The following is a 106,820-nucleotide window of genomic DNA, read 5'->3' as shown; positions in this document are numbered from 1 at the left end:
GCGCAGTGGATCGCCAACTGGGCCATCACCGCGAGCTTCCCGTCGCTGGCCGACTGGAACCTCTCCGGCACCTACGTGATCTACACGATCTTCGCCGCCCTCTCCATCCCCTTCGTCCTCAAGTTCGTGAAGGAGACCAAGGGCAAGGCCCTGGAGGAAATGGGCTGACCCCCGCCCGGCCCCGAAAAGCCGGGGAGGAGGGCCAAGTCCCCGCTGCCCCTCTCCCCGTACCGTCCGCCGCCCCGCCCGGTCACCCTCCGGGCGGGGCGGCGGTGTGCCGGGGCTCGGCGTACGTCAGACGGTCACGGCCTCGGCCCCGGGCTGCTCGGCCCGCTCCGCGCACGCCGCCGGGACGACCAGCGCCGGCTTCGGCAGCACCGCGTACAGCAGGGCGGAGATCACGACCGTGGCCACCCAGCCCAGCCCGTACTCGCCGACGAAGTTGTTCGTGGCGAGGGGACCGGTGAACCAGTCGGACGTGGTGAACATCAGACCGGCGGCCAGGCCCACCGCCCAGGCGACGACGGCCGCGGGGGAGAAGCCGCCGCGGTACCAGTAGGCGCTGGTGCGGCCGGTGTCGGCCAGGGCCTCGCCGTCGTACTCCCGGCCGCGCAGCATGTCCGCGCCGAACACGCCGACCCAGGCGGAGAAGGCGACCGCGAGCAGTGACAGGAACGCGATGAAGGACCCCATGAAGCTGGTCGCCACCAGCATCAGCACGCCGCCGAAGACCAGCGAGATCACGGCGTTGACCGAGACCGCCCAGTGCCGCGGGACCTTGAAGCCCAGGGTCTGCGCGGTGAACCCCGCCGAGTACATCGACATCGAGTTGATCAGCAGCATGCCGATCAGCGCGATCAGCAGGTACGGCACCGCGATCCAGGTCGGCAGGATCTCGCCCAGGAAGGAGACCGGGTCGGCGGCCGAGGCCAGGTCCGGCGTGGAGACCGCCATGACCGCGCCCATCAGCACCATCGGCAGTACGACGATGCCCGCACCGCCGACCGTCACCCCCACGATCCCCTTCGAGGAGGCCGTGCGCGGCAGGTACCGGGTGAAGTCCGGTGCGGACGGGATCCAGCTGACGCCGCCCGCCGCGATCAGACCCACACCCGTGATCATCGCGGCCACCGAACCGGCGGACCGGTCGAAGACCGCGGACCAGTCGGTGTCGACCACCAGATAGCCGAGCACCAGCACCGAGAAGGCGCCGAAGAGGTACGCCGCGTACTTGTTGCACTTCTGCACGGCGTTGATGCCCAGCCCCGAGATCGCGAACGTCGCCACCACGAAGGCGAGCAGCGTCACCATGTCCAGGACGCTGTTGGCGCGTATGCCGAAGACGATGTCCAGCACGGTGAGCAGCGCATAGGCACCGGTCACCGCGTTGATCGTCTCCCAGCCCCAGCGGGCGACCCAGATCAGCGAACCCGGCAGCAGATTGCCCCGCTGCCCGAACACGGCACGGGACAGCGCCATCCCGGGAGCGCCGCCCCGCTTGCCGGCGATGCCGATCAGCCCGACCAGGCCGTACGACACGAGCGGCGCGGCCCCCGCGACGACCAGGGCCTGCCAGAAGTTGAGCCGGTACGCCACGACGAGGCTCGCGCCCATCGTGAGCAGCAGCACGCTGATGTTGGCGCCGACCCAGGTCGGGAACAGCTCGCGGGTCCGGGCGGTGCGCTCGTGGTCGGGCACCTGCTCGATGCCGCGGGTTTCCAGGGCGCCTTCGTTCTCGGCGGTCTTGCTCATGTGGGGGGGGGGGTCCGTGCCTCGATCGTGGGGAAGAGGGGGCGGTCGGGACTCTACGCGCGTTGACGCGGCCTTCTCCATCGTACTTTGCTCCGACTCGTTCCTTCCAGGGGCCTTTGTCCTTTGGTGGAAACCACAAGCGACCGATAGCGGGGGGCCGTGCCGGGGGTCACGCATACTGGTCCCGTTATGGAAATCGTCATCCTTGCTGTAGTCATCGCCGTGGTCGTGATCGGCGCGCTCGGCGGGCTGGTCGTCGGCAGCCGCCGCAAGAAGCAGCTGCCCGAGCCGCCCCCCGCCACGCCCGACATCACCGCCCCTCCGGCCGAGCCGCACGTCGGCGACGAGGCCGAGACGCCGCGCGACGAAACGCGCCGGACGATAGAGGAGGTCGACCTCCCGGACGGCGGCACCGCCACCGTCGAGGAGCCGCCCGTCGTCGAAGAGCTCGAGATCCCGCAGATCGAGGTTCCCGAGCCCACCGCCGGCCGACTGGTCCGGCTCCGTGCCCGCCTCTCCCGCTCGCAGAACGCCCTCGGCAAGGGCCTGCTGACCCTGCTGTCCCGGGAGCACCTCGACGACGACACCTGGGAGGAGATCGAGGACACGCTCCTCACCGCCGACGTCGGCGTGCAGCCCACCCAGGAGCTGGTCGAGCGCCTCCGGGAGCGGGTGAAGGTCCTCGGCACCCGCACGCCGGAGGAGCTGCGCACCCTGCTGCGCGAGGAGCTGATCACCCTGGTCGGCCCCGACATGGACCGCGAGGTCAAGACCGAGCCCGCCACGAGCAAGCCCGGCATCGTGATGGTCGTCGGGGTGAACGGCACCGGCAAGACCACCACCACCGGCAAGCTCGCCCGCGTCCTGGTGGCCGACGGCCGCAGCGTCGTACTCGGCGCCGCCGACACCTTCCGCGCCGCCGCCGCTGACCAGCTCCAGACCTGGGGCGAGCGGGTCGGCGCCCACACCGTGCGCGGGCCCGAGGGCGGCGACCCCGCCTCCGTCGCCTTCGACGCGGTCAAGGAGGGCAAGGAGATGGGCTCGGACGTCGTGCTCATCGACACCGCCGGCCGCCTGCACACCAAGACCGGTCTGATGGACGAGCTGGGCAAGGTCAAGCGCGTCGTGGAGAAGCATGCGCCGCTGGACGAGGTGCTGCTCGTGCTCGACGCCACCACCGGCCAGAACGGTCTGATCCAGGCCCGGGTCTTCGCTGAGGTCGTGAACATCACCGGCATCGTGCTGACCAAGCTGGACGGCACGGCCAAGGGCGGCATCGTGGTCGCCGTCCAGCGCGAGCTGGGCGTGCCGGTCAAGCTGATCGGACTCGGAGAGGGCGCGGACGACCTGGCGCCGTTCGAGCCCGCGGCCTTCGTGGACGCCCTCATCGGCGAGTGACGCCGCCTGCCGGCGCCCCGCGCCCGCAGACAGGCGAGAAGCGCCCGCCTCCCGAACCGGGAGACGGGCGCTTCGCCGTTGCGGCGGGAGGGGTGAGGGGCGGCCGGTGACCACCGAGTGCCGGCGTGCCCGTCCGCCATTCACGAGTGCCGACGTGCCCGTCGGCGATGGGGGAGGGGCGCCTTGTGGGCGTGCGGAGGTGGGGCGAGTGGTGCCGCCGCCCGTGTCCGCCGAGTGGCGGGCGCCAGGACGCGCGGCGCGGGGTGTGGACCGGGGCCGGCGCTTACGAGCGAGGCGGATGTCCCAGAAGGGGCGGAGGCCTACGCCCGGGACCGGTGGGCCACGTAGGCCAGCGTACCCAGGAGCAGCCGGGCCGCCGGGGGCTTCGTGGCCGAATCGAGGGCCGGAGGGCGCAGCCAACGCACCGGGCCCCGGCCGCCGCGGTCGGAGGGCGGTGCCGTGAGGTACGTACCGGGGCCGAGGCCGCGCAGGTCGAGGGCGGACGGGTCGTCCCAGCCCATCCGGTACAGCAGCCGGGGCAGCTCGGCCGCAGCGCCCGGAGCGACGAAGAACTGGGCGCGGCCCTGCGGGGTCGCCGCGACCGGCCCGAGCGGGACGCCCATGCGCTCCAGCCGGGCCAGCGCCCGCAGCCCGGCGGGCTCGGCCACCTCGATCACGTCGAAGGTCCCCCCGACCGCCAGCATCACGGCGGCCCCGGGGAAGCGGGCCCAGGCCTCGGTCGCCTCGTCCAGGGTCGCCCCGGCGGGCACTCGGGGCGCGAAGTCCAGGGGGTGCGCGCCCGGCGCCGGACAGTCGGGCAGGCCGCACGAGCAGGCGCCCTGGGCGGTCCGGGCGCCCGGCACCACGTCCCAGCCCCACAGCCCGGTGAACTCGGCCACGACGGTGCACTCCGAGGCGCGGCCGCGGCGACGCGCGCCGGACCGGATCTCGCGCATGCCCCGACTGCTGCCGATGCCGATCGTGAAGCCCATGCCCCCTCCAACGGGTCCGACGCAGCGGCGGTTACGCAGCGGACGTGAAACGTGACTCTCTGCTTCCAGATCCCCAGTCGGGCGCCGTTCAGACAGCGTCCGGAAGCACTCCGGGGTGGTGCGTCCGGTGGCGCACGCCCCGGTGTGCACCGTTGCACCGGCTCCCGGTTGGCCTATGTCAAGTGAATCGCGTCCCGGCCACCGCGAGTTCATTCGAAGGGGTGGCGAATGGTGGCGATTCTGCAATCGCCATGGCTGAACGAGTGATCGCGGGACTACTTTGTGTGCATGGAGCCTTGGGGCACATGCACTTGTGGGTATGCCGGAGGCAACCCGGCTTTCCGTTCGAAGGGTGCCAACCACCGGACGGAGGGCCGTAACCACCGGCATTCTGATAGGGCTTGGCGCACTCGGCGACAGGTGGTCTCAGGGATGGGGGCGTTCCAGTGAGTGGCAACGGCGGAAGCGGTACGAGCGCGGCGAGCGCGTCGCACGCCGACAAGCGTCCGAACGAGCTGCTCACCTCCTGGTTCGCCCGCAGCGGCTGGTCCAAGGGCGAGCTGGCCCGCCAGGTCAACCGCCGGGCCCGCCAGCTGGGCGCCAACCACATCTCCACCGACACCTCACGCGTGCGCCGCTGGCTCGACGGGGAGAACCCGCGCGAGCCGATCCCGCGGATCCTGTCCGAGCTGTTCTCCGAGCGTTTCGGCGTCGTCGTCTCCGTCGAGGACCTGGGCCTGCGTTCCACCCGCCCCACGCCCTCCGCGACCGGCGTCGACCTCCCCTGGACGGGCCCGCAGACCGTGGCCCTGCTCAGCGAGTTCTCGCGCAGCGACCTCATGCTGGCGCGGCGCGGCTTCCTCGGGAGCTCGCTGGCCCTCTCCGCGGGCCCGTCCCTCATCGAACCCATGCAGCGCTGGCTCGTCCCCACGCCCTCCGCCGGCCCGTCGGCCGACCGCGAGTCCGCCGCGCCCGCCTCCCGCGCGCGCGGCCGCCTGTCCAGGCCGGAACTGGACCTGCTGGAGTCCACGGCCGTGATGTTCCGCCGCTGGGACGCCCAGTGCGGCGGCGGCCTGCGCCGCAAGGCCGTGGTCGGCCAGCTGCACGAGGTCACCGACCTGCTCCAGGAACCGCAGACCGAGACCACCCGCGCCAAGCTCTTCAAGGTCGCCGCCGAGCTGGCCGAGCTGGCCGGCTGGATGTCGTACGACGTGGGGCTCCAGCCCACCGCCCAGAAGTACTTCGTGCTCGCCCTGCACGCCGCCAAGGAGGCCGGGGACCGGCCGCTCGGCTCGTACATCCTCTCCAGCATGAGCCGCCAGATGATCCACCTCGGCCGGCCCGACGACGCCCTGGAGCTGATCCACCTCGCGCAGTACGGCAGCCGGGACTGCGCCAGCCCCCGCACCCAGTCGATGCTGTACGCGATGGAGGCCCGCGCCTACGCCAACATGGGCCAGCCCGGCCGCACCAAGCGCGCGGTGCGCATGGCGGAGGACATCTTCGCCGAGGCCGACGAGTGGGACGAGCCGGACCCCGACTGGATCCGCTTCTTCTCCGAGGCCGAGCTGTACGGGGAGAACAGCCACTCCTTCCGCGACCTCGCATACGTGGCCGGCCGCAGCCCCGCCTACGCCTCCCTCGCCGACCCCCTGATGCGCCGGGCCGTGGAGCTGTTCGCCAAGGACGAGGAACACCAGCGCTCCTACGCGCTGAACCTGATCGGCATGGCCACCGTCCACCTGCTGCGCCGCGAACCCGAGGAGAGCACCGTCCTGGCCATGGAGGCCATGGGCATCGCCAAGAAGGTCCGCTCCGAACGCGTCAACACCCGCATCCGCAAGACCGTCGACACGGCCGTACGCGATTTCGGCGACCTCGGCGAGGTCGTCGACCTGACCGAACGGCTCGCCGTCGAGCTGCCGGAGACCGCCGAAGCGGTCTGAACCCCCACCAGCCCCGGCCGCGGCCGGCCCTCCCGAACTGCCCGACTCGGCTCCCCCATGCCAGGTCATTCGGAGGCCGCCGCGGCCGGCTTGCGTCCCGGTGCGGACCGCCGCGCCACGACGGCGGCCGCACCGGCCCGCACCCGGCCGTTCACCCACGCGTAACACGCACCGCGCCTTCGTCACGGCGGCGAAACAACGAGGGGCGCCCACCGAAACCGCGCTGCGCCAATCTCATGGCGCATAACCGGCCCACCCCTCACTGCCCGCCCAGGCTTCGCCCGCACGGGGCCGCACCAACGACGAGGAGACGCCGATGGCTCCAGCCATCACGCTCGCCGCAGAGACGGAGCTCTCTGCCGCCAACACAGGCTTCATGCTCATCTGCTCCGCCCTGGTGATGCTCATGACGCCGGCCCTGGCCTTCTTCTACGGAGGCATGGTCCGCGTCAAGAGCACCCTGAACATGCTGATGATGAGCTTCATCAGCCTCGGCATCGTCACCGTCCTGTGGGTGCTCTACGGCTTCTCCATGGCGTTCGGCACCGACTCCGGCAGCCTCGTCGGCTGGAACTCCGACTGGGTGGGCCTCAGCAACATCGGCCTGACCGAGCTGTGGGACGGCTACACCATCCCCGTCTTCGTGTTCCTGGTCTTCCAGCTGATGTTCGCCGTCCTCACCCCGGCCCTGATCAGCGGCGCCCTCGCGGACCGGGTGAAGTTCACGGCCTGGGCGCTGTTCATCGCCCTGTGGGCGACGATCGTCTACTTCCCCGTCGCCCACTGGGTGTGGGGCGCGGGCGGCTGGGCCTTCGAACTGGGCGTCATCGACTTCGCCGGCGGCACGGCCGTGCACATCAACGCCGGTGCCGCCGCGCTCGGCGTGATCCTCGTCATCGGCAAGCGGGTCGGCTTCAAGAAGGACCCGATGCGCCCGCACAGCCTCCCGCTGGTCATGCTCGGCGCCGGTCTGCTGTGGTTCGGCTGGTTCGGCTTCAACGCCGGTTCCTGGCTGGGCAACGACGACGGCGTCGGCGCGCTGATGTTCGTCAACACCCAGGTCGCCACCGGCGCCGCGATCCTCGGCTGGCTCGCCTACGAGAAGATCCGGCACGGCGCTTTCACCACCCTGGGCGCGGCCTCCGGCGCCGTCTCCGGCCTGGTCGCCATCACGCCCGCCGGTGGCGCCGTCTCCCCGCTGGGCGCGATCGCCGTCGGCCTCATCGCCGGAGTGGTGTGCGCCATGGCCGTCGGCCTGAAGTACAGGTTCGGCTACGACGACTCCCTCGACGTGGTCGGCGTCCACCTAGTCGGCGGCATCCTCGGCTCGCTGCTCATCGGCTTCTTCGCCAGCGGCAAGGGCCAGTCCGACGTCGAGGGCCTCTTCTACGGCGGCGGCCTCGACCAGTTCTGGAAGCAGTGCGCGGGCGTCTTCGGCGTCCTCGCCTACTCCCTGGTGGTCTCCGCGGTCCTCGCCTTCCTGCTGGACAAGACGATCGGCATGCGAGTCTCGGAGGACGTCGAGGTGGCCGGCATCGACCAGGCCGAGCACGCCGAGACCGCATACGACTTCAGCGGCGCCGGGGGCGGTGCCGCCCGGACGACCGCCACGCCGGCCGCCTCCACGGCCGGGTCGGCCCCGAGCAAGAAGGTGGACGCATGAAGCTCATCACCGCCGTCGTCAAGCCGCACCGGCTGGACGAGATCAAGGAGGCCCTCCAGGCCTTCGGGGTCCACGGCCTGACCGTCACGGAGGCCAGCGGCTACGGCCGCCAGCGCGGCCACACCGAGGTCTACCGGGGTGCCGAGTACACCGTCGACCTGGTGCCCAAGATCCGCATCGAGGTCCTGGTCGAGGACGACGACGCCGAGCAGCTGATCGACGTCGTGGTCAAGGCGGCCCGCACCGGCAAGATCGGCGACGGCAAGGTCTGGGCGGTCCCGGTCGACACGGCCGTACGGGTCAGGACCGGCGAGCGCGGACCCGACGCGCTCTGAGCAGCTCTGGACCAGCTCCGAAGCACGACAACGGAACGGGAGTCGCCGGGTGACGAGTACGGGCGTGACGGACGAAGCAGAGGACTCGGGACCCGGCGGCTACGCGGCGGCCCGGCTGCGCCTCCTCACCGAGGGGGCGCGGTCCGGGCCGCCGCGCCGCAGGGCGCTCGCCGAACTGACGGACGGCTGGCTGGCGGGCCTCTTCGGCGCGGCCACCGAGGGACACACGGGGGTCTCGCTCGTCGCGGTCGGCGGCTACGGGCGCGGCGAGCTGTCCCCGCGCAGCGACCTGGACCTGCTCCTGCTGCACGACGGCCGCGACGACAAGGCCGTCGCCGCGCTCGCCGACCGCCTCTGGTACCCGGTCTGGGACCTCGGCATCGACCTCGACCACTCCGTACGCACCCCGCAACAGGCCCGGAAGACGGCGGGCGAGGACCTGAAGGTCCACCTCGGTCTCCTGGACGCCCGCCACCTGGCCGGAGACCTCGGCCTGACCGCCTCCCTGCGCACCGCCGTCCTCGCCGACTGGCGCAACCAGGCCCCCAAGCGCCTCCCCGAACTCTGGGACCTGTGCGCCGAGCGCGCCGAACGCCAGGGCGAACTGCGGTTCCTGCTCGAACCCGACCTCAAGGAGGCCCGCGGCGGCCTGCGCGACGCCACCGCGCTGCGTGCCGTCGCCGCCTCCTGGCTCGCCGACGCCCCGCGCGAGGGACTCGCCGAGGCCCGGCGGCGCCTGCTCGACGTACGCGACGCCCTCCACCTGGCGACGGGCCGGGCGACCGACCGCCTGGCGTTGCAGGAACAGGACCAGGTGGCGGCCGAACTGGGCCTGCTGGACGCCGACGCGCTGCTGCGGCAGGTGTACGAGGCCGCCCGCGTCGTCTCCTACGCGGGCGACGTCACCTGGCGCGAGGTGGGCCGCGTGCTCCGCTCGCGGTCCGTACGGCCGCGGCTGCGCGCCATGATGAACGGAAGGAACGGAAGGAACGGCGCGAAACCGGTCGCCGAGCGCTCCCCGCTCGCCGAGGGCGTCGTGGAGCAGGACGGCGAGGCGGTGCTCGCCCGCACCGCACGCCCCGAACGCGACCCCGTACTCCCGCTGCGTGCCGCGGCCGCCGCCGCGCAGGCCGGACTCCCGCTCTCCCTGCACGCCGTACGGCGCCTGGCGGCCACCGCGCGCCCCCTGCCCACGCCCTGGCCCGCCGAGGCCCGTGAGCAGTTGGTGACCCTGCTGGGCTCGGGCCGGCCCACGGTGCAGGTCTGGGAGGCGCTGGAGGCCGAGGGCCTGGTCACCCGGCTGCTGCCCGACTGGGAGCGGGTCCGCTGCCGCCCGCAGCGCAACGCCGTGCACCTGTGGACCGTGGACCGGCACCTGATCGAGACCGCCGTCCGCGCCGCCGGGTTCACCCGCCGGGTGCACCGCCCCGACCTGCTCCTGGTCGCCGCGCTGCTGCACGACATCGGCAAGGGCTGGCCCGGCGACCACTCCGTGGCCGGCGAGACCATCGCCCGGGACGTCGCCGCCCGCATCGGCTTCGACGGCGCGGACACGGCCGTCCTGGCCACCCTCGTACGCCACCACCTCCTGCTCGTGGAGACCGCCACCCGGCGCGACCTGGACGACCCGGCCACCGTGCGCGCGGTCGCGCAGGCGGTCGGCACCGAGCACACCCTGGAGCTGCTGCACGCGCTGACCGAGGCGGACGCGCTGGCCACCGGGCCGGCCGCCTGGTCGTCCTGGCGCGGCTCCCTCGTTGCCGACCTGGTGAAACGCGTCGCCGGGGTGCTGGCCGGGGAGCCGCAGCCCGAGGCCGAGACCGCCGCGCCCACCGCCGAGCAGGAGCGGCTCGCGGTCGAGGCCTTCCGCACCGGCGGTCCGGTCCTGGCGCTGCGGGCCCAGACGGAGCCGCCCGCCGATTCCGCCCCGGCTCCCTCCCCTCCGTCCTCCCCGTCCTCCCCGTCCTCTCCGTCTTCGGCCGACGGTCCCGAGCCCCTCGGCGTGGAGCTGCTGATCGCCGTGCCCGACCAGGCGGGCGTGCTCCCCGCGGTGGCCGGGGTCCTGGCCATGCACCGGCTGACCGTCCGCACCGCCGAACTGCGGTCCGTTCCGCTGCCGGACGGCGTCGAGGGCTCCGTCCTGCTCCTCGACTGGCGGGTCGCCGCCCAGTACGGCTCCCTGCCCCAGGCCGCCCGGCTCCGCGCCGACCTGGTCAGGGCCCTGGACGGCACCCTGGACATCGCCGCACGGCTCGCCGAACGGGACGCCGCCCACCCCCGGCGCCGGGGCGTGGAGCCGCCCCCGCCCCGCGTCACCGTCGCCCCGGCCGCCTCCCGGCTGGCCACGGTGATCGAGGTCCGCGCCCAGGACGCGCCGGGGCTGCTCTTCCGGCTCGGGCGGGCACTGGAGGCGGCGGGGGTGCGGGTACGGAGCGCGCACGTGTCGACGCTGGGGGCGAACGCGGTGGACGCCTTCTATGTGACGCGGGGTGAGGGAACGCCGCTGCCCGGAGACGAGGCGGCGTCGGTGGCTCGGGGGCTGGAGGAGTCGCTGCGGGCGTGACCGTCCGCTCTGTCCAGCGGGCAGGGACACTTTGCCTGCCGGGCCGGATACCCTGGAGGGCGACCCACACCAACGCCGACGCGAGGACCTACGCCGCCGTGTTCGATACTCTCTCCGACCGCCTGTCAGCCACCTTCAAATCCCTCCGGGGCAAAGGCAGGCTGACCGAGGCGGACATCGACGCCACGGCCCGCGAGATCCGCATCGCGCTCCTCGAGGCCGACGTGGCACTGCCCGTCGTGCGCGCCTTCATCAAGAAGGTCAAGGAGCGCTCCCTGGGCGCCGAGGTCTCCAAGGCGCTGAACCCCGCCCAGCAGGTCCTCAAGATCGTCAACGAGGAACTGGTCGGCATCCTCGGCGGCGAGACCCGCCGCCTGCGCTTCGCCAAGCAGCCGCCGACCGTGATCATGCTGGCCGGTCTCCAGGGTGCCGGTAAGACCACCCTCGCGGGCAAGCTCGGCCACTGGCTCAAGGAGCAGGGCCACTCCCCGCTGCTCGTGGCCTGTGACCTCCAGCGCCCCAACGCCGTCAACCAGCTGAGCGTCGTCGCCGAGCGCGCCGGTGTCGCGGTCTACGCCCCCGAGCCGGGCAACGGCGTGGGCGACCCGGTCAAGGTCGCCAAGGACTCCATCGAGTTCGCCAAGGCCAAGGTCCACGACCTGGTCATCGTCGACACCGCCGGCCGCCTGGGCATCGACCAGGAGCTGATGCAGCAGGCCGCGGACATCCGCGACGCCGTCAGCCCCGACGAGATCCTCTTCGTCGTCGACGCGATGATCGGTCAGGACGCGGTCAACACCGCCGAGGCCTTCCGCGACGGTGTCGGCTTCGACGGCGTGGTGCTCTCCAAGCTCGACGGCGACGCCCGCGGTGGCGCGGCCCTGTCGATCGCCTCGGTGACCGGCAAGCCGATCATGTTCGCCTCGAACGGCGAGAAGCTCGACGACTTCGACGCCTTCCACCCTGACCGGATGGCCTCCCGCATCCTCGACATGGGTGACCTGCTCACCCTGATCGAGCAGGCGGAGAAGACGTTCAGCCAGGAAGAGGCCGAGAAGATGGCCTCCAAGCTGGCGTCCAAGAAGGGCCAGGACTTCACCCTGGACGACTTCCTGGCCCAGATGGAGCAGGTCAGGAAAATGGGCTCGATCTCCAAGCTCTTGGGGATGCTGCCCGGCATGGGCCAGATGAAGGACCAGATCAACAACCTCGACGAGCGCGACGTCGACCGCACGGCCGCCATCATCAAGTCGATGACCCCGGCCGAGCGCCAGGAGCCGACACTCATCAACGGCTCGCGCCGCGCCCGTATCGCCAAGGGTTCCGGCGTCGAGGTCAGCGCCGTGAAGAACCTCGTCGAGCGGTTCTTCGAGGCCCGCAAGATGATGTCCCGCATGGCCCAGGGCGGCGGCATGCCCGGGATGCCGGGGATGCCGGGCATGGGTGGTGGTCCCGGCCGGCAGAAGAAGCAGCAGAAGAAGGCCAAGGGCAAGCAGCGCTCGGGCAACCCGATGAAGCGCAAGCAGCAGGAGCAGGAGGAGGCCGCCCGGCGTGCCGCCGCCGCGCAGAGCGGGGGTGCCCTCGGGCTGCCGCAGCAGGGCGGGCAGGACTTCGAGCTGCCGGACGAGTTCAAGAAGTTCATGGGCTGACCGCCCGTTCGGACGTAGTACGTCGCCGGGGCGCCTCCTGCCGCAGGGGGCGCCCCGGCGTCGTACACCCACATGCCCGCGCGGCTTTCCTGTCGTAGCGTCCGGATATGACCAATCCGTCCCCGCCGCGCAAGGCACCGGAGCCGCCCTGGCGGACCGAGGGCACGCCGGACGAGCCGCCCAAACCGCCGCCCGGCGGCCGGAGGATGCGCGGCGGCTGGTGGAACCTGATCCTGGCCGCGCTGATCGTCTACCTCATCGCCAACCTCGTGCTCTCCTTCTTCAACGAGGGCGACGAGCCGACCATCTCCTACACGGAGTTCAGCAAGCAGGTCGACGAGGGCAACGTCAGCAAGATCTACGCCAAGGGCGACGCGATCCAGGGCCAGCTGAAGAAGGCCCGGGACAATCCCGAGGGCGACGGGACGTACACCAAGTTCACGACCGAGCGCCCGACCTTCGCGGACGACCGGCTCTGGGCCGACCTGACGAAGAACAAGGTCACCGTCACCGCCGAGCCCGTCGTGCAGCACCGCAGCTTCCTGGTCAACCTGCTGATCGCGCTGGCTCCGATGCTGCTCCTGGTGGTGCTGTGGATCTTCGTCGCGCGGCGCATGCGGGGCGCCCTGGGCGGCGGGGCGGGCGGGATGCTGGGCCGCAAGGCGCCGCCCAAGCCGGTCGAGCTGGAGGCCGGGAAGCCGCGCACCACCTTCGCCGACGTCGCCGGGATCGACGAGGTGGAGGGCGAGCTGAGCGACGTCGTCGACTTCCTGAAGAACCCGGACGCCTATCGCCGCATGGGCGCCAAGATGCCCCGGGGCGTGCTGCTGACCGGCCCGCCCGGTACGGGAAAGACGCTTCTCGCGCGCGCGGTGGCCGGAGAGGCGGGCGTGCCGTTCTTCTCCGCGTCGGCGTCCGAGTTCATCGAGATGATCGTGGGCGTGGGCGCCTCCCGGGTGCGGGAGCTGTTCGCGGAGGCCCGCAAGGTGGCGCCGTCGATCATCTTCATCGACGAGATCGACACCATCGGCCGTGCCCGGGGCGGCGGCTCCGGCATGGGCGGCCACGACGAGCGCGAGCAGACCCTGAACCAGATCCTCACCGAGATGGACGGCTTCTCCGGCTCGGAGGGCGTGATCGTCATCGCGGCCACCAACCGTGCGGACATCCTGGACGCGGCCCTGACCCGGCCCGGCCGCTTCGACCGGGTGGTCAGCGTCTCGCCGCCGGACCGCGGTGGCCGGGAGGCGATCCTGGAGATCCACACCCGTGAGATCCCGCTCGCCCCGGACGTCGACCTCGCCCAGGTCGCCCGTACGACGCCGGGCATGACCGGCGCCGAACTCGCCAACCTCGCCAACGAGGCGGCGCTGCTCGCGGTGAAGCGGAAGCAGGAACGGGTGACGCAGGCGAACCTCTCCGAGGCGCTGGAGAAGGTCCAGCTGGGGGCCGAGCGCCCGCTGGTGATGCCCGAGGAGGAGCGCCGGCGCACCGCCTACCACGAGAGCGGTCACGCCCTGCTGGGCATGCTGCAGCCGGGCGCCGACCCCGTCCGCAAGATCACCATCGTGCCGCGCGGCCGGGCCCTCGGGGTGACGCTGTCGACGCCGGACGCGGACAAGTACGCGTACACCGAGGAGTACCTGCGCGGGCGGATCATCGGGGCGCTGGGCGGCATGGCGGCCGAGCAGGTCGTGTACGGCGTGATCACCACCGGTTCGGAGAGCGACCTCGAACAGGTCACCAACATCGCCCGCGGGATGGTGGCGCGGTGGGGCATGAGCGAGCGGGTCGGACGGCTCTCCGCCCTCCCCGGCGACGCGCAGCAGGCGTACGGCCTCGCCGCCGCACCCCAGACGCTCGACGCGATCGACGGCGAGATGCGGCGGGTCGTGGACTCCTGCTACGAGGAGGCCGTGCGCAAGCTGCGCGACCACCGGGGACAGCTGGACGCGCTCGCCGAGTCGCTGCTGGCGAGCGAGACGCTGGACGAGGCGGAGGCGTACCGCATCGCCGGGATCACCCGGCTGACGAAGGACGACCCGGAGGCGTGAGCGCCCTTCGCCGGACCTCGACACTCGTGGCGCCCGCGGGGATCGGCGTCATACGGGTGAACCAGTAGTCAGGGGACCCGGGCGATCAGATAGCGGAACACGTTCGGCATCCATACGGTCCCGTCGGGCCGCTGGTGCGGATGCAGTGCCTCCGTCAGCTCCTTGTCGACCTGCTCCCGGTCGGTCGCCGCGACCGCCGCGTCGAACAGCCCGGTCGACAGCAGCCCGCGCACCGCGCTGCCCGTGTCGGCGTAGCCGAACGGACACGCCACCCGCCCCGAGCCGTCCGGCCTGAGCCCGGCCCGCTGGGCGACCTCCTCCAGTTCGTCGCGCAGGGCGGGGCGCCAGCCGCCCGTGCCGCGCATCGGGTCGGTGAGCCTGGCCGCCACCCGCAGCACCGACGTCGTGGCGCACCGCTCGGGCGGGCCCCAGCCGGCCAGCACCACGGCCGCCCCGCGCGCGGCGAGCGGCGTCGCCCGGGCGAGCAGGTCCCCGAGCGCCTCCGAGTCACCCGCGCGGCACCCGGTGGGTTCGAAGGCGGTCACCAGGCTGAACGCCGGTGCCGTCGGGTCCGCCGCGTCCCCGGGCGAGCCCTCGACGATGCGTGGCGGGTCGGTACGCGTGCGTGTGCGCGTGCTCCCCGTGCCGCCCGTCCCGGGTTCGTCGGACGTCCCGGGCAGCAGGCGCCGACGGGCGAGGTCCAGGAGTTCCGGAGAGCGGGAGTCGACCCCGGTCACCGCCGCACCGCGCGAGGCGGCCATCAGCAGCGCGAGTCCGGAACCGCAGCCCAGGCCCAGCATCCGGGTGTCGCCGCCCACGTCCAGTCGCTCGTAGACGGCCTCGTAGAGCGGTACGAGCATCCGCTCCTGTATCTCGGACCAGTCACGCGCGCGTGCACGCAGGTCCACGTGAGGCGTCGCCTCCGCGTGAGACGAGTGCTGCCGCACGAGCGTAGGTGTCATAGGAAGGTGCCCCAATCGCCGAGTGTTGCCGCCGTGCCCGATTCCGTGGCCCCCGTGCAGTGCGCTCGCACTCCCCCCGTATGCCAGGTAACTCCGGGCTCGCCGTGGCGTCCAGTGGTGGCGGGGCCCGTTTTGCCCGATCCCCGGCACCGTGGCGAGATTTCACTTCCCGGCAACACGGGCCTGGCCGCGTGGTACCCGGGACATCCCCGTCCGGCGCCCCGGCCCGGATGGCCGGATCGTGTCGCCGGTCGATGACCGTGGGTGGCCGCTGGGTCGACGGCGCGGTTTCGGCCAAGGTCGGCCGGGCCGGTGGGGACCGTGCGGCGCCCGGACGGGCGGGGAGGCGGGGCGGTGCCGCACGCCGGTGGCGCACCCGGTAACGTCACGTCCGTCGACGCGTCCACTCGGACGGCGCCCCTCCGGGGCGACAGCGGCCGAAACGCCCCTTGCGCCCGCGCGGGCCCCTCGCACTCCGGCGCGTGGACGGCGGTTACGCGCTGGTACGTACGTCGGACTACGCACCAGCTTGGTATGAGCTGTGAGGCTTCTCCGCAGATCAGCGCACCCGCCCTCGTCGGGACGCATCAGCGGCAACTGACTGGTACGTGCAAATTATTTGGGATGCCCCGGAATAGGAACACAGCGGCACCCCGGCTCGTTGTCATTACGTGAGCACGACACCACCTGTTCTCGCCGCAGAGCTGGCGCAGGCGTGGGCCGACATTCAGCGGCACCACACCGAGCTGCCCGATCTTGCCGCGCCCGAGTCCCTGATCGGAGAGTCGTCGTCCGCCTGCGGGCACGAGCTCTCCTTCGAGCGACTGCTTCATGAGGCAGTCCACGGCATCGCCGCCGCGCGCGGAGTACGCGACACCTCCCGCGCGGGGCGCTACCACAACCGTCGATTCCTCGCGATCGCCGAGGAGCTGGGCCTGGACCACCCCGAGGAGCCGCATCCCAGCAGCGGCTTCTCGCTGGTCACGCTCACCCCCGAGGCGAAGCGCCGGTACCGCCCGACGATCGAACGCCTCCAGCGCGCGCTGAAGGCCCACACCGTCGCCACCGCGACCGACACGGCCCGCAGCTTCCGCGGTCCGGCCGCCCGGCACGGCTCCTCCGGGGGAGGGGTGCGCGTGAAGGCGGTCTGCGACTGCGGGCGCAACGTCCGCGTCGTCCCGTCCGTGCTGGCCCAGGCGCCGATCATGTGCGGCGGCTGCGGCAAGCCCTTCCGGATCCCGGAGGTGGTCGGCGCGGGAGTGAGCTGACGGCCCGGCTGCTCGTGGCAGCCGGACCGGGGCCGGGCGCCGTCGTCCGGAGGCGAGTGGTCCGCCCCCGGGCGGGCCCGGAGCCCGCCGTCCGACGGGCCTGCCCGCGTGTGGCACAATGGCTAGCTGTACTCGACAGTCGCACAGGACCCCTCTCTCCTCCGGCTGACGCGTCCATCGGGCACTCGGGTACCGCAACCCCACGCGGCTCTCTCGCCGTGCCCACCCACGTCAAATCCAGGAGAACCCACTCCCGTGGCAGTCAAGATCAAGCTGAAGCGTCTGGGCAAGATCCGTTCGCCTCACTACCGCATCGTCGTCGCCGACTCCCGTACCCGCCGTGACGGCCGGGCCATCGAGGAGATCGGCAAGTACCACCCGACGTACAACCCGTCGGTGATGGAGGTCGACGCCGAGCGTGTCGCGTACTGGCTCGGTGTCGGCGCCCAGCCGACCGAGCCCGTGCTCGCCATCCTGAAGAAGACCGGCGACTGGCAGAAGTTCAAGGGCGAGCCCGCCCCGGCTCCGCTGCTCCAGCCGGCCGAGAAGGCGGCCCGCCCGTCCTTCGAGGCGATCGGTGGCGAGGACGAGGGCAAGGGTGAGGCGATCACCCAGAAGAAGAAGGCCGACAAGAAGGACGAGGCCGCCGCCGAGTCCTCCGCGTCCGAGGCCTGAGCATGCTCGAGGAGGCTCTCGAGCACCTCGTGAAGGGCATCGTCGACAACCCCGACGATGTGCAGGTCGCCTCGCGCAACCTGCGCCGCGGGCGGGTGCTCGAGGTCCGGGTCCACCCCGACGACCTCGGCAAGGTGATCGGCCGCAACGGCCGCACCGCACGCGCGCTGCGCACCGTCGTGGGCGCCATCGGCGGTCGCGGTGTCCGCGTCGACCTCGTCGACGTGGACCACGTCCGCTGACGCCAATCGCAGCACCGGCTCGGGCCGGGGAAGGCCACTGGGCCGTCCCCGGCCCGCAGTCGTATGAGCCCGGAGACCGACCCTACGGCCTCCGAGCGGCTCGTCCGCAGTTCCGACAGGAGATCAAGCACAGTGCAGCTGGTAGTCGCGCGCATCGGCCGCGCCCACGGAATCAAGGGCGAGGTGACCGTCGAGGTCCGCACGGACGAGCCGGAGCTGAGGCTCGGGCCCGGTGCCGTACTGGCCACCGACCCCGCCGCCACCGGGCCGCTCACCATCGAGTCCGGCCGGGTGCACAGCGGCCGCCTCCTGCTGCGTTTCGCCGGCGTCCACGACCGCACCGGCGCCGAGGCGCTGCGCAACACCCTCCTGATCGCCGACGTCGACCCCGACGAGCGGCCCGAGGACGAGGACGAGTACTACGACCACCAGCTGATCGACCTCGACGTGGTCACCGAGGACGGTACCGAGGTCGGCCGCATCACCGAGATCTCCCACCTGCCCACCCAGGACCTCTTCGTGGTGGAGCGCCCCGACGGCAGCGAGGTCTACGTGCCGTTCGTCTCCGAGATCGTCACCGGGATCGACCTCGACGGGCAGCGCGCGGTCATCGATCCGCCGCCCGGCCTGATCGACGACAGGGCGGAGGTCGCCTCCTCGCGCGAGGACGCCGACGGTCCGGGAGAAGACGCCTGATGCGGCTCGACGTCGTCACGATCTTCCCCGAGTACCTGGAACCGCTGAACGTCTCCCTGGTCGGCAAGGCACGCGCGCGCGGACAGCTCGGCGTCCACGTGCACGACCTGCGCGAGTGGACGTACGACCGCCACAACACGGTCGACGACACCCCCTACGGCGGCGGTCCCGGCATGGTCATGAAGACCGAGCCCTGGGGCGACGCCCTGGACTCCGTCCTGGCCGACGGCTACGAGACGGGGTCGGGCGAGCCCGCCCTCATCGTGCCCACGCCCAGCGGCCGCCCGTTCACCCAGGAACTCGCCGTCCACCTCTCCGAGCGGCCCTGGCTGATCTTCACCCCCGCCCGCTACGAGGGCATCGACCGCCGCGTCGTCGACGAGTACGCGACCCGGATGCCCGTGTACGAGGTGTCCATCGGCGACTACGTGCTGGCCGGCGGAGAGGCGGCCGTACTCGTCGTCACCGAGGCCGTGGCCCGGCTGCTGCCCGGCGTGCTCGGCAACGCCGAGTCCCACCGGGACGACTCCTTCGCCCCCGGCGCCATGGCCAACCTGCTGGAGGGCCCCGTCCACACCAAGCCGCCGCAGTGGCGCGGGCGCGGCATCCCGGACGTGCTGCTCAGCGGCCACCACGGGAAGATCGCCCGCTGGCGCCGCGACGAGGCCCTGCGCCGCACCACGGCCAACCGGCCCGACCTGATCGAACGGTGCGATCCCGCGGCCTTCGACAAGAAGGACCGCGAGATGCTCTCCATCCTGGGCTGGCAGCCCGACCTTGACGGGGAACCGTACGGCCGATTTTGGCGCAGGACGCCGGGCATGGAAGAATAGGCGGCTGTTGTGCGTCCGTCCGGAGCGCGCCCCTGCCACAGGGGGAGACGACGCCCGTCCCGACCCGCACGACCCTGATTCCGAAACACCTAGTTTCCGTCGATGACCTGTGGCATCGGCGAAGAAAGCAGACGAAATGTCTCACCTGCTCGACTCCGTCGACGCCGCGTCGCTGCGCAGCGACGTCCCGGCCTTCCGCCCCGGCGACACCGTCAACGTCCACGTGCGCGTCATCGAGGGCAACCGCTCCCGTGTGCAGCAGTTCAAGGGCGTCGTCATCCGCCGTCAGGGCGCCGGCGTGCGCGAGACCTTCACGGTCCGCAAGGTCTCCTTCTCCGTCGGCGTCGAGCGCACCTTCCCGGTGCACACCCCGATCGTGGAGAAGATCGAGCTCGTCACCCGCGGTGACGTGCGCCGCGCCAAGCTGTACTACCTGCGCGAGCTGCGCGGCAAGGCCGCGAAGATCAAGGAGAAGCGCGAGAGCTGAGCGCCCTCCGGGGTCCGCGCCGGGGCCGGATAGCATCTGGCCCCGATGGACACCGAAACACAGCACACGGAGCGCGACCGCTCCTCCCGCCCTTCCGACTCCGAGCAGCCCTCGGATCCGGAGGGCCCGGAGGAACGGTCGCGTTCCGCGTTCACGGGGCGGATCAGGGACTGGGTGCCGGGCGGCCGGATCACCGTGACGCTGCTGATCCTCCTGCTGTTCCTGCTGCTGGTCAGCACCTTCGTCCTGCAGCCGTTCCAGATCCCCAGCGGATCGATGGAGCGCGGATTGAGGATCGGTGACCGGGTTCTCGTAAATAAGTTGGCGTACCGTTTCGACGGTCGGCCGCGACGGGGAGACATCGTCGTCTTCGACGGCACCGGGAGCTTCGGGCACGGCGACTACATCAAACGCGTTGTCGGTGTGGGCGGGGACCATGTGGTGTGCTGCGACGAGGAGGGGAGGGTCCGGGTGAACGGCCAGTCGGTCGACGAGTCGGCGTTCCTGTACCCCGGCGACCGCCCGTCCACGGTGCCCTTCGACGTCGTCGTCCCCGACGGCACGCTCTTCGTCCTCGGCGACCACCGGGCCGACTCCAGCGACTCCCGCGACCACCTGGGCTCCCCGGGGGGCGGGATGGTTCCGCTGGACGACGTGATCGGCCGCGCCGACTGGATCGTCTGGCCCGTCGGCCACGCCACCCGCATCGAGCGCCCCGACGCCTACGCGCGCGTGCCGGACGCGGAGGCCGGTGCCGGGACCGCATCCGGCGCCGTATCCGGTGCCGGGGCCGGAGCGGCGCCGGCCGAGGACGCCGATGGGTAGCCGGGGCAAGCCGCGGGGAGCGCCCAGCAGCCCCACGGAGAACCTGCTGCCCACCGGGTCGAGGCGCACCGCCGCGCCGTCCGGCGGCCGCTCGCGCGCCGAGCGCCGCAAACTCCAGCGCAAGGTCAAACGGCGGCGCAGACGTGGCGCCGTGAAGGAGATCCCGCTCCTCGTCGGCGTCGCCGTCCTCATAGCGCTGGTGCTCAAGACCTTCCTCGTCCAGGCCTTCGTGATCCCGTCGGGCTCCATGGAGCAGACCATCCGGATCGGTGACCGGGTCCTGGTGGACAAGCTCACCCCCTGGTTCGGCTCCGAGCCGCAGCGCGGGGACGTCGTCGTCTTCCGGGACCCCGGCGGCTGGCTCCAGGGCGAGCAGACCACCAAGAAGGACGACCCCGTCGTCGTCAAACAGGTCAAGGAAGGCCTCGCCTTCATCGGACTGCTGCCGTCCGACGACGAGAAGGACCTCATCAAGCGGGTCGTCGGCGTGGGCGGGGACCACGTCAAGTGCTGTGACAAACAGGGCCGCGTCACCGTCAACGACGTTCCCCTGAACGAGGACTATCTGTACCCCGGGGACAGCCCGTCCCGGACGCCGTTCGACGTCACCGTCCCCGAGGGGCGGCTGTGGGTGATGGGCGACCACCGGTCGAACTCCGCCGACTCCCGCTTCCACCAGGAGACCGACTTCGGCACCGTGTCCGAGGACGAGGTGGTGGGGCGGGCCATGGTGATCGCGTGGCCGTTCGGTCACTGGACCACCCTGGACGAGCCGAAAACGTACGCGTCCGTGTCCGACGCGGCCTCCGGTTCGACCGCCGCTCCCGCGCCGTCGCATAGGGTTGCCCCCTACGATCCGAACGCGATGATGGAACTCCCGACCCCTGCGGAACTCCCGCTCGTTATGGGAGTGGTGGGCCTGCGCCGTATCCGGGGCAGGCGGCGGCAGAGAGTGAGGAGTTGGCGTGGGGGATGTGGCGGTTGGCGCACGGTCCGGTCACGACGGCGAGGAGAACCGCGGACGCCCCGAGGAGAGGTCCGGTCCGGCCGCGGTCGGCGCCCCCGACTCCGGATACGGCTCCGGAACCGAGGACGGCAGGGTGACGAACGGACAGCGCGGGCAGGACGGACACAACGGCGGGACGGAGGACGAGGGAGTCGGCGGGACGCCGCCCGCGACCCCTCCCGCGGCCAAGAAGCAGCGCTCCTTCTGGAAGGAGCTGCCGATCCTGATCGGCATCGCGCTGGTGCTCGCCCTGCTGATCAAGACGTTCCTGGTGCAGGCGTTCTCGATCCCCTCCTCCTCGATGGAGAACACCCTTCAGATCGGTGACCGGGTCCTGGTCGACAAGCTGACCCCCTGGTTCGGCTCCGAGCCCGAGCGCGGCGAGGTCGTGGTCTTCCACGACCCGGCCGACTGGCTGGCGGGCGAGCCGACACCCGACCCGAACGCGCTGCAGACGGTCCTCAGCTGGATCGGCCTGATGCCGTCCGCGGAAGAGAAGGACCTGATCAAGCGGGTGATCGGGGTCGCCGGTGACACGGTCGAGTGCAACAAGACCGGCCCGCTCAAGGTCAACGGCAAGGCGCTGAACGAGCCCTACGTCTACCCGGGCAACACGCCGTGCTCGGACGACGACCAGGGCGGGCGGTTCAAGGTCACGGTGCCCGAGGGCAAAATCTGGGTCATGGGCGACCACCGGCAGAACTCCCGGGACTCCCGCTACAACCAGTCCGACAAGAACGGCGGCATGGTCCCGGTGGACGAGGTCGTCGGCCGCGCCATCGTGGTCGCCTGGCCGATGAACCGCTGGGGCACCCTGTCCGTCCCCGACACCTTCGACCAGGACGGTCTGCAGGCCCGGTCCTCGGCCGCCGCCGCGCTGTCGGTCGCGCCCCAGGGGCTGGCCGTCGCCGGTGCGGTCCCGTTCGTGTGGTGGCGCCGTCGTCGCACCGCCCCGGCCGAGACCCGCTGACCCCTCGCGTATCCCGCCGCGGTTCGACAAGCCCCCTTCCGGCCTCCGGGAGGGGGCTGCCCCGTGGGCGTACCGCCGGGTAAGGTGCCGCTCCATGGGTGGCGAGAGCACGACACGTACGGTCCCGCGCGGCAGCGGAGCGAACAAGGTCCCGGTGGGCAGCCGGACCGGACAGCGGCTGTCCGGCATCGCGGTGGCGCTGGGCCTGGTGCTGTTCCTCGGCGGCTTCGCCTGGGGTGCGGTGGTCTACCGGCCCTACACCGTGCCGACCAGCTCCATGACGCCGACGATCGACGCCGGTGACCGGGTCCTCGCGCAGCGCATCGACGGCACCGACGTGCGCCGTGGCGACGTCGTCGTGTTCAAGGACGCGACCTGGGCCAACGCCCCCATGGTCAAGCGGGTCGTCGCCGTCGGCGGGGACACCGTCTCCTGCTGCCAGAAGGGCAAGCTGAAGGTCAACGGCAAGGTGATCGACGAGCCGTACCTGCCCGCGGGCACCCCGGCCGAGATCAGCGACTTCCAGACCGTGACCGTCCCGGAGGGCCGCCTGTTCCTGCTCGGCGACGAGCGGGACAACTCCGTGGACTCCACCGCCCACCTGACCGACGCGGCCGGCGGCACCGTGTCGCGCGGCGCCGTGGACGCCCGCGTGGACGCCGTGGCCTGGCCCATGAACGGCATGCTGGAGCGGCCCACCGGTTTCGAGACGCTGGGCGATCTCTCCTCGCCGGGCCCGCTGCGGACCGTGGTCGTCCTGGTGATCGCCGGTGCCGTGCTGATCCTGGGCGGCGCGGCCTACGGGCCCCTCGCCAAACGGGCCGCGGCCTCCCGGGCCCGCAAGGGAGCGGAGCCGGCCGGTGGGCGCTGAGGTGACACCCGCAGGACAGGACACCTACGAGGGTGGGCTGCGCCGGGTCGCCCGGGTCGTGCTGCTCGACCCCGAGGACCGCATCCTGCTCCTCCACGGCCACGAACCGGACGATCCGGCCGACGACTGGTGGTTCACCCCCGGCGGCGGTGTGGAGGGCGACGAGACCCGTGCGGAGGCCGCCCGGCGCGAACTGCTGGAGGAGACCGGCATCACCGACGTCGAACTCGGCCCGGTGCTCTGGCGGCGCAGGTGCTCCTTCCCCTTCGCGGGCCGCCGCTGGGACCAGGACGAGTGGTACTACCTGGCCCGCACCGCCCGGACCGCCACCGAGGCGGTCGGCCCCGGCCTCACCGAACTGGAGCGGCGCAGCGTCGCCGGAGCGCGCTGGTGGACGTGTGAGGAACTGACCCGGGCACGTGAGACGGTGTATCCGACCAGACTCGCCGAGCTGCTGCGCACGCTGCTCGACGAAGGTCCCCCGGCCGGGCCGGTGACCCTGGACACCGAAATCGTCTAGGGCCGCACGGGACTGGCGCACAATGGTGGGACCGCACGGCTGAAGGGGAACATGCCATGAGCGCCGAGGACCTCGAGAAGTACGAGACCGAGATGGAGCTCAAGCTCTACCGGGAGTACCGCGATGTCGTCGGCCTGTTCAAATACGTGATCGAGACCGAGCGGCGTTTCTACCTCACCAATGACTACGAGATGCAGGTGCACTCGGTGCAGGGCGAGGTGTTCTTCGAGGTCTCCATGGCTGATGCCTGGGTGTGGGACATGTACCGGCCCGCCCGGTTCGTCAAGCAGGTGAGGGTGTTGACGTTCAAGGACGTGAACATCGAGGAGCTGAACAAGAGTGACCTGGAGCTTCCCGGCGGGTGACGGAGTTTTCCACAACCGGTGAGTAGTTCACTGTGAGTAACGGGACTCGCCCGTCTGCGTGATCGTTGGTGCCGGAGGTGGTGCCGACATGAACGCACGAGGTGCGATGGGCAGGTACGGCGAGACCCTCGCCGCCCGCAGGCTGACCGGGGCCGGAATGACCGTCCTGGAGCGCAACTGGCGCTGTGGCAGAACCGGCGAGATCGACATCGTGGCCCGGGACGGAGACGTCCTGGTCGTCTGCGAGGTCAAGACGCGCAGGGGCGGCTCCTTCGAGCACCCGATGGCCGCCGTGACCCCGGACAAGGCGGAGCGGCTGCGGCGACTCGCGGAGCGCTGGATCCAGACCCACGGAGGAGCCCCGCCCGGCGGTGTCCGGATCGACCTGGTCGGCGTGCTCCTCCCGCAGCGCGGCGCACCGGTGGTCGAGCACGCCAGGGGGGTGGCGTGATGGGGTTCGCGCGTACGTGCTCGGTGGCGCTCGTCGGCGTCGAGGGCGTGGTGGTCGAGGTCCAGGCCGACCTGGAACCGGGCGTCGCGGCCTTCACGCTGGTGGGACTGCCGGACAAGAGCCTCACGGAGAGCCGCGACCGGGTACGGGCGGCCGTGGTGAACTCGGGTGCTCAGTGGCCCCAGAAGAAGCTGACGGTCGGTCTCAGCCCGGCCTCGGTGCCCAAGAGCGGCAGCGGCTTCGACCTCGCCGTCGCCGCGAGCGTCCTGGGCGCGGCGGAGCGGATCGACCCGCGTGTCCTGGCCGACATCGTGATGATCGGAGAGCTGGGTCTCGACGGCCGGGTGCGGCCGGTGCGCGGCATTTTGCCGGCGGTCCTGGCCGCCGCCGAGGCCGGCTACGAACAGGTGGTCGTGCCGGAGTGCGCCGCGGCCGAGGCGTCCCTGGTCCCAGGCGTGTCGGTGCTCGGGGTGCGCAGCCTGCGCCAGCTCATCGCCGTCCTCGCCGACGAACCCGTACCGGAGGAGGAACAGGACCTTCAGGGCCGCCCCGACCCGCTCATGGCCGGTCTGCGCATGCCCGGAACGGGCGCGGCCACCGGAATGCACAGCATGGAAGCGGCCCAGGACCACGGGCACGACCTCGCCGACGTCGTCGGCCAGGAGTCGGCGCGCACGGCGGTGGAGGTCGCCGCGGCCGGTCGCCACCACCTGTTCCTGGAAGGCCCGCCGGGCGCCGGCAAGACCATGCTCGCCGAGCGGCTGCCCGCCATCCTGCCCCGGCTCTGCCGGGCGGAGTCCCTCGAAGTCACCGCCGTGCACTCGGTGGCGGGGCTGCTGCCGCCGGGCAAGCCGCTGATCGACGTGGCCCCCTACTGCGCTCCCCACCACTCCGCCACCATGCAGTCCCTCGTCGGCGGCGGCCCCGGCATCGCGCGGCCCGGAGCGGTGTCGCTGGCGCACCGGGGCGTCCTGTTCCTGGACGAGACCCCGGAGTTCAGCAGCCACGTGCTGGACGCGCTGCGTCAGCCGCTGGAGGCCGGGCACGTCGTCATCGCGCGCAGTGCGGGCGTGGTGCGCTTCCCGGCGCGGTTCCTGATGGTGCTCGCCGCCAATCCCTGCCCCTGCGGGCGGTTCTCGCGGACCGACGAGCTGTGCGAATGCCCGTCCTCGGCGATCCGCCGCTACCAGGCCAGGCTGTCCGGACCCCTGCTCGACCGGGTCGACCTGCGGGTCGAGGTGGAACGGGTCACCCGCAGCCAGCTGGCCGGTGACGGCCCCCGGGGCGACTCCACCGGGGCCGTCGCCGACCGGGTGCGGGCGGCCCGGGACCGGGCGGCCGCACGCCTCGCGGGGACCCCGTGGCGGTCGAACAGCGAGGTGCCCGGCCGGGAGCTGCGCAGCCGCTGGCGCGCAGCAGCCGGTGCGCTGGACGAGGCGGAGCGCAGTCTGGAACGTGGCGTGCTCACCGCCCGCGGACTCGACCGGGTCCTGCGCGTCGCCTGGACCGTCGCGGACCTCGTCGGCCACGACCGCCCCGACGCACGGGACGTCGCCCTCGCACTGCAACTGCGCACCGGGGTGCCGCGGGGCGTCCCGATGGCCCTGGGAGCACTGGCATGAGCGGGGACACCAGGCCACCGGAGGACGCCGCTCCGGGCGGCGACACCGGGCCGAAGGAGGGCGAGACTCTCTTCCCCGACGCCGCCGTGTCCTTCGGCGGCGGAAGTCCGGCCGAGGGCGGGGCGGTGGCCCTGGCACCGCAGGACGCCGCGATCAGCGGTCACGTCCGCGACGGGGGCGCTGCCGCGGCCGTGGACGGCGCCGCCGCCGGGCCCCGTTCCGTCCCGGAAAGCCGTTCCACCGCCGGGCCCGGTGGTGCGGGCCCGGGCGCCGACGCGAGCGGCGCGGGGAGTGGGAGGCCGGAGAGCCGAGAGCTGCTCGGGAGGGTCTTCCTCGCCCGGGTGCTCGAGCCCGGTGACGAGACGGGTGGGCGGTGGGTGCGGGAGCGCGGTGTCCCGGAGGTGGTGCGGCGCCTGCGCGAGGGAGGGCGCGCGCTGCCGGGGGTGAGCGAGAAGCGGTGGGCCGGGCTGTGCGCTCGGGCCGGCCGGGCCGATCCGCGCCGTGACCTGGCCGTCGCCCGGTCCGCGGGGGCGCGGTTCGTGGTCCCCGGGACCGCGGAATGGCCGGGTCAGCTCGACGACCTCGGAGACGCCCGGCCGCTCGGGCTGTGGGTGCGGGGCGGGCCCAGTCTGCGCATGTGGGCGCTCAGGTCGGTCGCCGTCGTCGGCGCCCGCGCCTGCACCGAGTACGGCGCCCACATGGCCGTCACCCTCGCCGCCGGCCTGGCCGAGCGCGGCTGGGTCGTGGTGTCGGGCGGCGCCTACGGGATCGACGGCGCCGCCCACCGCGGGGCCCTCGGCGCAGGCGGCGCCACCGCGGCGGTCCTCGCCTGCGGGGTCGACCGCCCCTACCCTCCCGGGCACACCGCGCTGATCACCAGGATCGCCGAACAGGGCCTGGTCGTCGGCGAGCTGCCACCGGGCGATCACCCGACACCGAGCAGATTCATCCTGCGCAACCGGGTCATCGCCGCGCTCACCAGGGGCACCGTGGTCGTCGAAGCCGCCCGCCGCAGCGGTTCGCTGGTCACGGCCCGGGCGGCCCGGCGGCTGGGCCGGCACGTGATGGGCGTGCCCGGACCGGCGACCAGTGCCCTCTCCGCGGGGGTGCACGAGATGCTGCGCGGCGACGCGGTGCTCGTCGGCGACGCCGCCGAGGTGGTCGAGCTGGTCGGCGACATGGGAGAGCTGCCGCCGGAGCGGCGCGGGCCGGTCCTCCCCACCGATCTGCTGGAGTCCCGGACCCGCCAGGTGCTGGCCGGGCTCCCCGGGCGGGGAACGTCTACGGCGGGGGAGGTGGCGATCCGCGCCCAGACCACCCAGGACGACGCGGTCGCGAGGCTGTACGAGCTTCGAGCACTCGGTTACGTCGAACGACACGGCGACGGCTGGAAGTTGACACGCCAGGCGATGATCTCGGTTCGCGGTGGTCGAAGCCCGTGCTGACGCACCGTGTTCGGCCGTCCGGGGGAACCCCGACGCCCGTGGGGTTTCTGGCAGTTGAGGTATTCGAGTGATCACCCAGAGCGATCATCGTCCCCCCTGTAGAGCGTTCGGCGGAACGTATCTGCGTAGGGTGCCCACCCGCTCCTTCGCACACCGCGACGGCTCAGTCACGCTACGCTCACGATGACCCCCACGCAGACGGCCGACAGCAGGCGACAACCAGAAAGCAGACCGGCGGCCTCAGGCAGATCCACATCACGCAGAACGGCACTAGGCGACGAATGCCCCAGCACACCTCCGGGTCCGACCGGGCGGCGATCCCCCCAGCCGCCCGCGACGGTGGCAGCGTGCGACCGTCCGCCCCCTCGACACTCGACGAGCTGTGGCGGTCGTACAAGACGACCGGCGACGAGCGGCTGCGGGAACAGCTGATCCTGCACTACTCGCCCCTCGTGAAGTACGTGGCGGGCCGGGTCAGCGTGGGGCTGCCGTCCAACGTCGAGCAGGCCGACTTCGTCTCCTCCGGGGTGTTCGGCCTGATCGACGCCATCGAGAAGTTCGACGTCGACCGGGAGATCAAGTTCGAGACGTACGCGATCACCCGGATCCGGGGCGCGATGATCGACGAACTGCGGGCGCTGGACTGGATCCCGCGCTCGGTGCGGCAGAAGGCGCGCAACGTCGAGCGTGCGTACGCGACGCTGGAGGCACGCCTGCGCCGCACCCCCTCGGAGAGCGAGGTCGCCGTGGAGATGGGGATCGCGGTGGAGGACCTCCACGCGGTCTTCAGCCAGCTGTCGCTGGCCAACGTCGTGGCCCTGGAGGAGCTGCTGCACGCGGGCGGCGAGGGCGGCGACCGGCTGAGCCTGATGGACACCCTGGAGGACACCGCCGCCGACAACCCGGTGGAGGTCGCCGAGGACCGGGAGCTGCGACGGCTCCTGGCCCGGGCGATCAACACGCTGCCGGAGCGGGAGAAGACCGTGGTCACGCTGTACTACTACGAGGGCCTCACGCTCGCCGAGATCGGGAACGTGCTGGGTGTGACCGAGAGCAGGGTCAGCCAGATCCACACCAAGTCGGTGTTGCAACTGCGCGCCAAGCTGGCGGGCTTCGGCCGCTGACCTGGGCTTACGGCCCGAATTCGCCCCCGCCCCCGACCCGGGTGGCGGACGGGTGGCCGGCTGAGTGACTCCCGTACGGGGTGCCGCGTCCGTAAAGTGGTGACGTGCCAAGGATTCGAGCGGCCTCTGTGGCCGAGCACCGGTCGATGCAGCGTGCCGCCCTGCTGGACGCGGCACGCTCCCTGCTGTCCGACGGCGGAACGGAGGCGCTGACCTTCCCCGCCCTCGCCGAACGGACGGGTCTCGCCCGCTCGTCCGTCTACGAGTACTTCCGGTCGCGCGCGGCGGTGGTCGAGGAGCTGTGCGCCGTCGACTTCCCCGTCTGGGCCGCCGAGGTCGAGGCCGCGATGGAGCGCGAGACGGCCCCCGACGCCAAGGTCGAGGCGTATGTGCGCGCCCAGCTCGATCTGGTCGGGGACCGGCGTCACCGGGCCGTCGTGGCCATCTCCGCGAGCGAACTGGACGCCGGCGCGCGCGAGAAGATCCGGGCGGCGCACGGCGGGCTGATCGCGATGATCGTCGAGGCGCTGGGCGAGATGGGGCACGGCCAGCCGCGGCTGGCGGCGATGCTCCTCCAGGGCGTCGTGGACGCGGCGGTGCGGCGGATCGAGCTGGGTGCGGCGGAGGAGCCCGGGGCGATCACGGAGGCGGCGGTCTCCATGGCGTTGCGCGGCGTACGGGGCTGATCTCCCCGCGGCCGGGCAACGGCACCCCCGCCACCGGCAGCAGCCGCGACGGACCCGCGTCCAGCAGCCACGGCGGGAGCAGGGACAGCGGGTTCAGATAGACCTCGCCCCGCAGCAGGCCCCAGTGCAGACAGGCCGTGCAGTGCGAACCGGTCGGCTGCACCGTGCCGAGCAGCTCCCCGGCCGCGACCTCGTCACCCTTGCCCACGGCCGCCTCGACGGGGGCGAACGTCGTCCGCAAGGGTGGTTCGCCCGTTCCCGTCAGTTCCACCGAGACCACGCCCCGGCCCCCGACCGGCCCCGCGAACGACACCCGCCCCGCGGCCACCGTGCGTACCGGCGCCCCGCCCTTCGCCGCGAGATCCACGCCGCGGTGCCCCCGTCCGTACGGGGTCGCCGGGGGGTCCCAGCCCCGCAGGACTGCCGGCCGGGTGCCGACGGGCCAGTGCCGGGCCAAGGGCGGCACCGCCGGGTCCACCGGGCCCACCGCGTCCGGCAGGGCCCGCACCGCCGCCGCCGTCACCGGGCGCGGCGGCCCCGCGGCCGGGACGCCCGGCACGGTCGGGGCAGCCAGGACGGCCGACAGCACCACCACTCGGGCACACGCCCTCACCCATCGCCTCGTTCGCATACGGGCACCGTCCCGCACCAGGGCCGACCGCCGTCCGGCCCTGTGGACCGCGCTCCGGTTGTGGACAGCCGCGTCACCCGCTGCCCCGCGGGTCCCGTACACTTCTGGTGGCGATCCGGGTCACCGGGTCGACTTCGCACGCCCCGACACGAGGCCCCACCAGGTTCGTGTCAGCGCCCCTCGGTCCCTAGTGGCAGGCGCGTCGCGGGCGTCAGGCGCGGGAGCCGTCCGGCTCACGCGGCACAACCGAGAAAACCAAGGAGATACGGCCATGGCCGTCGTCACGATGCGGGAGCTGCTGGAAAGCGGCGTCCACTTCGGTCACCAGACCCGCCGTTGGAACCCGAAGATGAAGCGCTTCATCTTCACCGAGCGCAACGGCATCTACATCATCGACCTGCTCCAGTCGCTGTCGTACATCGACCGCGCCTACGAGTTCGTCAAGGAGACCGTCGCCCATGGCGGCACGGTCATGTTCGTCGGCACGAAGAAGCAGGCGCAGGAGGCCATCGCCGAGCAGGCCACCCGCGTCGGCATGCCCTACGTCAACCAGCGCTGGCTGGGCGGCATGCTCACCAACTTCTCGACCGTCTACAAGCGCCTGCAGCGCCTGAAGGAGCTCGAGCAGATCGACTTCGAGGACGTGGCCGCCTCCGGCCTCACCAAGAAGGAGCTGCTGGTCCTCTCCCGCGAGAAGGCCAAGCTGGAGAAGACCCTCGGCGGTATCCGCGAGATGTCCAAGGTGCCCAGCGCCGTCTGGATCGTGGACACCAAGAAGGAGCACATCGCGGTCGGCGAGGCCCGGAAGCTCAACATCCCGGTCGTCGCCATCCTCGACACCAACTGCGACCCCGACGAGGTCGACTACAAGATCCCGGGCAACGACGACGCGATCCGCTCCGTCACCCTGCTCACCCGCGTGATCGCCGACGCCGTCGCCGAGGGCCTCATCGCCCGCTCCGGTGCCGCCGGTGGCGCCAAGGGTGACAAGGCCGCCGGTGAGCCGCTCGCCGCGTGGGAGCGCGACCTGCTCGAGGGTGAGAAGGCCGAGAAGAAGGACGACGCCGAGGCCGCCGAGAAGCCGGCCGAGGCTCCTGCCGCCGAGGCCCCCGCCGCCGAGGCTGCCGAGGCCCCCGCTGCCGAGGCCGCTCCCGCCGAGGCGCCCGCCGCCGACGCCCCGGCCGCGGACGCCGAGCAGGCCTGACCCCTCACCACCTTCGGGTGCCGGACGGCGGGGGCCCACGAAGCCCCCGCCGTCCGGCCCGTAGATCTTCAGACTTCGAGAGAGATTCCGGAATCATGGCGAACTACACCGCCGCCGACGTCAAGAAGCTCCGCGAGCTCACCGGCGCCGGCATGATGGACTGCAAGAAGGCGCTGGACGAGGCCGAGGGCAACGTCGAGAAGGCCGTCGAGGCGCTCCGCATCAAGGGCCAGAAGGGCGTCGCCAAGCGCGAGGGCCGCTCTGCCGAGAACGGCGCCGTCGTCTCGATCATCGCCGACGACAACACCTCGGGTGTGATCGTCGAGCTGAAGTGCGAGACGGACTTCGTCGCCAAGGGCGAGAAGTTCCAGACCGTCGCCAAGACCATCGCCGAGCACGTCGCCAAGGTCGCCCCGGCGGACCTCGAGGCCCTGCTGGCCTCCGAGATCGAGCCCGGCAAGACCGTCCAGGCGTACGTGGACGAGGCCAACGCCAACCTCGGCGAGAAGATCGTCCTGGACCGCTTCGCGCAGTTCTCCGGCGGCTTCGTGACCGCGTACATGCACCGCACGATGCCCGACCTGCCCCCGCAGATCGGTGTCCTCGTCGAGCTGGACAAGCCCAACGCCGAGATCGCCAAGGGCGTCGCCCAGCACATCGCCGCCTTCGCGCCGAAGTACCTCTCCAAGGAGGACGTCCCGGCCGAGGTCGTCGAGTCCGAGCGCCGCGTCGCCGAGGAGACCACCCGCGCCGAGGGCAAGCCCGAGGCCGCCCTGCCGAAGATCGTCGAGGGTCGCCTCAACGGCTTCTTCAAGGACGCCACCCTGCTCGGCCAGCCCTACGCCCTGGACAACAAGAAGTCCGTCCAGAAGGTGCTGGAAGAGGCCGGTGTCAGCCTGAAGCGCTTCTCGCGCATCAAGGTCGGCATCTGAGTCCGTACCGCGACGGACGCGCGACCCCGGTAGGGTCGACGCAAGTCGTCGGCGCCGTACGCGCGTGCCGTGGCGCACACGCGCGCGGCGGCGGACGACAGCAGATCTGACGAGGAGGCCATTGCCGCGTATGGGATGCGAAACACGCCCCCACCGGCAGTGGCCTTCTTCGTGTGTGTGACCCACGTAAAGAGGCGAGACTCCATGAGCACCAAGGCCGAGAAGAGCGACGACGGCAAAGTAAGCGGCCGCTTCATGCTGAAGCTGTCCGGAGAGGCGTTCTCCGGCGGCGGGGGCCTGGGCGTCGACCCCGACGTGGTGCACGCCATGGCCCGCGAGATCGCGGCCGTCGTCCGGGACGGCGCGCAGATCGCCATCGTCATCGGCGGCGGCAACTTCTTCCGCGGCGCCGAGCTGCAGGTGCGCGGCATGGACCGCGCCCGTTCCGACTACATGGGCATGCTCGGCACCGTGATGAACTGCCTGGCCCTCCAGGACTTCCTGGAGAAGGAGGGTGTCGACTGCCGCGTGCAGACCGCCATCACCATGGGCCAGGTCGCCGAGCCCTACATCCCGCTGCGCGCCGTGCGCCACCTGGAGAAGGGCCGTGTGGTCATCTTCGGCGCCGGTATGGGCATGCCCTACTTCTCCACCGACACCACCGCCGCCCAGCGCGCCCTCGAGATCGACGCCGAGGCGCTGCTCATGGGCAAGAACGGCGTGGACGGGGTCTACGACTCCGACCCGAAGACCAACCCGGACGCCGTGAAGTTCGACGCGCTCGGCTACGGCGAGGTCATCACCCGCGACCTGAAGGTCGCCGACGCCACGGCCGTCACGCTCTGCCGCGACAACAGCCTCCCGATCGTGGTCTTCGAGCTGTTGAAGGAGGGCAATATCGCCCGCGCCGTCAAGGGTGAGAAGATCGGCACGCTCGTGGGGGACCAGGGCAGCCGGGACTGACCGGAGAACACCCCCCGTCCGCGGACGCCACCTGTCCGGGGGACGGACGGGACGGGGCCGGACCGGGGGATGGACAATGTCCCGCCGGTCGGGAACCGTGCAGGAAGAACGCGACGCAGCCGGCCGCCGCCCGCAGGGGAATCGCAGCCGGGCCTACTCAAGACACGCAGGAGCAAGTGGTGATCGAAGAGACCCTCCTCGAGGCCGAGGAGAAGATGGAGAAGGCCGTCGTGGTCGCCAAGGAGGACTTCGCCGCGATCCGCACCGGCCGTGCGCACCCGGCGATGTTCAACAAGATCGTGGCCGAGTACTACGGCGCGCCGACGCCGATCAACCAGCTGGCCTCGTTTTCCGTGCCCGAGCCGCGCATGGCCGTGGTGACCCCCTTCGACAAGACGGCCCTGCGCAACATCGAGCAGGCGATCCGCGACTCCGACCTGGGCGTCAACCCGAGCAACGACGGCAACATCATCCGGGTGACGTTCCCCGAGCTCACCGAGGAGCGCCGCCGCGAGTACATCAAGGTCGCCAAGGCCAAGGGCGAGGACGCCAAGGTCTCGATCCGCTCCGTGCGCCGCAAGGCCAAGGACGGCATCGACAAGATGGTCAAGGACGGCGAGGTCGGCGAGGACGAGGGCCGCCGTGCGGAGAAGGAGCTCGACGACACCACCGCCAAGTACGTCGCACAGGTGGACGAGCTCCTGAAGCACAAGGAAGCGGAGCTGCTCGAGGTCTGATGAACGACTCTTCCTGGGGAGCGCCGCCACAAGCCGGGTACTGGGGGCCGTCCGACCAGGGACCCGTCCAGGGCGCCGGCCCGGCGGGTCCCGCGTACGATGCGCACTACGCGCAGCAGACTCGCCCCATGCCCATCGTGCCCGACGTACCCGAACACGGCGGAGACCAGGACGACGACCAGGGGACCGCTCGGCTGAGCGGTCCCTTGTTCCGGGACGAGCCGTTCCACGACCAGCCCGTTCGCGACGAGCCGTACCGCGACCAGAACCCGTCGGCGCAGCCGTATGCGGCGGTGCCGCAGAATCCGGATCCCATGCCCGACGCCCCGCAGCCGGCGCCCTCCCAGCCGCCGCAGAAGAAGAGCGCGGGGCGTGACCTGGGCGCGGCGATAGGGGTCGGCGTCGGCCTCGGCGTGGTGATCATCGCGTCGCTGTTCGTCGTCAAGGCGGTCTTCGTCGGTGTGATCGCGGTCGCCGTCGTGGTGGGCCTGTGGGAGCTGACCAAGCGGCTGGAGGAGCGCAAGGACGTCAAGGCGCCGCTCGTGCCGCTCGCGATCGGCGGCGCCGCGATGGTGGTCGCCGGCTACGCGCGCGGCGCCGAGGGCGCGTGGGTCGCGATGGCCCTCACGGCGCTCGCGGTCCTGGTCTGGCGGATGACGGAGCCGCCCGAGGGCTACCTCAAGGACGTCACGGCAGGCCTCTTCGCCGCGTTCTACGTGCCGTTCCTGGCCACGTTCGTCGCCATGATGCTGGCGGCCGACGACGGCGCCTGGCGCGTCCTGGTCTTCCTGATACTGACGGTCGTCAGCGACACCGGCGCCTACGCCGTCGGCTGGCGCTTCGGCAAGAAGAAGCTCGCCCCGCGCATCAGCCCCGGCAAGACCCGCGAGGGCCTGCTGGGAGCGATCGCGTTCGCGATGGCGGCGGGCGCGCTGTGCGTGCAGTTCCTGATCGACGACGGCACCTGGTGGCAGGGCCTGCTGCTCGGCCTCGTGGTCGCCGTCAGCGCCACCCTGGGCGACCTCGGCGAGTCCATGATCAAGCGAGACCTGGGCATCAAGGACATGGGCACCCTCCTGCCGGGCCACGGCGGCATCATGGACCGCCTGGACTCGCTGCTGCCTACGGCTCCGGTGGTGTGGTTGTTGCTGGTGATCTTCGTGGGGTCTGGGTGACCGACACGGCCTACGAGTCGGGTGACCGACACGGCCTCGGTGAACGGCCCCCGCCCGCAACAGGGCGGGGGCCGTTCCCTTATGGCCCTGCCCAGTGATCGTCTAAAGTTCCGCCATGGCGCAGGCGAGGCGGGGCGACGACGGCAGATACCACGGCGACCTGCCCTGCGTGTGGTGCCAGGCCCTCCTCGACCAGAAGGGCCGGCGCAGGGTGCGCCGCTACTGCGGTCCGTGGCACCGGACGAAGCACTACGTCAGCACGGTCGTCGTGGTGGTCGCGGGCCTGTTCTGAGCGGCTCGGACCATCCGAGTGGATCTGCGACACTGGGAAGGCCATGCCTAAGCCCGGAGAACTCACATTCGTCGCGCCGCGCGGAGTCAAGAAGCCGCCGCGGCACCTTGCCGACCTCACGCCTGCCGAGCGCAAGGAGGCTGTCGCCGCGATCGGTGAGAAGCCGTTCCGTGCGAAGCAGCTCTCGCAGCACTACTTCGCGCGGTACGCGCACGCCCCCGAGCAGTGGACCGACATCCCCGCCGGTTCGCGCGAGGGGCTGCGGGAGGCGTTGCTGCCCGAGCTGATGACGGTCGTGCGGCACCTGTCGACCGACCAGGGGACCACGCGCAAGACGCTGTGGAAACTGTTCGACGGGACGCTCGTCGAGTCGGTGCTCATGCGCTACCCGGACCGGGTGACCATGTGCATCAGCTCCCAGGCGGGCTGCGGGATGAACTGCCCGTTCTGCGCCACCGGCCAGGCCGGCCTGGACCGCAACCTGTCGACCGCCGAGATCGTGCACCAGATCGTGGACGGCATGCGGGCGCTCAGGGACGGCGAGGTCCCGGGCGGCCCCGCGCGGCTCAGCAACATCGTGTTCATGGGCATGGGCGAGCCCCTCGCCAACTACAACCGGGTCGTCGGCGCCATCCGCCGGCTCACCGACCCCGAGCCCGACGGACTGGGGCTCTCCCAGCGCGGGATCACCGTCTCCACGGTCGGTCTCGTCCCCGCGATCCACCGCTTCACCGGCGAGGGCTTCAAGTGCCGCCTCGCCATCTCCCTGCACGCCCCCGACGACGAGCTGCGCGACACCCTCGTCCCCGTCAACACGCGGTGGAAGGTGCGCGAGGTGCTGGACGCCGGGTTCGAGTACGCGGCGAAGTCCGGGCGTCGGCTGTCCATCGAGTACGCGTTGATCCGGGACATCAACGACCAGGCCTGGCGCGGTGACCGTCTCGGGCGGCTGCTCAAGGGCAGGCCCGTGCACGTCAATCTGATCCCGCTCAACCCGACGCCCGGCTCCAAGTGGACCGCGTCCCGGCCCGAGGACGAGAAGGCGTTCGTGGAGGCGATCGCGGCGCACGGTGTGCCGGTGACGATCCGGGACACCCGTGGGCAGGAGATCGACGGGGCGTGTGGTCAGCTCGCCGCGAGCGAGCGGTAACCTGACCGGCGGCAGTACCAGTAGTACATCCAGTACATCGTCAGCGTCATCACATCTTCATATTCCGACAGGGGAGCGCCACAGCGCTGAGAGTGCGGCACCGGCCGCAGACCCTCCGAACCTGGCCCAGGTCATTCTGGGTAGGGAGATCGGTCACCACTCGAGCTGTTGCGCCCTGCCCGGGACCCTCGCCAGGGGTTCCGGGCGGGGCCGCGTCTTCTCCTGGTCACCCAGGAGGAATTCAGTGAGCATCACCAAGAAGGTCAGTGTCCTGGCCGTCGGACTCGGCATGGTCGGCACGCTGGCCGCCTGCGGGTCCTCGTCCGACGGCTCCGGCGGCAGCGGCTCCGGCGGCTCCAAGACCGTGACCCTGGTCAGTCACGACTCGTGGGCCGCGTCCAAGGACGTCATCGCCGCCTTCGAGAAGGAGTCCGGCTACAAGGTCAAGGTCCTGGAGGACGGCGACGCCGGGCAGGCCGTGAACAAGGCCATCCTCACCAAGGACAACCCGCAGGGCGACGTCTTCTTCGGCGTCGACAACACCCTGCTCTCTCGCGCCCTCGACAACGGCCTGTTCCAGCCGTACGAGGCCAAGGGGTCCGACCTCGTCCGGTCCGAGTACCGGGCCGACCAGGACGAGCACCGGGTCACGCCCGTCGACACCGGCGACATCTGCGTCAACTACGACAAGGCGTACTTCAGCCGGCACAAGCTGACCCCGCCCAGGACCCTCGACGACCTGGTCAAGCCCGAGTACAAGGACCTGCTCGTCACCGAGAACGCGGGCAGCTCCTCGCCCGGCCTCGGCTTCCTGCTCGGCACCGCCGCCAAGTACGGCGACGAGGGCTGGGAGGGCTACTGGAAGAAGCTCAAGGCGAACGGCGTCAAGGTCGTCGACAGCTGGGAGCAGGCGTACAACGAGGAGTTCTCCGGCTCGGCCGGCGGCAAGAAGGCCAAGGGCGACCGTCCGCTCGTCGTGTCGTATGCCTCCTCCCCGCCCGTCGAGGTCGTCTACGCCGACCCGCAGCCGGCCACCGCCCCCACGGGTGTCGCCGACGGCACCTGCTTCCGGCAGGTCGAGTACGCGGGTCTGCTCAGCAACGCGAAGAACCCCGAGGGCGGCAAGGCGCTCCTCGACTTCCTGCTCAGCAAGTCCTTCCAGGAGGACATGCCGCTGAACATGTTCGTCTACCCGGTGCGGGAGGGCGCGCGGGTCCCCGAGGTGTTCTCGAAGTTCGGGCCGCAGGCGAAGGACCCGCAGACCCTCGACCCGGCGAAGATCGCCGACAACCGCGACCAGTGGGTCAAGTCGTGGACCTCGCTCGTACTGAAGTGAGCCGGGAGGGCAAGCAGGCGGTGAGGCCGGCGCGGACCGCGCGCGGGAGCGCGGCTCGGCTCGGCCTCATGGCCCTGCCCGTCGCGTTCTTCGCGGTGTTCTTCGCCTACCCCGTCGCCGCCATCGTCGCGCGCGGCCTGGAGGTCGACGGGGTCTGGCAGCTCGGGCGGATCGGGGACGTGCTCGCCCAGTCCGACGTGCGGCACGTGCTGTGGTTCACCACCTGGCAGGCGCTGGCGTCCACCGGGCTCACGCTGCTCGTCGCGCTGCCCGGCGCGTACGTCTTCGCCCGCTTCGACTTCCCCGGCAAGCAGGTCCTGCGGGCCGTGGTGACCGTGCCGTTCGTGCTGCCGACGGTCGTAGCCGGTACGGCGTTCCTGGCGCTGGTCGGGCGCGGCGGGCTGCTGGACGAGCTGTGGGGCGTGCGCCTGGACACCACGGTGTGGGCGATCCTGCTCGCGCACGTCTTCTTCAACTACGCCGTCGTCGTCCGCACCGTCGGCGGCCTCTGGGCGCAGCTCGACCCACGGCAGGAGGAGGCCGCCCGGATGCTCGGCGCCTCCCGGCTGCGGGCCTGGCGGCAGGTGACGCTGCCCGCGCTGGCGCCCGCCGTGGCCGCCGCCACGCTGATGGTCTTCCTGTTCACCTTCACCTCCTTCGGCGTCGTCCAGATCCTCGGCGGACCCACCTTCTCCACCCTGGAGGTGGAGATCTACCGCCAGACCTCGCAGGTCTTCGACCTGTCCACGGCCGCCGTCCTGACGCTGATCCAGTTCGCGGCGGTCGTCGCCGTCCTCGCGGTACACGCCTGGACGGTGCGGCGGCGGGAGACGGCTCTGCGGCTCGTGGACGCGGCCACGACCGCGCGCCGGCCGCGCGGAGCCGGACAGTGGGCGCTGCTCGCCGGCGTCCTGGGCGTCATCGCCGTCCTGCTGGTGCTGCCGCTGGCGGTACTGGTCCAGCGGTCGCTGGGCGCGTCCGGCTTCGGCTACTACCGTGCGCTGACCCGCGAGGACGGCGGCGCCTTCCTCGTCCCGCCGATCGAGGCGATCGGCAACTCCCTCCAGTACGCCGTCGCAGCCACCGGCATCGCCGTGGTGATCGGCGCGCTGGCCGCGACCGCGCTCACCCGGCGCGACGCGGGCCGCTTCGTGCGCGGGTTCGACGCGCTGCTGATGCTGCCGCTCGGGGTGTCGGCCGTGACGGTCGGGTTCGGGTTCCTGATCGCGCTGGACGAACCGCCGCTGGACCTCAGGTCCTCCTGGATCCTGGTGCCGCTCGCGCAGGCGCTGGTGGGCGTCCCGTTCGTCGTACGGACCATGCTGCCGGTGCTGCGGGCGGTGGACGAACGGCTGCGGGAGGCGGCCGCGGTGCTGGGCGCGTCGCCGTGGCGGGTCTGGCGCGAGGTGGACCTGCCCATGGTGCGGCGGGCGCTGCTGGTCGCGGCCGGGTTCGCCTTCGCCGTGTCGCTGGGGGAGTTCGGCGCGACCGTGTTCATCGCACGGCCCGACAACCCGACGCTGCCGGTCGCCGTGGCGCGCCTGCTGGGCCGGCCCGGGGACATGAACTACGGCCAGGCGATGGCCCTTTCGACGATTCTGATGCTGGTGTGCGCCGTGGCCCTGGTGGTGCTGGAGCGGCTGCGGACCGACCGGAGCGGGGAGTTCTAGACATGGCGCCCAGTCTGTTGAGCCTGGAAGGCGCGACCGTCCGCTTCGGCGGGCGGGCCGTACTCGACGACGTCGGCCTGGGGGTCGCCGAGCACGAGGTGGTGTGCGTGCTCGGGCCCAGCGGCAGCGGCAAGTCGACGCTGCTGCGGGCGGTCGCCGGGCTCCAGCCGCTGGACGCCGGGCGGGTGACGCTGGACGGTCGGGACCAGTCGGGGGTGCCCGCGCACCAGCGCGAGGTCGGGCTGATGTTCCAGGACCACCAGTTGTTCCCGCAGCGGGACGTGGCCGGAAACATCGCCTTCGGACCGCGGATGCGCGGCGCGTCCCGGGCCGAGCAGCGGGCCCGGGTGGCGGAGTTGCTGCACCTGGTCGGACTGCCGGACGCCGCCCGCCGGTCCGTCGCCGCGCTCTCCGGCGGGGAGCAGCAGCGGGTGGCGCTGGCCCGCGCGCTCGCGCCCCGGCCCCGGCTGCTGATGCTGGACGAGCCGCTCGGCCAGCTGGACCGCTCGCTGCGGGAGCGCCTCGTGGTCGAACTGCGGGAGCTGTTCGGGCGGCTGGGCACCACGGTGCTCGCCGTGACGCACGATCAGGGCGAGGCGTTCGCGCTCGCCGACCGGGTCGTGGTGATGCGGGACGGGCGGATCGCCCAGTCGGGAACGCCGCTGGAGGTGTGGCAGCGGCCGGCGGACGCGTTCGTGGCCCGCTTCCTCGGCTTCGAGAACGTGGCCGAGGCGTCCGTCGCAGGTCAGGCCGCGGACACCCCGTGGGGCAAGGTGCCGGTCCCCGAGGGCGCCCCGCAGGGCACGCGGACGGTGCTCGTGCGGCCGGCCGGTGTCCGCGTCGTCCCCGCCGACGCGGGCCTGCGCTGCACGGTCACGGCCCGCACCTTCCGCGGCACGCACGTCGCCGTGCACCTCCAGCCCGAGGACGCACCCCGCCTGGAGGCGGCCTGCGCGCTGCGGGCGGCGCCGGAGGTCGGGGCCTCGGTCGGGGTGGAGTTCGACGCGGCGGACGTCGTCGTGCTCGGCCGATCAGGCGTTCCCGGGTGATCGTCGCGCTCGTAGGGTGACGGCATGACACTCCTCGCACACGACCGGTACTGCGACGAAATCGATCAGCAGGTGACCGGGCTCAGGGCCGTGGTCACCTCCGGTGCGGACCTGACCGCCACCGTGCCGACCTGCCCGGACTGGACTCTGGAGGACCTGGTGCGGCACGTGGGCCGGGCCCTGCGCTGGACGGGGCTCATCGTCGGCACCCGCGCCGAGCAGGACGTGCCGGTGGACCGCGCGCCGGGCGCCGAGGGGCCCGCGGCGAGCGGGGACGCGGCGGCTCTGGACGCGTGGCTGGCGGAGTCCGGCGAGGTCGTCGTTGGCGCCCTGCGGGAGGCCGGTCCGGACGCCCGCGCTTGGTCGTGGGCCGGTGTCGACACGGCGGGGTTCTGGGCGCGGCGGATGACCCACGAACTCGTCGTCCACGGCGCGGACGCGGCACTCGCGGCGGGCCTGCCCCGCCAGGCGGTCGCGCCCGAGGTGGCGGCCGACGCGATCGACGAGTGGCTGGACATCGTGCGGTTCGTGCAGCGGGCCCTGCCCGGTGCCGCGGCGAACGAACTGCGCGCCCCCGGCAGCAGCCTCCACCTGCACGCGACGGACGCTCCGGCCGAGCTGAACGCCGAGTGGATCGTCGAACTGCCCGACGACGGCATCACCTGGCACCGCGGGCACGAGAAGGCGACGGTGGCGCTGCGCGGCCCGCTCACGGACGTGCTGCTGGCCTTCTACGGTCGGCTGCCGCTGGACGCGCCGGGGCTCGAGGTGCTCGGCGATCGCAAGCTGCTCGAACTCTGGCTGGAGAAGGCGACGTTCGGCTGACACGACGGTGGCCCGCCCCGGAACGGGACGGGCCACCGCCGTGAGCGGATCGGCGCGGGCGTCAGCTGTTGCTGTTCGCTCCGCGACGGCGCAGGCCGAAGAAGACGGCGCCGCCACCGACGACGACCAGCGCCGCCGCGATACCGGCGATCATGCCGGTGTTGGAGTTGGCGCCTGTCTCGGCGAGGTTGGAGTCACCGGCCGCCGGGGACGGGGCGTTGTCGTTGGGCACGGCCGCCGGGGCGGTGCTTTCCGACTGCGACGGCGCGGGGGCCGACGTGGACGGCTCGGGCGCCGGGGACTCCGTCTCGTCGGACGGGGTCGAGGAGCTCTCCGACGGGGTCGGGGTCGGCGTGTCCTCGGTCTTGCAAGGCGTCGACGGGGTGGTGACGTCCGGCTTGATGAACTCGTCGACGTACCGGTCCGCCTTGATGTGGACGCGGTAATCCGTGTTCGGCTTCCAGTCCACGGCGAAGGAGACGGTGGTGCCCTCCTTGGACCCCTTGACCGTCTCCTGGCCGACCTGCTCGCCGGTGCTCTTCAGGGTGACGGTGACGGTGGCCGGGATGCCGGCCGGGTCCACGTCGGTGACGGTGATGACACCGTTGTCGCCGTCGCACTTGGCTTCGGCGGAGAACTCGCTGATGTTGCAGGCGAGGGCGTTGCCTGAGGCGCTGAGCGCCAGGGCCGCGGAGGCGGCGACGACGCCGAGGGCGCGGACGCCCCGGCGGGATGCCGTGCGGCTGATTATGGACAGGACTGCCACGTTTGTCCTTTACGGGAGCGCGGATGCGGGGGGTGAAGAGGGTGCCGACGCTCGATGACGCGGCATCAGCACACCCATGAGCCTCACTGGTCTATAAGCGGGGCGTAAGAAGTGTCAACGCATATGCCCGCCCCGGCCGTTGACTTTGCCGTCTTATTAACCGCCGATACGTTTCAGTGCCTCGGGAGCCTCATCGATTCGGCCAACAAGCGCGATTCGGGACTCCATCGTCCGCCCCTTCGCGAGCGTGTGCAGCAGCGGCCAGGCCGGCAGCGTCCGCGTCCAGTGCTCACGGTCCACCAGCACCATCGGCGTGGGCTCGCCGCGCGATTCGTAGTAGTTCGGCGTCGCGTTGTCGAAGATCTCCTGCAGGGTTCCGGCCGCGCCCGGCAGGAACACCACGCCCGCGGTGGAGCGGGCCAGCAGGCCGTCCTCGCGCGTCGCGTTGGCGAAGTACTTCGCGATGTGCGCGGCGAAGGCGTTGGGCGGCTCGTGGCCGTAGAACCAGGTCGGGATGCCGATCGAGGCGCCGCCGCCGGGCCAGCGCTCGCGCACCTCGAACGCGGACCGGGCCCAGTCGGCGATCGACGGCGCGAACGACGGGACCTTGGCGAGCAGCATCAGGGCGTCGTCCAGCATCCCGTCGTCGAACGGGGCGGCGTACGCGCCGAGGTTCGCCGCCTCCATCGCGCCCGGACCGCCGCCCGTGGCCACCGTGAGCCCGGCGCGGGCCAGCTCACGGCCCAGGCGTGCGGCGCCCGCGTACTCCGCGGTGCCGCGGGCCATGGCGTGGCCGCCCATGACGCCCACCACCCGGGCACCGGCGACGAGTTCGTCCAGCGCATCCGACACGGCGTCGTCGTGGATCGCGCGCAGCATGGAGGCGAACACGTCACCGTCGGCCTTGGTCTGCTGGAACCAGTCGTAGGCGAGGGCGTCCGGTGTCGCCCCGTAGTCCTCGTCGAGGCGGGCGTAGAGCTCGTCGGGGGAGTAGACGCGCCCCCGGTAGGGGTCGAAGGGCAGTCCCGGTATGGGCGGGAAGACCAGGGCACCGGCGGCGCGCACCCTGGCGGCGGCGCCGGGGTCCATCGGGCAGCCGAGGAAGACGGCACCCGTGGGATCGGCGGCCAGCAGTGCGTTCGTACGGCCCGTCAGGTCGACGGCCTGGACGCGGTGATGGGCCAGTGAGCCGGGCGACGAGACGACGCGGTCGAACTCGTCGAGGCTCTCGATCTCCCGGTCGTGGGAGGCGTGGTGGGACTGGGACTGGGACAGCGACGGCGACCCGTGCGGTGACCGGGCCTTGCGCTGGGCGGGTGTCTGATCGGGTGTCGGGTCCACCCGCCCATGCTAGGCACGCGCCCGGATCAGCCCTGAACCGCTGCCGGGTCCATCCACACGACCTCGAAGGTGTGGCCGTCGACGTCGTCGAAGGCCCGGCCGTACATGAAGCCGTGGTCCTGGGTCTCGCCGGAGACCGAGCCGCCGGCCGCGACCGCCTTCTCCACCAGCTCGTCGACCTTCTCGCGGCTCTCGGCGCTCAGCGCGATCAGCACCTCACTGGACTTCGTCGAGTCCGCGATCTCCTTCTTGGTGAACTCACGGTACTTCTGCGGCGTGTGCACCATCACGACGATGGTGTCGCTCACCGGGAACGAGGCGGTGCTGTCGTCGCTGAACTGGGCGTTGATCTCCCACCCCAGCCCGGTGAAGAACTTCTTGGAGGCGTCGAGGTCGTTGGTGGCCAGGTTCAGGAAGATCATCTGCTGGTACATGGGGCCTCTCCCAGGTTCGTATGTCGTGCCGTTCGAAGGGGTAGACGCGAGGCGGCCCCGGAACTCATCGCCGTTGCGCGGACTTTCTCGAAAAGATTTGCGCCGGTCAGTGGTCCAGCGGCAGCGCCGCCAGCACCGCGACGATCAGGACCAGCGGACCGAACAGGACGAGCAGGGCGGCGGCGCGCACCGCGGCGGCGGCGCGCAGGGTCGCCGGGGGCGCGCCGAGCCGCAGCAGGGCGTCCGTGGTGTCGGCGCGGGCGTGCCTGGCCTCGACGGCCGCGGTGAGCAGGGTGGCCACCGTGCAGCCGGCCACCAGGAGGGCGCCCAGGGAACTGAGCGGGCCGAAGGCCGGTCCGTCCCCGTCGTACACCGTCGTGGCCACGTAGGCCGCTGCGGCGACGGCGGCCACGACGCCGAGGGGGCGGCCGACGCGCTGCGACTCCTCCATCAGGACGCGGCCCGCCAGGAGGCGCAGGGCGCCGGGGCGGGCCGCCTGGAGCAGGCGGCCGCACAGGTGGGTGAGGCCCGGGCCGGCCAGGGCGAGGCCCAGGGCGGTGAGGGCCCAGCCGATCAGGACGCCGGCGGAGGGGGCGGTGCCGGGGGCGGGGGCGGCGGCCGCGTTGCCGGTGTAGGTCTCGACGGTGAGGCCGGCGGTGAGGACGGCGATGCCCCAGGGGAGGGCGGTGGCGTTCTGGGGGCGGGGGGTCGGCTCGGTCGGGCTGTCGGCCGTGTCGGGGGCGGTGTCCGGTGTCTGCGGGGTGTCCGCCGGGGCCGGGGGAGCGGCGTCCAGCGTCTGTGTGGTGCCCTCCGCCGAGGTCGGGGGGTGGGGAGCACTCACCTGCGTTTGCAGGGCGCCGCCTGCGCCCACCCTCCCCCACTCTCGGCTTCGCTCGAGCGGGGGGACCCCCATCGCCCCAGCGGCACGACTGCCCGCAGCATCAGCGGCAGCACGACTGCCCGCAGTCACCGCGACGCGGGCGCCGAAGCGGCCGTAGGCGCCGAAGGTCTCGCGGGCCTTGCCCCAGCCGTACGCGCCGAAGCGGCCGTAACCGCGGGGGGCGGCCGCCGCGGCGGGCCGGGGATCGCGGGGCCGCAGCGTGTGGGCCACCGCGGCCGAGGCGAAGGCCGGTACCAGGACCAGCAGGGTCAGGACGGCCGGGGCGGGGAGGGACGGGCCGACGGCCAGGGCGTCGGCCGCCACGCGTTCGGAGGGCGGGCGGCCGGTCAGGCTGCCGCGCAGGTACAGGAAGGCGAGCAGGGCCGCCACCGACCCGAGCACGGCGGACAGGGCCGTCGTCGTCACCGAGACGGCCATCAGCCGGCCCGGCCCCAGACCGATCGCCGACAGCCCCGAGCGGGGCCGGGTGCCGGGATCGGTGCGGGCCACGGCGACCGCGAGGTACACCGCGGCGGCCAGCGGCGCCGCGCACCAGGCCAGCCGGAGGGCGGAGGCACCGGGCGTGTCGGGGTGGCTCAGGGCGTGGCCGAGGGCGCACAGCAGCAGGAAGCCCGTGCCCGCCGAGGCCGCCCCGACCAGCAGTCGGCGCAGGTGGACGGCGAGGTGGGCGGTGCGGGTCAGGCGGAGAGCGAGCACGCCGCCCGGCCTTCCGTTCCGGGAGTCCCGGCGGCACCCGTGGCCACCGTGGTCTCGGCGAGCGGCGGCAGGTGCACGGTCCGTACCCGCCGTCCGTCCAGGAGCGCCACCGTGCGGTCCGCCAGGGCGGCGGTCTGGGCGTCGTGCGTGGCGAGCAGGACGGTGATGCCGTGCGAACGGGCCGCCGTGGTGAGCGTCCGCAGGACGTGGGCGCGGTCGGCGCGGTGCAGGGGGGCCGTCGGTTCGTCGGCGAAGAGCACCGCCGGGGTGACGGCGAGAGCGCGGGCGATGCAGACGCGCTGCCGCTCGGCCTGCTGGAGTTCGTGCGGGCGCCTGCGCGCCTTGCCGCCGACGTCGAGGCGGTCCAGCCACTCCAGGGCGGCGGTCTTGGCCCGGCGCCGGCCGGTGCCGCGCAGCATGAGGGGGAGCGCGGCGTTCTCCCAGGCGTTCAGCTCCGGGACGAGCGCCGGGGCGGGGTCGATCCAGCCGAAGCGGTCGCGGCGCAGCCGTTCGCGGCCGATCGGACCCATGGTGTGCACCGGCACGCTGTTGAACCAGACCTCGCCGTCCTGCGGCTTGACCAGTCCGGACAGGCACCGCAGAAGTGTGGTCTTGCCGCTGCCGCGCGGGCCGCTCACGGCGAGGATCTCGCCCTCGCGCACGCCGAGCGACACCCCTTGCAGCGCGGGGGAGCCGTCGTGGTGCTGGAAGTGCAGGGCACGGGCCCAGAGCACGTCGTTGTCCGGCGGGGCCTCCATGGGCGTACACCTCGGTTCTGATCCGTATTTCCCCGGTCCTGTCCCCCTTCCGGGGGAACGAAGGCGGGGCCGATCGGTCACTGGGCACCGTAAGGAGTCGCCGCGGAGGAAGCCGGACAGCACGCGGCCCCGGGCCGCCGTTCTCACTCGAACGGACCGCTCCGGGGCCGGTGATGATCACCTCAGCGGATGATCGGGACGATCAGAGCTTCGTCCATGCCTCCGTCAGCGTGGCGCGCAAAATCTGCTCGATCTCGTCGAAGGTCTCCTGGTTGGAGATCAGTGGCGGGGCGAGCTGGATGACCGGGTCGCCGCGGTCGTCGGCACGGCAGTACAGGCCGTTCTCGAAGAGCTTCTTGGAGAGGAAGCCGTACAGGACGCGCTCGGTCTCCTCCTCGTTGAAGGACTCCTTCGTGGCCTTGTCCTTGACCAGCTCGATGCCGTAGAAGAAGCCGTTGCCGCGGACGTCGCCGACGATCGGCAGGTCGTGCAGCTTCTCCAGGGTGGCGCGGAAGGCGCCCTCGTTGTCGAGCACGTGCTGGTTGAGGCCCTCGCGCTCGAAGAGGTCGAGGTTGGCGATGCCGACCGCGGCGGAGACCGGGTGGCCGCCGAAGGTGTAGCCGTGCAGGAAGGTGTTGTCGCCCTTGTAGAACGGCTCGGCCAGGCGGTCGGAGATGACGCAGGCCCCGATCGGGGAGTAGCCCGAGGTCATGCCCTTGGCGCAGGTGATCATGTCCGGGACGTAGCCGAACTTGTCGCAGGCGAAGGTCGTGCCCAGGCGGCCGAACGCGCAGATGACCTCGTCCGAGACGAGCAGCACGTCGTACTGGTCGCAGATCTCGCGGACCCGCTGGAAGTAGCCGGGCGGGGGCGGGAAGCAGCCGCCGGCGTTCTGCACGGGCTCCAGGAAGACGGCCGCGACCGTCTCCGGGCCCTCGAAGAGGATCTGCTGCTCGATCTGGTCGGCGGCCCAGCGGCCGAAGGCCTCGGGGTCGTCGCCGAACAGCGGAGCGCGGTAGATGTTGGTGTTCGGCACCTTGTGCGCGCCGGGGACCAGCGGCTCGAAGGGGGCCTTCAGGGCGGGCAGGCCGGTGATGGACAGGGCGCCCTGCGGGGTGCCGTGGTAGGCCACCGCGCGGGAGATCACCTTGTACTTGGTGGGCTTGCCGGTCAGCTTGAAGTACTGCTTGGCGAGCTTCCAGGCGGTCTCGACCGCCTCGCCGCCGCCGGTGGTGAAGAAGACCTTGTTGAGGTCGCCGGGGGCCTCGTTCGCCAGGCGCTCGGCCAGCTCGACGGCCTTGGGGTGGGCGTAGGACCACACCGGGAAGAAGGCGAGCTCCTGCGCCTGCTTCGCGGCGGCCTCGGCCAGCTCCGTGCGGCCGTGTCCGGCCTGGACCACGAACAGGCCGGCGAGGCCGTCGAGGTAGCGCTTGCCCTTGTCGTCGTAGATGTGGGTGCCCTCACCGCGGACGATGGTGGGGACGGGGGCGTTCTCGTACGACGACATGCGGGTGAAGTGCATCCACAGGTGGTCGTACGCGGTCCGGCTGAGGTCCTTGGGGCTGTCGGTGCTCACGATTATCGGGTTCCCCACATATAGGTCTGCTTCTTGAGCTTGAGGTAGACGAAGCTCTCGGTGGAGCGCACGCCGGGCACGGCCCGGATGCGTCGGTTGATGACCTCCAGGAGGTGGTCGTCGTCCTCGCAGACGACCTCCACCATCAGGTCGAAGGAGCCCGCGGTCATCACCACGTACTCGCACTCGGACATCGCCGACAGCGCCTCGGCCACCGACTCCACGTCGCCCTCGACGTTGACGCCGACCATCGCCTGGCGCCGGAAGCCCACCGTGAGCGGGTCCGTGACGGCGACGATCTGCATGACGCCCTGGTCGAGCAGCTTCTGGACGCGCTGGCGCACGGCCGCCTCCGACAGGCCCACGGCCTTGCCGATGGCGGCGTACGGCCGGCGGCCGTCCTCCTGGAGCTGCTCGATGATGGCGAGGGAGACGGCGTCCAACTGGGGACCGCCGTTCCTGGACTCGCGGGAGTCCTTCTGGTCTGCGCTTCGACTGGCCACGGCTTCACTGTGCACGACGTATCGACAGTTTCGCAAGGCCGGATCGATGAAATTCGTTGTCTGAGTCGCTTCAATCTGCGGATATCGCAACGCTGAGGGGAGTGGGGGTGTTGAAAACGTCGGCACTCCGTCTAGGGTGGGTGTCTCAGTTACTGGACACCCGAACTTGGAGGGCCGGCAGTGAGCACCGAGCTGCGTCGTCTGCGCAATTACATCGACGGTGAGTTCCGGGACGCCGCCGACGGACGGACCACGGAAGTGGTCAACCCCGCCACGGGCGAGGCGTACGCGACCGCTCCCCTGTCCGGGCAGGCGGACGTGGACGCCGCGATGGCGGCCGCCGCGGCGGCCTTCCCGGCGTGGCGGGACCTGGTCCCGGCGGAGCGGCAGAAGGCCCTGCTGAAGATCGCGGACGCGTTCGAGGAGCGGGCCGAGGAGCTGATCGCGGCCGAGGTGGAGAACACGGGCAAGCCGATCGGGCTGACCCGCTCCGAGGAGATCCCGCCGATGGTCGACCAGATCCGCTTCTTCGCGGGCGCGGCGCGGATGCTGGAGGGCCGTGGCGCCGGCGAGTACATGGAGGGGCTGACCTCCTTCGTGCGCCGCGAGCCGATCGGTGTCTGCGCGCAGGTCGCGCCGTGGAACTACCCGATGATGATGGCCGTGTGGAAGTTCGCCCCGGCCCTCGCCGCGGGCAACACGGTCGTCCTCAAGCCCTCGGACACCACCCCGGCCTCCACCGCCCTGATGGCCGACATCATCGGTTCGATCGTCCCCAAGGGCGTCTTCAACGTCGTCTGCGGCGACCGCGACACCGGCCGCCTGATGGTCGAGCACGAGACTCCGGCGATGGCCTCCATCACCGGATCGGTGCGGGCCGGCATGTCGGTCGCCGAGTCGGCCTCCAAGGACCTCAAGCGCGTCCACCTGGAGCTGGGCGGCAAGGCGCCGGTCGTCGTCTTCGAGGACACCGACATCCCCAAGGCCGTCGCGGGCATCTCGGAGGCGGGCTACTTCAACGCCGGGCAGGACTGCACGGCGGCCACCCGCGTGCTGGTCCACGAGTCGGTCCACGACGAGTTCGTGAGCGCGCTCGCCAAGGCCGCGTCGGAGATCAAGACCGGGCAGCCGGACGACGAGGACGTGCTGTACGGCCCGCTCAACAACCCGAACCAGCTCAAGCAGGTCTCCGGGTTCATCGAGCGGCTGCCCGCGCACGCCAAGGTCGAGGCGGGCGGCCACCGGGTCGGCGACAAGGGCTACTTCTACGCCCCGACCGTCGTCTCCGGCCTCAAGCAGGACGACGAGATCATCCAGCAGGAGGTCTTCGGCCCGGTCATCACCGTCCAGTCCTTCCGCGACGAGGACCAGGCCGTCGAGTGGGCCAACGGCGTCGAGTACGCGCTGGCCTCCTCGGTGTGGACCAAGGACCACGGCCGCGCGATGCGGATGTCCAAGAGGCTGGACTTCGGCTGCGTGTGGATCAACACCCACATCCCGCTGGTCGCCGAGATGCCGCACGGCGGCTTCAAGAAGTCCGGCTACGGCAAGGACCTGTCGGGCTACGGCTTCGAGGACTACACGCGGATCAAGCACGTGATGACGTCGCTGGACATGTGACCCCACTTACGTGACCCCACGCATGTGAGCCCACGCATGTGGGCCCACGCCGTGTGACCCCACGCCGTGTGCGCGGCCCCGGACGGCTCGCGATCGCGCGGGACGGCTCGGCCGGGGGAGCGGGCGGAGTTCGCGAAGCGTGGAACGGGATGGTCGGGGTGCAGCAGACTGATCATGTGATGAATTCATCGGGTGATGAAGCGGTCGAGGGTGCGGTCACGCTGGGACTGCTGGCCGCCTGGGTCCTGCACGACCTCGAAGAGCTGGCGACCGTGCCGGGCTGGTGGCGGCGCAACCTCCCCGCCCTGCGCGAGCGGTACCCGACCGTCCCGGAGGCCGTGTGGCGGCGGGCCGGGTCGGTCGAAGGGCGGGAGTTCGCGGTGGCGGTCGGCGCGATGGCCGCGGTCGTGGCCTCCGCGTCCGTCGCCGGACGGCTGACCGGCGGCCGCTCGGCCACGTACCAGACCGCGCTCAACGCCTTCGGCCTGCACGGCCTGGTCCACCTCGCGCAGGCGGGGCTGGTACGCGGATACACGCCCGGGTCGGCGACCGCGCCGCTGATCGTCGTCCCGTTCACCCTGTGGGCCCGCCGCCGGCTGCGCCGTGCCGGTGTCCTGCGTGCCACCCGCCCGCGCGACCTCGCCGTGGGGCTGGGTTTCGCGGGGGCGGCGACGGTCGCGGCGCACGGGGTGGCACGGCGGCTGACACGGGGGTGAGAGGCGGCGGGGCTACTTCAGCGCGGCCGCCGTGATCGCGTCGAGCACCGGGTTGCGCTCCGTGCTCTTGGCGTCGGTGGCGTTGACCGAGTACACGAGGGTGCGGGAGAGGTCGCGGGTACCGCCGATGAGGGCGCTGTAGCCGTAGCGCGAGCCCGACTTGCCCCAGAAGACCTGGCCGTTCACCACCGTGTACTCCAGCCCCGCGCTGCGCTGCGCTTCGGGCAGGCCCGGCGGGGTCGTGAACATCTCCTCCAGCTGCGGCTCCGGCACGATCCGTCCCCGGAAGAGCGAGGTGAGCAGGCGTTCCAGGTCGGCCGTCGTCGAGATCATGTCACCGGCCGCCCAGCGGTCCGCCTGGTTCCACTCGGTCACGTCGAGCAGCTCCGTGGTGCCGTCCGGCCGCTCCACCGTCTGGTAACCCCGGTTGTGCGGGCCCCGGATGCGCGGGTCGGTGCCCGGGAAGTACGTGTGCGACATCCCGGCCGGGCGCAGGACCAGGCGCGTGGCCTCGGCGGCGTAGGAGCGTCCCGTCACCTTCTCGATCAGCAGGCCGAGGATCGTGTAGTTGATGTTGAGGTAGTGCTGCTGGTCGCCCGGGTCGAACTCCGGCCCGTTCGCGATCGCCGACGCCGCGACCTCCCGGGGCGTCAGGGTGTCGAAGCGGTGCGCGTACAACTCGGCGAAGTCGTCGCCGAGCCCGTCGCCCGCCGGGATGCCGCTGGTGTGGTTGAGGAGGTGGCGGACGCTGATCGGCTGGGAGAAGTCCGACGTGAACAGCTCGGGCAGGTAGTCCTGCACCGGCGCGTCCAGGTCGACGCGGTCCTGCGACGCGAGCCGCAGGACGGTGGCGGCCGTGACGACCTTGGTGATCGAACCGGCCCGGAACCGGGCGTTCGGCTGCGCCGGCCGGCCACTGGCCAGGTCGCGCACGCCCGCGCTGCCGCGCCAGTCGCCGTCGGTGCGTCCGGCCCGCACGAGGGCGGCGGTGGCGTCCTCACCCGGGACCATGGCGAGGGCGGCGCGCAGCGCCTTCGCGTCCGGTACGTCTGCCACGTCCGGCCGGTCCCGCGGGTGCGCGGCTGTGGCCGGGGTGGGCGGCCCGGCGAACGCGGGGGCCGCCAGGGGGCCGGCGGACAACGCGAGTACCAGGCAAGCGGCGAGGGAGGAGGAGGTACGGGCACGCATCGGCAGCTCCGGGTTCCGGGGTGGCGCGGGACGGTCAGTGATCATCCTTGTGCGCCCCTTGCCGGGCCGGATCGTCGGCGAGGAGGGCCTCCACCCCGAACCGGACCTCGGGGAACCCGCGTACACAGGGCGGGACTTGTTCGGGATCACCCCTACGGGCCGGCTGTCGCGGGCCCCGTGCACGCCCCGCCGTCTACCGGGCGAGCCCGTCCCGCAGGGCGGTCAGCACGTCGATGCGGTTGGTGGTGATCGAGTCGACGCCCACGGCGCGCAGCCGGCGCATGGTGCGGCGGGTGTCGGGGGTCCAGACGGAGAGCAGGAAGCCGTCGCGGTGGACGCGCTCGGCCAGGGCCCGGTCCACCAGGCCGAAGCGGTAGTTGAGCCACCGGGGCCGCACCGCCGCGAGCAGCGCGGGCCGGGGCGGGGCCGCCGTGGTCCAGGTCATGGCGATCTCGGCGGCCGGGTCGGCGGCCCGCACGGCGAGCATGGCGGCGGCGCCCGCGGTGTAGTACACCCGGTCCCGCGCGCCGCACTCGCGGACCACGTCCACGATGCGCCGCACCGCCCGCTCGCCCGGACCGCCCGGCAGGTCCAGCATCAGCCGGCTGCCGTCGGTCGCGGCCAGCGCCTCGGCGAGCGTGGGCACGCCGCCCGCCGTCAGCCCGCGCACCTCGTCGGCCGACAGGGAGCGCAGCGGCCGGTCCTGCTGCCACAGCCGCTTCAGCGTCTCGTCGTGCATCAGCACCGGCACCCCGTCCCGGGTGAGGCGTACGTCGGTCTCGACCGCGTCCGCGCCGCGCTCCAGGGCGGAGCGCAGCGAGCCGAGCGTGTTCTCGCGGTGCCGGTAGGGGTCGCCGCGGTGGGCGACGGCGGTCAGGGCGCGCGGGGTGTCCATGGTGGGGGCAACTCTCGGTGGGCGAGGTTCTCAGGAGGCGAGCCAGGCGGCGGTGTACGTGTCGATCTCGTCGGCGATCCGGGCCTTGCCCGGCGCGTCGAGGAAGGAGGCCTCGACCCCGTTCTTGGCGAGGTCGGCGAGGCCGCGCTCGTCGAGGCCGAGGAGGCGGGCGGCGACCGCGTACTCGTTGTTGAGGTCGGTGCCGAACATCGGCGGGTCGTCGGAGTTGATCGTCACCAGGACGCCGGCGCGGGTGAACTCCTTGATCGGGTGCTCGTCCAGGGTGCGCACCGCGCGGGTGGCGATGTTCGAGGTCGGGCACACCTCCAGCGGGATGCGCCGCTCGGCGAGGTGGGCGAGGAGCTTCGGGTCCCGGGCGGAGCTGGTGCCGTGCCCGATGCGCTCGGCGCGCAGGTCGGTGAGGGCGTCCCACACGGTCTGCGGGCCGGTGGTCTCGCCGGCGTGCGGCACCGAGTGCAGGCCCGCGGCGATCGCGCGGTCGAAGTACGGCTTGAACTGCGGGCGGGCCACCCCGATCTCGGGTCCGCCGAGCCCGAAGGAGACCAGCCCCTCCGGGCGCAGCCGGTCGTCGGTGGCCAGCCGCGTCGTCTCCTCGGCGGACTCCAGACCGGCCTCTCCGGGGATGTCGAAGCACCAGCGCAGCACGGTCCCGAACTCGGCCTCGGCCGCCTTGCGGGCGTCCTCGATCGCGTCCATGAAGGCGCCCTCGTCGATGCCGCGCCGGGTGGAGGAGAACGGTGTGATGGTCAGCTCGGCGTACCGCACCTGCTGCCGGGCCATGTCCCGGGCCACCTCGTAGGTCAGCAGCCGGACGTCCTCCGGGGTGCGGATCAGGTCGACCACGGACAGGTACACGTCGATGAAGTGCGCGAAGTCCGTGAACGTGAAGTAGTCGACCAGTGCCTCGGGGTCGGTGGGGACCTTGGAGTCGGCGTGGCGCGCGGCCAGTTCGGAGACGATGCGCGGGGAGGCGGAGCCGACGTGGTGGACGTGCAGTTCGGCCTTCGGCAGTCCGGCGATGAAGGCGTGCAGGTCGCGCGGGACGTCGGGGTCGACGAGGTGCTCGGTCAAGGGTTCCTCCCCAAGGCGGCGCCCACGGGCCGCGCGGAGCGGCGGCGGGCACGGGTGATCGGCTGATCGGTCGTTCGGGGATCATCGTAGGCCGGTCTCACGCCCGGCGGCCCGGGACCGTAGCATGGCGGGCACGAACGACCGGGGGGACAGGACATGACGGACGCGATACGGCCGGAGGGGGAGCCCTCCGGCGGGCACGACCCCTGGGCGCCCCCGGAGAGCGGGCCGTCCCTGGACAAGGGCCCCGGTGCCGGCGTCGGTGCCGGGCAGCCGCAGCAGCCACCCCAGCAGCCCCAGCCGCCCGCCTCGGACGCGCCGCCCCCCTGGCAGCCGCCGCCGGGCGTGCACGACCAGGCGACGGTCACGTCGATGCCCGGCGCCGGGTTCACCGGCCCCGAGTCCGCGGTGCCCCCGCCACCCGTCGCGCCCGGTGGCGCCGGTGTCCCCGGCGGGTACGGCTATCCCGGATACGGCCAGGGCTACGGCTGGCCCGGCATGCAGATGCCGCCGCAGAACGGGCTCGGCACCGCGTCGATGGTGCTGGGCATCCTCGCCTGCGCGTTGTTCTGCCTGTACGGCGTGGTCTCCCTGGTGCTCGGCATCCTCGCCGTGGTCTTCGGCATCAAGGGCCGCCGGAAGGCGGAGAGCGGCCTGGCCAACAACCACGGGCAGGCGCAGGCCGGCTTCGTCATGGGCATCATCGGCATCGTGCTCGGTGTCGCCGTGATCGTCCTGATCGCCATCGGGATCACCGCCGCGATCAACGAGGACTCGGACTACGACGACCCGTACTACGGCTCCTCGCGCCCCGTGCCCGTCTCCGTGACGGCGGAAAGCTGAGCTCCTCCCCGCAGGGTTGCCTCTACGATGTCAAGCTCCAACGAGGGGAGAGCAGTTCATGTCGTACTCCAATCCCGGACCCGGGGACTACGGGCCGCCGCCGCAGCCGGGGCAGCCGCCCGCGGGGGGCTACGCGTACCCGCAGTCCGCGCCCGGGTACGGCTATCCGAACCAGGGGGCCGGGTACCCGGCAGCCCCGCCGGTGGGCTACCCGCAGGGGCCCGGCTACGGCATGCCGATGCAGCCGAGCAACGGCATGGGGACCACGGGACTGGTCCTCGGCATCATCGGCGTGGTGTGCAGCCTGACCTTCTTCCTCTGGTTCTTCGGCGTGATCCTGGGCATCCTCGGGATCATCTTCGGCGCGATCGGCCGGGGCAAGGCCACCCGGGGTGAGGCCACCAACAAGGGCGCCGCGACCGCCGGTCTCGTGCTCGGCATCACGGCCACGGTGATCCTGCCGCTGCTCGGCTTCCTCGCCTTCGCGAGCCTGATGAGCGTCGCCTGAGCCAGGCGCCGGTGAGGGGGGCGGCCCGGGGCCGCCCCTCAGTCCTTCCAGTCTCCGCCCGCGCGCAGCCGCTCTCTGGCCGCCATCAGCGCGAAGCCCAGCAGATTCGGCCCCCGCCAGCGCTCCGGGTCCACCGCCGCCTCGTCGTCCGCGGCAAGGCCGATGCCCCACACCCGGTCCACGGGGCTCGCCTCCACGAGGACTCTCTCGCCCGTCGCCAGCAGGAACGCCCGCAGCGCCGGGTCCGCGGCGAACTTGTGGACGCTGCCCTCCACCACGATCCGGAAGCGCTCCCGCTCCCACACCGCCTCGTCGAAACCGCGCACGAGCCGGCCCGCCTTCTTCGCCTCTGCGGGATGAGCGGCCGCCAGCACCCGCCGCTCGGCCTCCGCGTCCTCGAAGAGCCGGGCCTTGCCCGCCATCATCCAGTGCTCGGCCGTCGCGTACTCCACCCCGGCCACCGTGAACGGCGACGGCCACCACTGGCTCAGACAGCTCGGCCCGAGCCTGCCGTCCGGGAGCGGCCGGTGCCCCCAGAAGCACAGGTACTTGATCCGCGCGCCCGCCCGGACCCGTCCGACCAGCGCCTCCCGGCTGTCCGCGCCCCCCACTGCCCCCGCGCTCTGCGGCGCCTCCGGGTCCCGCTCCGCCCCCGTGATCTTCTCCATGCATGCGAGTGTGGCACGCGCCACTGACACTCCGTCCGTCCTTTTCCGCGGCGACTCGACACCTGGTCGACAGATTCCGTCGCGTAACCAAATGGCAACAACGGAATCACTTGTTGGAGGCCTAGTGCTCTGTCAGGATCGGCACTCACATCGAGCCTGAGCCACGGCGGCCCCCGCCACGGGGAGACCGAGGAGAGCCGACATGCACAACCCGGGCAACGCCACCCCGGACCGATTCCCGGCCCAGGACCGCTTCGCGGACGGGGCCCAGTACATCGCGGGCCGTCTCACGAAGGGCACCTCCGGACGGACGCACACCGTCCTCGACCCGGCCACCGGCGAGGACGTCCTGACCTACGAACTCGCCGGACCCGACGACGTCGACGCGGCCGTCGCCGCCGCGCGGGCGGCGTTCCCCGGCTGGGCCGGCGCCACCCCCGGCGAGCGCTCCGACGCCCTGCACCGGTTCGCCGCCGTCCTCGCCGAGCGGGCCGAGGACTTCGCCCGCGCGGAGTCGTTGCAGTGCGGCAAGCCGCTGAAGCTGACCCGCGAGTTCGACGTGCCGGGCACGGTGGACAACGCGGCCTTCTTCGCCGGAGCCGCCCGGCACCTCCAGGGCCAGTCGGCGGGGGAGTACTCCGGCGACCACACCTCGTACGTCCGCCGCGAGCCGATCGGCGTGGTCGGGTCGATCGCGCCCTGGAACTACCCGCTCCAGATGGCGGCCTGGAAGATCCTCCCGGCGATCGCCGCGGGCAACACCGTCGTGCTCAAGCCCGCCGAGATCACCCCGCTCACCTCCCTGATGTTCGCCCAGGCGGCGACCGAGGCCGGGATCCCGGACGGCGTGATCAACATCGTCAGCGGTACCGGACGGGAGGCCGGCGAGCATCTCGTCGCCCATCCCGACGTCGCCATGACCTCCTTCACCGGGTCCACCGCCGTCGGCAAGCGCGTCGCCGAGGTCGCCACCGCCACCGTCAAGCGCCTCCATCTGGAACTCGGCGGCAAGGCCCCCTTCCTCGTCTTCGACGACGCCGACCTCGACGCCGCCGTCCACGGCGCGGTCGCGGGCGCGCTCATCAACACCGGCCAGGACTGCACGGCCGCCACGCGCGCGTACGTGCAGCGGCCCCTCTACGAGGCGTTCGTCGAGCAGACCGCCGCCCTCATGGACACCGTCCGCGTCGGCGACCCCTTCGCGCCCGGCACCGACCTCGGCCCGCTGGTCAGCCACGTCCAGCGGGACCGCGTCGCCGCCTTCGTCGACCGGGCCCGCTCCTACGCGCGCGTGGTGTGCGGCGGCGAGGCCCCGCAGGACGACCTGAAGGACGGCGCCTACTACCGGCCCACCCTGATCGCCGACGCCGCCCAGGACAGCGAGGTCGTCCAGTCCGAGATCTTCGGCCCGGTCCTGGTCGTGCTGCCCTTCGACACCGACGACGAGGGCATCCGGCTGGCCAACGACACGCCGTACGGGCTCGCCGCCTCCGCCTGGAGCCGGGACGTGTACCGGGCGAACCGCGCCACCCGCGAGATCAAGGCGGGCTGCGTGTGGATCAACGACCACATCCCGATCATCAGCGAGATGCCGCACGGCGGGTACAAGGCGTCCGGCTTCGGCAAGGACATGTCCGCCTACTCCTTCGAGGAGTACACGCAGGTCAAGCACGTCATGTTCGACAACACCGCGGTGGCGGCCAAGGACTGGCACCGCACCGTCTTCGGGGACCGGTAGGACCGACAGCCATCACGCCAGGCCGCCGACCACGGCCGACCCACCCGAAAGGGCAACCACGCGCATGGAGCAGTACGAGCCAGACCGCCTGTCCCCGGCCCAAGCGGCCGCCGTGCGGCGCTCACTCAGGAGCGGCAGGGCCGCCCTCACCCGCCGTTCGCTGCTGCGCGCCTCCACGGGCGGCGCGCTCGCCGTCGGCGGCCTCGGCCTCCTGAGCGGCTGCGGCATCCCGGCGGCCGGCAAGACCGAGGGCGGCGTCTCCGCCGAGGACCACTCCAAGGAGGAGAAGCAGGTCCGCTTCTCCAACTGGACCGAGTACATGGACGTCGACGAGAGCGGCAGGCGGCACCCCACGCTGGAGGCGTTCACCAAACGCACCGGCGTCAAGGTCACGTACACCGAGGACATCAACGACAACAGCGAGTTCTTCGGCAAGATCCAGCCGCAGCTCGCCGCGGGCCAGGAGACCGGACGCGACATCATCGTCCTCACCGACTGGCTGGCCGCCCGCCTGATCCGCCTCGGCTGGGTCCAGAAACTGGACCCGGCCAACCTGCCGCACGCCTTCACCAACCTGTCGCCCCAGTTCCGCAACCCCGACTGGGACCCGGGCCGCGCCTACTCCTACCCCTGGCAGGGCATCTCGACCGTCATCGCCTACAACAAGAAGGCACTGGACGGCATCGAGGTCAAAACGGTCTCCGACCTGCTCGACAACCCGAAGCTCAAGGGCCGCGTCGGCTTCCTCACCGAGATGCGCGACACCATGGGCATGACGCTGCTGGACATGGGCAAGGACCCGGCCCGCTTCACCGACGACGACTACGACGCGGGGATCGCCCGGCTCCAGAAGGGCGTCGACCGCGGTCAGATACGCCGCTTCACCGGCAACGACTACACGTCCGACCTCAGCAAGGGCGACTTCGCGGCCTGTCTGGCCTGGGCCGGTGACGTCGTCCAGCTCAAGGCCGACAACCCCGACATCGACTTCGTCATCCCGGACAGCGGCTACGTCACGTCCAGCGACAACATGCTGATCCCCAACAAGGCACGGCACAAGACCAACGCCGAACGGCTCATCGACTACTACTACGAGCCGGGCCCGGCCGCGGAACTCGCCGCCTACATCAACTTCGTCTGCCCCGTCGACGGCGTGAAGGACGACCTGGCGAAGATCGACGAGAACGCGGCGAACAACCCGCTGATCATTCCCGACCAGGCCATGCAGGCCAGGTCGCACTCCTTCCGCTCCCTGAGTTCGAAGGAAGAGACGGCATACGAAGAGAAGTTCGCGAAGCTCACCGGGGCGTGACGACGATGACGACGAATCCGACGAAGAACCAGAAGGCCGCGCAGGACGGCGGCGGCGACGTCCGCCTCGCCGGCATCAGCAAGACCTACGGCTCCTTCACCGCCGTGCACCCGCTCGACCTGACCGTGCCCCAGGGCTCCTTCTTCGCCCTGCTCGGCGCCTCCGGCTGCGGCAAGACCACCACCCTGCGCATGATCGCCGGACTGGAGGAACCGAGCGGTGGCACCGTCCACCTCGGCGACCAGGACGTGACCGCGCTGCCGCCCTACAAACGGCCGGTCAACACGGTCTTCCAGTCCTACGCCCTCTTCCCGCACCTGGACATCTACGAGAACGTCGCCTTCGGCCTGCGCCGGCGCGGCATCAAGAGCGTGAAGAAGCAGGTCGGTGAGATGCTCGACCTGGTGCAGCTCGGCGAGCAGGCGCGCAAGAAGCCGCACCAGCTCTCCGGCGGCCAGCAGCAGCGCGTCGCCGTCGCCCGCGCCCTGATCAACCACCCCAAGGTGCTGCTCCTCGACGAGCCCCTCGGCGCCCTCGACCTCAAGCTGCGCCGCCAGATGCAGCTGGAGCTCAAGCGCATCCAGACCGAGGTCGGCATCACCTTCGTGCACGTCACCCACGACCAGGAGGAGGCCATGACGATGGCCGACCAGGTCGCCGTGATGAACGCGGGCCGCGTCGAGCAACTGGGCGCCCCCGCCGACCTGTACGAGAACCCGCGCACCACCTTCGTCGCCAACTTCCTCGGCACCTCCAACCTCATCGAGGCCGAGGTCGACACCCGCAGCGGCGACGACGTCGTCGTGAAGGCGGCCGGTGACAAGCTCGTCCTGCCGGGCGCCCGGTGTTCCGCCCCGGCGAAGGCGGGCGGCAAGGTCCTGGTCGGGGTCCGCCCCGAGAAGATCGGCCTCACCCACGCGGACGACGCGGGCTCCATCCCCGAGGGCCGCAACCGCGTCACCGGCAGGATCAGCAACACCAGTTTCATCGGCGTCTCCACCCAGTACGTCGTGGACTGCGCCGCCTGCCCCGAGTTCGAGGTCTACGCCCAGAACATCGACCGCGACCCCCGTCTCGCGCCCGGCGCCGAGGTCGTCCTGCACTGGAACCCGGCGCACACCTTCGGTCTGGACGCGGCCCAGGACATCGACGCCGGTGTGGCAGAGGGCGAGGCCGCCTGATGGCCACCCTCACCGAGGCGCCACCGCCGCTCTCCCCGCCCGCGCCCGAGAACAAGCCCCCGCGCAAGAGGGGCCGCTGGACGCCGTACTGGCTGCTGCTGCCCGGTATCCTGTGGCTGGTCGTGTTCTTCGCGGCGCCGATGATCTACCAGGCCTCCACGTCCGTGCAGACGGGCTCGCTGGAGGAGGGCTACAAGGTCACCTGGCACTTCGCCACCTACTGGGACGCGCTGACCGAGTACTGGCCGCAGTTCCTGCGCTCGGTCGCCTACGCCGCCTCCGCGACCGTGCTGTGCCTGCTGCTCGGCTACCCGCTCGCGTACCTCATCGCCTTCCGCGCGGGCCGCTGGCGGAACCTGATCATGATCCTGGTGATCGCGCCGTTCTTCACCAGCTTCCTGATCCGCACCCTGGCCTGGAAGACCATCCTCGCCGACGGCGGGCCGGTGGTCGGCGCCCTGAACACGCTGCACGTCCTGGACGTGACCAGCTGGCTCGGCTGGACCGCCGGCGACCGGGTGCTGGCCACGCCGCTCGCGGTGGTCTGCGGTCTGACGTACAACTTCCTGCCCTTCATGATCCTGCCGCTCTACACCTCCCTGGAGCGCATCGACGGCCGGCTGCACGAGGCGGCGGGGGACCTGTACGCGAAGCCCTCCACGGTCTTCCGCAAGGTCACCTTCCCGCTGTCCATGCCCGGCGTCGTCTCCGGCACCCTGCTGACCTTCATCCCGGCCACCGGCGACTACGTCAACGCCTCCCTGCTGGGCTCGGCCGACACCGGGATGATCGGAAACGTGATCCAGTCCCAGTTCCTGAGGGTGCTGGACTATCCGACCGCGGCCGCGCTCTCGTTCATTCTCATGGCCGCGATTCTCGCCATGGTCACCTTCTACATCCGCCGGTCCGGGACGGAGGATCTCGTTTAAATGACCTTCGTCAACTGGTTCAAGCGCCATATGGTCGTGATCGCCGGACTGCTGACGCTCGCGTATCTGCTGCTGCCGAACGTCGTCGTCACGGTGTTCTCGTTCAACAAACCGAACGGGCGCTTCAATTACGAGTGGCAGCAGTTCTCCACGGACGCCTGGAAGGACCCGTGCGGGGTCGCCGGGCTGTGCGGTTCCCTCTCGCTCAGCCTCCAGATCGCCCTCTGGGCGACGCTGGGCGCCACCGCGCTCGGCACCGCGATCGCCTTCGCACTGGTCCGCTACCGCTACCGCTTCCGCGCGCGGGGCGCGATCAACTCGCTGATCTTCCTGCCGATGGCGATGCCCGAGGTCGTGATGGCCGCCTCGCTGCTCACCCTCTTCCTCAACATGGGCGCTCAGCTGGGCTTCTGGACGATCCTGATCGCCCACATCATGTTCTGCCTCAGCTTCGTCGTGACGGCCGTCAAGGCGCGCGTGATGTCGATGGACCCGCGCCTGGAGCAGGCGGCGCAGGACCTGTACGCCGGTCCCTTCCAGACCTTCGTGCGGGTCACGCTGCCCATCGCCGCCCCCGGCATCGCGGCCGGCGCGCTGCTCGCCTTCGCGCTGTCCTTCGACGACTTCATCATCACCAATTTCAACGCGGGTTCGACCGTCACCTTCCCCATGTTCGTGTGGGGATCGGCCCAGCGCGGAACGCCCGTTCAGATCAATGTCGTCGGCACGGCCATGTTCGTCGTCGCCGTACTGTTCGTTCTGGCCTCCATGATCGTCGGCAACCGCCGGAATCGCCGCAAGGCATGAAGCACATCGGTGTGACCCGTAGGGAGTTGAAATCATGGCCCCTGGCGCCATGAGCCGCAGCAACGACTGGACGAAACCCCTTTCCGACGCCCAGCCGGTCCCGTACTGGCTGGACGACCCGGGCCGTCCCCGCCCCGAGGCCGCCCTCACCGGCCCCGAGACCTGCGACCTGCTGGTCGTGGGCGGCGGCTACAGCGGGCTGTGGACCGCGCTGCTCGCCAAGGAGCGCGACCCGGAGCGGGACGTGGTGCTGATCGAGGGCCGCGAGGTGGGCTGGGCCGCCTCCGGCCGCAACGGCGGATTCTGCGCCGCCTCCCTCACCCACGGGCTGTCCAACGGCCTCACCCGCTGGCCGGACGACATCCACCGGCTGGAGGAGCTGGGCGCCCGCAACCTCGACGCGATCGAGGCGGCGGTCGCCCGCCACGGCCTCGACTGCGACTTCGAACGCACCGGCGAGATCGACGTCGCCACCGAGCCCTACCAGGCCCGGGAGCTGGAGGAGTGGTACGAGGAGCTCCGCGCCAAGGGCCTGGCCGAGGGCATCGAGTACCTGGACGCCGAGGCCGTGCGGGAGCAGGTCGGCTCACCCACCTTCCGGGCGGGCCTCTGGGACCGGCGGGGCGTGGCGATGGTCAACCCCGCCAAGCTGGTCTGGGGCCTCAAGCGCGCCTGCCTCGCGCTCGGCGTACGCGTCTACGAGCGCACTCCCGCGCTCACCCTCAAGCCGCACGGCGCCGGCATGGCCGTACGCACCCCGTACGGCGGGATCCGCGCCCGCACGGTCGCACTCGGCACCAACGTCTTCCCGAACCTGGTCCGTCGGGTGCGCTCGTACACCGTCCCCGTCTACGACTACGCCCTGATGACCGAGCCGCTCAGCGACGGGCAGCTCGCCTCCGTCGGCTGGAAGAACCGGCAGGGGCTGGGGGACAGCGCCAACCAGTTCCACTACTTCCGCCTCTCCCGCGACAACCGGATCCTGTGGGGCGGCTACGACGCCATCTATCCCTACGGCGGCCGGGTGCGTGCCGAGTACGACCACCGCCCCGAGACGTACGCCAAGCTCGCCGGGCACTTCTTCACCTGCTTCCCGCAACTGGAGGGCGTCCGCTTCACGCACGCCTGGGGCGGCGCCATCGACACCTGCTCGCGCTTCTCGGCGTTCTTCGGCACCGCGCACCGGGGCAGGGTGGCGTACGCGGCCGGGTACACCGGCCTCGGTGTGGGCGCGACCCGGTTCGGCGCGGAGGTGATGCTCGACCTGCTGTCGGGGGAGCGCACCGAGCGCACGGAACTGGAGATGGTGCGCACGAAGCCGCTGCCGTTCCCGCCCGAGCCGTTCGCCTGGACCGGCATCGCGCTCACCAAGTGGTCGCTGGCCCGCGCGGACGCGCACGGCGGCCGGCGCAACCTGTGGCTGCGGACCATGGACAAGCTGGGGCTGGGCTTCGACAGCTAGCGGCCACCGCCCGTGTGACCCGGTTCACCCCAACGAGGAACCGCAACCCGCGTAATGCGGCCGGGAGACCTCCCTCTCCCTCGTGACGCATCCCGCGTCGACGAGTGAAAGGGAGGTTTCACATGCCTGGTGCGAAGACGGCGGTCGCGTGGCTGGCATCCGTCGCACCGGATCCCGGGTCCTGCCGCCGGGACTGGGAGCGCGACCCCTCGGGCGTCGCGCTGCTGCCCGCCGGCAAGGCCTGGGACGTGCTCATCCTGCCGAGCAGGCTCGGCTATCCGACCCTGGACGTGCTCTCCCGCGTCCTGGACCAGCCAGGACCGGTGCTCGCCGACTTCGGCGACGCGCGCACGGGCTTCTTCGTGCCGGCCGGCACGGCGGCCCGCTGGCTGGGCACCGGCATCCGGACCGCCGGGCTCGGCACCTGGATCGTGGTGCCCCACCCCGGCGGGCTGTCGTCCGGCGGCACCCGCTGGCTGATTCCGCCGGACGGGACCGGGACCCTCACCGATCCCTCGCTTCTGGAGCTGGCGATGCACGAGGCGGCGGCGGCTCTCGCGGTGGAGGAGAACGAGGGGTAGCGGCAGGTGAAGTACAGGTGAGGCACCGGTGAGGTGCGCAAGGGGTTGACAACAGAATTGGTCTGGACCAAATTGGGCGCGCTCCACCCTCCCCATCTCCCCCATGTCCGGAGGCACTTGTGGAACGCGCACGCGTGCAACGCGCCAGACCTCTCGCCCGCCGCCCCCTCGTCACCCTGCTCACGGCCGCGGCTCTCGCCGCGTCCGGCCTGACCGCGCTCACGTCGGCCGCCCGTGCGGCCGACGCGGACCTCGCCCGCAACGGCGGCTTCGAGTCCGCGCTCGACGGCTGGACCTGTACGGCGGGCACGACCGTGACCTCGCCCGTGCACGGCGGCACGTCGGCCCTGAAGGCCACCCCGGCAGGAGCGGACAACGCCCGCTGCTCGCAGACGGTGTCCGTCAAACCGGACTCGCAGTACACGCTCTCCGGATACGTCCGGGGCACCTACGTCTACCTCGGCGCGAGCGGCACCGGCACCACCGACGTCTCCACCTGGGCCCAGTCCGCCCCCGACTGGCAGCAGCTGACGACCACCTTCCGCACCGGCCCCTCGACCACCAAGGTCACCATCTACACCCACGGCTGGTACGGCACCGGCGCCTACCACGCCGACGACATCTCCCTCACCGGCCCCGGCGGTGAGACGCAGCAGCCCCCGGCGGTCCCCGGCGGCCTGAAGACCGGCTCCGTGACCTCCTCCAGCGTCACCCTGTCCTGGTCACCGGTGCCGGGCGCGACGGGCTACGTCGTCTACCGCAACGGCAGCAAGGTCAGCACGGTCACCGGCACCTCCGCCACCGTGTCCGGCCTGACCCCGTCGACGGCGTACTCCTTCCAGGTCACCGCGGTCAACGACGCGGGCGAGTCGGCGCGTTCGGCCACGGTCACGGCGACCACCGCCCAGCGCCCGGACGACGGCGGCGGCTCCTCCGACCTTCCGGCCCACGCCCTGGTCGGCTACCTCCACGCCAGCTTCGCCAACGGCTCCGGCTACACCCGCATGGCCGACGTGCCCGACAGCTGGGACGTCATCGACCTGGCCTTCGGCGAACCCACCTCGGTCACCTCCGGAGACATCCGCTTCGAGCGCTGCCCGGTCGCCGAGTGCCCGAACGTGGAGAGCGACGCCGAGTTCAAGGCGGCGATCAAGGCCAAGCAGGCGGCCGGCAAGAAGGTGCTGATCTCCATCGGCGGCCAGAACGGCCAGGTGCAGCTCACCAGCACCGCCGCCCGCGACAAGTTCGTCTCCTCCGTCTCCGCGATCATCGACGAGTACGGCCTGGACGGCCTCGACATCGACTTCGAGGGCCACTCGCTCTCCCTGAACGCCGACGACACGGACTTCAAAAACCCGAAGACCCCGGTCATCGTCAACCTCATCTCGGCCGTGAAGACCCTGAAGGCCAAGTACGGCGACGACTTCGTGCTGACCATGGCCCCGGAGACCTTCTTCGTCCAGCTCGGCTACCAGTACTACGGCACCGGCAAGTGGGGCGGCCAGGACCCGCGGGCCGGGGCCTACCTGCCCGTGATCCACGCCCTGCGCGACGACCTGACCCTGCTGCACGTCCAGGACTACAACTCGGGCTCCATCATGGGCCTCGACAACCAGTACCACTCCATGGGCGGCGCCGACTTCCACATCGCCATGACCGACATGCTGCTCACCGGCTTCCCGGTCGCGGGCGACGCGAACAACGTCTTCCCGCCGCTGCGCCCGGACCAGGTCGCGATCGGCATGCCGGCCTCCACCCAGGCGGGCAACGGCCACGTCTCCCCGGCCGAGGTCACCAAGGCCCTGAACTGCCTGACCAGGAAGACCGACTGCGGCTCGTACGCGACCCACGGCACCTGGCCGGACCTGCGCGGCCTGATGACGTGGTCGATCAACTGGGACCGTTACTCGAACTGGGAGTTCCAGAAGAACTTCGACGCGTACTTCGGCTGACGTCCCGCGGGGTCCGGCCGGGCGGGGTCCGGCGGTCCACCAGCCGGACCCCGGCCAGCAGCACCACCCCCAGGCACCAGCTCGCCACCACGTCCAGGGGCCAGTGGTAGCCCCGCCGCACCAGCCCGTAGGAGGTGCCGAGCACCAGCAGGGCGCACAGCACGACCAGCGTCCGCCGTACGGCCGGCGCGCGCAGCCGTCCGAGCAGCAGCACCGTCGCCGCGCCGTACGCGACGAGGGCCGTGGCGGTGTGGCCCGAGGGGTAGTAGCCGGTCGCGGGCGGCACCGCCGGGGTGCCGGGGCGGTCGGTCCACTCCTTCAACGGCGCGACCAGCGCCGGCACCAGCACCATCGCCAGGACCCCGGCCAGGGGCGGCAGCCACCAGAGGCCGACACCCGCGACCCGCCCGTGCCACGCCGCGTACGCCAGCGCCACGACCAGGACCGGCACCGCCACCTGCACGTTGCCGAGGTCGGACAGCAGCTCGGAGAACCGGTCCGGGTGGACGAGCGCCCCGCTCAGCCGCTCGTCCAGCCCGACCAGCGGGCCGTCGGCGACGACCTGCCAGGTGATCAGCGCGAAGAGGAGCACGGGAAGCCCGACGAGGGCGGGCAGGGCGCGTGGCGGGGCGGAGACCGGCATGACGCCCAGCTTCGCAGGCCCGGCCTCGCGTAGTCTCACCGCCCGTGACAACCATACGAACGGCACGGGACAGCCAGTGGGGAGAGACCTTCGCACGGCTGAAGGCGATGACCAGTGAGGGCCGGTACGAGGAGGTCGAGGCCGAGGCCCGGACGCTGGCCGCGCTCCCGCGGCGCCCCTGGCGCAGGCGTCCGCCGCACTGGGAGGCGAGGGTGCTGGCCACGGGAGCGGCCGTCATGCACGGCCGGATGGCCGAGGCGCTGGACGAGCTGGACACGCTGATCGCGGAGCTGGAGCCGGTCGGCATCAACTCGCAGATGCTGCGACTGATCGCCCGGAGCAACCGCGTGGTTGCCCTGTCCGGCCTGCGGCGGTACGCGGAGGCGGAGACAGTGGCGAACGGCGTCCTGAGGGAGCTGAACCAGATCGCCCACCGCGCCCCGGTGTCGCGGCTGGAGACCACCACCCTCCTGCACCTGGCCACCGTGCTGTGCGGGCTGGCCCGCCACGAGGAGGCGGAGGCCGTGGCCCGCGGCAACCTGCCCCGGGCGAAGGGACCCGCCGTCGGCGTCCTGAACACCACGCTGGCGCGCAGCCTGAACGGGCAGGGCCGGTACGAGGAGGCGCTGGCGGAGGTCCGCCGGTGCCCGCCCCAGCCGCCCCGCTACGCCGGCGGGTACCCGGACCTGATCGCCGCCGAGGCCCTGTACGGCCTGGGACGCCGCGCCGAGGCGGAGGACGCCGTACGACGGTCGCTGGCCGATTGCGAGCGGCAGTTGCACCCGGCCCATCCGCGCACCGGCGAGGCCCGTGCCCTGCTGGCCCGCATCACCGGGCAGGAACCGGGCGGGGAATCCCCGGAGGAGCCGGGAGAACCGGGGGAGTGAACACCGAAGGGCCGGCACAAGGGGGGGAGTGTGTCGGCCCTTCGGTGAACCACCGTCCCGAGTGCCGAGGCGGTCGTCCTGACCGGAACGCCGCGCGCCCCGGGGGGTTTGGGGCGGGCGACCGTCCGATCGGTGAGGAAGCCGGAACCCGTGGGTTCCGGTTGTGTGCGCGAGGCACGACCAGGTCGAAGCCGGGGAAGCCTCGTCCTGATGATCCGCCCACAGTCCCCTGTGGGCGGGTCCATCTCTCATCTGCGTAGAACCTACGGCAGGGGGTGCGCTCAGGACAGGTCCATCGGCGTCCTGACATCCACCTCGCACACCTTCTTCACACGCTCTGCCGCTCGCTCCGCCAGGCGTGCGAAACGGCGCTCGGATGCGCGTTCGGCACTCGTGCTCAGATGCGGGTGAAGGCCTGCTCGATGATGTCGAGACCCTCGTTCAGCAGGTCCTCCCCGATCACCAGCGGGGGCAGGAAGCGCAGCACGTTGCCGTAGGTGCCACAGGTCAGGACCAGCAGCCCCTCCTGGTGGCAGGCCTTGGCGAGCGCGGCCGTCGCCTCCGGGTTCGGCTCCTTGGTGTCGCGGTCCTTGACCAGCTCGATCGCGATCATCGCGCCGCGGCCCCGGACGTCGCCGACGACGTCGAACTTCTCGGCCATGGCGGCCAGGCGGCCCTTCATGACCTCCTCGATCCGCTGTGCCTTCGCGTTGAGGTCCAGCTCCTTCATCGTCTCGATGGCGCCGAGCGCGCCCGCGCACGCGACCGGGTTGCCGCCGTAGGTGCCGCCGAGGCCGCCGGAGTGCGCGGCGTCCATGATCTCGGCGCGGCCGGTGACGGCGGACAGCGGCAGACCGCCCGCGATGCCCTTCGCCGTCGTGATCAGGTCCGGGACGATGCCCTCGTCCTCGCAGGCGAACCACTGGCCGGTGCGGCAGAAGCCGGACTGGATCTCGTCCGCGACGAAGACGATGCCGTTGTCCTGGGCGAACCGGCTGATGGCGGGCAGGAAGCCCTTGGCCGGCTCGATGAAGCCGCCCTCGCCGAGCACCGGCTCGATGATGATCGCGGCCACGTTCTCGGCGCCGACCTGCTTGCTGATCTGGTCGATCGCCTGGGCGGCGGCCTCCGGACCGGCGTTGTCGGCGCCGGTGGGCCAGCGGTAGCCGTAGGCGACCGGCACGCGGTACACCTCGGGCGCGAACGGACCGAAGCCGTGCTTGTACGGCATGTTCTTCGCGGTCAGCGCCATCGTCAGGTTGGTCCGGCCGTGGTACCCGTGGTCGAAGACGACCACGGCCTGCCGCTTGGTGTACGCACGGGCGATCTTGACGGCGTTCTCGACGGCCTCGGCGCCGCTGTTGAACAGCGCCGACTTCTTCGCGTGGTCGCCCGGCGTCAGCTCGGCCAGCGCCTCGGCGACGGCGACGTAGCCCTCGTACGGCGTGACCATGAAACAGGTGTGGGTGAAGTCGGCGAGCTGCGCGGACGCCTTGCGCACGACGGCCTCGGCGGAGGCGCCGACGGAGGTCACCGCGATGCCGGAACCGAAGTCGATCAGGCGGTTGCCGTCCACGTCCTCGATGACACCGCCACCGGCGCGCGCGACGAAGACGGGCAGCGTGGAGCCCACACCCTGCGCGACCACGGCCGTACGGCGGGCCTGCAGCTCCTGCGACTTCGGGCCGGGGATGGCGGTGACGACGCGGCGCTCCTGCGGAAGTGCGGTCATGGGGGGCTCCTGGGGTCGTGCGGGCGAACGCTTGACTTCTTTTCTCGCAGGCTAGGACCGGGGCCGCGGGGTGGGCATGCTCCATGTGGGCGTTGTCCGCGCGGACGGTTGTCCGACATGGACAGGTGCCGGGAACGGCGACATATGGACACGTCGGCACGGGCCCGGCCGCGTAAGCGGTGAACTCCCCTTGGGAGGGCGTTAGATTGGCTCGCTGATGGTGGACGGAGCGGCAGGTCAGGGGGCAAGGGCGATGGACGGCGACGGGACCCGGGACGCGCGGGGCACGCATGCGAATCCGGTGCCGCGTCCGGCGGGTCCCCCGGAGGTGCCCGCGAAGCCCCCCGAGGCACCCGCGGTGCCGCCCCGGCCGGCGCGGGCGCCCGGGGCCCCGGACGGCTCGGCCTTCCTGACCTGGCTGCGCACCCCGCGCCCCCAGGCCCTGCCCGGCGTGTGGCGGTTCGGACACCGGCCGCGGCCCGAGGAGGAGCCCGAGCGGGTGCCGGGCCGGCAGCTGCTGAGCGGCGCGGTGATCGCCTTCCTGGTCGGCTGGCTGATCTGGTCGCTGCTCTGGAACGGCTACCTGGGCGGCTGGTGGCTGCTGCCCCTCTACGCGATGATCCCGGACTCCTGGGCCGAGCCCCACAGCTTCGCCTCGGTCGTGGTCGTCTACGCCTACTACGTCCTGATCGCCGGCATCATCATGGTCGGCGTCGGGCGGCTGGGGCGCTGGGGCGAGATCTGGCGGCGCTACGGCCCGCCCGCCTGGCGCCGTGCCGCCCCCGGCGCGGTGCCCCCGCCCGCTCCCGAGGAGGACCCCGCCGCCTGGCCCGCGCTCCGTGCCGCCGGTGCCCACGACGCCGCCGAGCGGCTCGCCGCCGACGCCCGCTCGGGACTCATGCGGGACGTGGACCACGCCCGTATCGCCCGCGCCTGGCAGGGCGTGCAGCGCGGCCGGCACAGCCTCGCCACCTTCACCGGAGCCGTGCTCAGCCACGGCTCCGCCGCCTGCCCGCACCCCTCCGGTGCCCGCGACCTGCCCGCCCGGCAGGCGCGGCACGACCTCGTCACCGGCCAGGTGCGCATCGGCACGGCCGCCGACGACGCCCGCAATCCCTACGCCTACCGCGGTGCCGGTCTCGCCCTCGGGCCCGACCTGCTCGGCACCTCCCTGCTCGCCGTCGGACCCGCGGGCTCCGGCAAGACCGGCAGCGTGGTGCGTCCGCTCTCCGAGTCGCTGTGCCTGCACGCGCTCGCCGGGCGTGCCGCGGTCGTCGTGGTCGGCGCGGCGGGCGCGGACCTCGGCCCGACGGAGGCGTACGACGTCGTCGTCCGGATCGGCAACCCGGACTCCGTGTACGACCTGGACCTGTACGGCGGCACCACCGACCCCGACGAGGCCGCCGTCGTCCTCGCGGAGGCCCTGGTCGGCGACCTCACCGACCAGCACCAGGGCGGCGACACCCGCCGCTCCACCACCGTCCTCGCCCAGCTCCTCGGCCCCTTCCGCGCGGTCCACGGCCGCTTCCCCGGCGTGCCGGAGCTGCGGCAGCTGCTGGAGGGCGCCCCCGGGCCACTGGCCGAACTGCGCGAGGGACTCCGGACGGCCGGGCACGACTCCCTGCTGCGCGAACTGGACGCGCGCGAGCGGCAGCTGGACCGGCCCGGGGACCTGGGCGGCGTCCTGGCCGACCGGGTGGCGCTCCTGGACCGGCCCGCCTTCGCCCCCTTCTTCGACACCTCCGGGCAGTCGCGGCCCTTCTCCCTCAAGGCCCTCGACCACCCGGTGCGGGTCCGCATCGACCTTCCCCAGCGCGGCCACGCCGACGCCTCCCGGATGCTGGCCCGGCTGGTGCTCGCCCAGTTCACGGCGAGCGTCTCGGTGCGGGAGGACCGGTCGCTGTTCGCCTGCCTGGTGCTGGACGACGCGAGCGGCGTGGTGACGCCGGAGGCGGTACGGGGCGTGCAGCGGCTGCGCTCGGCCGGTGCCGGCGTGGTCCTGACCCTGCGCACCCTGGACGACGTACCGCGCCCGTTGCGCGGGCCGCTGCTCGGGGCCATCGGGTGCCGGATGGCGCTGTCCGGGCTCACCCCCTGGGACGGCCAGGACTTCGCCGAGGTGTGGGGCAAGGAGTGGACCGAGGCCCGCGACGTCACCGACCGGCAGATCATCGCCGAGACCCCGGCGGGCAAGGCCGTGCACATGCTCCGGCGGGTGATCACCGGCAAGGCGCCCACCGCACGCGCCGTCACCGTCCGCCAGGTCGAACGGGAACGCTGGTCGGCCTCCGAGCTGGCGCACGCCGTGCCGGCCGGGCACGCGGTGCTGTCGCTGACCAGCGTCAAGGGGGAGCACGCGCCGCCACTGCTCGTGGATCTGCACGGGTGAGCCGTACGGGCCACGGGCGGGCACCCGGGACCGTACAGTGAGGCAGAATCGACACAGGTCGTTCATACGCTGCGGCCAAAAGATCACACAGACTCCACACCGACCCGCGGACACCTCGCGGCCGCCCCGCACCCCGACGCAGACCCCGAAGGCACAAGGCCCCATGCCCCCCACGCTCGCCTCGCTCGTCCACCACTCGGCGCTCAAACTGACCGTGCGCGCCGGCGAGGACCGCCTCGACGTGCCGGTGCGCTGGGCCCACGTCAGCGAACTCGCCGACCCCGTGCCCTACATGGAGGGCGGGGAGCTGCTGCTGATCACCGCCCTCAAGCTGGACGCCGAGGACCCCGAGGCGATGCACCGGTACGTGAAGCGGCTGGCGGGCGCGGGAGTGGTGGGCCTCGGCTTCGCCGTCGGGGTCAACTACGACCACGTCCCCGAGTCGCTGGTGGAAGCCGCCCGGCAGGAGGGGCTGCCGCTGCTCGAGGTGCCGCGCCGCACCCCCTTCCTCGCCATCAGCAAGGCCGTCTCCGCCGCCATCGCCGCCGACCAGTACCGCGCGGTCACGGCGGGCTTCGCCGCCCAGCGGGAGCTGACCCGGCGGACCCTCACCGACGGCCCGGAGGGGCTGCTGGCCGCGCTCGCCGCGCAGGTCGACGGCTGGGCGGCGCTGTACGACGCCTCGGGCGCCGTGGTCGCCACCGCACCGGAGTGGGCGGGCCGCAGGGCCGCCCGGCTCACCGCGGACGTGCAGCGGCTGCGCGAGCGCCCCGCGCCGGCCTCGTCGGTGGTCGGCGGAGCGGGGAGCACCGAGCACTCCGAGAACGCCGACCGGGTCGAGCTGCACTCCCTGGGCACCTCCCGCAGACCCCGCTCCGCGCTCGCCGTCGGCACCGCCGCCGCCCTCGGCACCGCCGAGCGGTACGCCGTCCACTCCGCCATCGCCCTGCTGACCCTCACCACGGAACGCTCCCGCTCCCTGCACGAGGCCGGGCTGCGCATCGACGCGGCCGTGCTGCGGATGCTGCTCGCCGGCGAACCCGACCACGCGCGCACCGTCGCCGGGGACCTGTACGGCGGCCTGCTGGACGCGCCGTTCCGGATGATCGTCGCCGAGTCGGGGGCGGCCAGGAACAGGGCCTCCACGACCGGGTACACCGCCGGTGAGACGGGCGGCGACCCCGGCGGCGACCCGCTCGGCACCCTCGCCGCGCTCGCCGAAGTGGCGGAGTCGGCGGCGGCCCGATCCGGCGAGGCGGTGCTGGTCGTCCCGGAGGGCGAACGCCTGGTGGTGCTGGCCACCGACGGGGGCGCGGCCGTCGCCGCCTGCGTCGAGCACGCGTCGGCGCTGGAAGCCGCCCGCCCGGCCTCCGAGTCCCTCGCGGGCGGTGACGAGGAGAGCCTGGTCGTCGGCCTTTCGGCACCGTCCGGGCCCATCGCCGCGTCCGCCGCCTACAAGCAGGCCCAGCAGGCCCTTTCGGTGGCCCGCCGGCGCGGCCGCGTCTGCGTGGAGCACGAGCACGTAGCGGCCGGGTCGGTCCTGCCGCTGCTCGCCGACGACGCGGTGCGCGCCTTCGCCGACGGACTGCTGCGGGCGCTGCGCGAGCACGACGCCACCGGCCGGGGCGACCTGGTCGCCTCCGTGCGCGCCTGGCTGTCCCGCCACGGCCAGTGGGACGCGGCCGCCGCCGACCTCGGCGTCCACCGCCACACCCTGCGCTACCGGATGCGCCGGGTGGAGGAGATCCTCGGCCGCTCCCTGGACGACCCGGACGTCCGCATGGAGCTGTGGCTGGCCCTGAAGACAACGGCACCGGAGTAACGCCCCCACCTGGCCACCACGTCGAACACCGCCCACCCACCACTACACCCCGGACAAACACCCGTCACCCCGCCCCGCCCTACCGTGGACCCGCACGGCGCACACACCACCACCCCCAACGCGGAAGGGCCGGGACTCGACAATGACTTCCACCCACGCCTTCTGGCTCGCCGGCCGCCAGGCCACCGGCGAGTCCGACTTCGACGTCACGTCCCCCTGGGACGGCACCACCGTCGGCACGGTGAGCCTCCCCACCGACGCCCAGGTCGAGGAGGCCGTGGCCGCCGCGTACGCCGTACGGGACGAGTTCGCCGCCACCCCCGCCCACGTACGGGCCGCCGCCCTCGACCACGTCAGCCGGCGCCTGACGGAGCGCACCGAGGAGATCGCCCGCCTGATCTCCGCCGAGAACGGCAAGCCCGTCAAGTGGGCCCGAGGCGAGGTCGGCCGCGCCGTCTCCGTGTTCCGCTTCGCCGCCGAGGAGGCCCGCCGTTTCAACGGCGGCGAGGCCCAGCGCCTGGACACCGACGCCGGTGGCCAGGGGCGCCTCGCGCTCACCCGCCGCTTCCCCAAGGGCGTCGTCCTCGGCATCGCGCCCTTCAACTTCCCCCTCAACCTGTGCGCCCACAAGATCGCCCCCGCGATCGCCGCCGGCGCGCCCCTGATCCTCAAGCCGGCCCCCGCCACGCCCCTGTCCGGCCTGATCCTCGGCGAGCTGCTCGCCGAGACCGAGCTGCCCGCCGGCTCCTGGAGCATCCTCCCGGTCCCCAACGACCGCATGCCCGCCCTGGTCCAGGACGAGCGCCTCCCGGTCATCTCGTTCACCGGCTCCGAGACCGTCGGCTACGCGATCATGGACTCGGTGCCGCGCAAGCACTGCACGCTGGAACTGGGCGGCAACGGCGCGGCCGTCGTCCTCGCCGACTGGGCGAGCGACGAGGACCTGGACCGGGCCGCGGCGCGCATCGCGACCTTCTCCAACTACCAGGGCGGCCAGTCCTGCATCTCCGTGCAGCGCGTGATCGCCGACGCCGCCGTCTACGACCGCCTGCTGCCCCGCATCGTCGCCGCCGTCGAGGCCCAGGTCACCGGCGACCCGAACGACGACGCGACGGACGTCGGCCCGCTGGTCAGCGAGGCCGCCGCCGAGCGCGTGGAGGCGTGGGTGCGGGAGGCCGTCGACGCGGGTGCGAGGCTCCTCACCGGCGGCAAGCGCGACGGCGCCTCCTACGCCCCGACCGTCCTCACCGAGCTGCCCGCCGACACCACCCTCGCCCGCGAGGAGGTCTTCGGCCCCGTCCTCAGCGTGCAGCGGGTGACCGGCGAGGCCGAGGCCTTCGCCGCCGTCAACGACTCCAAGTACGGCCTCCAGGCAGGCGTGTTCACCCACGACCTCCAGGCCGCCTTCCGCGCCCACCGCGCCCTGGAGGTCGGCGGCGTCGTCATCGGCGACGTCCCCTCCTACCGCGCCGACCAGATGCCGTACGGCGGTGCCAAGCAGTCCGGCGTCGGCCGCGAGGGCGTGAGGTTCGCGATGGACGACTACACCTACGAGCGGGTGCTGGTCCTCACCGGACTCGCCCTCTGACGTCCGGTCTCATCCGGCGTCGAGCTGGTGGTCCGCCCAGACGTAGGTCTCGGGCAGCAGGTCGGTGACGGGGACCGCGCGGACGCGGTCCCCTTCCCCGACGATCACCTCGAGCCCGGGAAAGTAGTCGAGCAGGACCTGACGGCACCGGCCGCAGGGCGGGACGACCCCCCGCTCGCGGTCGCCGACGGCGACGATCGTCTCCAGCTCGTACACGCCCTGGGCCGCCGCCGCGCCGACGACGACCAGCTCGGCACAGGGGCCGCCGGTGAAGTGGTAGGCGTTGACGGCCGTGACGATCCGGCCGTCCCGGGCGCGGGCCGCGGCCGCCATGGTGTGGTTGTCGCCCCGGCACCGGGTGCGGGCCACCTGCGCCGCGGCCTCGATGAGTTCGTGGTCGACGCGGTTCGTCTGCGAGGGCATCGTCTCTGCCTTGTCAGGTGTCGGACGGCGTCGGGCCGGGGGCCGTCGGCCGGTGTGCGGTCGGGGTGCAGGGTCCCACTGTGCGACAGTCCGTCGCCTCGCCCGACAGCAGGTCCCGCAGCCTCGCGTACGCGTCGTCCCAGGACCACGCCCTGCGCACCCAGCGGCGGCCCGCGTCGCCCATGGCGCGGGCGCGCCGGGGGTCGCGCAGGAGCCTGATCAGCCGGTCCGCCGTCGCAGCGACCGAACGGCCGTCGACGACGTGCCCCGTCTCCCCCTCGCGCAACGCGTCCGGAGCGCCGCCCGAGTCGCCCGCGACGACCGGCAGTCCGGAGGCGGCGGCCTCCAGGTACACGATGCCCAGGCCCTCCACCTCCAGCCCGGCCTTGCGGGTACGACACGGCATCGCGAAGGCGTCGGCGGCGGAGTAGAACGCCGGGAGCGCGTGATGAGGGTGGCCACCGGCGAGGACCACCGAGTCCAGGACGCCCTCGCGCAGGGCCAGTTGCCGCAGTGCGGGCGCGTACGGACCGTCGCCGACCAGGAGCAGTACGGCGTCCGGGACCGCCCTGCGCACCCAGGGCAGCGCCCTGATCAGGGTGTCCTGGCCCTTGCGCGGGACCAGCCGGGCCGCGCAGAGGATCACGGGACGGTGGCCCAGGCCGTACCTCGTCCGGACCGGGGCGCCGTCGACACCGGGGTGGAACGCCCGGGTGTCGACGCCGGGGACGAGACGGGCGGTCCGGGTCCCGGGGGCGAGGGCGGCCTCGATCGGACCGCGGGTGCTCGCGCCCAGCCAGGTCAGCGTGTCCACCTGGCCGCCGATGCGCCGCAACAGGCCCCGGGCGCCCGGCGTGCGGGCCCACCACACCTCGTGGCCGTGGGTGGTGGCGACGGCCGTGCGGACACCGGCCGTACGGCGCAGCCGTCCCGCCATCAGGGCGAGGGGCGCCGCCGCGCCGAACCACACCCGGTCGCAGCCGTACCGGCGGGCCACCTCCCCGGCCTGCGCGGCCGCGCGGGGCGTGGGCAGCAGGATGCGGGCCGGGTGGCGGACCACCGGGTACGGGAAGGTCTCGCCGAGGCCCGCGGTGGCTGTGGGCGTGGAGGTCAGGACGACCACCTCGTCGGGCGGGAAGCGGTCGGCCAGCTCCCGGACGAAGGTCTCGATGCCGCCCTGCCGGGGCGGGAAGTCGTTGGTGACGATCAGCGTGCGGGCCCGGGTGGGGGCGTCGCTCGTCACGGGGGCGTGGCTGGTCATGCGGGGGTCCTCTCGACGGAACGGTCCGTGACCTCGGGGCCGCGGCGCGCCGGCTCGTGCGCCAGTGCGGCCAGGAGCAGCGGGTAGACCAGGTAGCCGAAGCGCGTCGCCGGCATCAGGGCCGTCGCCAGGCCCAGGCCGAGCGCGAGCCGCCCCGCCGCCGTCCGCACCGTCCCCGGAGGGCGTACCGCGAGCGAGACGCCGAGCAGCAGTGCCCCGACCGCCAGGAGCGCGAGCGCGATCACCCTGCCGCCGGGGACGTGGGCCGCGAGCAGGTGTCCCGGCAGCGGACTTCCGGCGGGCGAGGCGGTGGCGGTGAGACCGAGGGGGAAGGCGACGACGTTCCGGAGGAAGCCGGCGGGATCGGTGAGGGCGAAGGGCAGAACCACCGCCGTGGCGGTGCTCAGGCCCACGACGGCGCACCGCAGTGTTGACCGGCCGCCCTCCCGCACCGCGACCAGGGCCAGGGCCACCGGCAGAGCGGGCCAGGCGGTCCACTTGAGGGCGGCGGCGGCCCCGAGCGCCGATCCCGCGGCTCCCGGACGGCCCCGCCCCGCCAGTGCGAGGCCGAGGCACATCAGACCGGCCACCGGCAGGTCGACGCCGCCCACCGCGAAGGGCAGTGCGACCAGGGGGCACGCGAGCAGCGGTCCGACGCGGCGCGGGCGGGCGACGGCCAGGGTCGCGACGAACACGCCGCCCAGCCACCAGCGGGGATCGCCCGGCAGTACGCCGAAGAGGGCCATGCCCGGCAGGTAGGGATTGAAGTCGGTGACGCTCCCGGGAACTGCGACGTACGGGCTCCCGGTGGCGGCCAGCAGGTGTCCCGACCGCTCGATCACGGCCACCTCCGACTGCCCCGCCCCCGCCACCACCAGGCCTACGAGCGGCAGCAGGGCGGCCGCCGTCACGGCGACCGCCCGGGCGGCCCGGCGCGGAGCGGGCCCCCACGCCAGGAGCGCCGCGAGCGCGTACCCCGCCCCGGCCGACCACCCCCACACCCGGTGCGGCGCCAGGTCCGAGGCCAGCGCGAAGCCCGTCGCTGCCGCCGCGAACCCGGCCCACACGTACCGTTCCCCGGGCCGCCAGGCGTACCGGGCGATCCGCTCCCCACAGGACTTCCTCATGTCCGTCGACGCTAGGAATCCGCAGGTCGAAGGGCGTCAACCGAGGCTCCGCACCTGGGACTCAACCCGTGGTACGACCTCCGGCCGAAGACTCCACCCGAGCGGTGACGCGCGCCTCCGCCCCGGCCGGGATCATGGAAGCATGAGGACGTCGCCCCAACAGCGGCTGCGCGAGTGGATCGCGGCACCCGCCTATCCCTGGATCACCGGCGGCGCCGTGACGGCGGGCGCGGTCGTGGAGCTGATCGCCATCCCGGGCGGTGTGACGACCACGGTCGGGGTGCTGGTGTCCGCCGCCTCGCTGATGTGGCGGCGCTCCTTCCCGCCCGTCGCGGTGCTCACGGTCGCGGCGGGGCTGATCGGCTTCGCCGGTGACGTCAACCTGTATGTCTCGATCATGGTGAGCGGACTGGCCGGCTGCTACGCGCTGGGCCGCAACCGGGTGGTGCACCCGGCCCTCGCCGTCGCGGGCGGTGCGCTCGGCGCCCTGTGCGTGAACCTGGTGCACATCAACACCTGGTCGCGGATGGACCTGCCGGTGCCCGCGCTGTGGGAGAAGGGCTCGCTCAGCCTGTTCGCCGAGTCCTTCCTGCTGACCGTGGTCGTCTTCGGGGCGGTGATGATGGGCGACGCGGTCCGTTCCCGGGAGGAGACACGCACCGAGCGGAGCCTGGCCCAGGACCGGTTGATCGCGATGGAGCGCCAGCAGGCCGCCGAGGCGGAACGCGCCGCGATCGCCCGTGAACTGCACGACATCGTCTCCCACTCGGTGTCGATGATCGCCGTGCAGGCCGAGAGCGCCACGTACACCACGCCCGGACTCACGCCCGAGGCCCGCGACGGCTTCCAGCAGATCGCCGGCACCGCCCGCTCCTCGATGGCCGAACTGCGCCGCCTGCTCGGCGTCCTGCGCACGCCCCAGGGCGAGACCGCCCTCACCGCCCCGCAGCCGACCCTCGACCACCTGGCCGAACTGGTCGACCAGCACCGGGCGGTGGGCGGTACGGCCGAACTGCGGATCACCGGGGAGCGGGTGGCGCTGCCCGCCGCCTGGGAGCTGTCCGCCTACCGCATCGCGCAGGAGGCGCTGACCAACGCCCGCAAACACGCCCCGGGCGCCCGTACCGTGGTCGAGGTGGACTACGGCGCCGACCGGCTGCTCACCCTCCGCGTCCGCGACGACGGGCCCGGCACGGGGGCCGCTTCCGGCTCCGGCACCGCGTCCCGCCCCGGTACGGGCACGGGGCACGGCCTGACCGGGATGCGGGAGCGGGCCGCGCTGGTCGGGGGCCGGCTCAGCGCGGGGGCCGGTCCGGACGGCGGCTTCCTGGTGGAGGCGGAGCTGCCGTGGGGGAGCGGATGAGTTCCGCGGAACGAGCGGAGGAGCCGCGCGTGATCAGGACACTGGTCGCCGACGACCAGGCGGTCGTGCGCACCGGGTTCGTGAACCTGCTGGGCACCCAGGAGGACATCGAGGTCGTCGCCGAGGCGGAGGACGGGGCGCGGGCGGTGCTGGCGGCCCGCGAGACCCGGCCCGACCTCGCCCTCCTGGACATCCGGATGCCGCACAAGAACGGCATCGAGGCGGCCCGCGAGATCCTCGCCGCGTCCGGCGGCGCCACGAAGGTCCTGATGCTGACGACCTTCGGCCTCGACGAGTACGTGTACGACGCGCTCGCGGCCGGGGCGGCCGGCTTCCTGCTCAAGGACGCCACCTTCCCCGAACTGCTGCACGCGGTACGGGTGGTGGCCGCCGGGAACGCCCTGCTGGCGCCCGAGATCACCAAGCGGCTGATCGCCGAGTTCGTGCACGCGCGCGGCTCACGGCTGCCCCTCCCGGCGGCCGGGGACCTCACGGCCCGGGAGACGGAGGTGCTGACGCTGATCGCGCGCGGCCTGTCCAACGCGGAGATCGCGGGGCGCCTCACCATCACCGACCACACCGTGAAGACCCACATCAACCGGCTGTTCGCCAAGATGGAGCTGCGCGACCGGGCCCAGGCGGTGATCGTCGCCTACGAACTGGGCCTGGTCCGCGCGGGCGGCGAGTCGGGGGCCCGGTACCGGTAGTCGCCGGTGCCGGGCCCCGTCCCCGTGCCGGACTCCTCCGGACCCTCAACCGGAGAAGCCGACGTGCGCGAGCCGCAGAGCGCCGCGCAGCCTGATGCGGAGATCGTGGACGCCCTCGGCGGCGAAGGCGCTCTCCACCTCCACGTAGTCGTACGGTCCCGCGGTCGGGGTTTGAGGTGACAGTGCCGCCGTCCACGGGCCCCCGTCGAGGGCGACCTCGACCGAGCCCGCGCCCGCGACCGACACGGTCAGCGCGCGCACCCCGGTGCCGAAGTCGCAGTCCCGGTAGAGCAGTTCGCCCCTTCGGCCGGAGACCGCCGTCAGTGCGTCGCCCGCCGCCTTGGTGCGGTCGACGATCTCCGTGCCGCTCTGCTCGTCGAAGTCGACGGCCGCCAGGCCGCGGACGCGCACCGGGCGCGGTGCCGCCGGCTCGCCGTCGAGGGTCAGGGTCGTCGACAGGCGCACGTCCTCGCTGGAGGCACCCACCAGCAGCGCGTACGGCCCCGGCTCCAGCCGCCAGCGGTCGTGCGCGACGTCCCAGAACGCGAGGGCGGACAGCGGGACCTCGAAGGAGACCCGGTCCGACGCCCCCGGGGCCAGGGTGAACCGGCGGTGGGCCAGCAGTTCGCGGCGCGGGCGCGGAACCGAGGGGGCCTCGGCACGGACGTAGAGCTGGGCCACCTCGTCGGCGGACACCTCTCCGGTGTTGGTGACCGTGAAGGCCACGGCCACCTTCCCGTCCCGCACCTGAGCCGTCAGGTCCCCGTACCCGAAGGACGCGTAGGACAGGCCGTGCCCGAAGGGGAACAGCGGCGCCCCCTCGAAGTACAGGTAGGTCTGGCGGCCGCCGATCACGTCGTAGTCGAGCAGGTCGGGCAGGTCGGCGTCGTCGGCGTACCAGGTCTGCGGGAGCCGGCCCGCGGGGGAGACGTCCCCGGCGAGGACCCGGGCCAGCGCGGTGCCGGCCGCCTGCCCGCCGTGCGCGGTCCACAGCACCGCCGGGAGTGTCTCGACGTCCACCGCGTACGGGTAGGCGGACACCAGCGCCAGCACGGTCGCCGGGTTGGCGGCGCGGGCAGCGCGCAGCAGCCGTTCCTGCTGGGCGGGCAGCCGCAGTGTCGTACGGTCCTCGGTCTCCCGGCCGTTGATGTGCGGGTCGTTGCCCGCCACCACGACGACCACGTCCGCCCCCGCCGCCACGCGCGTCACCGCGTCCTCGCCGCGCTCTACGACGACCAGTTCGAACACCTCGGCGTCCGCATCGTCCGCGCCTTCCGCGTCCGGCGCGGCAACCTTCACGCCGTCGGCGGCGACCTGGACGGGACGACCCGTGCCCGCGTGCCTCAGGAGGTGACCGTCGTCGTGGGGTTCCAGCCGGAAGGTCTCCTGCACGATCCAGCCCCCGGGCTGGTCGGCGGAGGCGCGCACGAAGCCGTCCTCGGCGACGGACAGGTACCGGCCGTCGGGCGCGCGCAGGGTGAGCACACCCTCGCCCCAGTCGATGAGCGCCAGTTCGGTGCCGACGGCGTCGGTGGTCAGGGGCGGCAGGTCGGTGCGGCCGGCCAGGAGGGCCGGGTCCAGGGCGCCCTCCGTGCCGGGCGCCCCGGCGGGGGCGTCGTCGCCCGGAAGGACGTGCAGGAACCTGCCGTCGGCCGTGCGCAGCCGGACCCGGTCCACGCCCTCCGCGAAGCTCACGCGGTCGGCGCCGAACCGCTCGTACAGGCCCTCCAGCGGGGTGGAGCGGTGGATGAGCGTGCCGCTGTACCAGTCGAGCTTGCACTCGTCGGCGAGCAGTCCGACGACGGCGACGCGGGTCTCGGGGGACAGGGGCAGGACGCCGTCGTTCTTGAGCAGGACCACCGCCTGCTCGGCCGCCTCCCGCGCGAGCGCCCGGTGCTCCGGCGTGTCGAAGTCCCCGGCGGTGCCCGCCGCGCCCGCGTACGGGTCGTGCTCCGGGTCGAACTCGCCCAGCCGGAAGCGGACCGACAGCTGACGGCGCACGGCGGCGTCCACGTCCGCCTCCGTCAGCAGGCCCGCCTCCAGGGCTCCCCGGACGCGGGCGACGATCTTCGAGGAGTCCGTCCCGTGGTCGGTGAAGCTGTCCACCCCGGCCCGCAGCGCGGCGGCGGTCGCCTCCTCGTGGGTGTCGAAGTAGTGCTCCGAGTCGACCAGGTTGGAGGGCGCGCCGGCGTCCGAGCAGACCAGGAGGTCCTCCTGCGTCCAGGTGCGCAGGTGCCTGCCGAGGTACGGGGAGAGGTGGTTGGGGCGGCCGTTGACCAGGTTGTAGGCCGGCATCACCCCGGCCACCGCGCCCGCCTCGACCGTGTCGCGGAAGGCCCGCAGGTCGTACTCGTTGAGGACGCGCGGGCGGACGGAGGACGAGGAGGTGTCCCGGTCGGTCTCGTTGTTGTGGGCGAGCCAGTGCTTGAGGACGGGTGCGGTGCGCCAGTACGTCGGGTGGTCGCCGCGCAGGCCCCGGGTGTAGGCGGTGGCGACGGCGGAGGTGAGCCTCGGGTCCTCCGAGTAGCCCTCCTCGTTGCGGCCCCACAGCGGGTGGCGCAGCAGGTTCACGGTCGGGGACCAGACGTTGAGGCCGACGCGGTCGTCCCGCGCGCGCATCGCCCTGGCCTCCTTGGACACCGCCTCGCCGACCCGCCGCACCAGCTCCTCGTTCCAGGTGGCTCCGATCCCCACGGCCTGCGGGAACACGGTCGCCGGGCCCATCCAGGCCACGCCGTGCAGCGCCTCCTGGCCGGTGCGGAAGGCCGCGATGCCGAGCCGCTCGACCGCGGGCGCGAACTGGTGCAGGAAAGCGGTCTTCTCGGCGAGCGTGAGCCGCGACATCAGGTCGTCGACGCGCTTCGCGAACGGCAGTTGCGGATCACGGAACGGCGGCGTGGGTGCGGACACGTGAGGGTCCCCTTGGGATGGAGCGGGCAGGACGTCGAAGCGCTTCGATGCTCCGTGCAGCCCCGGGTGGGTGTCAAGGCAGGCACCAAACTTGGGAACGACCCTTGTGTGCCTCGGGGGGTTAACTTAACCTCGCTGCAACATCGAAGCGCTTCGACACGAGCCGAGTTCAGTTCCCTCACGACACCGCAGCCGACGGCCACCGTCGGGTGTTTTGGTGTGCCACGAAGGCACGAAGGGTTGACGCACATGACGCCGAACGCCGCCTCCGGTCCCAGCCGGAGAAGTTTCCTCGCCTCCACGGCGGTCGCCACCGCAGCGGTGGCGGGAGGGGTGCCGCTGCTCTCCGCCTGCGGCGGATCCGACGGAGGCTCGCGCGACGGCACCACGTCGGGCAAGGACGCCAAGAAGCTGCTGCCGGCCTACGTGGCGGCGAGCGTGGTCACGCCCGACATCCCGAGCAAGAACGGCTCCGCGGTCGGCTTCACGAGCAAGCTCGACCTCGCGGACCTGAAGACCTCGGTCCCCAAGAAGCTCGGCAAGGGCGGCGAGGTCACGATCATGTCGCCGTTCTGGGGGTCCCCGCCCAAGGACGACAACGCCTACTACCGGGCGATGAACGACCTCATCGGCGTCGACGTGACCTGGCAGAACCAGGACGGCAACACCTACGACCAGAAGCTCGGCGCGGTCCTCGCCTCCAGCGAGGTGCCCGACGTCGTGGTCGTCCCCGGCTGGAACATGACCGGCAAGATACCCAGCGCCATCATCGGCAAGTTCGCCGACCTCGGCCCCTACCTGTCCGGCGACGCGGTCAAGGAGTACCCGAACCTCGCCGCGATCCCCACCGACGCCTGGCAGCGCTCCATCTTCGGCGGCAAGCTGCTCGGCCTGCCGATGCCGTCCTCGTACGTGTCCGGCATCGTGCCGCTGTACCGGCAGGACATCTTCGAGAAGGAGGGCTACGACGTCCCGCGGTCCTGCGACGAGTTCATGGCGATGGCCAAGGACGCCACCAACGCCAGGGCCAAGCGCTGGGCCTGCCTGGACATGAAGTGGACCGCCTTCAACGCCTTCGGTGTGCTCTCCGGCAACGAGAAGTCGCTCGGCTGGAACCAGGTCGACGGCAAGCTGGTCTACCGCGCCGAGACCGACGAGTACCTCGAGGCGCTGGAGTGGACGCGCAAGCTGTTCGCCGCCGGGGTCGTGCACCCCGACGCCAAGCTCGGCAAGTCCAACGCCGCCGACCCCGGCCCCAAGTTCGCCGCCGGCGAGTTCCTCGTCTACAACCAGGACATCTCCCAGTGGTGGAGCCGCACCGCGGAACAGGCCGTCCAGAACCCCGGGTTCAAGATCTGGGGCATGGACTTCTTCGGGCACGACGGCGGTGCACCCACGCTGTGGGCGCAGAACCCGGCCAGCATCTTCGCCTTCGTCAACAAGAAGGCGTCCAAGTCCGTGATCCGTGACGTGCTGGCCGTCGCCAACGTCACCGCCGCGCCGTACGGCACCAAGGAGTACATGGCCACCAACTACGGCGTCGAGGGCACCCACTACACCGTCGAGGACGGCGTGCCCACCAAGACCGACCAGGGCAACATCGACGTGATGAACGCCTACGTGATGGTGGCGAGCCCCGCGGCGACCATCGCCCACCCCGACTTCCCCGAGGTCGCCAAGGGGCAGGTCGAGTGGCAGCAACGGACGGGCGCCGTCACCAAGAAGCCCTCGTTCTACGGCATGCAGATCGTCGAGCCCGCCCGCTACACCAACCTCTCCAACGACTTCGAGCAGCTGGAGGACGACATCGTCCGCGGCCGCAAGAAGATCGGCGACATGCAGCAGGCCGTCTCCGACTGGAAGAGCAAGGGCGGGGACAAGCTGCGCGACTGGTACCGGAAGATCCTCGACGAGAACGGTCCGGCGGCCGGCTGACCAGGTACCGAGGCAAGGAGAACCACCGTGTCCCACAGCACGGTGCCTCGGACCAGGACCGAGGCCGATGCGACGAAGAAGACCCCGGTGGCGTCCGGCGACGCCACCGGCCCTGGAGGGAAGAAGCGGCACCCGGGGAAACCGAGCCTGCGGCTGCGGTTCCGCCGTGACCGCCTGCTGCTGCTGATGACGCTGCCGGCCGTGCTGCTGGTACTGCTCTTCAACTACGTGCCGATCCTCGGAAACGTCGTCGCCTTCCAGGAGTACGACCCCTACATCAGCGACAACGGGATCGTCTCCATCCTGCACAGCCCCTGGGTGGGCCTGGAGAACTTCCAGCGGATCTTCGAGGACTCCGCCTTCTGGAACTCGGTGCGCAACACGCTCGTGCTCTTCCTGCTCCAGCTCGTGCTGTACTTCCCGATCCCCATCGCGCTCGCGCTGCTCATCAACAGCGTGGTCAGGCCCCGGGTGCGGGCCATCTCGCAAGCCATCCTCTACCTGCCGCACTTCTTCTCGTGGGTGCTGGTGATCGCCGTCTTCCAGCAGCTGCTCGGCGGCGCCGGGCTGCTGTCCCAGCTGCTGCGCGACCACGGGTACGACGGGCTCGGCGTCATGACCGACCCGGACACCTTCAAGTTCCTGGTCACCGCGCAGAGCGTGTGGAAGGACGCCGGCTGGGGGATCATCGTCTTCCTCGCCGCCCTCGCCTCGGTCAGTCCCGACCTGTACGAGGCCGCCGCGATGGACGGCGCGAACCGCTGGCGCCGCATGTGGCACGTCACGCTGCCCGCGCTGCGTCCGGTGATCGCCCTGCTGCTGGTGCTGCGCGTCGGCGACGCCCTGACGGTGGGCTTCGAACAGATCCTGCTGCAACGCGACGCCGTGGGTCCCGGCGCCGCCGAGGTCCTCGACACCTTCGTGTGGTGGAACGGCGTGCGCAACCAGGACTTCGGCTACGCGGCCGCCGCGGGGCTCGTCAAGGGCGTCATCAGCCTCGGCCTGGTGCTGGTCGCCAACAAGGTGGCCCACCTCATGGGCGAGCAGGGGGTGTACAAGAAGTGACCGCCGTACCCGAAGCGACGGCCGTACGGGACACGACCGCCGCGAGCGGCCCGCCCGTACCGAGGCCCCGCCGCCCGTGGGCGGCCCCGCCCCGCCCCGTGTGGGAGGAGAAGCCCAGCCGGGCCGGACTCGCCGGCAAGGGGCTCGTGCTGCTCCTGGCCTGCCTGGGCATCCTCTTCCCGCTGTGGATCGTCGTCGTCACCAGCCTGTCCAGCCGCAGGTCCATCGACGAGGCAGGCGGCCTGGTGATGATCCCCAAGGACATCACCTTCGTCGCCTACCAGGAGCTGCTCAGCGGCGGCCAGGTCACCCGCGCCGCACTCGTCAGCATCGGCGTCACACTCGTCGGCACCCTGTTCTCCATGGCGGTGTCGGTCCTGTGCGCCTACGGGCTCTCCCGCAGCGGCTCGCTGGGCCACCGCTGGATCCTCATGGTGCTGCTCGCCACGATGTTCTTCAGCGCGGGCCTCATCCCCACCTACCTGCTGGTGCAGTCCCTGGGCCTGACCGACAGCTACCTCGCGCTGATCCTCCCCAGCGCGATCAGCGTCTTCAACATCCTGGTCCTGCGCGGCTTCTTCATGGGCATCTCCCAGGAACTGATCGACAGCGCCCGCATCGACGGCGCCGGGGACCTGCGCATCCTGTGGCAGATCGTCCTGCCGCTGTCCCGCGCCGTCGTCGCGGTGATCACCCTCTTCTACGCCGTCGGCTACTGGAGCGCCTGGTTCAACGCCTCCCTCTACCTGAACGACCAGGACATGCTGCCCCTGCAGAACGTCATGATCCAGCTGGTGCAGAAGCAGGAGGCACCGGTCGGCCTCGGCCAGGCCATCAAGACCGGTGAACTGTCCGGACTGGCCGTCCAGATGGCCGTGATGGTCATGGCCCTGCTGCCGGTCGCCGTGCTGTCGCCCTTCGTCCAGCGCCACTTCAAGAAGGGCATGCTCACCGGGGCGGTGAAGGGCTGATGCCGGACCTGTCCGACGCCACCCGCCGGCGCATCCTCTACGGCGGCGACTACAACCCCGAGCAGTGGCCCGAGGAGACCTGGCCCGAAGACATCCGCCTGATGAAGGCCGCCGGCGTCAACTCCGTCACTCTCGGCGTCTTCTCCTGGTCGAAGCTCGAACCGCGCCCCGGCGTACACGACTTCGGCTGGCTGGACCGGCTCATGGACCTGCTGCACGAGGCCGGGATCGGCGTCGTCCTCGCCACCCCCACCGCCTCGCCCCCGCCCTGGCTGGGCCGGCTCCACCCCGACACCCTGCCCCGCGACGCGGAGGGCCGCACCGAACGGTGGGGCGGACGACAGCACTTCTCGCACTCCAGCACCGCCTACCGCCACCACGCCGCCGCCATCACCGAGGCACTGGCCGCGCGGTACGCGAACCATCCCGCACTCACCATGTGGCACATCAACAACGAGTACTGCACCTACGACCACGGCGACGAGGCCGCCACCCGCTTCCGCCGCTGGCTCCAGGACTGCTACGGCACCCTCGACGCCCTCAACACCGCCTGGGGCACCGCCTTCTGGAGCCAGGGCTACGGCGACTGGGCGGAGATCCTGCCGGCCCGCCGCACCCACTACCTCAAGAACCCGGCCCAGGTCCTGGACTTCCGGCGCTTCACCTCCGACATGCTCCTGGAGTGCTGCACCGCCGAACGCGACATCGTCCGCCGCCACACCCCGCACATCCCGGTCACCACCAACTTCATGCCGCTGTGGTCGGGCCAGGACGCCTGGCGCTGGGCCGAGGAGGAGGACGTCGTCTCCGTCGACCTCTACCCCGACCCCCGCGACCCGTTCGGCGCCCAGGAAGGCGCCCTCGTCCAGGACATGACCCGCTCCCAGGCCCGCGGCCCGTGGATGCTCATGGAACAGGCCGCCGGTCCCGTCAACTGGCGCGGCGTGAACCACCCCAAGCCGCGCGGCCTCAACCGCCTCTGGTCGCTCCAGGCGGTGGCCCGCGGCGCCGACGCCGTCTGCTACTTCCAGTGGCGCCAGTCCCGGCAGGGCGCCGAGAAGTTCCACTCCGGGATGGTCTCCCACGCGGGGGAGCGGGGGCGTACCTTCCAGGAGGTCAAGCAGCTCGGCGCCGACCTGGCCCGGATCGCCCCGCACGTCAGCGGCGGCGCGGTCGCCGCCGACGTCGCCGTCCTGCACGACTGGCACTCCTGGTGGGCCGGCGACCAGGAGGCCCGGCCCTCCCGCGAGGTCGACTACCCGGACGTCCTCCGCGCCTGGCACCGCGCGCTCTGGCAGGCCGGTCTCACCACCGACTTCGCCCACCCCGAGCACGACCTCACCGGCTACCGGCTCGTGGTCGTCCCGCAGCTCTACCTCCTCACCGACGCGGCCGTCGACAACCTCCTCGCCCACGTGCGTCGCGGCTCCACACTCGTCTGCGGCTTCCTGACCGGTGTCGCCGACCAGGACGACCGGATACGGCCCGGTGCCATGGACGTCCGGCTGCGCGAGCTGTTCGGCATCCGCACCCTGCACGAGTGGTGGCCGCTCCGGCCGGGCGAGAGAACCGAGTGCGAGGGCGGCCTGCGCGGCACCCTGTGGTCCGAGGAACTCGAGCCCGACGGCACCGCCGACGAGACGATCGCCTACCGGGGCGGGGAACTCGACGGACTGCCGGCCGTCCTGCGCAAGGGCCGCGCCTGGTACGTCTCCACGCTCCCCGAGCCGGACCCGCTGCGCGCGCTGCTGGCCCGCGCCGCCGCCGACGCGGGCGTCCGGCCGGTGCTCGACGGACTCCGGGCCGGCGTCGAGGCGGTCCGGCGCGGTGACCTGCTGTTCCTGCTCAACCACGGCCGCGAACCGGTCACCGTCGACCTCCCCGGCACCCACCGCGATCTGCTCACGGAGACGACGGCCACCGACCGGATCACCCTCGGCCGCTACGGCGTGGCGGTGCTGAAGCCATGAGCGCCACGCCCGTCCACGGCACCTGGGAGCCGGAGCCCGCCGCCCGCTGGGAGGACGCCTTCCTGAGCGGCAACGGCCACCACGGCGCCCTCGTGTTCGGCGATCCGGACACCGACCGGGTCATCGTCACCCACCACACCCTCGTCCGCCCGGACGGCGACGATGCCCACCGCCGCCCGCCCGCGCTCGCCGCCGGACTCCCCGCCCTCCAGGACCGCCTGCTGGCCGGGGAGGCCTCCGCCGCCGAGGACTTCACCGACGGCCGCCCGCTGCGATGGGTGCGCCCCTTCCACCCGGCCTTCCAACTGCGCCTGAACCGGCCGCCGGGCGAGAGCACCCACCACACCCACCACACCTACGACACCCACCGCACCCACGCTCCCTACCGCCGCGCCGTCGACTTCACCACCGGCGAGACCGCGGCCACCCGCGGCGACTGGACCAGCCGCGTCTTCGTCTCCCGCGCCGACGACGTGATCGTCCAGCGCGTCACCGCCCCGCACCTCACCCTCGACCTGTCCGTCGACCCCCGTCTCCCCGGCGCCCCCACCGGGCTCCGCATCGGCCACGGCGCCGTCCTCGCCCCCGAGGGCGCCCTGCTCACCCTGCGCGCCCGCTACCCCGGCAGCGACCTCGCCCACACCGGTGTCACCCTCGCCGCCGTCACCGGCGGCACCACGAAGCTCGTACCGCCGGGCGTCCTCGTCGAGGGCGCCACCGAGGTGCTGCTGCTCACCCGGGTGCGCCGCCACACCGGCGAGCTGGACACAATCGCCGAGAGCCGCGCCCTGCGCGACCTGCTGGACGGCGCCTCGGACGCGACCTCGTCCGCGGCCGCCTACGACGGCCTCCTCGCCCGGCACCTGACCCGGCACCGCACCGCGTACGAGCGCGTCACCCTCGACCTCGCCGCCGACCCCGCCGAACGCGCCCTGCCCGGCTCGGAACTGCTCGCCCGGCCCGGCGGCCCCGCCCTCCTGGAGCGGCTCTTCGCCGCCGGCCGCTACCACCTGCTGTCGGCGAGCGGCCTGCTCCCGCCCCGCCTCACCGGCCTGTGGACCGGCGACTGGAACACCGCCTGGTCCGGCGCCTTCACCACCAACGCCAACCTCAACCTCCAGACCGCCTCCGCCGCAGCCGCCGCCCTCCCCGAGGTCACCGAGGCCCACGCCGCGCTGGTCCACCGGCAACTGCCCGACTGGCGGGACAACGCCCGCGAGATCTTCGGTGCCCGGGGCGTGGTCGCGCCCTCGCACACCGACGGCGAGTGCGGCCACACGTACCACTTCAGTCGCGAGTACCCGCTGCACCTGTGGACCGCGGGCGCCGACTGGCTGCTCAAGCCCCTCGTCGACCACGACGAGACCCGAGGCGCCCACGACCCGCGCACCACCGCCGCCCTGGCCGAAGCCGCCCTCTTCTACGAGGACTTCCTCCACCACGCCGACGAGCACGGACGACTGGTCGTCGTCCCCTCCTACTCGCCCGAGAACCGCCCCGCGAACGCGAGCTGGGGCACGCTGAACGCGGCGATGGACCTCTCCGCCGCCCGGCACGCCCTGCTCACCGCGGCCGACCGCCACCCCGAGCACGCCGACCGCTGGCGCGCCCTCGCCGACCGCCTCCCGGCACACCGGGTCAACGCCGACGGCGCCCTCGCGGAGTGGGCGTGGCCCGGCTTGGCGGACACCTACGACCACCGCCACCTCAGCCACCTCTACGGCGTCTGGCCGCTGGACGAGATCAACCCGTACGACACCCCCGACCTCGCCGAGGCCGCCCACCGCGCCCTCGAACTGCGCGGCGCCGAGAACGACTCCGCCCACGGCCACCTCCACCACGCCCTGGTCGCGGCCAGGCTCCGCGACGGCGACCGGGTCGCCCACGCGCTCGGCCAGGTGCTGGACGGCGACTACTTCCACGCGTCCCTGATGAGCGCGCACTACCCCCACCGCGACGTCTACAACGCGGACGCCGCGCACGCCCTGCCCGCCGTGCTCATCGAGATGCTCGTGCAGTCCACCCCCGGCCGGCTGGTCCTGCTCCCCGCGCTCCCTGCCTCCTGCCCGCAGGGCGAACTCACAGGCGTACGCACCCGGTTCGGGGCCGCACTCGACCTCACCTGGACGCCCGACGGCAGCGCGAGGGCCGTCCTGCGCCCGGACCGCACCCGCCGCATCGAACTCCGGACTCCCTCCGGCGCCGAACCGCTCGACCTCGTCGCCGGGGAGGACCGCGTCATCAGCGTGAAGGCGCGGTAGCACCAGCGCACGTCCCCCCACCCATGGAAGGAAACGCCATGGCACCACGCACGCGCCCCACCCGCACCAGCGCCCACACCCGCGCCCGCACGCGCACCCTGACCGCCCTCCTCGCCCCGGCCCTCGCGCTCGGCGCCACCGTCGGCCTCGCCGCCGCCCCGGCCCAGGCCGCCGTCTGGAACTCCTGCGACCAGTGGGGCAACACCACCCTGGACGGCTACACCCTCTACAACAACATCTGGGGCTCCGGCGCCGGAAGCCAGTGCGTCTGGGCCAACTCCGGGACCGACTGGGGAGTCTGGGCGGACCACCCCAACACCGGCGGCATCAAGTCCTACCCGAACGCCAAGAAGGTGATCAACAAGCCGATCACCTCCCTCTCCTCGCTCACCAGCAGCTACAACGTCACGGTCCCGACGTCCGGCGCGTACAACACCTCGTACGACATCTGGGACACGGACTACGACTACGAGATCATGCTCTGGGTCAACCACAACGGCGCCGTCGGCCCCCTCGGCACCTCGCAGGGATCCGTCAGCCTCGGCGGCCACACCTGGAACGTCTACAAGGGGAACAACGGCGCCAACGAGGTCTTCTCGTTCCTGCGCACCTCGGACTCGAACTCCGGCACGGTGAACATCCTCCCGATCCTGAAGTGGATCAAGGACACCAAGGGCTGGATGGGCAACGAGACCATCGGCGACGTGCAGTTCGGCTACGAGATCACCTCGTCCGTCGGCGGCCTGGACTTCCGCACCAACAACCTGACGGTCAGCGGCGGCTGACCACGGCACCCGCGCACCACGGCACAGGGGCCGGTCCCGGGACCGGCCCCTGTGCACTTCGAACGACACCCCTAGGGCGCGACGGGCGCCGGTCCCGAGCTGGCCCGGACCGTCAGCTCCGGCGCCAGCAGCACGACCTCGTCGCTGCCGCGGCCGTCGAGCTTGGCGACCAGCTGTTCCACGGCCCGCCGGCCCATCTCCTGCGCGGGCACCGCGACCGAGGTGAGCCGCACCGAGGCCTGGGTGGCGACCTGCTCCGGGCAGACCGCGACCACCGACACGTCCTCCGGCACCGCCCGGCCCTGCTGGCGCAGCAGGGCGAGCAACGGCTCGACCGCCGACTCGTTCTGCACGACGAAACCCGTGGTGTCCGGGCGTTCGTCGAAGATGCGGGCCAGCGTCGCGGACATCGCGTCGTACCCGCCCTCGCAGGGCCGGTGCAGCAGCCGCAGACCCAGCTCACGGGCGCGCGTGCGCAGCCCGTCGAGGGTGCGCTCGGCGAATCCGGTGTGCCGTTCGTAGACGGCGGCGGCCTCGCCGATGACGGCGATGTCCCGGTGCCCCAGCTGCGCCAGGTGCTCCACGCACAGCGCGCCGGTCGCCCGAAAATCCAGGTCGACGCAGGTGAGGCCCTCGGTGTCGGCGGGGAGCCCGATCAGGACGGACGGCTGGTCGGTGCCGCGCAGCAGGGGGAGCCGCTCGTCGTCGAGCTCGACGTCCATGAGGATCATCGCGTCGGCGAGCCCGCTGCCGGTGACACGGCGCACCGCGTCGGGGCCCTCCTCACCGGTGAGCAGCAGGATGTCGTACCCGTGGGTGCGCGCGCCGGCCGCGACCGCGATGGCGATCTCCATCATCACCGGCACGTACATGTCGGTGCGCAGCGGGATCATGAGGGCGATGATGTTCGACCGGCTGCTGGCCAGTGCGCGGGCGCCGGCGTTCGGATGGTAGCCGAGCTTCCGGATGCTCTCCTCCACCCGCTGCCGGGTGGTGGTGGAGATGGACCGCTTGCCGCTGAGGACATAGCTCACCGTGCTCGCCGAGACTCCGGCGTGCTGGGCGACCTCGGCGAGGGTGACCATCCAGCTCTCCAAGCTTTGTGAAGCGCTTCGACAGCGCGCGTGACCAGTAGGGGTGGGGCGAGGGTGGTTCGACAGTAGCCGCAGTGCGGATGGGTGTCCATAGTCCGTCGAAGCGCTTCGACTCGCTTGTCCTCCGCGTTCCTCTCTCCCGGCCTCCCCCCGCAGTATCGGCCGAACGGCCGCACGAAGGGTGGCTGGGTCGCCCCGGATCGGGTACATACGATCGGGTAGCACCGACTAGTAACGTACGTCCGCAAGTTCGTGCAGTGCGAATCGTGGCGAGGTGAGCCTCATGTCCGCACCACCCACCCCCTCTGCTTCTCCCTCCTCCCGGCCCACCGTCACCGAACGCGAGGCCCGCCAGGTCGCGGAGGCGGCCCGGGAACAGGACTGGCGCAAGCCCAGCTTCGCCAAGGAGCTGTTCCTCGGCCGCTTCCGTCTCGACCTCCTCCACCCCCACCCGCTCCCGGCCGACCAGGACGTACAGCGCGGCGAGGAGTTCCTCGCCAAGTTGCGCGACTTCTGCGAGACGAAGATCGACGGGGCGGTGATCGAGCGCGACGCGCGGATCCCCGACGACGTGATCACCGGGCTGAAGGAGTTGGGCGCCTTCGGCATGAAGATCGACACCAAGTACGGCGGCCTCGGCCTGACCCAGGTCTACTACAACAAGGCCCTCGCCCTGGTCGGATCCGCGAACCCCGCGATCGGCGCGCTGCTCTCCGCCCACCAGTCGATCGGCGTGCCGCAGCCGCTGAAGATGTTCGGCACCCAGGAGCAGAAGGACACCTTCCTGCCGCGCTGCGCCCGCACCGACATCTCGGCCTTCCTGCTGACCGAGCCGGACGTCGGCTCCGACCCGGCGCGACTGGCCACCACGGCCGTCCGGGACGGCGACGACTACGTCCTGGACGGCGTGAAGCTGTGGACCACCAACGGCGTGGTCGCCGACCTGCTCGTGGTCATGGCCCGCGTCCCGAAGCCCGAGGGCGGCAAGGACGCGGCGGGCGGCAAGGGGGGCATCACCGCGTTCGTGGTCGAAGCCGCCTCCGAGGGCATCACGGTGGAGAACCGCAACGCCTTCATGGGCCTGCGCGGCCTGGAGAACGGCGTCACCCGCTTCCACCGCGTCCGCGTCCCGGCGGCCAACCGCATCGGCCCCGAGGGTGCCGGCCTGAAGATCGCCCTGACCACCCTCAACACCGGCCGCCTCTCCCTCCCCGCCATGTGCGTCGGCGCCGGCAAGTGGTGCCTGAAGATCGCCCGCGAGTGGTCGGCGGTGCGCGAGCAGTGGGGCAAGCCGGTCGCGCTGCACGAGGCGGTCGGCTCCAAGATCTCCTTCATCGCGGCGACGACCTTCGCGCTGGAGGCCGTCCTGGACCTCTCCTCCCAGATGGCCGACGAGGACCGCAACGACATCCGCATCGAGGCCGCCCTCGCCAAGCTCTACGGCTCCGAGATGGCCTGCCTGATGGCCGACGAACTGGTCCAGATCCGCGGCGGCCGGGGCTTCGAGACCGCGGCCTCCCTCGAAGCCCGGGGCGAGCGCGCGGTCCCCGCCGAGCAGCTCCTGCGGGACCTGCGCATCAACCGCATCTTCGAGGGCTCCACCGAGATCATGCACCTGCTGATCGCGCGCGAGGCCGTCGACGCCCACCTCTCGGTCGCCGGCGACCTGATCGACCCCGACAAGACCCTCTCCGACAAGGCGCGGGCGAGCGCTCAGGCCGGTGTCTTCTACGCCAAGTGGCTGCCGAAGCTCGTCGCGGGCCCCGGTCAACTCCCTCGCTCGTACGCCGACTTCCACCCCTCCGGCCACCCCGACCTCTCCGGTCACCTGCGCTACGTCGAGCGCACCGCCCGCAAGCTCGCCCGCTCCACCTTCTACGCCATGTCCCGCTGGCAGGGCCGGATGGAGACCAAGCAGGGCTTCCTGGGCCGGATCGTCGACATCGGCGCGGAGCTGTTCGCGATGAGCGCCGCGTGCGTGCGCGCCGAGCACCTGCGCGCCAAGGACGACCACGGCCGCGAGGCCTACCAGCTGGCCGACGCCTTCTGCCGCCAGTCCCGCATCCGCGTCGAGGAACTCTTCGGCCGCCTGTGGAGCAACACCGACGACCTGGACCGCAAGGTCGTCAAGGGCGTGCTGGGCGGCGCGTACGAGTGGCTGGAGGAGGGCGTCGTCGACCCGTCCGGCGACGGCCCGTGGATCGCGGACGCGACCCCGGGCGCCAGCGCGAAGGAGAACGTCCGCCGGGCCGTCGGCTGAGCCGCGGGCCGCCCGGGACCGCGGGACCGCGTGCCCCGCCGCTCGCGCCGGAGTGGCCGAGGCGGGGCACCGGACACCGGCCCCGGGCGGGGACCGGCACCCCGCGCCCCGGTGATGGTGCGCGGCGGGGACCCGCCCAGCGCACCCCGTGCTCACCCACCCGCGCGGATCCCTGTGACACGGCGGCGTCCGCAGGCGCGGGCGCCGTCAGCGACGCCGCGTCCGGTGGGGCGGAGGCGAGCGGTCCGGGCGTTCCGGGCGGCCCGCGGTGGCGGAAGCGGCCGGAGCCCCGCCGGCAGAAGCGGGACGGAGACCCCAGACGGCGGGCCCTCCCGCGGGCCCGCGACACCCGACCGAGGGACGCGCTGTCCTCCCGGAGGGCCGTTGCGGACACAATGGGGGGATGAGCGACAGTCCAGCCCCACTCGCCGACCCCCACCTCGTCTACGACCCGGTGGCGGGCGACGGCCCGAAGGACGTGGTGGTCCTCGGGTCCACCGGGTCGATCGGGACCCAGGCCATCGACCTCGTGCTGCGCAACCCGGACCGCTTCCGGGTCACCGCCCTGTCCGCCAACGGCGGCCGGGTCGCCCTCCTCGCCGAGCAGGCGTACCGGCTGAAGGTGCGGACCGTCGCCGTCGCCCGCGAGGACGTCGTACCGGCGCTGCGGGAGGCGCTCACCGCCCGGTACGGGACGGGCGAGCCGCTCCCCGAGATCCTGGCCGGACCGGAGGCGGCCACCCGGGTCGCCGCCTCCGACTGCCACACCGTGCTCAACGGCATCACCGGCTCCATCGGACTCGCCCCCACGCTCGCCGCCCTGGAGGCGGGCCGCACCCTCGCGCTGGCCAACAAGGAGTCGCTCATCGTCGGCGGCCCGCTGGTCAAGGCGCTGGCCAAGCCGGGCCAGATCATCCCGGTCGACTCCGAGCACGCCGCCCTCTTCCAGGCGCTGGCCGCCGGCACCCGCGCCGACGTGCGCAAGCTGGTCGTCACCGCCTCCGGCGGCCCGTTCCGCGGCCGGACCAAGGATCAGCTGGCGGCCGTCACCGTCGAGGACGCGCTCGCCCACCCCACCTGGGCCATGGGCCCGGTGATCACGATCAACTCCGCGACCCTCGTCAACAAGGGCCTGGAGGTGATCGAGGCCCACCTGCTCTACGACATTCCCTTCGACCGCATTGAGGTGGTCGTGCACCCGCAGTCGTATGTCCACTCGATGGTTGAGTACACGGACGGATCGACCCTGGCCCACGCGACGCCCCCCGACATGGGCGGGCCCATCGCCGTGGGCCTCGGCTGGCCCGAACGCGTCCCCGACGCCGCCCCCGCCTTCGACTGGAGCAAGGCCTCGACCTGGGAGTTCTTCCCGCTCGACAACGAGGCCTTCCCCTCCGTCGACCTGGCCAGGCACGTCGGACAGCTCGCGGGCACGGCCCCGGCGGTGTTCAATGCCGCCAACGAGGAGTGCGTCGAGGCGTTCCGCTCCGGCGCGCTGCCGTTTCTCGGGATCATGGAGACCGTCACGCGGGTGGTCGAGGAGCACGGCACCCCCGGTACGGGAACCTCGCTCACCGTCGCGGACGTCCTCGAAGCGGAGACCTGGGCACGCGCCCGGGCCCGGCAACTGGCGGCACAGACGGCGGAGGCCCGTGCATGACGACCCTGATGTTCATCCTCGGCATAGTCCTCTTCGCCGTCGGTCTGCTCTTCTCCATCGCCTGGCACGAGCTGGGCCACCTGTCCACGGCCAAGATGTTCGGCATCCGGGTGCCGCAGTACATGGTGGGCTTCGGACCGACGCTCTTCTCGAAGAAGAAGGGCGACACCGAGTACGGGGTCAAGGCCATCCCCTTCGGCGGCTACATCCGCATGATCGGCATGTTCCCGCCCGGCCCGGACGGCCGCATGGAGGCACGTTCCACCTCGCCCTGGCGCGGGATGATAGAGGACGCCCGCTCGGCCGCCTTCGAGGAACTGCAGCCCGGTGACGAGAAGCGCCTCTTCTACACGCGCAAGCCGTGGAAGCGCGTCATCGTCATGTTCGCCGGCCCGTTCATGAACCTGATCCTCGCCGTGGTGCTCTTCCTCACGGTGCTGATGGGCTTCGGCATCTCCCAGCAGACCACCACCGTCAGCTCGGTCTCCCAGTGCGTCATCTCGCAGAGCGAGAACCGCGACGACTGCGCCAAGTCCGACCCCGCCTCCCCGGCCGCCGCCGCGGGCCTCAGGGCGGGCGACAAGATCCTCGCCTTCGACGGCGTACGCACCGACGACTGGGACAGGCTGTCCGACCTGATCCGCGCCAACCCGGGCGAGGACGTGCCGGTCGTCGTCGAGCGCAAGGGCGAGGAGATCACCCTCCACGCGACCATCGCCACCAACAAGGTCGCCAAGAAGGACTCCAACGGACAGATCGTCCAGGGCGAGTACGTCACCGCGGGCTTCCTCGGCTTCAGCTCCGCCACCGGCGTGGTGAAACAGGACTTCGGCCAGTCCGTGACCTGGATGGGCGACCGGATCGGCGACGCCGTCGACAACCTCGCCGCCCTGCCCGCCAAGATCCCCGCCCTGTGGGACGCGGCCTTCGGCGACGGACCCCGCGAGGCCGACTCCCCGATGGGCGTCGTCGGCGCGGCCCGCGTCGGCGGCGAGATCGCCACCCTGGACATCCCGCCCACCCAGCAGCTCGCCATGTTCGTCATGCTGGTGGCCGGCTTCAACCTCTCCCTGTTCCTCTTCAACATGCTCCCGCTGCTGCCGCTCGACGGCGGCCACATCGCGGGCGCCCTGTGGGAGTCGCTGCGCCGCGGCACCGCGAAGGTGCTGCGCAGGCCCGACCCCGGGCCCTTCGACGTGGCGAAGCTGATGCCGGTGGCCTACGTCGTGGCGGGCGTCTTCGTCTGCTTCACCCTGCTCGTGCTGGTGGCGGACGTGGTCAACCCGGTCCGCATCACCTGATCACCGGCCCGTCCGCCGCACCCCGGCCCGATCGTCCGATCCGCGGACCGTCCGACCGATCCGATGAGAAGCCCGATCCGGAGAGCATGTCCCTCCGGACCGGGCTTCACTCACCTCACCCCGCAGATGGACGCCATAGGGTGCATCTCCCGTACGCCGCGTACCCGGCGTTCATGTCGGTGCCGTAATCTCGAAGGCCGGAGCCCGCCGCTGAACGGGGCCGGACCTTGATCCACGACTTGGGGTTGCACAGCAGATGACTGCGATTTCTCTCGGCATGCCGGACGTTCCGACCAGGCTCGCGGAGCGCCGCAAGAGCCGGCAGATCCAGGTCGGGCCCGTGGCGGTGGGCGGCGACGCCCCCGTGTCGGTGCAGTCCATGACCACCACCCGCACCTCCGACATCGGCGCCACCCTCCAGCAGATCGCCGAGCTGACGGCGTCCGGCTGCCAGATCGTCCGGGTGGCCTGCCCCACCCAGGACGACGCCGACGCGCTGCCCGTCATCGCGAGGAAGTCGCAGATCCCGGTGATCGCGGACATCCACTTCCAGCCCAAGTACGTCTTCGCCGCGATCGAGGCCGGCTGCGCCGCGGTCCGCGTGAACCCGGGCAACATCAAGCAGTTCGACGACAAGGTCAAGGAGATCGCCAAGGCGGCGAAGGACCACGGCACGCCCATCCGCATCGGCGTGAACGCGGGCTCCCTGGACCGCCGCCTCCTCCAGAAGTACGGCAAGGCGACCCCGGAGGCGCTCGCCGAGTCCGCCCTCTGGGAGGCGTCGCTCTTCGAGGAGCACGACTTCCGCGACATCAAGATCTCGGTCAAGCACAACGACCCGGTCGTCATGGTCGAGGCTTACCGCCAGCTCGCCGCCCAGTGCGACTACCCCCTCCACCTCGGCGTCACCGAGGCGGGCCCGGCGTTCCAGGGCACCATCAAGTCGGCGGTCGCCTTCGGCGCGCTGCTCTCCCAGGGCATCGGCGACACCATCCGCGTCTCCCTCTCCGCCCCGCCGGTCGAGGAGATCAAGGTCGGCATCCAGATCCTGGAGTCGCTGAACCTGCGCCAGCGCGGCCTGGAGATCGTCTCCTGCCCGTCCTGCGGCCGGGCCCAGGTCGACGTCTACAAGCTGGCCGAGGAGGTCACCGCCGGCCTGGAGGGCATGGAGGTCCCCCTCCGCGTGGCCGTCATGGGCTGCGTCGTCAACGGCCCCGGCGAGGCCCGCGAGGCCGACCTCGGCGTCGCCTCCGGCAACGGCAAGGGGCAGATCTTCGTCAAGGGTGAGGTCATCAAGACCGTCCCCGAGTCCAAGATCGTGGAGACCCTCATCGACGAGGCCATGAAGATCGCCGAGCAGATGGAGAAGGACGGCGTGACCTCCGGCGAACCCTCCGTCTCCATCGCGGGCTGATCCACCCCCTAGGGCCTGTCTGACAATTCCCGTCTGCCGTGCGACGCCATGCACGCTCCCCCACTGCCTCAAGGGCGTGGGAGGTACCCCCACTCGCCGCACCGGCCCCAGACCCGAGTACGGCCAGTACGCGGGTCTGGGGCCGGCGCACCGAGAGCACGCACTGACGCCGCACGGCCGCCCTTCGGGCGACGACGCGAATTGTCAGACAGGCCCTAGTGCCGCGTCGCCCAGGGGGGCGGCGCGGCATATTCGCGGCAGGTACAGTGCGGGGACCAGCAGATCTCAGGGTGAGGCCCCCGCACGTGTTGACGCAGACCACCTCCCGCGTGCTCGAACCGAGCGACCTGGACGCCGCGCTCGCCATCCTCGACCGCGACCCGGTCGCGAACGCCTTCGTGACCGCCCGCGTCCAGATCGCCGGTCTCGACCCGTGGCGCCTCGGCGGCGAGATGTGGGGCTGGTACGAGCACGGCATGCTCACGTCCCTGTGCTACGCGGGCGCCAACCTCGTGCCCATCTGCGCCACCCCGCGCGCCGTCCGCGCCTTCGCCGACCGCGCCCGCCGGGCCGGCCGCCGCTGCTCCTCGATCGTCGGCCCGGCCGGCCCGACCGCCCAGCTGTGGCGGCTGCTCGAACCGGGCTGGGGCCCGGCCCGCGAGGTCCGCACCCACCAGCCCCTCATGGTCGCCGACCGCCTCCCCGACGACATCGCCGCGGACCCCTACGTCCGCCGTGTCCGCAAGGACGAGGTGGAGCGGATCATGCCGGCCTGCGTGGCGATGTTCACCGAGGAGGTCGGCATCTCCCCGATGGCCGGCGACGGCGGCCTGCTCTACCAGGCCCGGGTCGCCGAACTCGTCGGCTCCGGCCGCTCCTTCGCCCGCTTCGACGCCGACGGCAAGGTCGTCTTCAAGGCCGAGATCGGCGCCGCCACCGACCGCGCCTGCCAGATCCAGGGCGTGTGGGTGGCCCCCGAGTACCGCGGCAAGGGCCTGGCGGCCCCCGGCATGGCGGCGGTCCTGCGCTACGCCCTCGCGGACGTCGCGCCGGTGGCGAGCCTCTACGTCAACGACTTCAACACCGCGGCGCGACGGACCTACCTCCGGGTCGGTTTCCAAGAGGTGGGCGCCTTCATGAGCGTCCTGTTCTGATCCCTCAGCGCACCACCTGCACCGGCGCCCCCACCCCACCCCCCCTGTAGGCTCCCGGCATGGACCTCGTGATCGGCCCACTGGACCTCTCCGCGCACGTGGACGAGGCCCTGGCCGTCCAAGCCGCCGCCTTCGGCCTCGGCCCCGACGAGGTGGCCGTCCGCCGTCAGATCGTCCTGCGCCACATGACCCACCCCGGAGCCAGAGCCCTCGGCGCCACCGTCCGGGGCCGTCTCGTCGGCTTCGTCTACGGCATGCCCAACGACCGCACCCACTGGTGGTCCACGGTCGTCGAGCCGTACCTCCGCGCCCAGGGCACCGACGCCTGGCTCGACGACTCCTTCGTCATCACCGAACTCCACGTCCACCCGTCCCACCAGAACCGCGGCGCGGGCCGCTCCCTGATCACCACGATCACCGACGCCGCCACCGAGCCCCGCTCGATCCTCTCCGCGATCGACACCGAGAGCCCCGCCCGCGGCCTCTACCGCTCCCTCGGCTACCAGGACCTCGCCCGCCGCGTCCTCTTCCCCAGCGCCCCCAAGCCGTACGCGGTCATGGGCGCCACGCTCCCCCTGCTGAGGCGCACCCCCGGCCGATAACCGATTTCCACCCCACCGGACCACCCGGCTAACCTCCTAGCACCACCCTTACGCAGCAGGAGACACGAGAACCATGGCCAACGCACCGGTCCAGCGCATGTCGAAGTTGATGGCGAAGACGCTGCGCGACGACCCGGCGGACGCCGAGGTCCTCAGCCACAAGCTGCTGGTCCGCGCCGGCTACGTGCGCCGCACCGCCGCCGGCCTGTGGAGCTGGCTGCCGCTCGGCAAGAAGGTCCTCGGCAACATCGAGCGCATCGTCCGCGAGGAAATGGACGCCATCGGCGCCCAGGAGGTCCAGCTCCCCGCCCTCCTGCCGCGCGAGCCGTACGAGGCCACGGGCCGCTGGGACGAGTACGGACCCGAACTCTTCCGCCTCCAGGACCGCAAGGGCGGCGACTACCTCCTCGGCCCCACCCACGAGGAGATCTTCACCCTCCTCGTCAAGGACCAGGCGTCCTCCTACAAGGACCTGCCGGTCATCCTCTACCAGATCCAGAACAAGTACCGCGACGAGGCCCGCCCCCGGGCCGGCATCCTGCGCGGCCGCGAGTTCCTCATGAAGGACTCCTACTCCTTCGACGTGGCCGACGAGGGCCTCGCCGAGTCCTACGCCCTGCACCGCGCCGCCTACCAGCGCATCTTCGAACGCCTGGGCCTCGACTACCGCATCGTCGCGGCCACCGCCGGCGCCATGGGCGGCTCCAAGTCCGAGGAGTTCCTGGCCCCCGCGGAGGCCGGCGAGGACACCTTCGCGGACTGCCCGAACTGCGACTACGCCGCCAACACCGAGGCGATCACCTACACCCTCACCCCGGTCGAGGTCACGGATGTCCCCGGCGCCGAGGACATCCCGACCCCCGACACCCCCACCATCGAGACCCTGGCCGCCTCCCTCGGCGTCGAGGCCTCCGCCACCCTCAAGAACCTCCTGGTCAAGGTGGACGGCGAGATCGTCGCCGTGGGCGTCCCCGGCGACCGCGAGGTCGATATGGACAAGGTCGAGGCCCACTTCGCCCCCGCCGCCGTAGAACTGGTCACCGCCGAGGACTTCGTAGGCCGCCCCGACCTGGTCCGCGGCTACGTCGGCCCGCAGGGCCTGGGCGAGAAGGTCAAGTACATCGCCGACCCCCGCGTCGCGCCGGGCACCGCGTGGATCACGGGCGCCAACAAGGCCGACACCCACGCCAAGAACGTCGTGGCGGGCCGCGACTTCGAGGTCGACACCTACGTCGACGTCGTGGTCGTCCGCGAGGGCGACCCCTGCCCCAACTGCGGCACCGGCCTCAAGCTGGACCGCGCGATCGAGATCGGCCACATCTTCCAGCTGGGCCGTAAGTACGCCGACGCCCTCAAGCTCGACGTCCTCGGCCAGAACGGCAAGCCGGCCCGCGTCACGATGGGCTCCTACGGCATCGGCGTCTCCCGCGCGGTGGCCGCCCTCGCCGAACAGCACGCCGACGACAAGGGCCTCGTCTGGTCCAAGGAGGTCGCCCCGGCCGACGTCCACGTGGTCGCCGCGGGCAAGGCGCTCCAGACCGAGCTGGCCCTGGAGGTCTCCGACAAGCTGGCCGCGGCCGGCGTCCGCGTCCTGGTGGACGACCGCGCGGGAGTGTCCCCGGGCGTGAAGTTCACCGACGCCGAACTCATCGGCGTCCCCCAGATCCTGGTGGCCGGCCGCCGCTCCGCCGAGGGCGTCGTCGAGCTGAAGGACCGCCGCACGGGCGAGCGCGAGGAAGTAACGGTCGAGGAGGCCCTGGCCCGCCTCTCCGGCTGACGCCCGGGGGTAGGCGACCCGGCGTGGTCCTGGCACCCGGGGGTGGGCCCGCGCCCCGGCGCAGCACCGGGTGCCCGGCGTGGGTGCGGGCGAGAGGGGGACGCGGCCCGGCGTTGCGGGGTGCCTCCCCCAGTGCCTGAACGGCCTGGGAGGTACCCCCACCGCCCACCCGTGCCGCCCCAGCGGCACGACTGCCCGCAGCGGCGGCGACATAGCGGCGACCCGCAGCGGCGGCGGCGTGGCGGCGGCGCGCAGCTGCGGCGGCGTGACGGGACCCGCGGCTGGGCCGGGGAAAGCCGCGTACGGCGAGAAGGCGAACGCGGAGCGGTGGCGGGGAGAGCCGCGTACGGCGAGGGACCGGGACGCGGAGCGTTGGCGGGGAAGCCGCGTACGGCGGTGAGGGGTCGTGTCGGGGGGTGTCCGCCCGCAGCGGTTGGCGCGTCAACGCGCCGAGCCCCCGTAGCCGACCGATTTCGCGCCGTTCCGAGGACGGACACCCCCCGGCGCGGCCCCGACCCACCCACCGGACAAACGGCGCTACGCGCACCCCCACCACACCCGCACAGGCCGCCGCAGGCACCCGCCCCGTCACAACCAGCCCGCGAACTCCAACAACAGCTCCGCGTCCCGCTCACGCCCCACCCGCCGGGCCCGCACCCCGGACTCCACCGCCCGGAACAGCGTCCAGCCGCGCAGCCGTTCCTGATCGACCTCCAGCGACTCCGCGAGCCGCTTGATCCGCCGCCGAGTCGTCGAGGCCCCCGACGGCTGTGCGATCAGATCCTCCACCCGGTCCCGCACGAGCCGCGCCAGATCGAACGCGCTCTCCCCGACCACCGGATCGGGCCCCACCGCCAGCCACGGCATCCGATCCCCGGCGAGCACCTTGCTCTGCCGGAACGTCCCGTGCAGCAGCCGCTGCTCCGACGCCCCGGCCAACAGCTCCGCACGCATTGCGAGCGCCGCGTCCACCAGCGGCGCCACCTCGGCATCCGCCGCCGCTCCCGCCCGCATCGCCTCCGCCTGCCGCCCCGTCCGCTCGGCCACCGTCTCGAACGGATGGGAGCCCGGCGGCTCCACCCACAGCCGCCGCAACGTCCCCGCGGCCTCAAGCAACGCCTTCGCCTCCGGCAACGACCGCACCGACACGTCCGGATGCAGCCGCTCCAGCAGCAGTACGCCCTCCTCGGCCCCCTCCTCCCGCACCTGCACGGCACCCCGCCCACCCCAGTGCACCAGCGCGGCCCGCTCGCTCTCCGGCCGCGCCCGGCGCGGGGCGAGCTTCAGCACCGCCGGCTCACCCTCGGCCGTCCGCACCAGCACCACCAGGCTGCCGCGCCCCCCGGGCACCTGCACCCGCTCCACCGTCAACCCGCGCTGCGCCACGGCCCGTTCCGCCACTTCGGGCAGCTTCGCCAACCAGTCGTCACCGCCCGGTGCCGTCTCGCCGAGCGCCCTGACCAAACGCCGCGGCGGTTCGAAAGCCATGCGCGAGCCGTTCCCTTCCCGTACGGAATGCCGTACGCGTTACGCAGTCGGTGATGCCGTCGCGGCCCGCTCTGCGAGCCCAGGGAAGGCTACGCTCCCGCCCCGCCAACGCACCGCGCGGACCGCGGCCTCGCGCAGCGCCGCGGCCGCCGCGGCCCGCCCGTCGCCCTCGGCCGCCCGTACCAGGTCGGAGTAGACCCCGGCCACCCGGTCCTCCAGCTCGGCCGCCAGCCGCACCGCCGCCGCCGAGTCCGGCACCGAGAAGGGCAGCGCGTACCCCGCCGCCGCGGCGACCGGTTCGCCGCCCAGGTCCTTCACCTCGCGCGCCAGCGTGTCCCGCCGCGCCCGGTGCGCGTCGTACGCCGTCCGCGCCTCGTTACGCCGTTTCTCACCGATCCGCCCGCCGACGACCCCGTAGCCGTACACGGCCGCGTGCTCCGCCGCCAGCGCCGCCTGGAGCGCGGCCAGCCGCCCGTCCTCCGCCTTGCCCACCCGTCAGCCCTCCGTCAGCAGAAACACGTGCGCCGCCCCGGCCGCCGCGACGGAGGCCAGCAGCCGCGCCGACTCACCCGGCACATCGAGCAGCGCCTCGGCCCGCCGGCCGGTCAGCTTCCGCTCGGCCCCGGCGAGCAGGGCCAATGCGCCCTTCTCGTCCGAGGGCACGACACCGGAGCCCTCGGAGCCATTCCCCGGCCCGGCAGCCCGAACGGAGGCCGAAGGCGACGCCCCCGTACCCGCCGCCGTACCCGACGCCGTCGGCGAAGCCGCCCGCCCCCCGCCGAACGCCTCCGCGTGCCGCAGGACCTCCTCCCGCAGTGGCCGCAGCCGCTCCGCCAGCCCCGGATGCGCCGCGATCACGGCCGCGTACCGCGCGGCCAGTTCCTCACTGTCCCGAGCCGCACGCGCGCGTGCCCGCTCGACAGCCGACGGTCCGGCCCCCGCCTCGCCGGAGCCCGACCCTCCGGTACAGCCGGCGAGCAGTGCGGCCCCGGCGGCCGACGCGAGCAGGCTCCTTCTGCGCGGCCCCCGGGGCAGGCGCGGCGATGGGGAAAGCGACACGGCAGACGTCCTCGACAGACTCGTACGGAAACGACGACAAGACGACAAAGCGACGACAGAACAGCGATGAACGATGAAGACAACCAACGACGAACGAGAAGACAACCAACGACGAACGAGAAGACAGCCAACGACGAACGCGACGAACGAGAACGAGACGGAAACCCGCAATCCCGCCCGCCCGTGATCACGGTACCCGTGCCCCGCCCGGCCACCACTCACCGGCACCGCCGGACCCGGGTGGACGGCAACACCCCCCGCGACCGGATACCCTTTGACCAGACACGCGCACCGACCCACAACAGCACACGCGGCCGAGGAGTCACCCGGATGAGCACCACCCAGAGCGAGAGGCTGCGAGAGCTGCTTGAGCCGCTCGTCGCCTCCCAGGGACTGGACCTCGAAGAGATCGCGGTGGACTCGGTCGGCCGCAGGCGTGTGCTGAGCGTGGTCGTGGACTCCGACACCGGAGCGGACCTGGACCGGATCGCCGATGTGAGCCGCGCGCTCTCGGCGAAGCTCGACGAGACCGACGCGATGGGCGAGGGGGAGTACACCCTCGAGGTCGGTACCCCCGGCGCGGAGCGCGCCCTCACCCAGCACCGCCACTACGTGCGCGCCACGGACCGCCTGGTCCGCTTCCAGCTGCACGAGGGCGGCGAACTGGTCGCCCGCATCCTCGCCGTGGACGAGGACGGACTCGACCTCGAAGTACCAGGGGTGAAGGGCCGCAAGCCCACCACCCGCAGACTGCCCTTCGGCGACATCGACAAGGCCCGCGTCCAGGTCGAGTTCAACCGCAAGGACGCCAAAGACGCCCCAGACGCTAAAGACAGCGACAACAAGACGGAAGAGGAGGAGGCGTAGCCGTGGACATCGACATGAGCGCCCTGCGGGGCTTGGTACGGGAGAAGGAGATCTCCTTCGACCTGCTGGTCGAAGCGATCGAGTCGGCCCTCCTCATCGCCTACCACCGCACCGAGGGAAGCCGCCGGCACGCGCGCGTGGAGCTCGACCGGAACACCGGCCACGTGACGGTGTGGGCGAAGGAGGACCCGGACGACCTCGAGGAGGGCCAGGCGGCCCGCGAGTTCGACGACACCCCGTCCGACTTCGGCCGCATCGCCGCCACCACCGCCAAGCAGGTCATCCTGCAGCGGCTGCGCGACGCCGAGGACGACGCGACGCTCGGCGAGTACGCCGGCCGGGAGGGCGACATCGTCACCGGCGTGGTCCAGCAGGGCCGCGACCCGAAGAACGTGCTGGTGGACATCGGCAAGCTGGAGGCCATCCTGCCGGTGCAGGAGCAGGTGCCCGGCGAGACCTACCCGCACGGCACGC

93 protein-coding genes, 1 pseudogene and 1 riboswitch (1 of these 95 only partly in view) are annotated in these 106,820 nt (G+C 72.1%); of the genes and pseudogenes, 69 read left to right on the top strand and 25 right to left on the bottom strand.

The annotated features are described in order from the left end of the window. Nucleotides 1-168: MFS transporter (locus ACFYZ3_RS31805; RefSeq protein WP_362427189.1), on the top strand; the 168-nt coding region annotated here is incomplete at its 5' end. A 126-nt stretch (nt 169-294) separates the two neighbouring features. Here ACFYZ3_RS31805 and ACFYZ3_RS31800 read toward each other — a convergent pair. Then, a complete protein-coding gene (locus ACFYZ3_RS31800; RefSeq protein WP_388524919.1) occupies nt 295-1,752 on the bottom strand; it encodes a cytosine permease in 1,458 nt (485 codons plus the stop codon). A gap of 189 nt (nt 1,753-1,941) precedes the next feature. Between ACFYZ3_RS31800 and ftsY the strand changes: the two genes are divergently transcribed. Further along, the gene (ftsY, locus tag ACFYZ3_RS31795) at nt 1,942-3,150 is read left to right on the top strand and encodes a signal recognition particle-docking protein FtsY (protein ID WP_134112190.1); all 1,209 of its coding nucleotides are present in this window, start codon (nt 1,942-1,944) and stop codon (nt 3,148-3,150) included. Between the two features lie 320 nt (nt 3,151-3,470). Here the strand turns inward: ftsY and ACFYZ3_RS31790 are convergent, their stop codons facing one another. Further along, a complete protein-coding gene (locus ACFYZ3_RS31790; protein ID WP_388524916.1) occupies nt 3,471-4,142 on the bottom strand; it encodes a bifunctional DNA primase/polymerase in 672 nt (223 codons plus the stop codon). Between the two features lie 446 nt (nt 4,143-4,588). On the opposite strand from ACFYZ3_RS31790, the gene ACFYZ3_RS31785 reads away from it, so the two are divergent. The 6 genes from ACFYZ3_RS31785 (at nt 4,589) to ftsH (ending at nt 14,352) form a co-directional block, all read left to right on the top strand. After that, nucleotides 4,589-6,088 (top strand): hypothetical protein, encoded by a 1,500-nt coding sequence (locus ACFYZ3_RS31785; RefSeq protein ID WP_388524914.1) that lies wholly within the window; start codon nt 4,589-4,591, stop codon nt 6,086-6,088. Nucleotides 6,089-6,404: 316 nt separating this feature from the next. Next, nucleotides 6,405-7,751, top strand: coding sequence for an ammonium transporter (locus ACFYZ3_RS31780; RefSeq protein ID WP_388524911.1), 1,347 nt, complete (start codon nt 6,405-6,407; stop codon nt 7,749-7,751). Next, nucleotides 7,748-8,086 carry a P-II family nitrogen regulator gene (locus ACFYZ3_RS31775; RefSeq protein ID WP_003973409.1) on the top strand — a complete coding sequence of 113 codons (339 nt, stop codon included), beginning with the start codon at nt 7,748-7,750 and terminating at the stop codon, nt 8,084-8,086. The genes ACFYZ3_RS31780 and ACFYZ3_RS31775 overlap by 4 nt, the downstream gene beginning before the upstream one ends. A gap of 49 nt (nt 8,087-8,135) precedes the next feature. Then, nucleotides 8,136-10,649: a [protein-PII] uridylyltransferase gene (locus ACFYZ3_RS31770; protein WP_388524908.1), complete on the top strand. Its 2,514-nt coding sequence runs from the start codon at nt 8,136-8,138 to the stop codon at nt 10,647-10,649. 98 nt (nt 10,650-10,747) lie between these two features. Then, the gene (gene ffh, locus ACFYZ3_RS31765; RefSeq protein ID WP_361011478.1) at nt 10,748-12,298 is read left to right on the top strand and encodes a signal recognition particle protein; all 1,551 of its coding nucleotides are present in this window, start codon (nt 10,748-10,750) and stop codon (nt 12,296-12,298) included. A gap of 107 nt (nt 12,299-12,405) precedes the next feature. Then, nucleotides 12,406-14,352 carry an ATP-dependent zinc metalloprotease FtsH gene (gene ftsH / locus ACFYZ3_RS31760; RefSeq protein WP_388524905.1) on the top strand — a complete coding sequence of 649 codons (1,947 nt, stop codon included), beginning with the start codon at nt 12,406-12,408 and terminating at the stop codon, nt 14,350-14,352. A gap of 68 nt (nt 14,353-14,420) precedes the next feature. Here the strand turns inward: ftsH and ACFYZ3_RS31755 are convergent, their stop codons facing one another. Next, entirely contained in the window at nt 14,421-15,314 is an 894-nt protein-coding gene (locus tag ACFYZ3_RS31755; RefSeq protein WP_361011483.1) for an SAM-dependent methyltransferase, read from the bottom strand. Nucleotides 15,315-15,985: 671 nt separating this feature from the next. Here ACFYZ3_RS31755 and ACFYZ3_RS31750 point away from each other — a divergent pair. The 17 genes and pseudogenes from ACFYZ3_RS31750 (at nt 15,986) to ACFYZ3_RS31670 (ending at nt 29,400) form a co-directional block, all read left to right on the top strand. After that, nucleotides 15,986-16,582, top strand: coding sequence for a hypothetical protein (locus ACFYZ3_RS31750; protein WP_052838381.1), 597 nt, complete (start codon nt 15,986-15,988; stop codon nt 16,580-16,582). A gap of 255 nt (nt 16,583-16,837) precedes the next feature. After that, entirely contained in the window at nt 16,838-17,257 is a 420-nt protein-coding gene (gene rpsP / locus ACFYZ3_RS31745; RefSeq protein WP_007444852.1) for a 30S ribosomal protein S16, read from the top strand. Nucleotides 17,258-17,259: 2 nt separating this feature from the next. Then, nucleotides 17,260-17,499 carry an RNA-binding protein gene (locus ACFYZ3_RS31740; RefSeq protein ID WP_003973401.1) on the top strand — a complete coding sequence of 80 codons (240 nt, stop codon included), beginning with the start codon at nt 17,260-17,262 and terminating at the stop codon, nt 17,497-17,499. A 132-nt stretch (nt 17,500-17,631) separates the two neighbouring features. Then, on the top strand, nt 17,632-18,195 hold the full coding sequence (rimM, locus tag ACFYZ3_RS31735) for a ribosome maturation factor RimM (RefSeq protein ID WP_388524901.1): 564 nt from the start codon (nt 17,632-17,634) through the stop codon (nt 18,193-18,195). Then, nucleotides 18,195-19,028, top strand: a complete 834-nt coding sequence (gene trmD, locus ACFYZ3_RS31730; RefSeq protein ID WP_388524898.1) for a tRNA (guanosine(37)-N1)-methyltransferase TrmD — start codon at nt 18,195-18,197, stop codon at nt 19,026-19,028. Before rimM ends, trmD begins: the two co-directional genes overlap by 1 nt. A 136-nt stretch (nt 19,029-19,164) precedes the next feature. Beyond that, nucleotides 19,165-19,515: a 50S ribosomal protein L19 gene (gene rplS, locus ACFYZ3_RS31725; RefSeq protein WP_016432403.1), complete on the top strand. Its 351-nt coding sequence runs from the start codon at nt 19,165-19,167 to the stop codon at nt 19,513-19,515. 45 nt (nt 19,516-19,560) lie between these two features. Continuing rightward, the gene (gene lepB / locus ACFYZ3_RS31720; protein WP_388524896.1) at nt 19,561-20,340 is read left to right on the top strand and encodes a signal peptidase I; all 780 of its coding nucleotides are present in this window, start codon (nt 19,561-19,563) and stop codon (nt 20,338-20,340) included. Beyond that, nucleotides 20,333-21,415, top strand: a pseudogene (gene lepB / locus ACFYZ3_RS31715) (signal peptidase I); the annotation flags it as partial. The gene lepB (ACFYZ3_RS31720) and the pseudogene lepB (ACFYZ3_RS31715), both read left to right, overlap by 8 nt. Beyond that, the gene (gene lepB / locus ACFYZ3_RS31710) at nt 21,306-22,316 is read left to right on the top strand and encodes a signal peptidase I (RefSeq protein WP_388524893.1); all 1,011 of its coding nucleotides are present in this window, start codon (nt 21,306-21,308) and stop codon (nt 22,314-22,316) included. The pseudogene lepB (ACFYZ3_RS31715) and the gene lepB (ACFYZ3_RS31710), both read left to right, overlap by 110 nt. A gap of 94 nt (nt 22,317-22,410) precedes the next feature. Continuing rightward, nucleotides 22,411-23,187 (top strand): signal peptidase I, encoded by a 777-nt coding sequence (gene lepB / locus ACFYZ3_RS31705; RefSeq protein ID WP_388524890.1) that lies wholly within the window; start codon nt 22,411-22,413, stop codon nt 23,185-23,187. Continuing rightward, nucleotides 23,177-23,707, top strand: coding sequence for an NUDIX hydrolase (locus ACFYZ3_RS31700; protein WP_361011497.1), 531 nt, complete (start codon nt 23,177-23,179; stop codon nt 23,705-23,707). Before lepB (ACFYZ3_RS31705) ends, ACFYZ3_RS31700 begins: the two co-directional genes overlap by 11 nt. A gap of 56 nt (nt 23,708-23,763) precedes the next feature. Beyond that, nucleotides 23,764-24,072 carry a DUF2469 domain-containing protein gene (locus tag ACFYZ3_RS31695; RefSeq protein WP_003965949.1) on the top strand — a complete coding sequence of 103 codons (309 nt, stop codon included), beginning with the start codon at nt 23,764-23,766 and terminating at the stop codon, nt 24,070-24,072. An 88-nt stretch (nt 24,073-24,160) separates the two neighbouring features. Next, nucleotides 24,161-24,523: a YraN family protein gene (locus ACFYZ3_RS31690; protein ID WP_165285433.1), complete on the top strand. Its 363-nt coding sequence runs from the start codon at nt 24,161-24,163 to the stop codon at nt 24,521-24,523. Next, nucleotides 24,523-26,145, top strand: a complete 1,623-nt coding sequence (locus ACFYZ3_RS31685) for a YifB family Mg chelatase-like AAA ATPase (RefSeq protein WP_388524886.1) — start codon at nt 24,523-24,525, stop codon at nt 26,143-26,145. The genes ACFYZ3_RS31690 and ACFYZ3_RS31685 overlap by 1 nt, the downstream gene beginning before the upstream one ends. Then, complete coding sequence (gene dprA / locus ACFYZ3_RS31680) at nt 26,142-27,590, top strand: DNA-processing protein DprA (RefSeq protein WP_388524883.1); 1,449 nt, start codon at nt 26,142-26,144, stop codon at nt 27,588-27,590. Before ACFYZ3_RS31685 ends, dprA begins: the two co-directional genes overlap by 4 nt. Nucleotides 27,591-27,871: 281 nt before the next feature. After that, the gene (whiG, locus tag ACFYZ3_RS31675; protein ID WP_388524880.1) at nt 27,872-28,714 is read left to right on the top strand and encodes an RNA polymerase sigma factor WhiG; all 843 of its coding nucleotides are present in this window, start codon (nt 27,872-27,874) and stop codon (nt 28,712-28,714) included. Between the two features lie 128 nt (nt 28,715-28,842). Then, on the top strand, nt 28,843-29,400 hold the full coding sequence (locus tag ACFYZ3_RS31670; RefSeq protein WP_388524934.1) for a TetR/AcrR family transcriptional regulator: 558 nt from the start codon (nt 28,843-28,845) through the stop codon (nt 29,398-29,400). On the opposite strand, the gene ACFYZ3_RS31665 is transcribed toward ACFYZ3_RS31670, so the two are convergent. Continuing rightward, nucleotides 29,354-30,031, bottom strand: coding sequence for a murein hydrolase activator EnvC family protein (locus tag ACFYZ3_RS31665; protein ID WP_388524877.1), 678 nt, complete (start codon nt 30,029-30,031; stop codon nt 29,354-29,356). The two genes, ACFYZ3_RS31670 and ACFYZ3_RS31665, sit on opposite strands and share 47 nt — an antisense overlap. Before the next feature lie 271 nt (nt 30,032-30,302). Here ACFYZ3_RS31665 and rpsB point away from each other — a divergent pair, with 271 nt between their 5' ends. The 11 genes from rpsB (at nt 30,303) to ACFYZ3_RS31610 (ending at nt 41,364) form a co-directional block, all read left to right on the top strand. Further along, entirely contained in the window at nt 30,303-31,235 is a 933-nt protein-coding gene (gene rpsB / locus ACFYZ3_RS31660) for a 30S ribosomal protein S2 (protein ID WP_361011513.1), read from the top strand. 95 nt (nt 31,236-31,330) lie between these two features. Beyond that, nucleotides 31,331-32,167 carry a translation elongation factor Ts gene (tsf, locus tag ACFYZ3_RS31655; RefSeq protein WP_388524874.1) on the top strand — a complete coding sequence of 279 codons (837 nt, stop codon included), beginning with the start codon at nt 31,331-31,333 and terminating at the stop codon, nt 32,165-32,167. A 204-nt stretch (nt 32,168-32,371) separates the two neighbouring features. Then, nucleotides 32,372-33,130 carry a UMP kinase gene (pyrH, locus tag ACFYZ3_RS31650; protein ID WP_388524871.1) on the top strand — a complete coding sequence of 253 codons (759 nt, stop codon included), beginning with the start codon at nt 32,372-32,374 and terminating at the stop codon, nt 33,128-33,130. A gap of 179 nt (nt 33,131-33,309) precedes the next feature. Continuing rightward, nucleotides 33,310-33,867, top strand: coding sequence for a ribosome recycling factor (gene frr, locus ACFYZ3_RS31645; protein ID WP_388524868.1), 558 nt, complete (start codon nt 33,310-33,312; stop codon nt 33,865-33,867). Continuing rightward, nucleotides 33,867-35,042, top strand: coding sequence for a phosphatidate cytidylyltransferase (locus ACFYZ3_RS31640; protein ID WP_388524866.1), 1,176 nt, complete (start codon nt 33,867-33,869; stop codon nt 35,040-35,042). The genes frr and ACFYZ3_RS31640 overlap by 1 nt, the downstream gene beginning before the upstream one ends. A 115-nt stretch (nt 35,043-35,157) precedes the next feature. Then, complete coding sequence (locus ACFYZ3_RS31635; protein WP_388524863.1) at nt 35,158-35,334, top strand: hypothetical protein; 177 nt, start codon at nt 35,158-35,160, stop codon at nt 35,332-35,334. A gap of 43 nt (nt 35,335-35,377) precedes the next feature. After that, nucleotides 35,378-36,484, top strand: a complete 1,107-nt coding sequence (rlmN, locus tag ACFYZ3_RS31630; RefSeq protein WP_104632532.1) for a 23S rRNA (adenine(2503)-C(2))-methyltransferase RlmN — start codon at nt 35,378-35,380, stop codon at nt 36,482-36,484. 59 nt (nt 36,485-36,543) lie between these two features. Beyond that, a riboswitch (TPP riboswitch) is annotated at nt 36,544-36,649 on the top strand. A 79-nt stretch (nt 36,650-36,728) separates the two neighbouring features. Beyond that, nucleotides 36,729-37,820 carry a thiamine ABC transporter substrate binding subunit gene (locus ACFYZ3_RS31625; RefSeq protein ID WP_388524860.1) on the top strand — a complete coding sequence of 364 codons (1,092 nt, stop codon included), beginning with the start codon at nt 36,729-36,731 and terminating at the stop codon, nt 37,818-37,820. Further along, the gene (locus tag ACFYZ3_RS31620) at nt 37,796-39,490 is read left to right on the top strand and encodes an ABC transporter permease (protein WP_388524857.1); all 1,695 of its coding nucleotides are present in this window, start codon (nt 37,796-37,798) and stop codon (nt 39,488-39,490) included. Before ACFYZ3_RS31625 ends, ACFYZ3_RS31620 begins: the two co-directional genes overlap by 25 nt. 2 nt (nt 39,491-39,492) lie before the next feature. Continuing rightward, complete coding sequence (locus tag ACFYZ3_RS31615; RefSeq protein ID WP_388524854.1) at nt 39,493-40,539, top strand: ABC transporter ATP-binding protein; 1,047 nt, start codon at nt 39,493-39,495, stop codon at nt 40,537-40,539. A 24-nt stretch (nt 40,540-40,563) separates the two neighbouring features. Beyond that, a complete protein-coding gene (locus ACFYZ3_RS31610) occupies nt 40,564-41,364 on the top strand; it encodes a maleylpyruvate isomerase family mycothiol-dependent enzyme (RefSeq protein WP_388524851.1) in 801 nt (266 codons plus the stop codon). A 61-nt stretch (nt 41,365-41,425) separates the two neighbouring features. On the opposite strand, the gene ACFYZ3_RS31605 is transcribed toward ACFYZ3_RS31610, so the two are convergent. From ACFYZ3_RS31605 to ACFYZ3_RS31575, 7 genes are all read right to left on the bottom strand, one after another. Next, nucleotides 41,426-42,130: an LAETG motif-containing sortase-dependent surface protein gene (locus ACFYZ3_RS31605; protein ID WP_388524848.1), complete on the bottom strand. Its 705-nt coding sequence runs from the start codon at nt 42,128-42,130 to the stop codon at nt 41,426-41,428. Between the two features lie 156 nt (nt 42,131-42,286). Beyond that, nucleotides 42,287-43,471 (bottom strand): LOG family protein, encoded by a 1,185-nt coding sequence (locus ACFYZ3_RS31600; RefSeq protein ID WP_388524845.1) that lies wholly within the window; start codon nt 43,469-43,471, stop codon nt 42,287-42,289. 26 nt (nt 43,472-43,497) lie between these two features. After that, complete coding sequence (locus ACFYZ3_RS31595; protein ID WP_388524842.1) at nt 43,498-43,905, bottom strand: VOC family protein; 408 nt, start codon at nt 43,903-43,905, stop codon at nt 43,498-43,500. A 106-nt stretch (nt 43,906-44,011) separates the two neighbouring features. Continuing rightward, nucleotides 44,012-45,502: a hypothetical protein gene (locus ACFYZ3_RS31590; RefSeq protein ID WP_388524839.1), complete on the bottom strand. Its 1,491-nt coding sequence runs from the start codon at nt 45,500-45,502 to the stop codon at nt 44,012-44,014. Then, a complete protein-coding gene (locus ACFYZ3_RS31585) occupies nt 45,484-46,260 on the bottom strand; it encodes an ATP-binding cassette domain-containing protein (RefSeq protein WP_361011547.1) in 777 nt (258 codons plus the stop codon). The genes ACFYZ3_RS31590 and ACFYZ3_RS31585 overlap by 19 nt, the downstream gene beginning before the upstream one ends. A gap of 202 nt (nt 46,261-46,462) precedes the next feature. After that, a complete protein-coding gene (locus ACFYZ3_RS31580) occupies nt 46,463-47,836 on the bottom strand; it encodes an aspartate aminotransferase family protein (RefSeq protein WP_361011550.1) in 1,374 nt (457 codons plus the stop codon). A gap of 2 nt (nt 47,837-47,838) precedes the next feature. Continuing rightward, nucleotides 47,839-48,354 (bottom strand): Lrp/AsnC family transcriptional regulator, encoded by a 516-nt coding sequence (locus ACFYZ3_RS31575; protein ID WP_007444925.1) that lies wholly within the window; start codon nt 48,352-48,354, stop codon nt 47,839-47,841. Nucleotides 48,355-48,519: 165 nt separating this feature from the next. Between ACFYZ3_RS31575 and ACFYZ3_RS31570 the strand changes: the two genes are divergently transcribed. Together ACFYZ3_RS31570 and ACFYZ3_RS31565 are read left to right on the top strand one after the other, a co-directional pair. Then, the gene (locus ACFYZ3_RS31570) at nt 48,520-49,959 is read left to right on the top strand and encodes a gamma-aminobutyraldehyde dehydrogenase (RefSeq protein ID WP_388524835.1); all 1,440 of its coding nucleotides are present in this window, start codon (nt 48,520-48,522) and stop codon (nt 49,957-49,959) included. A 176-nt stretch (nt 49,960-50,135) separates the two neighbouring features. Continuing rightward, nucleotides 50,136-50,675, top strand: coding sequence for an HXXEE domain-containing protein (locus ACFYZ3_RS31565; protein ID WP_388524833.1), 540 nt, complete (start codon nt 50,136-50,138; stop codon nt 50,673-50,675). Nucleotides 50,676-50,687: 12 nt separating this feature from the next. Here ACFYZ3_RS31565 and ACFYZ3_RS31560 read toward each other — a convergent pair whose 3' ends face one another. The 3 genes from ACFYZ3_RS31560 to ACFYZ3_RS31550 all read right to left on the bottom strand — a co-directional run bounded on the left by ACFYZ3_RS31560 (nt 50,688) and on the right by ACFYZ3_RS31550 (nt 53,850). Next, on the bottom strand, nt 50,688-51,863 hold the full coding sequence (locus ACFYZ3_RS31560) for a serine hydrolase domain-containing protein (RefSeq protein WP_388524932.1): 1,176 nt from the start codon (nt 51,861-51,863) through the stop codon (nt 50,688-50,690). A 193-nt stretch (nt 51,864-52,056) separates the two neighbouring features. After that, a complete protein-coding gene (locus tag ACFYZ3_RS31555) occupies nt 52,057-52,758 on the bottom strand; it encodes a glycerophosphodiester phosphodiesterase (RefSeq protein WP_388524830.1) in 702 nt (233 codons plus the stop codon). A 30-nt stretch (nt 52,759-52,788) separates the two neighbouring features. Further along, nucleotides 52,789-53,850 carry an adenosine deaminase gene (locus ACFYZ3_RS31550; RefSeq protein WP_164272066.1) on the bottom strand — a complete coding sequence of 354 codons (1,062 nt, stop codon included), beginning with the start codon at nt 53,848-53,850 and terminating at the stop codon, nt 52,789-52,791. A gap of 156 nt (nt 53,851-54,006) precedes the next feature. On the opposite strand from ACFYZ3_RS31550, the gene ACFYZ3_RS31545 reads away from it, so the two are divergent. Both ACFYZ3_RS31545 and ACFYZ3_RS31540 read left to right on the top strand, forming a co-directional pair. Continuing rightward, nucleotides 54,007-54,693, top strand: coding sequence for a DUF4190 domain-containing protein (locus ACFYZ3_RS31545; RefSeq protein WP_388524828.1), 687 nt, complete (start codon nt 54,007-54,009; stop codon nt 54,691-54,693). A 58-nt stretch (nt 54,694-54,751) separates the two neighbouring features. Beyond that, nucleotides 54,752-55,201, top strand: coding sequence for a DUF4190 domain-containing protein (locus ACFYZ3_RS31540; RefSeq protein WP_388524826.1), 450 nt, complete (start codon nt 54,752-54,754; stop codon nt 55,199-55,201). A 38-nt stretch (nt 55,202-55,239) separates the two neighbouring features. Here ACFYZ3_RS31540 and ACFYZ3_RS31535 read toward each other — a convergent pair whose 3' ends face one another. Then, nucleotides 55,240-55,899 (bottom strand): NADAR family protein, encoded by a 660-nt coding sequence (locus ACFYZ3_RS31535; RefSeq protein WP_388524823.1) that lies wholly within the window; start codon nt 55,897-55,899, stop codon nt 55,240-55,242. Between the two features lie 172 nt (nt 55,900-56,071). Between ACFYZ3_RS31535 and ACFYZ3_RS31530 the strand changes: the two genes are divergently transcribed. The 8 genes from ACFYZ3_RS31530 (at nt 56,072) to ACFYZ3_RS31495 (ending at nt 65,831) form a co-directional block, all read left to right on the top strand. Beyond that, a complete protein-coding gene (locus ACFYZ3_RS31530; RefSeq protein WP_388524820.1) occupies nt 56,072-57,607 on the top strand; it encodes a gamma-aminobutyraldehyde dehydrogenase in 1,536 nt (511 codons plus the stop codon). Between the two features lie 64 nt (nt 57,608-57,671). Beyond that, on the top strand, nt 57,672-58,919 hold the full coding sequence (locus ACFYZ3_RS31525) for a PotD/PotF family extracellular solute-binding protein (protein WP_388524818.1): 1,248 nt from the start codon (nt 57,672-57,674) through the stop codon (nt 58,917-58,919). Between the two features lie 5 nt (nt 58,920-58,924). Continuing rightward, complete coding sequence (locus ACFYZ3_RS31520; protein ID WP_388524815.1) at nt 58,925-60,100, top strand: ABC transporter ATP-binding protein; 1,176 nt, start codon at nt 58,925-58,927, stop codon at nt 60,098-60,100. Further along, complete coding sequence (locus tag ACFYZ3_RS31515; protein WP_361011585.1) at nt 60,100-61,029, top strand: ABC transporter permease; 930 nt, start codon at nt 60,100-60,102, stop codon at nt 61,027-61,029. Before ACFYZ3_RS31520 ends, ACFYZ3_RS31515 begins: the two co-directional genes overlap by 1 nt. After that, complete coding sequence (locus tag ACFYZ3_RS31510) at nt 61,030-61,836, top strand: ABC transporter permease (protein ID WP_388524812.1); 807 nt, start codon at nt 61,030-61,032, stop codon at nt 61,834-61,836. A gap of 34 nt (nt 61,837-61,870) precedes the next feature. Next, on the top strand, nt 61,871-63,298 hold the full coding sequence (locus ACFYZ3_RS31505) for an NAD(P)/FAD-dependent oxidoreductase (protein WP_388524809.1): 1,428 nt from the start codon (nt 61,871-61,873) through the stop codon (nt 63,296-63,298). Nucleotides 63,299-63,420: 122 nt separating this feature from the next. Continuing rightward, nucleotides 63,421-63,879, top strand: a complete 459-nt coding sequence (locus ACFYZ3_RS31500) for a hypothetical protein (protein ID WP_388524806.1) — start codon at nt 63,421-63,423, stop codon at nt 63,877-63,879. A gap of 134 nt (nt 63,880-64,013) precedes the next feature. Further along, nucleotides 64,014-65,831, top strand: coding sequence for a chitinase (locus ACFYZ3_RS31495; RefSeq protein ID WP_388524803.1), 1,818 nt, complete (start codon nt 64,014-64,016; stop codon nt 65,829-65,831). On the opposite strand, the gene ACFYZ3_RS31490 is transcribed toward ACFYZ3_RS31495, so the two are convergent. Next, a complete protein-coding gene (locus tag ACFYZ3_RS31490) occupies nt 65,770-66,474 on the bottom strand; it encodes a phosphatase PAP2 family protein (RefSeq protein WP_388524799.1) in 705 nt (234 codons plus the stop codon). The genes ACFYZ3_RS31495 and ACFYZ3_RS31490 overlap by 62 nt on opposite strands. Before the next feature lie 44 nt (nt 66,475-66,518). On the opposite strand from ACFYZ3_RS31490, the gene ACFYZ3_RS31485 reads away from it, so the two are divergent. After that, a complete protein-coding gene (locus ACFYZ3_RS31485) occupies nt 66,519-67,361 on the top strand; it encodes a hypothetical protein (protein ID WP_388524796.1) in 843 nt (280 codons plus the stop codon). Nucleotides 67,362-67,758: 397 nt separating this feature from the next. On the opposite strand, the gene gabT is transcribed toward ACFYZ3_RS31485, so the two are convergent. Continuing rightward, a complete protein-coding gene (gene gabT / locus ACFYZ3_RS31480) occupies nt 67,759-69,093 on the bottom strand; it encodes a 4-aminobutyrate--2-oxoglutarate transaminase (protein WP_388524794.1) in 1,335 nt (444 codons plus the stop codon). 253 nt (nt 69,094-69,346) lie between these two features. Between gabT and ACFYZ3_RS31475 the strand changes: the two genes are divergently transcribed. The 3 genes from ACFYZ3_RS31475 to ACFYZ3_RS31465 all read left to right on the top strand — a co-directional run bounded on the left by ACFYZ3_RS31475 (nt 69,347) and on the right by ACFYZ3_RS31465 (nt 74,892). Further along, on the top strand, nt 69,347-71,482 hold the full coding sequence (locus ACFYZ3_RS31475) for an ATP-binding protein (RefSeq protein ID WP_388524791.1): 2,136 nt from the start codon (nt 69,347-69,349) through the stop codon (nt 71,480-71,482). A 163-nt stretch (nt 71,483-71,645) separates the two neighbouring features. Then, the gene (locus ACFYZ3_RS31470) at nt 71,646-73,304 is read left to right on the top strand and encodes a PucR family transcriptional regulator (protein ID WP_388524788.1); all 1,659 of its coding nucleotides are present in this window, start codon (nt 71,646-71,648) and stop codon (nt 73,302-73,304) included. Nucleotides 73,305-73,446: 142 nt separating this feature from the next. Next, nucleotides 73,447-74,892 carry an aldehyde dehydrogenase family protein gene (locus tag ACFYZ3_RS31465; protein ID WP_388524785.1) on the top strand — a complete coding sequence of 482 codons (1,446 nt, stop codon included), beginning with the start codon at nt 73,447-73,449 and terminating at the stop codon, nt 74,890-74,892. A 9-nt stretch (nt 74,893-74,901) separates the two neighbouring features. On the opposite strand, the gene ACFYZ3_RS31460 is transcribed toward ACFYZ3_RS31465, so the two are convergent. The 3 genes from ACFYZ3_RS31460 to ACFYZ3_RS31450 are packed head-to-tail and all read right to left on the bottom strand — an operon-like array spanning nt 74,902 to nt 77,703. After that, nucleotides 74,902-75,315: a cytidine deaminase gene (locus ACFYZ3_RS31460; RefSeq protein WP_388524782.1), complete on the bottom strand. Its 414-nt coding sequence runs from the start codon at nt 75,313-75,315 to the stop codon at nt 74,902-74,904. A gap of 13 nt (nt 75,316-75,328) precedes the next feature. Continuing rightward, on the bottom strand, nt 75,329-76,576 hold the full coding sequence (locus ACFYZ3_RS31455) for a glycosyltransferase family 4 protein (RefSeq protein ID WP_388524780.1): 1,248 nt from the start codon (nt 76,574-76,576) through the stop codon (nt 75,329-75,331). After that, nucleotides 76,573-77,703: a hypothetical protein gene (locus tag ACFYZ3_RS31450; protein WP_388524777.1), complete on the bottom strand. Its 1,131-nt coding sequence runs from the start codon at nt 77,701-77,703 to the stop codon at nt 76,573-76,575. The genes ACFYZ3_RS31455 and ACFYZ3_RS31450 overlap by 4 nt, the downstream gene beginning before the upstream one ends. Nucleotides 77,704-77,845: 142 nt before the next feature. On the opposite strand from ACFYZ3_RS31450, the gene ACFYZ3_RS31445 reads away from it, so the two are divergent. Both ACFYZ3_RS31445 and ACFYZ3_RS31440 read left to right on the top strand, forming a co-directional pair. Beyond that, nucleotides 77,846-79,066 (top strand): sensor histidine kinase, encoded by a 1,221-nt coding sequence (locus tag ACFYZ3_RS31445; protein WP_388524774.1) that lies wholly within the window; start codon nt 77,846-77,848, stop codon nt 79,064-79,066. Then, the gene (locus tag ACFYZ3_RS31440; RefSeq protein WP_388524771.1) at nt 79,063-79,773 is read left to right on the top strand and encodes a response regulator; all 711 of its coding nucleotides are present in this window, start codon (nt 79,063-79,065) and stop codon (nt 79,771-79,773) included. The genes ACFYZ3_RS31445 and ACFYZ3_RS31440 overlap by 4 nt, the downstream gene beginning before the upstream one ends. 45 nt (nt 79,774-79,818) lie before the next feature. Here ACFYZ3_RS31440 and ACFYZ3_RS31435 read toward each other — a convergent pair whose 3' ends face one another. Beyond that, nucleotides 79,819-82,683 carry a glycoside hydrolase family 3 C-terminal domain-containing protein gene (locus ACFYZ3_RS31435; RefSeq protein ID WP_388524768.1) on the bottom strand — a complete coding sequence of 955 codons (2,865 nt, stop codon included), beginning with the start codon at nt 82,681-82,683 and terminating at the stop codon, nt 79,819-79,821. Between the two features lie 249 nt (nt 82,684-82,932). Here ACFYZ3_RS31435 and ACFYZ3_RS31430 point away from each other — a divergent pair, with 249 nt between their 5' ends. The 6 genes from ACFYZ3_RS31430 to ACFYZ3_RS31405 all read left to right on the top strand — a co-directional run bounded on the left by ACFYZ3_RS31430 (nt 82,933) and on the right by ACFYZ3_RS31405 (nt 91,670). Beyond that, nucleotides 82,933-84,618: an extracellular solute-binding protein gene (locus tag ACFYZ3_RS31430; RefSeq protein WP_388524765.1), complete on the top strand. Its 1,686-nt coding sequence runs from the start codon at nt 82,933-82,935 to the stop codon at nt 84,616-84,618. Nucleotides 84,619-84,645: 27 nt separating this feature from the next. Next, nucleotides 84,646-85,683: an ABC transporter permease gene (locus ACFYZ3_RS31425; protein WP_388524763.1), complete on the top strand. Its 1,038-nt coding sequence runs from the start codon at nt 84,646-84,648 to the stop codon at nt 85,681-85,683. A 98-nt stretch (nt 85,684-85,781) separates the two neighbouring features. Continuing rightward, complete coding sequence (locus ACFYZ3_RS31420) at nt 85,782-86,654, top strand: carbohydrate ABC transporter permease (RefSeq protein WP_388524929.1); 873 nt, start codon at nt 85,782-85,784, stop codon at nt 86,652-86,654. After that, on the top strand, nt 86,654-88,624 hold the full coding sequence (locus tag ACFYZ3_RS31415; protein WP_388524761.1) for a beta-galactosidase: 1,971 nt from the start codon (nt 86,654-86,656) through the stop codon (nt 88,622-88,624). Before ACFYZ3_RS31420 ends, ACFYZ3_RS31415 begins: the two co-directional genes overlap by 1 nt. Beyond that, nucleotides 88,621-90,885 carry a glycoside hydrolase N-terminal domain-containing protein gene (locus ACFYZ3_RS31410; protein WP_388524759.1) on the top strand — a complete coding sequence of 755 codons (2,265 nt, stop codon included), beginning with the start codon at nt 88,621-88,623 and terminating at the stop codon, nt 90,883-90,885. Before ACFYZ3_RS31415 ends, ACFYZ3_RS31410 begins: the two co-directional genes overlap by 4 nt. 38 nt (nt 90,886-90,923) lie before the next feature. Next, nucleotides 90,924-91,670 carry a hypothetical protein gene (locus tag ACFYZ3_RS31405; protein WP_388524757.1) on the top strand — a complete coding sequence of 249 codons (747 nt, stop codon included), beginning with the start codon at nt 90,924-90,926 and terminating at the stop codon, nt 91,668-91,670. A gap of 71 nt (nt 91,671-91,741) precedes the next feature. Here the strand turns inward: ACFYZ3_RS31405 and ACFYZ3_RS31400 are convergent, their stop codons facing one another. After that, entirely contained in the window at nt 91,742-92,755 is a 1,014-nt protein-coding gene (locus ACFYZ3_RS31400) for a LacI family DNA-binding transcriptional regulator (RefSeq protein WP_388524755.1), read from the bottom strand. A gap of 292 nt (nt 92,756-93,047) precedes the next feature. Between ACFYZ3_RS31400 and ACFYZ3_RS31395 the strand changes: the two genes are divergently transcribed. The 7 genes from ACFYZ3_RS31395 (at nt 93,048) to ACFYZ3_RS31365 (ending at nt 102,932) form a co-directional block, all read left to right on the top strand. Beyond that, a complete protein-coding gene (locus tag ACFYZ3_RS31395) occupies nt 93,048-95,024 on the top strand; it encodes an acyl-CoA dehydrogenase family protein (protein WP_388524753.1) in 1,977 nt (658 codons plus the stop codon). Nucleotides 95,025-95,427: 403 nt separating this feature from the next. Then, the gene (dxr, locus tag ACFYZ3_RS31390; protein ID WP_388524750.1) at nt 95,428-96,684 is read left to right on the top strand and encodes a 1-deoxy-D-xylulose-5-phosphate reductoisomerase; all 1,257 of its coding nucleotides are present in this window, start codon (nt 95,428-95,430) and stop codon (nt 96,682-96,684) included. 8 nt (nt 96,685-96,692) lie between these two features. Beyond that, the gene (locus ACFYZ3_RS31385; protein WP_356868502.1) at nt 96,693-97,985 is read left to right on the top strand and encodes a site-2 protease family protein; all 1,293 of its coding nucleotides are present in this window, start codon (nt 96,693-96,695) and stop codon (nt 97,983-97,985) included. A 256-nt stretch (nt 97,986-98,241) separates the two neighbouring features. Beyond that, nucleotides 98,242-99,399: a flavodoxin-dependent (E)-4-hydroxy-3-methylbut-2-enyl-diphosphate synthase gene (gene ispG, locus ACFYZ3_RS31380; RefSeq protein ID WP_362427150.1), complete on the top strand. Its 1,158-nt coding sequence runs from the start codon at nt 98,242-98,244 to the stop codon at nt 99,397-99,399. 305 nt (nt 99,400-99,704) lie between these two features. Further along, nucleotides 99,705-100,553 carry a GNAT family N-acetyltransferase gene (locus ACFYZ3_RS31375; protein WP_388524746.1) on the top strand — a complete coding sequence of 283 codons (849 nt, stop codon included), beginning with the start codon at nt 99,705-99,707 and terminating at the stop codon, nt 100,551-100,553. Between the two features lie 59 nt (nt 100,554-100,612). Next, on the top strand, nt 100,613-101,155 hold the full coding sequence (locus ACFYZ3_RS31370; protein ID WP_361011644.1) for a GNAT family N-acetyltransferase: 543 nt from the start codon (nt 100,613-100,615) through the stop codon (nt 101,153-101,155). Between the two features lie 73 nt (nt 101,156-101,228). Beyond that, complete coding sequence (locus ACFYZ3_RS31365; RefSeq protein WP_388524742.1) at nt 101,229-102,932, top strand: proline--tRNA ligase; 1,704 nt, start codon at nt 101,229-101,231, stop codon at nt 102,930-102,932. 588 nt (nt 102,933-103,520) lie between these two features. Here ACFYZ3_RS31365 and ACFYZ3_RS31360 read toward each other — a convergent pair. From ACFYZ3_RS31360 to ACFYZ3_RS31350, 3 genes are read right to left on the bottom strand one after another with little or no spacing between them, the layout of a single operon-like run. Then, the gene (locus ACFYZ3_RS31360; RefSeq protein ID WP_388524739.1) at nt 103,521-104,420 is read right to left on the bottom strand and encodes an aminoglycoside phosphotransferase family protein; all 900 of its coding nucleotides are present in this window, start codon (nt 104,418-104,420) and stop codon (nt 103,521-103,523) included. Between the two features lie 39 nt (nt 104,421-104,459). Further along, complete coding sequence (locus ACFYZ3_RS31355) at nt 104,460-104,912, bottom strand: ferritin-like domain-containing protein (RefSeq protein WP_388524736.1); 453 nt, start codon at nt 104,910-104,912, stop codon at nt 104,460-104,462. Nucleotides 104,913-104,915: 3 nt separating this feature from the next. Further along, on the bottom strand, nt 104,916-105,479 hold the full coding sequence (locus ACFYZ3_RS31350; RefSeq protein WP_388524733.1) for a hypothetical protein: 564 nt from the start codon (nt 105,477-105,479) through the stop codon (nt 104,916-104,918). A gap of 330 nt (nt 105,480-105,809) precedes the next feature. Between ACFYZ3_RS31350 and rimP the strand changes: the two genes are divergently transcribed. Together rimP and nusA are read left to right on the top strand one after the other, a co-directional pair. After that, nucleotides 105,810-106,346, top strand: coding sequence for a ribosome maturation factor RimP (rimP, locus tag ACFYZ3_RS31345; protein ID WP_361011657.1), 537 nt, complete (start codon nt 105,810-105,812; stop codon nt 106,344-106,346). 2 nt (nt 106,347-106,348) lie between these two features. After that, nucleotides 106,349-106,820 carry the start of a transcription termination factor NusA gene (gene nusA, locus ACFYZ3_RS31340; protein ID WP_388524730.1) on the top strand. The gene runs 551 nt beyond the window's last position, so 472 of the gene's 1,023 nt are visible here — the first part of the coding sequence; its start codon is at nt 106,349-106,351; its stop codon lies off the right edge, out of view.

This window comes from Streptomyces sp. NPDC001599 (genome assembly GCF_042893535.1).
Classification (GTDB): domain Bacteria; phylum Actinomycetota; class Actinomycetes; order Streptomycetales; family Streptomycetaceae; genus Streptomyces.
The sequence above is the reverse complement of the archived record's forward strand: the minus strand, read 5'-3'. Positions and strand labels throughout refer to the sequence as shown.

What these genes read in the sequence shown, in the direction of transcription:
- ACFYZ3_RS31800 (WP_388524919.1), bottom strand. Translation starts at nt 1,752, where the DNA reads ATGAGCAAGACCGCCGAGAACGAAGGCGCCCTGGAAACCCGCGGCATC.
- ftsY (WP_134112190.1), top strand. Translation starts at nt 1,942, where the DNA reads ATGGAAATCGTCATCCTTGCTGTAGTCATCGCCGTGGTCGTGATCGGC.
- ACFYZ3_RS31790 (WP_388524916.1), bottom strand. Translation starts at nt 4,142, where the DNA reads ATGGGCTTCACGATCGGCATCGGCAGCAGTCGGGGCATGCGCGAGATC.
- ACFYZ3_RS31780 (WP_388524911.1), top strand. Translation starts at nt 6,405, where the DNA reads ATGGCTCCAGCCATCACGCTCGCCGCAGAGACGGAGCTCTCTGCCGCC.
- ACFYZ3_RS31775 (WP_003973409.1), top strand. Translation starts at nt 7,748, where the DNA reads ATGAAGCTCATCACCGCCGTCGTCAAGCCGCACCGGCTGGACGAGATC.
- ftsH (WP_388524905.1), top strand. Translation starts at nt 12,406, where the DNA reads ATGACCAATCCGTCCCCGCCGCGCAAGGCACCGGAGCCGCCCTGGCGG.
- ACFYZ3_RS31755 (WP_361011483.1), bottom strand. Translation starts at nt 15,314, where the DNA reads ATGACACCTACGCTCGTGCGGCAGCACTCGTCTCACGCGGAGGCGACG.
- ACFYZ3_RS31740 (WP_003973401.1), top strand. Translation starts at nt 17,260, where the DNA reads ATGCTCGAGGAGGCTCTCGAGCACCTCGTGAAGGGCATCGTCGACAAC.
- trmD (WP_388524898.1), top strand. Translation starts at nt 18,195, where the DNA reads ATGCGGCTCGACGTCGTCACGATCTTCCCCGAGTACCTGGAACCGCTG.
- rplS (WP_016432403.1), top strand. Translation starts at nt 19,165, where the DNA reads ATGTCTCACCTGCTCGACTCCGTCGACGCCGCGTCGCTGCGCAGCGAC.
- lepB (WP_388524896.1), top strand. Translation starts at nt 19,561, where the DNA reads ATGGACACCGAAACACAGCACACGGAGCGCGACCGCTCCTCCCGCCCT.
- lepB (WP_388524890.1), top strand. Translation starts at nt 22,411, where the DNA reads ATGGGTGGCGAGAGCACGACACGTACGGTCCCGCGCGGCAGCGGAGCG.
- ACFYZ3_RS31695 (WP_003965949.1), top strand. Translation starts at nt 23,764, where the DNA reads ATGAGCGCCGAGGACCTCGAGAAGTACGAGACCGAGATGGAGCTCAAG.
- ACFYZ3_RS31690 (WP_165285433.1), top strand. Translation starts at nt 24,161, where the DNA reads ATGAACGCACGAGGTGCGATGGGCAGGTACGGCGAGACCCTCGCCGCC.
- ACFYZ3_RS31685 (WP_388524886.1), top strand. Translation starts at nt 24,523, where the DNA reads ATGGGGTTCGCGCGTACGTGCTCGGTGGCGCTCGTCGGCGTCGAGGGC.
- dprA (WP_388524883.1), top strand. Translation starts at nt 26,142, where the DNA reads ATGAGCGGGGACACCAGGCCACCGGAGGACGCCGCTCCGGGCGGCGAC.
- whiG (WP_388524880.1), top strand. Translation starts at nt 27,872, where the DNA reads ATGCCCCAGCACACCTCCGGGTCCGACCGGGCGGCGATCCCCCCAGCC.
- ACFYZ3_RS31665 (WP_388524877.1), bottom strand. Translation starts at nt 30,031, where the DNA reads ATGCGAACGAGGCGATGGGTGAGGGCGTGTGCCCGAGTGGTGGTGCTG.
- rpsB (WP_361011513.1), top strand. Translation starts at nt 30,303, where the DNA reads ATGGCCGTCGTCACGATGCGGGAGCTGCTGGAAAGCGGCGTCCACTTC.
- tsf (WP_388524874.1), top strand. Translation starts at nt 31,331, where the DNA reads ATGGCGAACTACACCGCCGCCGACGTCAAGAAGCTCCGCGAGCTCACC.
- pyrH (WP_388524871.1), top strand. Translation starts at nt 32,372, where the DNA reads ATGAGCACCAAGGCCGAGAAGAGCGACGACGGCAAAGTAAGCGGCCGC.
- ACFYZ3_RS31640 (WP_388524866.1), top strand. Translation starts at nt 33,867, where the DNA reads ATGAACGACTCTTCCTGGGGAGCGCCGCCACAAGCCGGGTACTGGGGG.
- ACFYZ3_RS31635 (WP_388524863.1), top strand. Translation starts at nt 35,158, where the DNA reads ATGGCGCAGGCGAGGCGGGGCGACGACGGCAGATACCACGGCGACCTG.
- rlmN (WP_104632532.1), top strand. Translation starts at nt 35,378, where the DNA reads ATGCCTAAGCCCGGAGAACTCACATTCGTCGCGCCGCGCGGAGTCAAG.
- ACFYZ3_RS31615 (WP_388524854.1), top strand. Translation starts at nt 39,493, where the DNA reads ATGGCGCCCAGTCTGTTGAGCCTGGAAGGCGCGACCGTCCGCTTCGGC.
- ACFYZ3_RS31610 (WP_388524851.1), top strand. Translation starts at nt 40,564, where the DNA reads ATGACACTCCTCGCACACGACCGGTACTGCGACGAAATCGATCAGCAG.
- ACFYZ3_RS31595 (WP_388524842.1), bottom strand. Translation starts at nt 43,905, where the DNA reads ATGTACCAGCAGATGATCTTCCTGAACCTGGCCACCAACGACCTCGAC.
- ACFYZ3_RS31585 (WP_361011547.1), bottom strand. Translation starts at nt 46,260, where the DNA reads ATGGAGGCCCCGCCGGACAACGACGTGCTCTGGGCCCGTGCCCTGCAC.
- ACFYZ3_RS31560 (WP_388524932.1), bottom strand. Translation starts at nt 51,863, where the DNA reads ATGCGTGCCCGTACCTCCTCCTCCCTCGCCGCTTGCCTGGTACTCGCG.
- ACFYZ3_RS31555 (WP_388524830.1), bottom strand. Translation starts at nt 52,758, where the DNA reads ATGGACACCCCGCGCGCCCTGACCGCCGTCGCCCACCGCGGCGACCCC.
- ACFYZ3_RS31545 (WP_388524828.1), top strand. Translation starts at nt 54,007, where the DNA reads ATGACGGACGCGATACGGCCGGAGGGGGAGCCCTCCGGCGGGCACGAC.
- ACFYZ3_RS31540 (WP_388524826.1), top strand. Translation starts at nt 54,752, where the DNA reads ATGTCGTACTCCAATCCCGGACCCGGGGACTACGGGCCGCCGCCGCAG.
- ACFYZ3_RS31530 (WP_388524820.1), top strand. Translation starts at nt 56,072, where the DNA reads ATGCACAACCCGGGCAACGCCACCCCGGACCGATTCCCGGCCCAGGAC.
- ACFYZ3_RS31525 (WP_388524818.1), top strand. Translation starts at nt 57,672, where the DNA reads ATGGAGCAGTACGAGCCAGACCGCCTGTCCCCGGCCCAAGCGGCCGCC.
- ACFYZ3_RS31520 (WP_388524815.1), top strand. Translation starts at nt 58,925, where the DNA reads ATGACGACGAATCCGACGAAGAACCAGAAGGCCGCGCAGGACGGCGGC.
- ACFYZ3_RS31515 (WP_361011585.1), top strand. Translation starts at nt 60,100, where the DNA reads ATGGCCACCCTCACCGAGGCGCCACCGCCGCTCTCCCCGCCCGCGCCC.
- ACFYZ3_RS31510 (WP_388524812.1), top strand. Translation starts at nt 61,030, where the DNA reads ATGACCTTCGTCAACTGGTTCAAGCGCCATATGGTCGTGATCGCCGGA.
- ACFYZ3_RS31505 (WP_388524809.1), top strand. Translation starts at nt 61,871, where the DNA reads ATGGCCCCTGGCGCCATGAGCCGCAGCAACGACTGGACGAAACCCCTT.
- ACFYZ3_RS31500 (WP_388524806.1), top strand. Translation starts at nt 63,421, where the DNA reads ATGCCTGGTGCGAAGACGGCGGTCGCGTGGCTGGCATCCGTCGCACCG.
- ACFYZ3_RS31490 (WP_388524799.1), bottom strand. Translation starts at nt 66,474, where the DNA reads ATGCCGGTCTCCGCCCCGCCACGCGCCCTGCCCGCCCTCGTCGGGCTT.
- gabT (WP_388524794.1), bottom strand. Translation starts at nt 69,093, where the DNA reads ATGACCGCACTTCCGCAGGAGCGCCGCGTCGTCACCGCCATCCCCGGC.
- ACFYZ3_RS31475 (WP_388524791.1), top strand. Translation starts at nt 69,347, where the DNA reads ATGGACGGCGACGGGACCCGGGACGCGCGGGGCACGCATGCGAATCCG.
- ACFYZ3_RS31470 (WP_388524788.1), top strand. Translation starts at nt 71,646, where the DNA reads ATGCCCCCCACGCTCGCCTCGCTCGTCCACCACTCGGCGCTCAAACTG.
- ACFYZ3_RS31465 (WP_388524785.1), top strand. Translation starts at nt 73,447, where the DNA reads ATGACTTCCACCCACGCCTTCTGGCTCGCCGGCCGCCAGGCCACCGGC.
- ACFYZ3_RS31460 (WP_388524782.1), bottom strand. Translation starts at nt 75,315, where the DNA reads ATGCCCTCGCAGACGAACCGCGTCGACCACGAACTCATCGAGGCCGCG.
- ACFYZ3_RS31455 (WP_388524780.1), bottom strand. Translation starts at nt 76,576, where the DNA reads ATGACCAGCCACGCCCCCGTGACGAGCGACGCCCCCACCCGGGCCCGC.
- ACFYZ3_RS31450 (WP_388524777.1), bottom strand. Translation starts at nt 77,703, where the DNA reads ATGAGGAAGTCCTGTGGGGAGCGGATCGCCCGGTACGCCTGGCGGCCC.
- ACFYZ3_RS31445 (WP_388524774.1), top strand. Translation starts at nt 77,846, where the DNA reads ATGAGGACGTCGCCCCAACAGCGGCTGCGCGAGTGGATCGCGGCACCC.
- ACFYZ3_RS31440 (WP_388524771.1), top strand. Translation starts at nt 79,063, where the DNA reads ATGAGTTCCGCGGAACGAGCGGAGGAGCCGCGCGTGATCAGGACACTG.
- ACFYZ3_RS31430 (WP_388524765.1), top strand. Translation starts at nt 82,933, where the DNA reads ATGACGCCGAACGCCGCCTCCGGTCCCAGCCGGAGAAGTTTCCTCGCC.
- ACFYZ3_RS31415 (WP_388524761.1), top strand. Translation starts at nt 86,654, where the DNA reads ATGCCGGACCTGTCCGACGCCACCCGCCGGCGCATCCTCTACGGCGGC.
- ACFYZ3_RS31410 (WP_388524759.1), top strand. Translation starts at nt 88,621, where the DNA reads ATGAGCGCCACGCCCGTCCACGGCACCTGGGAGCCGGAGCCCGCCGCC.
- ACFYZ3_RS31405 (WP_388524757.1), top strand. Translation starts at nt 90,924, where the DNA reads ATGGCACCACGCACGCGCCCCACCCGCACCAGCGCCCACACCCGCGCC.
- ACFYZ3_RS31400 (WP_388524755.1), bottom strand. Translation starts at nt 92,755, where the DNA reads ATGGTCACCCTCGCCGAGGTCGCCCAGCACGCCGGAGTCTCGGCGAGC.
- ACFYZ3_RS31395 (WP_388524753.1), top strand. Translation starts at nt 93,048, where the DNA reads ATGTCCGCACCACCCACCCCCTCTGCTTCTCCCTCCTCCCGGCCCACC.
- dxr (WP_388524750.1), top strand. Translation starts at nt 95,428, where the DNA reads ATGAGCGACAGTCCAGCCCCACTCGCCGACCCCCACCTCGTCTACGAC.
- ACFYZ3_RS31385 (WP_356868502.1), top strand. Translation starts at nt 96,693, where the DNA reads ATGTTCATCCTCGGCATAGTCCTCTTCGCCGTCGGTCTGCTCTTCTCC.
- ispG (WP_362427150.1), top strand. Translation starts at nt 98,242, where the DNA reads ATGACTGCGATTTCTCTCGGCATGCCGGACGTTCCGACCAGGCTCGCG.
- ACFYZ3_RS31370 (WP_361011644.1), top strand. Translation starts at nt 100,613, where the DNA reads ATGGACCTCGTGATCGGCCCACTGGACCTCTCCGCGCACGTGGACGAG.
- ACFYZ3_RS31365 (WP_388524742.1), top strand. Translation starts at nt 101,229, where the DNA reads ATGGCCAACGCACCGGTCCAGCGCATGTCGAAGTTGATGGCGAAGACG.
- ACFYZ3_RS31360 (WP_388524739.1), bottom strand. Translation starts at nt 104,420, where the DNA reads ATGGCTTTCGAACCGCCGCGGCGTTTGGTCAGGGCGCTCGGCGAGACG.
- rimP (WP_361011657.1), top strand. Translation starts at nt 105,810, where the DNA reads ATGAGCACCACCCAGAGCGAGAGGCTGCGAGAGCTGCTTGAGCCGCTC.